A 115343-nucleotide genomic window follows, 5' to 3' on the forward strand; every position below is an offset into this window, starting at 1 on the left:
AATTTTCTTGTCTAATTGATGCGCCATATATTCAACAAAGCGCGATTTACCAGTGCCAGTAGGTCCTTTTAATAAAAAAGGAATTTTATTTTGATACGCATGGTTAAAGACATCAATTTCTTTACCAACGGGATGATAATAAGGTGTATTTGCTACCATTTATTTTTATTTTAAATAAAAAACCAGAACGCAATAACAATTGTTTTTTCGGAAATGCAAATCTTGAAAACGGTAGCTAAAGCATTCTGGAAATTTTAAATTCAACTTTCACTTTAAAAAATTTTTACGAAGTGCAACTGAATCTCGTTTTACATTCTTTTTATAATGTTCTAATCGTTGCTTTCGTTTTCGCCAATTAAAGCTTCATCTGTAGGCAATCCGTATTTTACAAAATCGTAGATAAAAAGTCCAATTCCAACAGTAAACATAGTGGCACAGATCAGTAAAACGACAAAGTGAATACTGATTTCGTTTTGAACATCCATAAAATCCATTTTCATTTTACGTTCCATGTATACTTGAGCTACACCAGCAACCCCAAAAGCGACTGTCATTCCTAGTATTCCTATATTAGAAAGCCAAAAAGCGGACATTCCTTGTGAACTTTCATAGCGTTTACGTCCTGTAAGATTAGGTAAAGCGTAACTAATAATTGCTAAAACAATCATCGCATAAGCACCCCAGAAAGCATAATGCGCATGCATAGCCGTAACTAAAGTTCCATGTGTATATAAGTTTGTTTGTGGTAAAGTGTGTGCAAATCCTAACAATCCTGCACCTACAAATGAAACGATAGCTGAACCAATCGTCCAGAATAAAGCGATTTTATTAGGATGACTTTTTTCACCTTTTCTATACATATTTACGGCAAACAATGCCATGGCTAAAAATGCTAAAGGTTCCAGTGCTGAGAAAATACCACCTACAACTAACCAAATTTTATTTACTCCAATGTAATAGTAGTGGTGTCCTGTTCCTAAAACTCCCGAGAGGAAAGTAAGACCAACGATTACGTACAACCATTTTTCAATAACTTCTCTATCAACTCCAGTTAATTTTATCAATAAAAACGAAAGAATACCTCCCATAATTAATTCCCACACCCCTTCAACCCACAAGTGAACTACCCACCAGCGGAAGAATGAATCCATCACTTGACTATCAAACCAAATCATTCCAGGAATATAAAGCAAAGCCGCAAATAAGAGTCCCATAGAAAGGATGAGAGCCGTTGTTGTTTGGCGCTTTCCTTTAAATAAAGTTCCTAAGATTAAACCTAAGAAAAGCAGTACATTGACAACCACTAAATAATCTAATTCTCGTGGAATTTCAAGGAATTTTCTACCTTCCCAGTGGTTGAAGTGAAAACCAACGATGGCAACAACACCTACAACAGCTAATGAAATCAACTGTACATAAGCCCATTTTACACTTATCAATTCGCGTTGCGCTTCTTCAGGAATGATATAATAGGCAGCTCCCATAAAGCCAGTTAATAACCAAACAACTAGTAAATTAGTATGTACAGCTCTTGCTGTATTAAAAGGGATAATTTCATGAAGTCCCTGTAATCCAATGCGGTCAAAGCCCATGATAAAGCCGTAGATGATTTGTAGCGAGAACAATAGCATGCACAAAGCAAAAAACCAATAGGCTACTTTTTGTGATTTATATTTCATTTTTGTTTATTTTATTTATTATCGTTCAAAAATGAAATCGCTTTTTCTTTATTCGTGTTTATTTTTAACAAACTTTCTGTAATTGGCGAATTCATATTTTTTGTATTTTAAATTATTCTTCCTCTTTGGCTAATGGCGATACTATTCGATCAAAACCATTTAAGTCGATTTTACCAATCCATTCAAAATAAGCCACCATTGCATTAGCATCCGCTTCACTCATTTTATAGGCTACCATTTTTCTACCTTTTGGATTCCATGGAATGGGTGACATCAGCACTGCCTTTACATAACCTTCGCCACGACGCTCTAAGACTTTAGTGAGCTCAGGTGCATAATAGCCGCCTTCACCCATAATACTGTGACAACCCATACAATTGTTTTGTTCCCAAATTTCTTTTCCTCGTACAACTTCTTTAGTAATCTTACCATAGTTGGTTTGATCGTTTCTGGGCATGAAGGAATAGATAGTCAGTCCAATAAAAATTAAAAAAGTGACTAAAGTTCCTCCTAAAAAAAATGCTCTTGCTTGTGATTTTGAAAGCATAATTATCAGTTTTTGTTAGTTAATAAAAATTTATTTTAGATAAAGGACAAGATTGTCTTTTATTTATCTTGTGCAAAATAATCACATAAAATAAATTTAAAACATGATAAAAATCATTTTTTATAAAATTTTTAGATAAACTATTTATAGACAGCACATAAAAAAATATAAATTGTAATGGACTAATAATGAATACTGTAACTACAAATAAATTTTATAGATTAATTAAGGATAAATTTGTCTTTTATTGATAAAAAGTATTTACATTTGTGAATATATTTTAAATCGAAAATTATAATTATGGAAACTTTAGAGAAAATAACAATTGGAGAATATGTAGCAAAAGATTTTAGGACAGCAGCCGTTTTTTCAAAATACGGAATTGATTTTTGTTGTAAAGGAAATAGGTCTATTGAAGAGGCATGTGATAAAAAAAATATTGATAGTACTATATTACAACAAGAAGTAGAAACTGTTTTAAACACTAGAGATGATAGTGGTATTGACTTTAAATCTTGGCCACTGGATTTATTAGTTGATTATATTGAAAAAACGCATCACCGTTATGTAGAAGAAAAAACTCAAATCTTACTTCCTTTTTTAGACAAATTGTGCAAAGTACACGGAGCCAGTCATCCTGAATTGTTTGAAATTAACGAACTTTTCATAGGTTGCGCTGGTGAATTAGCGCAGCACATGAAAAAAGAGGAGTTAATGCTATTTCCTTTTATTAAAAAATTGGCAAAAGCTAGTCTGACAAATGAGGTAATTGCACCACCTCATTTTGGAACTGTAAAAAATCCAATCGCTATGATGATGCAAGAGCACGAAGCTGAAGGCGATCGTTTTGTAAAAATCGCTGAATTAACTAACAACTATACACCTCCAGCAGATGGTTGTAGCACATACCGAGTAACTTTTGCAATGTTATCTGATTTCGAACAGGATTTACACAAACATATCCACTTAGAAAACAACATTTTGTTCCCAGCTGCTGCTATTTTAGAACAAAAATTTGCTGATCAAAAATAAGTAATTGAACTCAAGGATACGTAAACCAAAAAGTAAATTCATCTTTTTGAATAAGCAAGGTTCGTAAATCTTTGAAGCACTTCTATACCACATAGAAACATAGATAAATAATAATAATTAAGGCATATTTAGCAATCATTTCTTTTTAAAAGTTGAGATCTCTAAATTAAATCTAAAACCCTTTTTTATTTCCAAATTCCTATGATTCTATGTGGTTTTATTTTAAATGGAAGAACAAAAATCTTTGCGACTTATTGTCTTAGTGGCACAATGAATTAATACTAACCAAAAGCCAACCAAATGCTATGGAAAAATACGTTATCAAAAGAAACGGTGAATATAAACCTTTTGAACTATTTAAAATTAAAGATGCGATTGAAAAAAGTTTTCAAAGTGTTTCCATCGCTATTGATGAATCGATTTTTGAAAATGTCGTTTTAAGACTAGAATATAAGGAAACGTGGGCTGTTGAAGAAGTTCAGGATTTAATCGAGAAAATACTTTTCGAAAAAAACTACTTTGAGGTGATGCGTTCCTTCATGTTGTTTAGACACACTCGAAAATTGCAACGCGAGCATCTACATGGTTTAAATGAAGACACGACTTATGTAGATAGCACGCAAACTATTGAGGAATACATCAGTCAAACTGATTGGCGTATTAATGCTAATGCGAATACTTCGTACTCTAATGCAGGCTTAGTCAATAATGTTGCTGGTAAAGTAATCGCTAATTACTGGTTAGATAAAGTATATACTAAAGAGGAAGGCTATGCGCATCGTAATGGTGATATTCATATTCATGATTTAGACTGTTTGACCGGATATTGTGCGGGTTGGAGCTTACGAGTTTTGCTTAACGAAGGTTTTAATGGTGTTCGTGGTAGGGTAGAAAGTAAAGCACCATCACACTTTAGAGAGGCACTGGGGCAAATGTCGAATTTCCTAGGAATTTTGCAAAGCGAATGGGCGGGAGCGCAAGCTTTTAGTTCATTTGACACCTATTTAGCTCCTTACGTTTTTAAAGATAATTTAGATTTTACAGAAGTATTAAAAGCTGTTCGCAGTTTTGTTTACAATTTGAATGTTCCCGCACGTTGGGGACAATCACCCTTTACTAATATTACTTTGGATTGGATAGTTCCTGATGATTTAAAAACGCAAATTCCAACCAAGAATGATTTTCACTTTTTCGAAAGTAATTTTGATTATGATGTTTTGCTAAGAGCTAAAGAGCGAGGCGTTACAAAAGTAACTGATTTACGTTATGAGCATTTTCAGAAAGAGATGAACCTTATCAACAAAGCATATTATACTGTAATGACTGAAGGTGATGCTAACGGGCAACCTTTTACATTCCCAATTCCAACCGTTAATATCACCGAAGAATTTGATTGGGATGGAGAGAATACCGATTTACTTTTTGAAAATACTGCTAAAATAGGTTCTTCTTACTTCCAGAATTTTATAGGAAGTCAATACAGTTTAGACGAAAACGGTAATAAAGTAGAAAACCCGAATGCTTATAAACCCAATGCGGTTCGTAGTATGTGCTGTCGTTTGCAATTGGACTTGCGTGAATTATTAAAAAGGGGAAACGGACTTTTTGGAAGTGCCGAAATGACGGGAAGTATTGGTGTAGTCACCATTAATATGGCGCGTTTGGGTTATTTATTCAAAGGAAATAAAGCAGAATTATACCAACAATTAGATCGATTATTATATATATCCAAATCTACTTTAGAGAAAAAACGCGTATTTATTCAAGAAATGTACGATCGAGGTTTGTATCCATATACTAAAAGGTATTTACAACACTTTAGAAATCATTTTTCCACCATTGGTGTAAACGGAATGAACGAAATGATCCTAAATTTTACGGAGAATAAAGATACAATTACAGCTGATTCTGGAATTGAATTTGCTTCCGAGATTCTGGAACACATTAGAGATCGAATGAAAGAATTCCAAGAAGAAACAGGAAATCTATACAATCTAGAAGCTACTCCAGCGGAAGGAACAACGTATCGATTTGCCAAAGAAGATAAGAAACGCTTCCCTAATATTTTTCAAGCGGGACAGGAAGAAAATATTTATTATACTAATAGTTCTCAAATTCCAGTAAATCACACCGAGGATCCATTTGAAGCTTTATTTTTGCAGGATGAATTGCAATGTAAATATACAGGTGGAACCGTTTTACACTTATACATGAGTGAAAAAATCAGCTCTCCCGAAGCTTGTAAGCAGTTTGTCAAGAAAGTATTGTCAAATTTCAAATTGCCTTATATTACAGTTACTCCTGTATTTAGCGTATGTCCAGTTCATGGATATTTAACGGGGGAACATGAATATTGTCCCAAATGTGATGATGTATTGATGAGCGATTTCACTCAACTAGAAGGAACTTCAAAGGAAGTACTTAAAAACCTATAAAGAATTTTTTTGTTCCTAAATAGGTATAACGAATCCCTAATCGCTATACATTTAAGAAACAACGAGTTTTGCAACGAATCCTTAAACCTTTATCCTTAAACCTTTATCCTTAAACTTTTATCCTTAAACCTTAAACTTTAAACTTTTAAACTTAATAACTATGAAAACAACCACAAATCCAATTCTAGAAAAAAACCAACATTTGAGAACTAAATGCTTAGTGTACACCAGAGTAATGGGGTATCATAGACCTGTAGAGAGTTTTAATATTGGGAAAAAAGGAGAACACAAACAACGAACTCACTTCAATGAAGGGAAATGTTAGTTATCCTATTTACAGCATAACGCCATTTACGCTGTTAGATTACACGCATAAATCAGCCTGCATTCTTTGGTTTTCGGGCTGTAATATGCGTTGTTTGTATTGCTATAACCCGGAAATTGTTCTAGGGAAAGGCAGTATTTCATTCGAAAAAACACTTATCTTTCTTAATTCGCGAAAAAACTTATTGGACGCCGTCGTTTTTAGCGGAGGCGAATGCTTGTTGCATAAAAATATTTTGGAACTCATTGGCAAAGTCAAAAAAATGGGTTTTTTGGTCAAAATTGATACGAACGGTTCAAAACCAATTGTTTTACAAGAATTGATTACCAAAAAATTAATTGATTACGTAGCACTCGATTTTAAAGCGATGCCTGCTCATTTTGAAAAAATAACACAATCTAATTTTTTTCTTCCTTTTCAAAAATCGGTTAGGATGTTAATTGAAAGTGGTCTTTCGTTTGAAGTTCGAACTACGGTACACTCTGATTTGATTGACAAAAATCAACTGCGCCAAATGATTCAGTATTTAGAAAAACAAAATTATCAAGGCAATTATTATATTCAGCATTTTATGAATGGAGCAACTACCTTAGAAAAACTGGGATTTTCAAGTAATGAAATAGAACGAGAAAATCTTTCATCTGCAAATATTAAAGTACACTTTCGAGGTAAATAGGATGCAAATGTCTTTTTGAAAGTGTATCTTTGGAAGTGTATTAAAATTTTATGTGAGCCATCATTTATTGATAACTTCTGTCAAAACGTAAAATAATCTAAATCAGTTGTAGGCAATGGTTTTTCACATAAGATCCATTACCGTAAATTAGTTTTTTGTGCTGAATTGAGGTCTATAATCGTTTCTGGGAGATTTAAATATTTAGAATATGATTTCAAATAAACCCCTAAAAAGAGCGCTGGAATTACAGCCATTAAGCCATGATCATCACCATGGATTGCAATTATGTTGGAAAATAAGAACAGGTTTTTCAAAACAAATTGAAGTGGAACGCATAAAGAAATATGCAGATTGGTTTTTCACAAACCATTTAGTTCCTCATTTTGAACTAGAAGAAGAATATATTTTTATCATTTTGGATCCAAAAAATGAATTGGTAAAACAAGCATTAACTGATCATAGACGTTTAAAAAGGTTATTCAGTCAAAATACTGATTTAGTGAAAACATTAGGACGTATCGAGGAAGAGCTAGAAAAGCACATTCGTTTTGAGGAGCGTGTTTTATTTCCAGAAGTTCAAAATGAAGCTTCTAAAGAACAATTAGTTGAAATTGCAAAAATTCATACTCATGAACTTTTTGTTGAAAATAATGAAGATCCTTTTTGGACGTCATAAAATCAATACTTTCAAAAAATATAAATTTATCAAACAAGAAAACTATTTTTTAATCCATTCGTAAATAATTAATTATGTTTTCTAAAACCTGTGAATATGGAATCCGAGCCACTATTTTTATCGCATCGCAATCCTATCAAAATACTAGAGTAGGACTAAAAGATATTGCTAAAAAAATAGATTCTCCGGAGGCATTTACAGCGAAAATTCTACAGATTTTATCAAAAAGTTCAATTATAAACTCCATTAAAGGAGTAGGTGGTGGTTTTGAAATCTCAAAATTGGCAATGAAACAGATAACACTCGCTCAAATTGTGACTGCATTAGACGGGGATCGCGTTTTTACAGGATGTGGTTTAGGATTAAACAGCTGTTCTGAAGATCATCCTTGTCCAGTTCATGACAAATTTAAATTGATTAGAAACGAATTAGTACACATGTTAGAAAATACTAATCTAGAAGAGTTAGCCTTGGGAATTAAATCAGGAGATACTTTTTTAAGATATTAATTTTAAATGCTAATAATTGTGTCAAATAGTAAAGTTTTGAAAAAGTATAGTTACTTATTTGATCATACAGAATTGGCTTCAAAAATTAAAAATGATGCTTGGATTATGTTAAAGTATGGATGCTTCCAATCTAAAAGCACAAAATACCTTTACAATAATTATTAAATTATTGTAGAGGTATTTACAAATTATAATGAATTATAGAATTTAAAATAAATAAAAATGAATAGTCTTAAAGACCAAATAGTAGCATTAAAAAAAGAAAAAAATGCTGTTATTTTAGCTCATTATTATCAAGAAGCTGCTATTCAAGATGTAGCTGATTATGTAGGTGATAGCTTAGGATTGTCCCAAGAGGCGATGAAAGTAGATGCTGATATTATTTTATTTGCAGGAGTACATTTTATGGCTGAAACGGCCAAAATATTAAATCCAACCAAAAAAGTAATCCTTCCAGATTTGAAGGCCGGCTGTTCGTTAGCAGAATCTTGTCCGCCAGATTTATTCGAAAAATTTGTGAATCAACATCCCAATCATATTGTTATAACATACGTGAATTGTTCCGCTGAGGTAAAAGCCTTGAGTGATATTGTTTGTACGTCATCAAATGCAGTGAAAATCGTAGAATCAATTCCAAAAGAGACTCCTATTATTTTTGCGCCAGATAAGAATTTAGGAAAATATATCATCAGTAAAACGGGTCGCGATATGTTACTCTGGGATGGTTCTTGTGTTGTTCATGAAGCTTTTTCATTGGATAAATTAATTGAAGTATATAAACTTCATCCTGACGCAACTATTATTGCACACCCTGAATCTGAAACGCATATTTTAGAAACGGCAAGTTATATTGGTTCAACTGCTGGAATGATCGATTATGTGAAAACGAATTCGAATACCAAATTTATTGTAGCCACTGAAGCAGGAATTCTTCATAAAATGCAACAAGAAGTGCCTGATAAAATATTAATTCCGGCTCCAGCCAAAGAGGATAATACTTGTGCTTGCAGCGAATGTGGTTATATGAAAATGAATACACTTCAAAAAGTCTATGACTGTTTGCTCAATGAAACTCCCGAAATTGATGTTCCAGAAAGCATCAGAAAAAAAGCATTAATTCCCATTGAACGCATGCTCAAATTGTCTAAATAATGGTTGATACAAATTACCTAATTATTGGTTCAGGCGTCGCTGGACTTACTTTTGCCATCAAAATTGCGGATCGATTTCCAAATAAAAAAGTGACAATTGTAACCAAGTCGAATGCGGATGAATCTAATACTAAATATGCACAGGGAGGAATAGCCATTGTCACCGATGAAACTCAAGATTCCTACCAGAAACATATCGAAGATACGCTAATTTGTGGAGATGGATTATGTGATTCTGATGTGGTTAAAATGGTTATTACCGAAGGGCCAAAACGATTAAATGAACTCATTGAGTGGGGAGCTAAATTTGATACAATAACCAAAGGTAATTTTGATTTAGGTAAAGAAGGCGGACATTCTGAAAACAGAGTAGTGCATCATAAAGACCAAACGGGTTATGAAATAGAGCGTGCTATTTTAGAACAAGTAAATCAAAAAGCGAATATCACTGTTTTAGACTATCATTTTGCATTGGACTTAATTGCAGCAAATAAACAATGTTTCGGTGCTTATGTTTTGAATCAAAAAACGAAAGAAATTATCACATTTCTATCAGATTATACATTGCTTGCCACCGGTGGTATTGGGCATATTTACGGACATACAACTAACCCAGTAATTGCGACAGGCGATGGAATTGCTATGGCTTTTAGAGCTAAAGCTACCATAGAGGATATGGAATTTATCCAATTTCATCCTACAGCTTTACACGAAGATTCTATTAGTTCTAAATTTTTAATTTCAGAGGCAGTTCGAGGTTTTGGCGCCCATTTGCGTACCAAAAACGCAAATAGATTCATGCTTGATTATGACGAAAGAGCTGAACTAGCTTCACGCGATATCGTTTCTCAAAGCATCGATTTAGAACTTAAAAAATCTGGCGATGATTGTGTTTATCTAGATTGTACACATTTAGATTTAGCTGCTTTCGTTAAACATTTTCCGATGATTTATGACCGATGCAAGAAAAATGGAATTGACATCGCCAGAGATTGGATTCCAGTAATTCCAGCTCAACATTATCTTTGCGGTGGAATTGTAGTGGATAAAAACGGAAAAACAGATATAAAAAACTTATTTGCGTGTGGCGAATGCTCTAGAACAGGCCTACATGGAGCAAATCGATTAGCATCTAATTCCTTATTAGAAGCTCTAGTATATGCTGATAAAATATATAATTATTTAGCCGAAGTTTCTTTTGAAAACAAACTAGAATATAGTTCTATTTCAGAATGGGACTTAGCATTAAAAGCTATTGTAAAGCCAGAATATCTCGCTACTTTTAAAAGTAAATTTCAACTTTTGATGCGTCAAAATGCAGGAATTGTACGTTATGATACTGATTTGCTTAAAGCAAAAGAGCAACTAGTACAATGGCAAATTGAATTAGAGATAATATGTAAAAACTATCAAATCACCACCGAACTATTCGAATTGCTCAATATGATTACTGTCGGAAACTTAATCGTACAACAATCTATCGAAAGAAAAGAAAATCGTGGTGGTTTTGTAAAATATGAGTACAGTAATAAGATCTAATACCAAACGAATTTATATTTTAGTCCGATTCGATATAAAGTAATCCAAATCATTTTTTACAACAAAAAAATTGCACAAACTTCAACTATTAATCAGTGGAAATCTGTGCAATTTGTTTTAACAAACAGATGCAATAAGACACTTTGACAGTGTTTCTTTTTAAACCATTAAAATTACTAATAAGAAAAAGTTACATTCAAATAGAAATTTCTTCCACTTCTAGGAATATTATTCCAATCTGAAAAAGTAGAATAATAAGTGTCTAAGATATTTTCAATTCCCGCTCTCACATTCAATTTGCTTCCATCTATCGCAAACAAGTAGCTGGTAGCAAGATTTAAAATTGCATAATCGGGCGTTCTGTCTTCTCCATAGAAAGGGCTAAATTGAGATTGCGTTGCATTTCCTTGCACCATAATTTCAGATGAAAAACGATCTATTTTATAATTTAATGATGCGGAATAGCGCAACGGACTGATAAATGGCAAATTTTTATCTTCAAAATCTTTCCCGTAGTTGTAAACCAATTGTCCTTTTGTTTTAAAATGATCATTAATTTGGTATTCAAGATTCAAATCAGTGTTAATAATAGCAGCATAATCTAATGCTGTATAAATTTTTATTCCACTGGCACCTATAGTCATTGGTAGTACAGTTGCATCTGGTTTTCCTACGATATAATTAGAAATATGAAAATAAGAAGACGTGAGTTTAGTAGAGAACTTTTTTGTTGAATAACCTAAAGAAGCATTTCCTTCTATTGAACTCTCATTTTTTAATCCAGGATTGCCAATGTAATCATATTGATCAAAACTATTGAATAAATAAAAGCCATATCCTTCAGAAACTGATGGAGCACGCTCGCCGTATGCTACACCAAAACCATATTCAAAACCTTTTTGACTATATGCATAATTAGACGAAACACTATTCAAGACTCGGCTTTTGCTTTCACTCATGTTTGGATAGAAAATTTGTAAACTTTCTAAACCCAATTCATCTGCAACTTCATTGAAATGATGGGCAAGACTTGCGGAAAATTTCAAACTAGAATTAGAATTCAAAGCGATATTATCTTCTAAAAATAGGCTTCCGTAAAAAGTCCTTACATCAGGCCAAGTAAACATAAACATCAAATTCTCGTTTGGGTCACTTGGATACATTGTCATTTCGGCAATAGAACGATTATAAAACGAGTTTAAATCTGCAATAAAATGATGATTTTCAAAAACTCCTTTTACTTTCGAATAAAATCCATAAGTATCACTCCAGCCTGGCATATCCATGTGAATAGGGACAAATGGTCGTTTTGTATCATCCATTCTGTGCGTAATGGTGTTGTAATATATTTTTGTTTCCCAACTTGTCATTGCGAGATCCGAGCTAATCTTTTCTGATTTTGGAGTATATTCAAACTTCAATGAGGTAATTAAGGCTTCCGCCAATGAGATATCCATTGGTAAAGCAGGATAACCTACATCCGTTGCTTTGTCATAAATAATTGAGCCTTCAATAAGTTTATTTTCATTTAAAAGAAATCCAGATGTGACAGAAATATTAAATTTTCGAAACTGTGAAAACAAAACTTCTTGATTATCACCACCTTTATAATTACCGGCATCACGATGCATAAAGTCAGTATCAACATAAAAAGTTTTGTCGACATAATTAACTGCTGTTCCAAAAATTTTCTGATTGCTATTGGTTTCAAAACCAGAGTTAACAGAAGCCTTCCAACCTAAATCATTAAAACTGCTTCGATTTCTTTTTAAATCAATAGCGCCGCCAATTGTAGCACCATGGCAAGAGCCTTGTTGGCCTGATTTTATAGTAGCTTCAGATAAATTAGAAATTTCGATATAAGAGGTAATTGGGTCCATTTTATCGGTGCAAGCACCAAAGATTCGCATGCCATCAATGGTAATTAAAGTGCGTTCAGTTGCCATATTATTAATGATTGGCTCCCATGCATATCCGCCTCTTTTAATCATTTCGATTTTACCAGATTGCTGCAAATATTCCTCAATTGTGGCTAATGGTTTGACTTGCTTTTGGCTTAATTGAGACTTTCTACCAATTACAATAACTTCGTTTAAGTCCTTTGGTGTAGTAGTATCTTTCACTTTTTCTTGTGAATAAAGCGAAACTGCAACAATAAAATGTAAAGCTATAAAGAGTACTGTCTTTTTCATAATAAATAGATGTTAAAAAGGTCAAAATAAATAGGCTTTTGACCTTTTTTATATAGGAAAATTTTTCTAGCACGAATGACGATAGTTTTGATTCATTTGCCACTAAGACACAAATAGTATTCTATAACTTTTTGATAGGTCAAAAGCAACAAACCTTGGCTACTTTGTGACTGTAAAACAAATTCGAATCGTGATATTTAAACTGATTAGGTTATTTTAGAATTCCACTTCAAAGTAAATACTACTTGCAGGAACAGCGACAGTAATAGCTTCGCCTTTCAATACTTCATTGCTAGCATTCAATAGTTGTAAGTTAATTTTCCAATATCCTGTCATGGTCAGAGATAATTTTCCACGGTATAATTTATCGTTAGCAGACTGTGTTAAATCTATATTATTAGGAGAACCGTGATTTCCCATACTTGGCATTCTTGGGTCAATTTTAACTTTAAAACGGTCAACTACTGGATATGATATCATAGAGGCCATCTTAAAAACACCAACAGTCATGTCATTTGTAGCTACTTTTGGATTTGTAGGTTCGATTAATGCCAAGAGATATTTAGTTCCATCAGTTCCAGTAAAGTTTGTTACTCTTTGTTTGGCAGAAGCAGGAACAGCAATTTGACCAGTAGCGGTGTAAGAAACACCATTAATAGTATAAATAACAGTTAGAAACCAATGCTCCATGGTGTTTTCAGCCATTTGAAAAACAATGTAACCGTTATATATAGTTTCTTTTCCTGTTGTTTTAGTAATTGCAGAATAAGGGCAGGCGTGTGACATTGTTGTCATTTTCATTAATGGCGTCCAAGTAATGATTGCCTCTTTTTCGTAAGTATTAGAGGTTTTGTTCTTAATTCGCAAAGAAATTAGATTATGTCCTTGTTGAAAAGCTCCAGTAGCTGAATAAAGCTCTACAACATGAGTGTCATTTGTAAGTTCTTGAACTTTACTTAATCCATTTAATTCGTTAGCTGTAACTGGTGCGTCATCATTTGTGCAAGAAGAAAAAACGAAAAGGATAGCCAGTAGAGCTACTATATTTTTTAATTGAAATTTCATTTTATTTTTATTTAAGTTTATATGGAGTGGGTTTGAAAGGATTTTCTTTTTTCAAACAATTGTAGCCATGAGCTATCGTCCATTTGAAAAAATCAGACGAAAACACATATTTTTTTAAAATTTATGAAATAACGGTGGGTGGGTGAAAAACAGACTTGGTGATTTTGTAAGAATACAAATTAGAATAAGCACTATTTGCTTCTTTAGTTTGATGAAAATAAAGCGGTGCAATTGTAAGTAAGTAAATTTCTTGAAAAAATACTACTACCGTTTCTTGAGAAGACATTTTCTTATTTGTTGAAATAGGATTTTCACTTTCAGAGTTTTTTGCCAATTCCTTCATCAAGTAACATTTTCCGTTACAATGTAATTTAGGTTTGTCTTTATTTATGCAAAGCACTTTTGCGATATAATCATAATTAATCACATATTCAAAAACCGGTAATATTGGTTTTAAAAGTAGAATTAATGCTAATATCAGTACCGCTTTTTTCACAAAACAAAGATAGTATCACAAGGCAGTGATTTGCATGACTTTTATCATGTTTGCTGATTAATTTGAAATTTATTAAACAGTAATTTAGGAACTTAAACGGTTGGTTTGAAATACGGATTATCGATAGTTATTCCAGATGCGATCTTAATTGAAGAACTGAAATTGTTCGCTTTCATTCTGACTATTTTCTATTTTAAATATTTGTAACTTTGCAACCGTATAAAATTATAATTTTTTGAAGATGAAGCGTGTTGTTGTAGGACTTTCAGGAGGAGTAGATTCAAGTGTTGCAGCGTATTTGTTGCAACAGCAAGGTTATGAAGTAATTGGTCTTTTTATGAAGAATTGGCATGACGATTCTGTTACCATTTCTAATGAATGTCCATGGTTAGAGGATAGCAACGATGCTTTACTTGTGGCAGAAAAACTGGGTATTCCTTTTCAAACAGTAGATTTAAGCGAGCAATACAAAGAGAAAATTGTTGACTATATGTTCAATGAATATGAAAAAGGGCGTACTCCAAATCCTGATGTTCTTTGTAATCGCGAAATAAAATTTGATGTTTTCATGAAAATTGCATTAAGTCTTGGAGCTGATTTTGTGGCAACGGGTCACTACTGTCGCAAAACTGAATTAGAGATTAATGGCGAAACCGTTTATCAATTAAAATCGGGTGCCGATGGTAATAAAGATCAATCCTATTTTTTATGTCAATTATCACAAGAGCAATTGGCAAAATCATTATTTCCTATAGGAGAATTAACAAAACCTGAGGTGCGAGAAATCGCAGCGCAAATGGATTTGATTACTGCCGATAAGAAAGATTCTCAAGGATTATGCTTTATAGGAAAAGTGCGTTTGCCAGAATTTTTACAGCAAAAATTACAACCAAAAGAAGGTTTGATTATACAAATTGATAAAAATGATCCAATTTATTCTTTTAATAAACCTGATAATCTTACTTTAAAAGAAAATTTGATTGCAGCATCTAAGCATTTCCCTTATATTGAACAAATGGGAAAAATAGTAGGGAAGCATCAAGGAGCACATTATTTTACTACTGGTCAACGTAAAGGTTTGAATGTTGGTGGCACGACTGATCCTTTATTTATTATTGCAACTAACGTTACGAGTAATACTATTTACACTGGTTTAACAAGTCAACACCCTGGATTGTTTAAAAAAGCACTCAAAATCGAAAATGAAGAGGTGCACTGGATTCGTAACGATTTGGCTTTAGCCAATGGGGAACGTGTGGAGTATATGGTTCGAATTAGATACAGGCAACCTTTGCAAAAAGCAACTTTATATCAATTTGAAAATGCCATGTACATCGAATTTGATGAACCACAATCAGCAATTACCGAAGGACAATTTGCAGCCTGGTATTTAGAAGATGAATTAATTGGATCAGGAGTGATTTCATAATATTACTTTTACCCTATCATCGTTTACAGTACATATTTATCCTAGCAAAGACTTATACTATGAGAAAACGATACCTAATTTTTTTATTAATTTCCACCTTAGGATTTGCTCAGCAAGATGCATGGGTTTATTTTAAATCTAAATCCAATAGTCAAGCCTATCTTGACGCGCCTTTATCCATGCTATCTCAAAGAGCATTAGATAGGAGAACCAATCAAAAGATAGTGTTAGATTTAAAAGATATTCCTATTGATGCATCTTATATTAATCAAATAAAAGCTAAAGCAGGTATTACTGTTTTAGCCAAATCGAAATGGCTTAATGCTATTCATGTACGCGGAAGTCAAGCTGATTTAAATACCCTAGCGATGTTACCATTTGTAAGTAAAGTAGATTTTGCGAACAAAGTATTGAATAAATCTGCTAAAATCGCAAAAACTACCAAGATAAAACGCGTCGATAAATCAGAAAAGACAAAAATTGACTTTGCTTATGGTAATTCTGCGAACCAAATCGAGATGTTGAATGGACAAGTTTTGCATCAGCAAAATTTTACAGGTTCAGGAAAAATTATAGCAATCATGGATGCAGGATTTCCTGGAGTTAATACTGCACAACCTTTCCAGAGATTACGAGATAATAATAAAATTATGGGAGGATACAATTTTGTATTGCGAAACTCCAATTTTTATTCAGGGGATTCTCATGGCACATTAGTATTATCAACCATGGGAGGCTATAAAGAAAATGCATTGATTGGTACCGCGCCAGATGCTTCGTATTATTTATTCGTTACTGAGGATGATAATTCTGAAAATCCTATTGAAGAATCGCTTTGGGTTGAGGCAGCTGAAAAAGCGGATAGCCTTGGCGTAGACATTATTAATACATCACTAGGCTATTTTGACTTTGATAATACCGCGTACAATCATACCTATACTGAAATGAATGGTGCCACAGCTTTTATGTCTCGCGGCGCAGAAATTGCTTTTAGTCGTGGTATGATTGTCGTGGCTTCAGCTGGTAATTCAGGTTCTTCAAATTCTAATCCGCATATTGCTGTTCCCGCAGATGCTGTTTCAGTAATTGCTGTTGGTGCAGTTAATTCAGTTAAAAATAGAGTGTCATTTAGTTCAATAGGACCATCATTTGATCAAAGGATAAAGCCAGAAGTTATGGCTCAGGGTCAATTATCGGTCGTCTCTGATGAAACTGGAAATATAGGAGTTGCTAATGGCACTTCTTTTTCTGCACCTATCATGGCGGGAATGATAGCGAGTTTATGGCAAGCGCTTCCGCAAATGACTAACCAGCAAATTCGCAATATCGTTATTCAAGCTTCAGATCGTTATGCCAATCCAAATAATCAGTTTGGATATGGAATTCCTGATTTTGATTTAGCATTAAGCAAGCAATTGGTGTTAAATGCCGTAATTTCAGATGAATTTATTGTTTATCCTAACCCAACTAGTGATGTAATTAGAATAGTATTTCCTGAAAAAGTTATAGTGGGAACATTATTTATATACAACACTGTAGGTCAGAAAATGATGGAACAAATAGTTAGTGTTAATTCACCAACGGTTTCTTTAAAATCATTAGATAAAGGAATTTATTTATACAAAATGGAATCAGATAATTTTTCTAAATCAGGAAAAATTATAAAACAATAGGCATATACCTACATGAATAAAATCACCCAACTTTTTAAAATTAAATATCCAATTATTCAGGGAGGAATGATTTGGAATAGTGGTTACAAATTAGCAAGTGCAGTTAGTAATGCTGGCGGTTTAGGACTGATTGGTGCTGGATCAATGTATCCAGAAGTGCTACGCGAACACATTATAAAATGTAAAAAAGCAACCTCAAAACCTTTTGGTGTCAATGTGCCAATGCTTTATCCTAACATCGAAGAAATAATGAAAATCATTATAGAGGAAGGGGTGAAAATTGTATTTACATCAGCTGGAAATCCTAAAACTTGGACCTCATTTTTAAAAGAAAACGGTATAACAGTTGTTCATGTAGTGAGCAGTTCCGCATTTGGATTAAAAGCACAAAATGCAGGCGTAGATGCTATTGTCGCCGAAGGTTTCGAAGCTGGCGGTCATAATGGAAGAGAAGAAACAACCACATTTACGCTGATTCCTATGGTGAAAGAAAAAATTTCAGTTCCCATTATTGCCGCAGGCGGAATTGCCACTGGCCGAGGAATGCTGGCCGCAATGATCCTTGGTGCTGATGGTGTTCAAGTGGGTAGTAGATTTGCTGCATCAATTGAATCATCAGCACACGATAATTTTAAACATAAAGTAATAAATGTCAATGAAGGGGACACGCAGCTTACCTTAAAAGAATTAGCACCCGTTCGCCTTATTAAAAACAAATTTTATCAAGATATTCAAGATTTATATCAAAAAAATCCATCAAAAGAGGAACTTCTCACGTTACTAGGTCGAGCAAGAGCAAAAAGAGGAATGTTTGAAGGTGATTTAGTAGAGGGCGAACTAGAAATAGGTCAAGTTGCTGGGTTGATCCATCAAATTCAACCAGTAGCAGCCATTATTGAAGAAATGATAACTGATTATGAGATTGCAAAAAAAGAATTAACCACATTTGGATTTTAAATAATGACAAGAATTAAACAAATTATTTTACTGCTTATTCTAGTCTTAGGGTTTCAAAGCAGCTTTGGGCAAACCTATAAATTTAAGACTTCAAGTTTTAGCGTTTTAGAGAAAAATGAAAAAGGGAAATGGGGTAAATGGTCTGATTTAAGTTTGGCTGATATTTTAGTTTCATTAGATACTGACAAAAGCCGAATCATTATATATTCTCAAATAATTCAACTTTTTGATATTGTAACCTATCAACCTATAGAGGAAAATGAATCTGATATTGTGTATTCCTTTACATGTATTGATAATGAAGGTACAAATTGTACAGTGTCTATTGTTACGAGAAAAAAGCAAGAAAATAGAAAACAACTTTACATAAATTACGGTAACAGAATTATAAACTATAATATTTTTAGTATGCTGTAGCAGCGTTGCTATTAAAATAGCATTACTTCCTTTAAAAATCAGCATCTAAAAATTAAAGTGTACATCTAAGTTTTTGATAAAATCCTTTTAAAATATTCTGGGCGTTTTCGCCTAGACGAACCGCGCTTTTTGTTTCAACCGTTTTGTTCGTTTCTTTTAAAAAGAATTTTTATTGCAAATCAAATTCGTCAAATTCCCATGAAAAATAGTAATTAATGAAATGATCCTTAAATTAAAATGCGACAACGAATAAAAGAGCTTTTAGACAAAACTCTAGTTACTTATTTGAAAATTGCATAATAATACAACATACAAGAATTAAGAATAAATAAGAGTTTTTTATAAATTTAAATCAGCATAATTAAAGTATTTCAATATCTTTAATAAAAGAATCGTAATCAGCATAAAAATCTTCTAAAGCGCTCATTTTTTCATTATAAAATGTAAAAATTTGATCCCAGTTTTTTCTATTGCTTACGCCAACACCCAGTTTTTCAATCCAAACCCGACTGATGTTTTTACCACTTTCTAAAGTGTATTCTTTTTCAAAAACTAAGTCTTTTACAAACTCTTCTTCAAGAATATTTTTCAAAGCTACTAGTTTTTCAAAATAAGCAATTCTTTTTTCGTCACTGCGATGTTCGATGTCAATTAAAACTTGTGCTTTTTTATTATCAACATAGAATTTAAAGGAGAAGTCTTTAATTTTAGTATCATACAACAACCATTTTCGTGGATATTTCTGTGCAAATTCGACCCAGAATTCGCGTTTCAATCTTTGAGTTTCTTCTCTACTGTACATTAGTGATGAATTTTAAGGCAAGAAAATTGGGCTTACTAAATTTTCTACCTATATTTATTAATAAATGTAATTTGCAAAAATAGACTTTGAATATGAATTTTCAAGAATTTTTACAGTATGTTCCTAAATTAATTGATGTTTCATTGCCGGCATTTAAGTCGCATGAAAAAATGGGACCTTTAGAACGACTTCAACATTATGAGAAATTAAACGATACCAATAAAAATCCAAAAATGGCTGGCGTTATGATGCTGTGCTATCCTAAAGATAATAAAGCTCACATCATTTTAATTATTCGAAATACGTATAAAGGAATACATTCTGCTCAAATTGCATTTCCTGGCGGAAAATATGAGCAAGAAGATCAAGATTTTGCATTTACAGCACTCCGAGAAACACAAGAGGAAATTGGAATCAGTCCCGAAAAAATTGAAATTGTAAAATCATTTACTAAACTATACATCACACCTAGTAATTTTATGGTTCATCCTTTTTTGGGAATCAGTAGAGAAAAGCTTACTTTCATTCCTGATCCTAATGAGGTTTCAGCAATCATTGAGTTGCCATTATCCGTTTTATTAAACGATTCAATTGTTATAGAAACTAATGTTAGCACTTCTTATCTTGGCGATATAGACATTACAGCTTTTAAAATTGAAAATAAGATTGTTTGGGGTGCTACAGCAATGATGTTAAGCGAATTAAAAGATGTATTAAATGAGGTTTTAAATCCCTCGTTTTAATTGTAAAATATCTTTTTTTTTAAAAAATCATCAATTATTATTTTCGTATTATTGTAAAGAAAAGAATAAAATAAATAAAATAATGCGATTGTTTAAGCGAAATCCCTTTGGGCATATATTATTTATAAAGAAATGGTTAATCCGTCTTTTTGGTGTTAGTACGCATAGAAGGTATAGAGGTTTCAATGAATTGCAAATAGAAGGATCAGAAATTATTAGAAGTTTACCTAATACTAATGTGCTTTTTATATCTAATCATCAAACCTACTTTGCTGATGTGGTAGCTATGTTTCATGTTTTTAATGCCAGTCTTAGTGGGCGAGAGGATAACATAAAAAATATTGGATATCTCTGGCAACCTAAAATGAATATCTATTATGTAGCTGCTAAGGAAACCATGCAAGCTGGATTGCTAACTCGAATTATGGCTTATGCTGGAGCAGTCTCAGTGGAGCGGACTTGGAGAGCTAAAGGTGTAGATGTTTTAGAGAAAAAAGATATCAATCCTGATGATACTGAAAATATTAAAATTGCTTTAAATGACGGTTGGGTTATCACCTTCCCTCAAGGGACGACTAAATCATTTAAGCCTGTTCGTAAAGGGACTGCACATATTATTAAACAGCATCGTCCTATTGTAGTGCCTATTGTAATTGATGGTTTTCGCCGCTCATTTGATAAAAAGGGTTTACGAATGAAAAAGAAAGGCATTCTGCAGTCGTTTATAATTAAGGAGCCTTTAAATATTGATTATGATAACGATACTATCGATCAAATAGTAGAAAAAGTAGAGTATGCTATTGAACAGCACAGCTCATTTCTTAAGGTAATTCCTGCTGAGATTTTACACGAACAACAAGAGTTAGATAAAACTCGAAAATGGGAATATTAAATTAGTTACAGTAAGTTTAATATCACATCATATCAACTCTAAAATTAGATGAACTTAGCTTAGAAATTCCACTACAATTAAAATGCAATTATCCGTCATTATTCTCAATTACAACGTTCGCTATTTCTTAGAGCTTTGCATCATTAGCGTACAAGAGGCACTTTCAGCAATTGATAGCGAAATAATAGTAATTGATAATAATTCTCACGATGAAAGTTGTGCAATGATGGAAAGTCATTTTCCACATATAAAGCTTATTAAAAACAACGAGAATGTAGGTTTTTCCAAGGGCAATAATATCGCTGTAGCTCGTGCAAAAGGCGAGTATATTTGTATCCTCAATCCTGATACTGTTATTGCGGAAGACACTTTTACTAAAATTTTGGCTTTCGCCCAAGAACAAAAAAATCTAGGAATTATAGGTTGTAAACTTGTCGATGGAGCAGGAAAATTTCTTCCAGAGAGTAAGCGGGGTGTTCCTACGCCATGGGTCGCTTTTACGAAAATTACGGGTTTGTATAAATTATTTCCCAAATCAAATATTTTTGACAAATATTACGCAGGACATTTGGATGAAAATCAAACAGGGGAAGTTGATATTCTTGTGGGTGCATTTATGTTTATGAAACGAGATTTATACCTGCAGGTGGAAGGATTTGATGAGGATTGCTTTATGTACTCTGATGATGTTGATCTCTCTTATGTTGTGTCTAAGCAAGGAAATCAGAATTACTATTTTCATGAAACAACGGTCATCCATTATAAGGGCGAGAGCACGGTAAAAGACGGAACATATATGAAACGATTTCAGGAATCGATGAATTTTTTCTATAAAAAGCATCTTAAATCAAATGGTTTAGGATCACTTTTTTTTGCCGCTTTTATGAAAATGGGAATAGTGTTTTTTTTCTTTACTAGAAAATTGCAACATCAAACACAGAAAAAGATAGTCCCTACGGCTTATTACCTTTATTCAAACTCTGAAATATTGGTAAATAGATTAGCTTTGATTTTACAAAAAAAAGTGAGTTTGCATAATATAGAAACACAAAAAGAATTAATTTCGTGCTTCAATAAAAATCATAAGTCGATCGAAATAATTTTCGACAATGCAATATATTCTTTTAAAGAATTTATTACGTTTATCGAATTAGCACAAAATAAAGGTTTTACATTTAAAATTAAACCTGAAAATGCTGAATTTTTAATAGGAAGCAACAATAGTAACGATAGAGGTGAGGTTATTAAAATAGATTAAAAAAATACATTTAATGTAATTTATATTTGAAATATTTAGTAATTTCGCAAACTGAAAATCAATATTACCTTTTAGGTTAACAATATGGCAAGATTTGAATTAAAACTTCCTAAAATGGGGGAAAGCGTCGCAGAAGCTACCATTACAAACTGGTTGAAACAAGTTGGAGATAAAATCGAGGCTGATGAAGCAGTTCTTGAAATCGCTACAGATAAAGTAGATAGTGAGGTTCCAAGTGAAGTTTCGGGTGTTTTAGTAGAACAATTGTTTGGAAAAGATGATCTTGTTCAAGTAGGTCAAACTATTGCAATTATAGAAACTGAATCCAGTGAAGTTGCTTCAATAGAGACTCAAGAAGTAGCTCCTGAAGCGGTTGCCGAGGTGATTAAGATGGTGAACGCTGCTCAAGAAAGCGTTGCGCCAGCTGTTGATTTCTCTGAGTCTGAAAAATTCTTATCACCATTAGTCAAAAATATTGCTAAGGAAGAAGGCGTTTCTGTAGCAGAATTAGAGGCAATTAATGGAACCGGAAAAGAAGGTAGAGTCACTAAAAATGATATTTTAGAATATATAAAAAATAGAGCTAATCAACCAGTTGTTGCTGAGCCAGTTACAACGGATGCACCAGTTCAAAAACCAGTTGCGGCTCCAATTGCTCAAAAAGCGGCTCCAGTTTCAGTAAGTGGTGGCGATGAAATTATTGAAATGGATAGAATGCGCAAACTTATTGCGGGTTATATGGTTGCTTCAGTACAAACCTCAGCGCATGTGCAATCCTTTATTGAAGTAGATGTGACCAATATTGTAAAATGGAGAGAAAAAAATAAAAACGCTTTCGAAAAAAGAGAAGGAGAGAAGTTGACTTATACGCCTATTTTTATGGAAGCTGTTGCGAAGGCTATTAAAGATTATCCGGGAATGAATATTTCTGTTGACGGTGATTATATTATCAAGAAGAAAAATATCAATCTTGGAATGGCGGCTTCTTTGCCCAATGGTAATTTGATCGTTCCTGTTATTAAAAACGCAGATCAATTGAACTTAGTAGGAATGGCTAAAGCGGTAAACGATCTTGGTGGTCGAGCCAAGGCTGGAAAACTAAAACCAGATGATACTCAAGGCGGAACGTACACGGTTACTAATGTTGGAACTTTTGGAAGTGTTTTTGGAACACCTATTTTGAATCAGCCACAAGTTGGAATTTTAGCTCTTGGAGCCATTCGTAAAGTACCAGCAGTAATTGAAACACCAGAGGGAGATTTTATAGGCATCCGTCAAAAAATGTTCTTGTCGCACAGTTACGATCATAGAGTTGTAGATGGCGCATTAGGAGGAAGTTTTGTAAAACGTGTTGCCGAATATTTAGAAGCTTTTGATATAAATAGAGATTTATAAAAAATTATAATCTTAATTTAAGCCCGACTCATTTTAGATAGTGAGTCGGGTTTTTTTATGTCAAATTATTAGTATTTATTGAATAAATGCTGAGGTGTTTTAGGTATTCTAGTTATATTAATTTAACACATTAAAGGATTTTTGATAATAACATTCCATATTTTAAAGGCAACAATTTTTCTATTAAAACTTAAAATCTAAACTGCATATAAATTTAAACTCAAATTTCTATATTTGTAATCACACAAAAAATAAAAATGGAACTTAAACTCAGTAGACCTATTTGCTTTTTCGATCTTGAAACCACAGGAATTGATATAGGTAAAGATAGAATTGTAGAAATTTCAATATTCAAAGTTTTTCCCAACGGAAATAAAGAAAGCAAAACTTGGTTGGTGAATCCTACGGTTCCAATTCCGGCGCAAACTACCGCTGTTCATGGAATTACAAATGAAAAAGTGGCTAACGAACCTACTTTTAAAGAACTGGCGACACAAGTTCATAATATGATTAAAGACAGTGATCTAGCTGGATTTAATTCAGATCGATTTGATATTCCATTGTTAGCAGAAGAGTTATTACGCGCCGGAGTAGATTTTGATATGAAAGGGAAAGTTTCCGTAGATGTTCAAACCGTTTTTCATAAAATGGAAGAACGTACTTTGAGTGCTGCTCTAAAGTTTTATTGTGGTACAAAATTAGAAAATGCACATTCTGCAGAAGCTGATACGATGGCGACTTATGAAATTTTGAAAGCACAATTAGACCGTTATCCAGAATTAGAAAATGATATGAAATCATTATCTGAATTTACAACTAGAAAGAAAATTGCTGATTTTGCTGGAATGATTGCTTTTGATAAAGACAATGAAGAGATTTTTACCTTTGGAAAACACAAAGGCGTAAAAGTGAATAAAATCTTGGAAACTGAACCGGGTTATTTTAGTTGGATTCAAAATGCTGATTTTCCTTTGTATACTAAGAAAGTATTGACTGCAATTAAACTAAGAAAATTGAATACTAAATAAAAAATCGGTAGTTTTCAACGCTCAGTTGGACTGAATAGTGAATGCTAAAAACGGAATATTATGAAAATAATCTGCATCGGTAGAAATTATACCAATCATATAGAAGAATTAAAAAACGAAAGACCTGCGGAACCTGTTGTCTTTATGAAGCCTGATTCAGCTGTTTTATTAAAGCAACATCCCTTTGTAATTCCTGAGTTTTCAATTGATGTGCACCACGAAATAGAACTTATTATAAAGATTAGTAAGGTTGGAAAGTATATTGAGACAAAGTTTGCACATAAATATTATGACGAAATCAGCGTGGGTATTGATTTTACTGCGCGAGATTTACAGGATAAATTAAAAGCAAAAGGACTTCCGTGGGAGAAAGCAAAATCATTTGACGGTTCAGCGGTTATAGGCGAGTTTGTGAGTAAAGATCAATTTAAGTCTTTAGAAAATATTACTTTTGAACTCAAAAAAAATAACGAAACCGCTCAAATAGGTAATTCAAGCTTAATGTTATGGAAAATTGATGAATTAATTTCGTATGTTTCACAGTTTTTTACACTCAAAATAGGTGATATAATTTTCACAGGAACTCCTGCAGGAGTAGCAGCAGTGCAACCAAACGATATTTTAGAAGGCTTCTTAGAACAACAACAACTATTTAGAATACAGGTAAAATAATGGCTATACATTACAATCTTTCAAAAGTGTACGCACTTTCAGATAACGATCCCGATTTTGTAAACGAAATTCTATCGCTTTTTGTGACAGAAGTTCCTGAAGATTTGCAACAAATTAAGGAAGGAATTAAGAAAAAAGATCACAAACATGCTTACTCTTTTGCGCACAAGATTAAACCTACTTTAGATTTAATGGGTTTAAATGTTGCATTTGAAGAAATTCTCCAAATAGAGGCATGGACTAAAGCTGAAGGTAAAAAAAAGGATATTAAAGAAACTTTTAAAAGCGTTAAAAAGCAAGTCAAAGAAGCAATAAAAGAAATTAAAAAAGACTTTAATTTATAGTATTTGGACGAGATCATATTTCCACCATAGTTACAGTATGTTCTAGCCATACATTACAATCTTTTTTTTATTTCGCTATTGTTTTATAAATAAAGAATTGCCAATACTGCTTGCCTGCCGGAAAAGCATGGTCCATTACGCCAAAAGAGAAATGTCTAAGTAAAGTCGTTTCTCTTTTTGATTTAGTTAAAATTTGATAATCTAAAATTTAAATAATGAAAGCAACTATAGTTACTATTGGTGATGAAATATTAATAGGCCAAATTGTCGATACCAATTCGGGTTATATAGCTAAATCCCTTGATAAGATAGGTGTTGAAATCAATGAAATGATTTCTATAAGCGATAATAAAAAGCACATTTTAGATACGTTTGCAAAACTTCAAAATACAGTCGATGTAGTTATTATAACTGGCGGTTTAGGGCCAACTAAAGATGATATTACAAAAAAAACTTTTTGTGATTATTTTGAGGATGAACTTATTGTAGATATAAAAGTTGAAAAACATGTGATTGATCTTATTGAACGAGTGATGAACAGACCAGCCTCGCAAATTAACAAAGATCAAGCGCTAGTGCCTTCTAAATGTACCGTACTGCATAATCAAGTAGGTACAGCACCTGGAATGTGGATCAAAAAAGAAGATACGGTATTTATATCGCTTCCGGGAGTTCCTTATGAAATGAAATACTTAGTGGAGCACGAAATAATTCCGAAGATAGTTCGCGAATATAAACGCCCTTATATCATTCATAAAACCATAATTACCTATGGACAAGGTGAAAGTCTAGTTGCAGAACGTATCGAAGATTGGGAAAATAATTTACCTGATTTTATTAAACTAGCTTATTTGCCAGCTCCTGGAAGAGTTCGTTTGCGACTTTCAGCAAGGGGAACAGACAAAGAAAAATTAGAATCAGCTCTACTTGATAATGTCAATTCACTTAATGCGATAATTAGCGATATCATCTTTGGTTTTGACGATGATGAGACTATAGAAGTTGTTTTAGGAAAACTAATGACAAAGCACAATAAAACAGTGGCATTAGCTGAAAGTTGCACAGGAGGAAAAATTGCACAACTATTGACATCCGTTTCTGGTGCTTCTCAATATTTTAAAGGTGGAGTCGTTTCCTATGCAACCGAAGTTAAAACTGATATTTTAGGTGTTCCTCAAAGTGTAATAGACCAGCATACTGTGGTTAGCAGTGAAGTTGCTTCGGCAATGGCTTTACGTATAAAAAAGATGATGAATACGGATTATGCAATTGCCACAACAGGAAACGCAGGACCGTCAAAAGGAGATTCATCTGCTGAACTTGGAACGGTTTTTATTGCATTAGCAACACCTACGGCTTTAATAGTAGAAGAATTTAATTTTGGTCAACCACGTGAAAAAGTGATAGATAGAGCAGTAATCAAAAGCTTAGAGCTATTACATAAAGAAATTTTGAAAATTGTATAATAATAATGTTGGTAAATAGGTTTATTTTTCTTTTCTTTGCACCCTGATTTTGAATAACGATAAAAGATAAGTATAATGTCAAGAGTTTGTGACCTTACGGGTAAAAGAGCGATGGTAGGAAATAACGTTTCTCACGCTATGAACAAAACTAAGAGAAAATTTTCTGTAAACTTAGTTAAGAAGCGTTTTTATCTTCCAGAAGAAGATAGATGGATTACTCTAAGAGTAGCTGCATCTACGATAAAAACAATTAATAAAAATGGGATCGCTGCAGTTTTGAAAAAAGCACAGTCAGAAGGATTTATTAAATAATCCCTTCCAAAATAAAAATATAGCAAGATGGCAAAGAAAGGTAATAGAATCCAGGTAATTTTAGAATGTACTGAGCACAAAACTTCGGGTGTTGCAGGTACATCAAGATACATCACCACTAAGAACAAAAAAAACACACCAGATAGATTGGAGATTAAGAAATTTAATCCAGTATTGAAACGTGTAACAGTTCACAAAGAAATTAAATAATAATTAGAGATTTTAATATTAATCTATGATGGTAACATCTAGAGTTTTTATAAATTTCAAATACACATTTCAATCATGGCAAAGAAAACCGTAGCATCGTTACAAACAGCTTCAAAGAGATTATCAAAAGCCATCAAAATGGTGAAATCTCCAAAAACAGGCGCATATACATTCGTAGAATCTATTATGTCTCCAGAATCAGTTGATGATTTCTTGAAAAAGAAATAATATTCAATTAGCACTATATAGAAAAGCTACTTTCATTCGGAAGTAGCTTTTTTATTTTCTATATTTACCTTTAAAAAATGTATAGCTCGCTTGGGCATAATTACTTCATTTTTAATACTATCTATACCATGAGTTTTTTTAAAAAAATATTTTCATCCGATAAAAAGCCATCTGCTTTAAATGAGCAGGAAAAGCAAACCTTAGATAAAGGTCTTGAAAAATCTAAAACTTCTTTCTTTTCTAAATTGTCTAAAGCAGTTGCAGGCAAGTCTAAAGTTGATGAGGCAGTTTTAGATAATTTAGAAGAAATATTAGTAGCTTCGGACGTAGGCGTAAATACAACTTTAAAAATCATAACTCGAATTGAGAATCGTGTAGCAGCTGATAAATATCTTGGCACAGAAGAGCTCAATGAAATTCTAAGAGAAGAGATCGCTAGTTTGTTATCAGAAACTAATTCTGGTGAGGCAACTGAATTTTTGATACCCATTCAGGCCAAACCTTATGTTTTAATGGTTGTAGGTGTAAATGGTGTGGGTAAAACAACTACTATAGGTAAATTAGCATACCAGTTTAAAAAATCGGGTTATAAGGTGGTTTTGGGAGCAGGTGATACTTTTCGAGCAGCAGCAATAGATCAATTACAAATCTGGGCAGATAGAGTGGGTGTACCAATAGTTAGACAAAATATGGGTAGTGATCCTGCTTCTGTAGCGTTTGACACGCTGCAATCAGCAGTGGCACAAGATGCAGATATCGTAATTATTGACACGGCTGGACGATTACACAACAAAATTAATTTAATGAATGAGTTGACCAAAGTTAAACGGGTGATGCAAAAAGTAGTTGTTGATGCGCCACATGATGTTTTGCTAGTTTTGGATGGTTCAACAGGGCAAAATGCGTTTGAACAAGCCAAACAATTTACAGCCGCTACAGAAGTAAGTTGTTTAGCAGTTACAAAACTTGATGGTACCGCTAAAGGCGGAGTTGTAATTGGCATTTCGGATCAATTTAAAATTCCAGTTAAGTATATTGGTGTTGGTGAAGGAATTGAAGATTTGCAAGTTTTTAACAAATATGAATTTGTAGATAGCTTTTTCAAATAGATCTTAATAAAATGAAAAATCTTAAACCACTGCATCTTTATTTTATTAGTATTATTTGCTTTGTATTGGCAAATCTACTTAGAGATAGCATTAATTTTGCCTACGGTTTTTTGTTAGGATTTGGCGTTATCGTTTTTTTATTTGCTATTTATAAAAAAGTAAAAAATTAATAATTGACTATCTGTAATGAACTAAAGATGAGTTTCGTTAAAAAATTAAGTAATAAGTATCTGTAAAGTTGACATTAGATAATCCTTTAAAACGTAACATTTGTTGTGATAATAATGATCCGTTCGATTAGTGGACATTCTTACAATGATTTTTCTAATAAAGAACTTTATAAATCATCGATAAATATAAAAATCATTTTAAAAAATAGAAGTAAAAGATGAAGAAAATTACTGGAGTTATTATAGTATTTATGTTATTTATTGCCTGTAAGCAAACGATACAGCAAAATGATATTACTAAAATAGACGGTTACTGGGAGATTACAAAAGTTACTTTTGACAAAGGTAAAGACAAGGATTATGGAATGAATGAAACTTACGACTATTTTGAAATTAAAGATAATAAAGGAATACGTAAGAAAGTTAAGCCACAATTAGATGGTACATATTTAGTTAATGATACGTATGAAAATGTATTAGTGCGTTTTTCAGATGAAGGTGTATTTTTAGATTATGATACTCCCTATATGAAGTGGAGTGAGGAAATTATAAAATTATCAGATGAAGAGCTAGTACTTATTAATAAAGAAAAAACAGAATACCACTATAAAAAAACAGAAGCAATAAATTTATTAGGTGATGGCAAAACGATTAAATAATCAAAGTACTATTGGTGATGTTTTAAAACAAATTATTCAGGTAAATAAACTTCAACCTGGCATGGATCAAATTGACGTCAAAGAAGCATGGAAGAATCTTATGGGAAACGGTGTGAACAGTTATACTAATAATGTGGTTTTAAAAGGAAGCACCTTGTATGTGGAATTAACCTCTTCCGTTTTAAGAGAAGAATTAAGCCATGGAAAATCTAAAATTGTGGCTATGATCAATGAGGAATTGAGAAGAGATGTGGTAAAGGATGTGGTGCTGAGATAAGTGGTGATTGGTCAGTTTTTAGTTTCCAGTTCTGATTATAAAATCAAAATCCCGTTTCAATAGTTGAAACGGGATTTTACATTTTGTATTATTTTAGTTTTAATTTGTGAGTAAATACTGAATAAAACTTGAACATTGAATACTAGAATTGCTCTCTTCCAGCAAAGTGAAAAGCACCTTCAATAGCTGCATTTTCATCACTATCAGAACCGTGAACTGCATTTTCTCCAATAGAAGTTGCATACGCTTTACGAATTGTTCCGTCAGCAGCGTCAGCAGGATTTGTAGCACCAATTAAAGTTCTAAAGTCTTCAACTGCATTGTCTTTTTCTAAAATAGCAGCAACGATAGGTCCTCTTGACATAAATTCAACTAATTCACCATAAAAAGGTCTAGCAGCATGAACTTCATAAAAAGCTTGTGCATCAGCAATGGTTAATTGAGTTAATTTCAAAGAAACGATTTTGAAACCTGCAGTGGTAATCATTGCAAGTATATTTCCGATGTGTCCGTTAGCAACAGCATCAGGCTTGATCATTGTAAAAGTTCTATTTGTAGCCATTTTATTTTTTTTGTTTTATAATTTTGTGCAAAAGTAAACTTTTTTGTCTTATTATCTTATGAATAATAAAGGAGTAATCAAAAAAAATTACAAAGTAATTACTTCAAAGTTGTTTTCAAGTGGTTTTAATTGATTAATAATCATAGGAATTAAATTTTCTCCATCTTGAAGATAAAATTCTGAAAAATTGGCTTGTCGTTCTTGTAAACCTTGGTTGGGAAATAAATCATTTTGCAATTCAATCATGCGTTGTAAAATATCACTTAGTTTTCTTTTTTGTGCTTTTAATAATCTTTTTTCTAAATGTGCCAACCCTTTTATTTGCTTTGCTTCTTGTGCCTTTACTGCTCCAATAAATGACTCATCTGTAACAGTAGCTATATTGTAAAGATCTTTAAATTGAGCAATTAATTGCTCTTTTAAAGGGGTTAAATCAATTGGAAATGCAGATAATTCTTTAGTTTTTTTATTGATTAGTTCATCCTGCTTAGAAAATAAATCGCTCCAGTTTAGATCTAGCTTATCAGCCTTGTTTGATTGTTTTTCAGAAACTAATAATACTGAATTTCGAACCAAAAGCATTGGAAAAGTAACTTTTGAAACATCAAAAAAAGATTTCAATTCCAACCAATAGGCAATTTCCCCACCACCACCTATATAGCATAAATTTGGCAAAATCACCTCTTGATATAACGGTCGCATGATTACATTGGGACTAAATTTTTCTGGACTTTGTTCAAGTAAATTTAAGATTTCAGCTTCAGAAAATTCAATCTTAGTATTGTTTACCTTATATTTTTCATCTTCAAAAATGATTCGTTCCCTTAAAGTGTCTTCGATATAAAAAAGATTAATTTCACGGGGATTAACTTGAATGCTGTATTCTTTTAATTTTTCAGTAGTTTCTAATACTAACTTATGAGAAGATTGATGCAGCAATTCCTCCTTAGCATACGGAATAAATGTTCGTTTTAAATCAGCATGATCAGCATCAATAATTACTAGGCCATAACTTCCAAATAATGAATTGGCTAAGTGTCTAGTTGCATCTGCTAGATTATCATGGTTTAAATATGCTTCTTTAAACATTTTTTTGATTTCTTGTGCATTAATACTAGAGCCTAATTCTAATTCGTATACTTCAAAAAATTCATCTAAACCTTCAGTTGACAATCTCCCTACAGGGCCTAAACTGCTAGTATTCCATCTGAATTTTTTTCCTTTAAAATTGAAGTAATTAATTTCTTCAAAATCATGATCTTCAGTGGCCATCCAATAAACGGGAACAAAATTATAGGTAGGATACTTTTCTTTTAGCTCATTTGTTAAATTGATAGTAGAAATTATTTTGTATAAAAAATATAGTGGTCCACTAAATAAATTTAATTGATGACCGGTGGTTACTGTAAAAGTATTAGAGCTTAGTAGGGATTCTATATTGTCTTTCGTCAAAAGAGAAGTTTCAATATGTGAATACTGATTTTGTAATACTGAGACTAAAACGTTTCTTTTTATATCGTCATTGCTATTAAAATTGGCTTGCTTTTCTAAAATTTGATTTTCAAAATTTTCAATTTTTGGAAAGCGATTGTATAAGGTGTGTAAATTATTTTTTTGATCTAAGTAATCATTCATCAAGGAAGAGAAATATCCTGAATTTTGATAGGTGATACAGTCCGTTGGCATAGTAAATAATATTTGATGCTAAAATAACAAATCTTAAGTTATTATTTTTAGTTTAAGAAACCTTTGTGAAATTTGTAATTCGTTTATTAGCTTTAAGCGTAGCGCTGATTTATAGTTTTTCATTATCGAAATTTAAGCGTCTTCTTAGAGCAATACTAATTATTAAACATAAAAAAGGCTGCCTTTTGAAGGGCAGCCTATAATGTGATTTGTTAATATTTTATCTACTGAAAAGCGTAAGTTGTTAATCTAAAATTACTAGATGCACTAGTAAAAGTGTAAATTGTATTAGAGAAAGCAATTTTAAAAGCTTCTCTCTTTATATAAACTCCTTTTGGATCCAATAATTCGTTATCGATATTAACTAAATACGCAGGAGGAGCTGCAGTCCATCCATCATCTGTTAATATAAGAGTTTTATTCACTGGATCTTCAGTAACTGTAACAAAATGAAATATTGAAGCTTTACCACCTGTAAAAGTGTATGCAATGTAGCTACCATTGACAGGATCATTAAATGTAAATTGAATTCTATTAATTCTTTGCGGAGCTGTTAAAGCAGCATTTGCTGCGTTTAACAGCGAATTTGCGAACAATGAATTAGATGGCGCTGTTGCTAAATTTGCGGCAATATAACCATAAACTGTAGATGGATTTCCAGGTAAGAAAATTTTATAATCATCAGTGATCACTAATGGTTTATTAGAATATCTTATAGTTGCTTTTACTCCGGCTGTTCCAGTAGCATTAAAGTTTCCAGTTGCTGGATCGTATGTAAAAGCTGATAGTTCTTGATTTCCTGCTTTTATTGGCGGACTTACTATAATTCCTGTTGGAGTGTAAGCAATTCCTATATTATTAGTAACACTAGATCCTGTTTCAATTGAATTTGATGTTGCAAATCTTGCAGGTCCAGTAAAACTAAAATCAAATTGACTAACTTTCGTCCCATCCGTTATTTCTAATAATCGAAACAAAGGTCTTGTTGAAGCTCCAACAACATTTGGAATCATCTGTCGGGCTTGTGTTAAATCTGCCCAGTCTGTAGCTTTTGCCTTTACGAAACGCAATTCTTCAAAGCTACGATTCGTTCTAAAAATGATGTCTCCGTTTTCCTGTCCGTAATACAAAAACTGGAAATCTCCTTTAAAGCCTTTTCCTCTAAGGGCCTGAGTTGGGAAACTATTAGAATCTGATAGTAAATGAATTCTATTTTTAGTTGTAAATACTAAACTTACCGTACTTCCTAAAACGACATCATATTCACTTGAAGATATAGAAGTGTCGTCATCAAAATCAGAAGCCATATCTACTTTACCATCTTTAAATTTGAAAAGATGCGTAAAACCACCTAATTGCGTGTTATCAGTAAAATAAACCGCTTTCCATCCAAATTCTGAGGACATTAATAAATCGTTCAATTCCTTCTCTCTTGCATTAAGTCGTTCTGTAGGTGAACCATTAAATAGAGAATCTAAAGACTCTTTATTATCACAAGAGACCAAGTGGATCGCCAAAACGGCGACCAAAAGATATTTAATTATTGTTTTTATGTTCATGTTTTTAAATTTATGTTATGATAAATTATTTTAATATTTGAAGATATATAAATTAATAATTTTTTTGATAGCTATTAATTGTTGATCACTTCGTTCGTATTTTTTTCAGCTTCATCTCTCAATTTATAAAAATCGATGTTAAAACTATCTTTAAAATACTTAACCACAACGGCTTCCTTTAATTTTATATTAGCAACTGCTGTTTTATTTACGATTCCAGCTAATATTGCTTCATATTCTACTTTAGAATTAATTAGCATTTGCGCAGCCATTTCTGCAAAATCTTCGTTCACATTCGATCTAGCATAATCAGTAATAAAACCTTCCTCTCTTGCAACTGTTGTAGATGTTGCATACCAGTTAGAAGTATATCCTGTTGGAGTAATTTTAGCAAGTGTTTTTTCATCAAAAGGTTTCGTTTGATTTAAGATATGGATGTATTCGTGCTGTATAGTAGCTAAAAATTGTTTTACATTAGCACGATCCTTTCTATTTACATTATCAGTTTGAAATAAAGTAATTCTTAATCCACCTTCAGCTAGACCTAAAGTAATAGTTCCAGTGCTATTTAAATTTAGACCTCCTACTAATACAATTTCTCTTGGTGCAATTTTTTTTACAAAGTCTGGACCCGCAACATTTTTATAGGTATCCAACCAGATTTTTTGTACTATCTCTAAAGCAGGTTTTACTTTTGGTTGCAATGGAGGAAATAAAAAGCGATTATTGTCTACTGCATTTTGATTCCACTTGTATTGTACATTAATATTATATACGTCAAGATAGTTTAAGTCAATCCACTTATCTAAATCACTTTTTACAGGAGTTGATAAATCTAACTGACTTTCTTTTAATGGTTCATCATTTGTACAAGCTGATAAGAGCAGCGTAACAAAAAGAACTGTAATTATTTTATATTGATTTTTCATTTTCAAAATTGTTGGAGTTACTAATTAACGTGGATTCTTTTCTACACCTGTTTCGCTAACATGCAATGGAATTTGAAGTGCTTTACGTAAATCATCTTTAGCCAAAACATTATCTGGTTTATTATATATCTTATGAGCTACTTTTAATCCAAAACGTTTGATATCAAGCCATCTTAAGCCTTCATGAATAAACTCTCTACGTCTTATTTCAGCTAATGCTTTAATATAAGAACTTTGTATAGGAGTTAAGGAATAAAAAGGGGTATATTCATCAGTAATTACTGGATATTTAGCCACTATTCTAGCTTGCGTCATTTTATCTGTAGCTGGATTGTAACCAACTATACGATTAGATAAAAAGAAATCAATCTCTGCATTGGCAATATCCAATTGATTATTCATAACATGCGCCTCAACTCTATTTAAGAAAAGTTCATCATTGCTTAATAATACTAATGCTGCATAAGGAAGTCCAATTCCTGCATTAGCATTTGTAAATTTGAAATATTCAACAAATTTAGGAACAAAAATTGTTATTTGACCATTGTAAGATAAAGGTCTGTAAAGAAATCCTTTATTTAATAGATTAGTTCCATTACCAAAAAGTAAATCTCTATCAGCTCCTGTTAATTGAAAGCGGTTTGAATAAAAACTTCTGGTATAAATAGATGATGCTGATACAATTAGAAGATTAGTATTTTCACTCTCCTGAGAATACTTTCTTTGCCCAGTATTAAAATCCAGATCGAGGTACGACTGATAGTTTCTTAGTTGATTAACAGGCGCATTACCTAGTTCATTTGAAACTGCAATAACTTTATCCCATTCAGCAGTTACAGTATAAAAACGGCTTGCAAAAGCATTGGCGGCAGCTTTATTAAAATGGAATTTTGGTAATTTATAGTCGCTAGTCACTAATGGTAACCCTAGTTCTAAATCTGCTTTGATAAATGCAAAAACTTCTTCAACTGTATTTCTACTGTATTTTTTTATAAGTATTGTTTCTGGCTCTAAAATATAAGGAATTCCCATATCAGTTTTTGCAGTTGCAGGATTAAACCTTGGCGACCAAAAAGAAACTAACATAAAGTGAGCATAAGCTCTGGCTAATAATGCCTCTCCTTTTTGCGGATTTAAGTTAGAAGGATTTCCTAATTTATCAATTGCATCTAATGCTTGATTAGCATGAGCGATTGCTGTATAACATGCATCCCAATATTCAGATGGAGTATCTCTATTGATGTCATCTGGCATTTCCCAGTTATACATTTGCGTGTTTTTCACTGTTGATAAGGTCAAATCACCACTGTCAAAAACATTATCGCTCATAGTCTCTGCAAATTCCATATAATTTGATTCTGGATATGCTTTCACTAGTATCTCTGAAATTTTTGCAGGGGTATCTAGTTGAGTTCTATTATCAGGAACTTCAGATAAAAAGTCATCACAACTGGTACTTAGTCCTATAAGAACAAGTAGGGATAAGGTTAATTTTATTTTTTTCATATTCTTTTTAATTAAAATGATACGTTTAATGAAAATGTGTATTGACTTGTAATAGGCTGAGAAACTCCTCCTGATCTATAAAATTCTGGATCTTGTCCATTCAATTTTTTATCAGAATAAATCAAAAGAGGATTTGCAGTTGAGGCTTTCATACTAAAGCTATTCATATTTAATTTCTTTTTAAGATCTTTAGGAAATTCATAACTTACTGACACATTTTTAAGTCTTACAAATGATCCATCAGCCACTCTTTCATCTGAATAATTATAAGCATTGTAGGCTCTAGTTAAGTCTTTAGAATCAGCAGCGTAATTAGCAATCAATCTTTGATCAGCGATTACAGGAATAGTAGTAAAACGCTCATCACCAGCATTGATCCATCTGTTTGTAAACTCTTTAGTAAAGACTGTTAAGTCATCATAAGAATCAGAATAAATTGGATTTAAACGAACTTTATTTCCACCAGCTGCAACTATAAAAATGTTTAAAGACCAGTTCTCATACGTAAATGTGTTAGAGATACCCGCTGACTTATTCGGTTCAATAGATCCCTCATACTTTAAATACTTGGTAACGTTTTCTGTATCTTGAAAGTTAGCTCCAGCAATATTATCACTTTCACCATCGGCCATTATAAACGTAGGTAGTCCTTGATTATTTAAACCTTTAAACTGATAAGAGAATATGGCATTTCTTGGAGTTCCTACTGCATTTCCTCCAGTACCATCAACTAAGCCTAATACGTTTGGATTGTTTTGTAGTTTTGTGATTTTTTGATCATACACTGAGAAATTAAAACTGGTTGACCATTTTAGCTTTGTATTTTCAAGATTTCTTGTATTGATAGAAAACTCAATACCTTTAGTTTCCATATCGGCATTATTTCCTTGCTTAAATTTCTGACCACCAATTCCAGAAGTAGTAACAAAATCAACTAAATCAAACGCTTTACGACTGTAAATGTCAGTGGTAAATTGTAATCTATTGTTGAATAAGCCTAAGTCTAAACCAATATTAGTTTCAAATTGTTTTTCCCAAGTTAAATCGCCGTTTTGCAGCTCATCGATATTTAATCCTGTTTCTCTATCCCCTAAATTAAGACGATCTGTGATAAAACTCCTGTAAATAGCTAATGAATTTGTAGCTGGTCCTGCAGTAGCAGTAAGTCCGTAAGAACCTCTTACGGCTAATGTATTTACCGCTTTAACATTACTCATAAATGCTTCTTCCATAACATTCCACTTTCCAGAGAAAGTGTATGTAGGCAACCATCTAGAGGAATTGCTATTTCCTTGTCTATTAGATCCATCATAACGTCCTGTAATAGATCCTGTATAACGTCGATCATAGGTGTATCCTACTTTACCAAAGAAACCAACTGTTCTTTCTCTTTCTTCATTAAAACCATAGTAAGATTCTCCACCATTGATTAATTTTTCTAAAATACGAGGATCAGTAAATGCTGTTAAACCTCTATCATATTGAAGTCCGTAAGCAGTAAAATTATCACTTGATCGATCAACAGATCGCAATTCTTGACCAAATAAGGCTTCAAACTCATGCTTATCACCAAAAACATTTTTGTAATTAAAACTGTTTCTAATATTATATGAAGTTAAATCATTGGTAAACTTACGCAAGATACCACCGTTTGGTAATACTGATATTTTTGGAGATGTTAGGTTATCTGGATCTTGGTACAAAAATATGTTTGCATCTCTTACAATCGTTGTTTCCTGTGCGTTATAAGCACCTATAATGTTTGATTTTTCAAGGATATTATGCTCTCTTATTGTGTTTGCATAACGCGCATTAGCTGTTAGATTGTAAGTTAATTTAGAATTAATCTTATAAGCTAGATCTGCCTGAAAGCGAATATCTTTAACATTAATGTCCATATAATTATTTTTCAACTCCTCCACTATGTTTATTGGAGCCCAGTTGTTTCTATAATACTCATAGTTTCCATTGTCATCATAAGGACGTAGAGCTCTGTTTGTATTTAGAACATAACTAAAAGGGTTTATATCAAAATCTCTTGTAGTGCTTCCACTTACACCATCTCTAAGGCTATCATAACTTCCCGGTGCTGATTGATTTCTTACAGAAGCTTGAGTTGATAATGTTAAACTTAATTTATCATTGATAAAAAACGTATTTTTCAAATTTGATGATAATTGATTTACACCATCAGCAACAGTCCAGCCTGGATCAGTATAAAAAGCTAAAGAGGCGAAGTAGGCGTTATTTTTTCCACCACCAGAAAAGCTTAAAGAATGATTTTGTGTAATTGATGGTCTAAATAAAACTTTAAACCAGTCTGTATTTGCCAATTCATATTTTCTCAAAAATGCATTTCTGCTAGGCTCATCATTTCTTACTCCAAAAGTTCCGCTAGTTTGATCATAAGTGTTTATTGCCTTTGCAAGAATATTAAACACTCCTCCGTAACGACCTTGAGCCGTTGACGGTAAATCTAAAAAACCTTTAGCTTCCATTTCTTTTAAAATACTCATTGTCTCTTGAGAATTCAAGATGTCATACTGACTATAAGATGGTACAGTTCTCGCAGTTTGATCTAATGTATAAGTAACACTTAAAGGAGATTCTCTTCTACCTTGTTTTGTGGTTACAACGACAACACCATTAAGAGATCTTGATCCATAAATAGAAGTAGCAGATGCATCTTTAAGCACTTCAATGCTCAATACATCACTAGCATTTAATCCAGCGATTGATGAACTGATCAAAGTTTCTGAATTTCCAGAAGCTAAATCAGCAAAAGAAAGATTTACAATATCTTCTTGCACAATACCATCAATTACCCATAAAGGTTTTGTATCTCCAAAGATAGAAGAAGATCCACGAACGGTGATTTTTGGTGCAGTACCAAAAGTTCCAGTAACGTTTTGAACAGTTACACCTGCCGCTTTACCTTCAATCATTCTACTAATGTCCACAACTCCTTCTACCATCAACTCTTTACCAGTAATTTTACTAATTGCTCCAGTAAAGGTTCTTTTAGACGTTTTTTCATATCCAGTTGTAATGACAACTTCCTTTAAGCTTTGCTCGTTTTCTACTAAAACAATTGTCATTGCGGTAGTCTTAATGGCCACTTCCTGAGTGGTCATACCGATGTAAGATATAACAAGTCTTGTGCTATTATCAGGCATGTCAATGGTAAAATTACCATCAAAATCAGTAATAACGCTTTTGTTCGTTCCCTTAGCCATTACGGTAGCTCCTGGTAGCGGTAATCCTGATTGGTCTACCACTCGTCCTCTCACAATTGGGGCAACAGCTAACTCTTTTTTAACTTTTTCAGGATTTAAATCATTTGGCAGTTTTCCATTATCTGCTATTAATTTTAAAGAATTTACATTATAATCTATATCGGTTAGCTTTTTAAGACTGTTTGCCATCGTAATAGTGGAAAACACAAAAGCTATCACAAATTGAATTAAAGTTATTTTCATGATTCGATGTAGTAATCGTTGTTTTACAACAGTTTTTTTCATAATTAAGTTTGTTTGATTATTACTATTATTGGGTATTGTGCAATCTTTGTTTTTAATTTCTAAATCAAAAATTGATTTTTTGAATTGTTTGAAATATAATCAGCAACGGTCAAATAAATGCTTTAGTGGAAGCCGATTTTTAAACAAATGTAAAAGCGAAATTAATTCTGATTTTATTTTAATTCATTTCTATACTATTTCTATTTTCATACTTTTATATTAATATTAAGATCAGTTGATAAATATTTATCATTAATTGGGGTTGTAAGGTAGCAATTATTTAGCTTTTCCTTAGCATAAATTTTTTTTTACATAGATTTTTAATTCAGCTTAGTAAATATTTGATTTAGTGCACTATGGATCGAAAAGAGCCAGCTTTATTCAAATGATACCATAGCCATCTTGCTATTTATACTTTTTTTTGATTAAAATTTCTTCTTATTTTAGCTATTCCTTAACAAAAGATGGATTTCAAAAATAATGATTCTAATTTCAGATGATGAGATTATCTAATGAAACACCATATTACAATTATTTTAGAAGTTATAAACGTATTACGATTGTTTCCTCATTCGCTTTTTTAACTATTCTATGATATAATAAAGTAGCGCTTGTTATTAATCTACAAATCAATGCGATTTCCTTACCATCTAATCCTTTATAATATTTTAAGACTAAGGATTTTTTTGACTTTGTGACAATCATTTATTTATTCATCTTTTATTTTAAGTATAAAGCAACTCAAAAATTTGTCTCGCTAATTAGTTTGGATTAAAGATTTTTTTTTGATTAAAGAAATATTTTTATTGTACTATTACTGATAAGATAATTCAGAACTATTAACATAATTATTCCAAGAAAATATTTAGCATAATTAATACTATCATAAACTGAAATCGTTTTAAATAATTATCCACTATTTTTGCACAAAATAATTACCTCTTGAAAACAAAATTGCTAGTTATCACGCCTCCTTTTACGCAATTGAATACACCGTATCCTGCTAGTGCATATATTAAAGGTTTTTTAAACACTATTAATGTAGAGTCCGTTCAAGCTGATTTTGGTATCGAGGTGATCTTGCAATTATTTTCGAAAGAAGGGTTGAAAGATTTGTTTGCTGTTGCAAAAATAGAAAGTAGTGTCTCTGCAAACTCGAAACGTATTTTTGCTTTGCAAGCTGAATATATTAAAACGATAAATTCTGTAATCCGATTTTTGCAAGGAAAAAATCCAACTTTAGCACTTCAAATTTGTCAGGAAGATTTCCTCCCAGAAGCTTCCCGATTTGCACAACTAGAGGAACTCGATTGGGCGTTTGGAACAATGGGTACACAAGATAAAGCTAAACATTTAGCCACTCTATATCTAGAAGATATTTCAGATTTTATCGTAGAATGCATCGATGAAAACTTTGGTTTTAGTCGCTATGCAGAACGTTTGGGGCGCAGCGCTAATTCCTTTGATGAGTTGTATACAGCGTTGCAGCAAAAACGAACATATATTGACGCCATCTTTATTTCGATTTTAAAAGATCGAATTGAGACTGTAAAGCCTACTATGTTTCTTATTTCTGTTCCTTTCCCAGGTAATTTATATGCTGCTTTTCGCGCTGCACAATGGGTAAAAGAAAATCACCCACATATTAAAATTTCGATGGGTGGCGGTTTCCCAAATACAGAACTCCGATCAGTATCGGATGTGCGCGTTTTTGAATTTTTCGATTTTATAACCTTAGACGATGGTGAGGTTCCAATTGAAGAATTGATAAAATCCGCAAACTTTGAAGAAGCGGAAAAAAAATATAAACGAACATTGCTGCTTGAAAATGGAAAAGTAGTTTATAAAAATAATTCGACCAAGCCAGATTACAAACAAGCACAAGTTGGCACACCTGATTATTCGGATTTGCTTTTAGATAAGTACATTTCAGTTATTGAAATCGTAAATCCAATGCACCGAATGTGGAGTGACGGAAGATGGAATAAACTGACGATGGCACATGGTTGCTATTGGGGAAAATGTACTTTTTGTGATATTTCATTGGATTACATCAAAATTTATGAGCCCGTTGCCGCTAGTTTGCTCTGTGATCGAATGGAGGAAATGATTGAGCAAACCGGACAAAATGGTTTCCATTATGTAGATGAAGCTGCACCTCCGGCACTGATGCGGGCGCTAGCACTTGAAATCCTGAGAAGAAATCTAGCTGTAACTTGGTGGACTAATATTCGATTTGAAAAAAGCTTTACAAAAGATTTGTGTCTCTTGCTTAAAGCATCTGGTTGTATTGCCGTTTCTGGTGGTCTTGAAGTGGCTTCGGATAGATTACTAAAGCTTATTGACAAAGGAGTTACAGTTGAACAAGTAGCAAAAGTGACTAGCAATTTTACTGAAGCTGGAGTGATGGTTCACGCTTATTTAATGTATGGCTATCCTACACAAACCGTTCAAGAAACGATAGACAGTCTGGAAATGGTGCGGCAATTATTTGAGGCTGGCGTTTTACAATCTGGTTTTTGGCATCAATTTGCTATGACGGCGCATAGTCCTGTTGGGATGTATCCTGAGAAATTTGGAGTAATTGCGCAACAAAATGAAATAACTTTCGCTAACAACGATATAGCCTTTATAGATAAAACAGGAATAGATCACGAAAGGTTTAGTTATGGACTCAAAAAATCATTATTTAATTTCATGCACGGAATTTGTTTTGATTATGAGTTGCAAGATTGGTTTGATTTCAAAATTCCTAAAACGAAAATTCCTCGAGATTTTATTTATACGGCTTTATCAATAATTCCCCCTTTAGAGATTAAAGGGCTTTCTAAAATAGTTTGGCTAGGAGCAAAACCTGCCGTTGAATATTTTACAAAATCTAAAAAAGGAAATTCTTGGGAAATGGTCACGCTTACTTTTCACGATAAAAAAGAAAGTTTTAGTATTCAAACTAATAAACTTGAAGGAGAATGGCTAATGGAGATCCTTCAAAAAATAGCTGTTTCTAATGCTAAAATATATACTTTTCAAGAAGTTAAAAATGATTTTGAAAGTAGTTTGGAAGATTTTGAGTTGTTCTGGTATGCAAAACCAGTCAAGACTTTAAGAGAATTTGGGTTATTAGTACTATAGCTATTAAAATAATAACTATAGTATTTTAGCATAAAACTACTTTTTTTAAATCGCGAAAACGATTTTTTTGCTTATTTTTACAACCAATAAAAAATGTAGTTATGAATATTGGTTATAAAGTAAATGTAAATAATACTTTCAATTTCGAATTAGAAAAGGAAAGTATATCCCAATTAGATGCAGTTAATATTGAAACTAATAAATTTCATATTCTGCACGAAAATAAACCTTACAAAGTAGAAATCATCACTTCTGATTTCAGTCAAAAAAGCTATACAGTAACGGTCAACAATAATAATTATACTGTAGTTATTTCAAATCCATTAGACTTACTTATAAAGGAAATGGGTTTTGAAGTTGGACTTACTAAGCAAGTAAATTTCATAAAAGCTCCTATGCCGGGACTAATTCTAGAAATTAGTGTTGTTGCAGGTCAGGAAGTCAAAGCAAACGATAACTTAATTATTCTTGGTGCTATGAAAATGGAAAATAGTTTCCTTTCGCCTCGTGATGGAATGATCAAATCCATTACCGTAGCGGTTGGCGATGCTGTTGACAAAGGGCAATTATTGATTGAGTTTGAGTAAAAACAAGATATTTTACCAAATTATAGTAGAGAATTAATTTTACTAATATTATTAAATTCTAAAACTATTATAATTGGCTAATCTGCGGTTAAAAAATAAACAATGAAAAAAATATTAGTTGCAAATAGAGGAGAAATTGCTATTCGAGTAATGAAAACTGCTCAAAAAATGGGAATTAAGACAGTTGCTGTTTATTCAACTGTTGATAGAAATGCGCCTCACGTAAAATTTGCTGATGAGGCTGTATGTATTGGCGGAGCTCCTTCAAATGAATCTTATTTACTAGGAAGTAAAATTATAGCTGTGGCCAAAAGCTTAAATGTAGATGCAATCCATCCTGGTTATGGTTTTTTGAGTGAAAATGCAGATTTTGCCGAAGAATGCGAAAATAACAACATTATTTTCATTGGTCCGAAATCTAAAGCGATTCGAGTTATGGGAAGTAAATTAGCGGCCAAAGAAGCTGTTAAAGAGTATAACATTCCAATGGTTCCGGGTGTTGATGAGGCGATTACCGATATTAAAAAGGCAAAAAAAGCAGCAAATGAAATTGGTTTTCCAATTTTAATTAAAGCTTCTGCTGGTGGCGGTGGAAAAGGAATGCGAGTAGTAGAGAAAGAAAGTGATTTTGAATCGCAAATGAACCGCGCTATTAGTGAAGCAATTGCTGCTTTTGGCGATGGTTCTGTTTTTATTGAAAAGTATGTGGCATCTCCAAGACATATCGAAATCCAAGTAATGGCGGATAGCCATGGCAATATTCTACATTTATTTGAAAGGGAATGCAGCATCCAGCGTCGTCATCAAAAAGTAATTGAGGAAGCACCATCTTCAGTTTTAACACCTGAATTACGTCAAAAAATGGGTGAAGCGGCCGTTTTAGTAGCTAAGTCATGTGATTATTTAGGAGCGGGAACGGTTGAGTTTCTTTTAGATGAAAATAATAACTTCTATTTCCTCGAAATGAATACGCGCCTACAAGTAGAGCATCCCGTTACGGAATGGATTACAGGAACTGATTTAGTAGAACTTCAAATTAGAGTTGCAAGAGGCGAAGCATTAATAATTAGACAAGAAGATTTAAAAATAAAAGGGCACGCTGTTGAATTAAGAGTTTATGCCGAAGATCCTATGAATGATTTTTTGCCAAGCGTTGGTCATTTAGATGTATATCAGATACCAGTTGGTGAAAATATTCGGGTAGATAATGGTTTCGAACAAGGTATGGATATTCCTATTTATTATGATCCTATGCTAGCAAAGTTAATAACTTATGGCGAAACCCGTGAAGAAGCGATTCAGCTGATGATTAAAGCGATTGATGATTATCATGTTGAAGGTGTGCAAACCACATTGCCATTTGGAAAATTTGTTTTTGCACACGAAGCATTTCGCTCTGGAAATTTCGATACGCATTTCGTAAAGAAATATTACAACTCGGAGACATTAAGGAATCAAATTAATAAAGAAGCTGAAATTGCTGCGCTGGTAGTATTAAAACAATATTTTGAAGATCAAAAAATCGTACGATTACCTATTTAAATTGATACAATTTTAAAATATTGTAAGGAACAGATAAAAATTGCGAATCAGTGGTTCATAAAGAGAATAATATGAAAGACAAAATAGATATTTTAAAAAATAAAATTGCTGAAGCTCATTTAGGCGGTGGCAAAAATCGTATTAAAAAGCAACATTCGAATAAAAAACTAACCGCTAGAGAACGTGTTAATTATTTAATGGATGAAGGTTCTTTTGAAGAAATTGGAATGCTAGTTACCCATCGTACGGCTGACTTTGGAATGGAAAAAGAGTTGTATTATGGTGACGGTGTCATTACTGGATATGGTACAATCAATGGACGATTAGTGTATATTTTTGCTCAAGATTTCACCGTTTTTGGAGGTTCACTCTCCGAAACGCATGCCGAAAAAATATGTAAAGTAATGGATATGGCGGTCAAAATGGGAGCGCCAATGATAGGACTAAATGATTCTGGAGGAGCACGTATTCAAGAAGGAGTTCGTTCTCTGGGCGGTTATGCCGACATTTTTTTTAGAAATGTGCAGGCTTCGGGAGTAATTCCTCAAATTTCTGCTATAATGGGTCCATGCGCTGGTGGAGCAGTTTATTCCCCAGCTATGACTGATTTTACTATGATGGTGGAAGGCACCAGTTACATGTTTGTTACCGGCCCTAATGTGGTAAAAACCGTGACTAATGAAACGGTAACTTCAGAGGAATTAGGTGGAGCAAGTACGCATTCTACTAAATCAGGAGTGGCTCATTGCACTTCAACAAATGATGTAGAATGTTTAGAGGATTTAAAACGATTATTGAGTTATTTACCGCAAAGCAATAAAGAGTTAGCGCCAACTTTACCATATAAATTAGGTGATGAGATTAGAGAGGAATTAGAAGCTATAATTCCCGATAATCCAAATAAACCCTACGATATGCACAAGGTAATTAGTGGTATTATTGACGAAGATTCCTTTTATGAAATTCATAAAAATTACGCCGACAATATCATTGTAGGTTTTGCTAGACTAGGTGGCCGAAGTATTGGTATTATTGCTAATCAGCCAATGGTTTTAGCAGGTTGTTTAGATGTTAATAGTTCTAAAAAAGCAGCTCGATTTACTCGTTTCTGCGATGCCTTCAATATTCCATTGCTTGTATTAGTTGACGTTCCTGGATTTTTACCAGGAACCGATCAGGAATGGAACGGAATTATTGTTCACGGTGCTAAATTGTTGTATGCTTTAAGCGAAGCTACGGTGCCAAGAGTAACTGTCATAACCCGTAAAGCGTATGGTGGTGCGTATGATGTAATGAATTCAAAACACATTGGTGCCGATATGAATTTTGCTTGGCCAACTGCTGAAATTGCAGTTATGGGCGCTAAAGGTGCATCTGAAATTATCTTTAAAAAAGAAATAAATGAAGCGGAAGATCACGAGGCAAAACTATTAGAAAAAGAGTCTGAATATGCTAATTTATTTGCTAATCCTTATACTGCTGCGCAAAGAGGTTTTGTGGATGAAGTTATTTTGCCACAAGAGACGAGACGAAAATTAATAAAAGCATTTAGTATGCTCGAAAATAAAGTAAGTGTAACTCCAAATCGTAAACACGGAAATATTCCCTTATAGTTTTTGGTTAAGACCAAAAATGGATTTGTCTTAAAATTCAAAAACCAGCTGAAATTGCTGGTTTTTTTATGAAATAATCTTTTGATTTATAAAAACAAAATAAGTAAAAACTGAATTCGTTAGCTTAACTTTGAATGATTAAAAATTTTAGTTTTTAAAAATAGATACAATGAAGTACAATAGATGTGGCAAAAGTGGTTTATTATTACCCCAAATTTCGTTAGGATTATGGCATAATTTCGGATCAGTTGACAATTTTGAAAATGGAGAAGATATTGTCAAGGCTGCTTTTGATAAAGGAATTACCCATTTTGATTTAGCCAATAATTATGGTCCAGTTCCAGGTTCAGCAGAAACTAATTTTGGAACGATAATGAAGAATAATTTTCAAGGAAATCTGCGTGATGAAATCGTAATTTCTACAAAAGCGGGTTACACTATGTGGAATGGTCCTTATGGGGACGGAGGTTCTAGAAAATATTTGTTATCCAGCTTAGATCAAAGCTTAAAACGGATGAATATCGATTATGTGGATATATTTTATTCGCATCGATTTGATCCAGAAACTCCTTTGGAAGAAACGATGATGGCGCTTGATTATGCCGTGCGAAGCGGAAAAGCTTTGTACGCAGGAATTTCTAATTACAATCCAGAACAAACTCAAAAAGCGACAGAAATTCTAAAAAGCTTAGGTACTCCATGCTTAATTCATCAAGTGAAATACTCAATGTTTGTTAGAAAACCGGAAGAGGGTTTACTTGATATCCTCGAGGCAAAAGGAGTAGGCTGCATTGCTTTTTCTCCACTAGCACAAGGACTTTTAACGGATAAATATTTAAAAGGAATTCCTGAAGATTCAAGAGCTTTCAATCCAAATGGACATTTGCAACTAGAAGAAGTTTCTGGGGCTAAAGTTGAAAAAATTATAGCTTTAAATGAAATAGCAAAAAACAGAAACCAATCTTTGGCACAAATGGCTTTGGCGTGGATCTTAAAAGACAATCGAGTGACCTCAGTTTTGATTGGTGCAAGTTCTGTAAATCAGTTAAATAATAATATTGAAAGTTTACAAAATCTAGATTTCTCCAAAGCAGAATTAGGTCATATTGAAGGAATTTTGGGGTAATCTAATACTGGTATATTCATCTGCTAGCTATAAAGATTTCACGATCGGTAATGTTATCGTTTTAGCCAGAACACATAAGTTCTATAATCTTCTCCATGGTTAAAAAAACTTTACTCATTTCCATAATATTGCCTTTAAAAATAATTTAAAAAATAAGAAAGATGTTATTCAAATCTATAAATCCATTTTCGCAAGATGTAATTGCTGAGTATGAATCATTAACCATTTCTGAACTCAATAAGAAGTTACGACTATCTGAAGCTGCCTTTAAAAATTGGAAAAAGACTTCTTTTCAACAAAGAGCGGATAAGATGCGAAAATTGGCAGAAGTACTAAGAGCAAATAAAGAAAAATTAGGTCTATTAATTACTAATGAAATGGGTAAAATCATTTCTGAAAGTATTGCTGAGGTAGAAAAATCAGCTTCAAATTGTGATTATTATGCAGACTACGCAGAGGAAATGCTAAAGGATCAGTATTATGATACGGCCTTCAAGAGTATGTCTGTTTATGATCCAATGGGAGCAGTTTTTGCCGTTATGCCTTGGAATTATCCTTTTTGGCAGGTCTTACGTTATGCTGCACCAACGATTATGGCTGGGAATGTAACACTTTTAAAACATGCTTCGAATGTGATAGGTTGTGCCAAAGCGATTGAAAATGCTTTTCTAGAAGCTGGATTTCCAGAAGGTGTTTTTCAACAAATTAGCATCGAAATCTCCCAAGTGGAAAGCGTGATCGCTTCTCATATTGTTCAGGGAATCACATTAACTGGTAGTGAAGGTGCAGGCTCTTCAGTTGCTGGTTTGGCAGGGAAGCATATAAAAAAGAGTGTGATGGAGTTAGGAGGTTCTGATGCCTTTATAGTGTTGAATGACGCAAATTTGGAAAAAGCTGCTGAGGTTGCGGCTCATTCTAGAATGCTTAACGCTGGCCAAGCTTGTATTTGTGCCAAACGTTTTATCGTTATAGAAAAAGTCGCTGATGAATTCGTATCCTTGTTTTCTAAAAATATTCAGTCTCTTAAACAAGGAAATCCTTTGGAACAAGGAATTCAGTTAGGGCCATTGGCTCGACTGGATTTAGCGGATACACTAGCTAATCAATTGGAAAAATCTTTACAGCAAGGAGCTAAGCTTGTATTAGGCGGAGCCCATGACAATTGTAATTTCCAACCCACTTTAATTGATTTTGTTAGCGTTGATTCTATTGCGTTTCAAGAAGAGACTTTTGGACCACTTGCAACAGTAATTAGAGCAAAAGACGAAAATGATTCTGTTGTAATTGCTAATAATCATAGATATGGTTTAGCAGCAGCAATTTGGACAGAAAATAGAGAAAATGCTTATAAGCTAGCAAGAAAAATTGAAGCAGGTAACGTTTTTGTAAACTCTTTAGTTCTTTCAGATTCAAGAATTCCTTTTGGAGGAATTAAAAAATCTGGTTATGGTAGAGAATTAGGAACGGTAGGAATTAGAGAATTTATGAATATGAAATCTATAGTTATAGAATAATTTTTCATAAATAAAGAAACGAGAATAAAATTGTAGTTATAATCTTTATTCTCGTTTTCATTGAGATAATCATTTACAATTGCTTTTTATAGACATTGTAAATAGTATTTATAGTTTTTTCGTCTAAAAGTGGCGTGAGATCAGTTTGAATAAAATGTAATTTAAATGCAGTAATAGCAGCAGCTAAATTTTTAGTATTATATCCTATTATGCGCAACCCTTGTTCTACATTAAAATCAATTGGGGCATTTTCTAATATATCATCTGGCCATACACCAAATCCCTTTTCAGCGAGTGTTTTCCAAGGAAATAATACACTAGGATCTACTTTTCTTCGAGGCGCAATATCAGAATGACCAATGATATTCTGTGGCGGAATATTATAATCTTTTTGCAATTTTGTTAAAAGTGCTAATAGACTATTTATTTGAGATTCAGAAAAAGGCTCAAATCCATTATTGTCTAATTCAATTCCTATAGAGGCTGAATTAATGTCCGTATTTTTGCCCCAGTATCCATTTCCAGCATGCCATGATCTTAAGTAATCATTTAACATTTGCACAACTCTACCGTCATCGCCTATTACATAATGCGCACTCACTTGTGTGCGAGTTAAAGTAAATGTTTTAATAGTTTGCTGTATTGAGTCTTGAGCAGTATGATGAAGAATAATAAAATTAGGTTTTCGTAAATTAAAATTTACAGTACCAATCCATTCCGTATTTACACCATTTTTTAAAATCGTAAGTTCCATTTTTGAAATGGAATCTTTAATATTCAATAAATTCTCAGTATAGGAGGGATTACTAGTAATTTTATAAGTATTAATTACGGGTAAAATAACCGTTTCCTTATTTGAAATAGTTTTGGTTAAAGTTTTTAGTTGCTCATCATATACTTTTTCACTTTTTTTATAAGGATTGGTAGAACAGGATATTGTGATGGCAGCAAAAATAATACAATAAAAAAGGTTTCTCATGAGATAGAGGTGGTAAAGAAATAGTGTTAATTATCGCGATTTTTTTTCTTTTTAGCTTTTTTTGGACTTTTAGATTGATCGTTCAAAATTTTATATTTCTCTTTTTGATCATTGTTTAATAACTCCATAATTTTTCTATCGGTAACCTCATTCAAAGCGGTAAAGTTTGCGATTTTTTCATCTTGACTAACTTCTGCTTTCATCAGCATTCCTTGTGTTCGCATACTTTCTATTAATAGGTTAGAAATAGCAATTACCTGTAGTTCATCAAGAATTAATTCAGGTTTTATTTGCTCCATAATTTTAGCCACGGTAACTTCAACAGGTATCTCTTTTGGTTTTTGTTGCGACATGGATTGATCCATACCGCTATTCATGCGGCGATTACTGCCGTAATTATTTCCATATCCATTGTTGTAACCATTATTATACCCGTTATTTCCATATTGTGCAATTGCAGAATTTGAAAATAAAGTAACAAATAATAAAATAAGTAGCGATTGAATTAGTTTCATAATTAATGTTTTAAATCACATTTCCATTCTTAAGCTGGTTCTCCGTATAAATCGAATTCTGTTGCATCAATAATTTTTATCATTGCAAACTCACCTGTTTTAACATAATGTTTTGAGGCATCAATTAAAACCTCGTTGTCTACATCAGGACTATCAAATTCTGTACGACCTACAAAGTGGCCTCCTTCTTTTCTATCGATAATACATTTGAAAGTTTGACCCACTTTCTCTTGATTTAAGTCCCAAGAAATTTGAGATTGTAATTCCATAATTTCATTAGCACGCTCTTGTTTTACAGTATCTGGGACATCATCTTCTAAGAGATAAGCGTGAGTGTTTTCTTCATGAGAATAAGCAAAACATCCCATTCTGTCAAACTTCATTTCCTGAACAAATTCTTTTAATGTATTAAAATCTTCTTGTGTTTCGCCAGGATATCCTACAATCAAGGTAGTACGAATAGCCATACCAGGGACAGCGGCTCTAAACTCTTTTAATAATCTTGTCGTTTTTTCTTGTGTAGTTCCACGACGCATCGATTTCAAAATAGAATCTGAAACATGTTGTAATGGAATATCTAGATAATTACATATTTTAGGCTCACGCTTCATAATTTCCAAAACATCCATAGGAAAACCAGTAGGGAAAGCATAATGTAAACGAATCCATTCAATTCCTTCTACTTTGACTAACGCTCCAAGCAATTCACCAAGGGCACGTTTTTTATAAATATCTAAACCGTAATACGTTAAATCTTGTGCAATTAAAATGAGTTCCTTTACGCCATTTTTTGCTAAACCCTCTGATTCTTTTACTAATTTTTCAATAGTTTGAGATACATTTTTTCCTCGCATTAATGGGATCGCACAAAAACTACAGGGTCTGTCACAACCTTCTGAAATTTTTAAATAGGCATAGTTTTTTGGAGTCGTTGTTAAACGCTCTCCTAATAACTCATGTTTATAGTCAGCTCCTAAAGCTTTTAAAAGGGCAGGTAATTCCGTAGTTCCAAAAAACTGATCTACATTAGGAATTTCTTTTTCCAAGTCCGGTCTGTAACGTTCAGATAAACATCCTGTAACAAACACTTTATCAACTAAACCTCTTTCCTTTTTGTCAGCGTATTCCAAAATCATGTTCACTGATTCTGCTTTTGCATTATCTATGAAACCGCAAGTATTTATCACAATAATATTTCCTTCTTCGGCTTCTGGAGCTTCATGTGCTACATCTTTTCCGCTTGCACGAAGCTGACCCATTAGCACTTCACTATCATATACGTTTTTTGAACACCCAAGAGTGATCACATTTATTTTATTCTTTTTTAAAGACTTCGTTCTCATAGTATTATAATCCCTATAATTTGGGAATTTGGCAAAATTACAATTTTTTATTGAAACTGAACTTATTTCAATTTCATTTCATCTTATTTGGCGTAATGATCAGCAAAAGTACAAATAGGTTTTTGGTGTAGAGTGCTGTAATTTATAGTGAACTTTTAATAAGTTAAAAAAGATACTCGATTTAAAAAAAAATCCGCTTCAAAAACATGAAACGGATTAATGAATATATTTAATATCAATTATAATTCAAACATTAATGTGACAAATAAATTATTACTTATTGCATCTATTTTTGCTCCATCAGTAAATCCTTTTCCAAAAAATCCTTGTTCAGTATTTCTTTTAGCATAAGAATATGCTAAATCTAATTTAGTTGAGCCAAAATTATACCCTAAACCAGCGGAGTATCCTGTAAGATCTCCTATTGTTATCCCATTTTTATAAGGACTTTGCTCATAACGATAACCACCTCTAAAACTTACTGCTTTGATTCTGTATTCTGCTCCAATACGAAGTTCACCTGTATTATCAAGCAAAGAATTAATATCATTATTTAAAGCATCAAATCCTGATTTAAGTTTAATATTACTGTAATCTTTCATTGCATAATCTAAACTAATAAGACCTGATTTTCCAAATACGTAAGCCAAACTTCCCGTAATCTTACTTGGTGTTTGTAATTTGTAAGGTTCGTATATGTTTACTACTCTTGGATCTACTACCTCAGTTGCATCATTAGCATTAGATGCACTACTCACTACAGTTAATTTTTGAGAAAGTTCGTCAGTAAGGGTTAACCATGTTGGTGATTCATAAGCTAAACCTACACGAAATTCATTCGTAAGTTTAGTAATAGCACCCACTTGAAAAGAGAATCCATTTCCATACGTATTTAATATATTATCAAATTGTATTTGAGAAACCGTATAGTCACTCGTTAATGCTGCATTATTATCTTCATAAAAACGTGAATTTTTTTGTAAATCTGTAAAATGCGAATTTAAGTTTAATCCAATAAATAATTTATCCTTGTATGAGGTTGCAGCGTTAAAAGATAATTTTCCATTATAGCCAGTGCTTACCACTGAATTCTCTTGATAATAATTTCCGCCTTTAGGAACAAGTGATGAATAAGTACTATTAGGATTGTTAACATCTACGGCGTCAATAATAAATCCTTGATCATAAAATGCAATCATGGCTTGCTGAGCTGCAAATCCATTAGGTAAATTATTACCTAAATATGTATATAAATCTGAAATGGATTCATTCGTTTTTCTATTTACAAATTCCTGAGGTATTGGAGCTCCATTATTTCCAGTATTGGCATAACTTAAGAAATATTTATCAACTGAATTATTGGGATTTGTTCCTGATGAAAATAATTTATTGTCAAAATTATTGATATTTTCATAATTCACACCTAAAGATATTTTAGTCCAATCGCTATCTTTTTTATTATTAAAAACAAAAACAGTTCCTGCTTGATTTAAATCAAATGAACTTTGTTTATCTGATGCTTTTGTGCCAAAATAATTAGAATTATTTTTAGTATTAGAATTACTTATAGTAAGTCCCAATTGGTTGTTTACAAATATTGCTGAACCTGCTGGATTTACATTTATAGAAGATAAATCACCTCCTAATGCACCAAAAGCTCCACTCATAGCGCTAAAACGTGCTGTACCATTCAAATTTTGCTGAGAATAAAGTAGCGCATCAGAAATTTCCTGTGATTGCACCATGCTAGCTGTAAATCCCAATGCTAATAAATATATGTATTTTTTCATCTGTTTAATATCTTGATATTTTTAATTTATTTAAAGGAAGATAATGATTTATTTTTATCCTCTACCACCTCTTGAACCTGACGATCTTGAATTTCCACCTGACGATCTACCTTCACTACCAGATGATCTTGAGTTGCTGTTGGTACTTGGAGTATAAGATCTTGAGTTATCTTCACTTCTCGATGACGGAGTATATGATCTTTGAGAAGAATTATTTTCTATACGTCCGTTATTCGTATTTCCTCTACGTGGAACATTTTGATTATTATTTTGCGAATTATTTTGTATTTGTGGTTGATTTCTAGAAAAAGTAGGAGTTGTTCTTAAATTTCTATCAGATGAATTTCTTCTAAGATCAATACTTTGTCTATTATTTGACTCTAATGCTCTTCTACTAATTGTATTATTTTCTAATCTAGAATTTACTGAACTTCTAGCATTATCTCCAGAATTGGTAGAAATTGATCCGCGTCTCCCTACATTATAAGATCGAGTTCTGTTGTCATAATAATTTGAATTTCGCCAGTTATTCCCATAATAATTATTCCCATAATAATTATTTCCATACCAGTTGTTCCATCCAAACCCTACATTCATTCCCCATCCATAACCATAATTCCAACCGTAGCTATTTCCGTAAAAGTTATTTCCATACCAGTTATTTCCATAAAAACGATCGCCATAGAAATTATTTCCGTACCAATTATTCCCGTAATAATTACTTCCATACCAGTTGTTCATTGCCCAACCATTATCATAAACATTGATGCTAATGTTTTGTGGATTGCTACCCCAACCAGCATAATTTCTGTTGTTACTATCAGCAACATTTTGATCTAAATCATAACTATTATAATCATCAACATTAGTAAAAATTTCATTGGATTCATTGTCGTTTTGTAGCGATTCAAAGTAATCTTTATACTGAGTTTTAGTATTACGATTATTTTGATTCTCCCTTTCAATATTTATCGTTGCAGTATTTCCATAGATGCCGTCAGAATCATAATAAGAACTATTTTGATAGGAGCCACAAGAGGTCAATAAGACGCTCAGTAATCCTAATAAGGAATATAGAGGCGTATTTTTTGTGTTGAGAATATTAGTTTTCATATCGATGATTTTTTTATTGTTGTACATTACAAAAATAGTTAGTTTTGCTGAACTATTTATGTAAAATTATTAATGCAATATTTATGCCAAACTATTAAGTATGAGTAAGAACTTAACTACGAGATCAGAAGATTATTCAAAATGGTATAACGAGTTGGTAGTCAAAGCCGACTTAGCCGAAAATTCAGGAGTGAGAGGTTGTATGGTGATCAAACCATACGGTTATGCAATATGGGAAAAAATGCAAGCTGAGTTGGATCGCATGTTTAAAGAAACGGGACATCAAAATGCTTATTTTCCATTGTTTGTGCCAAAAAGCATGTTTGAAGCCGAAGAGAAAAATGCAGAAGGATTTGCAAAGGAATGTGCTATTGTAACTCATTATAGGTTAAAGAACGATCCTGATAAGCCAGGAAAATTAATGGTTGATCCTAATGCAAAATTGGAAGAAGAATTAATTGTTCGTCCTACCAGTGAAGCTATTATTTGGTCTACATACAAAGGGTGGGTTCAGTCTTATAGAGATTTACCATTGTTAATTAATCAGTGGGCCAATGTAGTACGATGGGAAATGAGGACCAGATTGTTTTTACGTACGGCAGAATTTTTATGGCAAGAAGGACATACAGCTCATGCTACTAGAGAAGAAGCTGTAGAAGAATCAGAAAAAATGATGAATGTTTATGCTGATTTTGCACAAAATTTTATGGCAATACCAGTTATGAGAGGAATTAAAACAGAGACAGAACGATTTGCTGGCGCAGAGGAAACATATTGTATTGAAGCATTGATGCAAGATGGAAAAGCATTACAAGCAGGAACCTCTCATTTTTTAGGTCAGAATTTTGCAAAAGCTTTTGATGTAAAATTTGCAAATGCTGATGGGAAACAAGAATATGTTTGGGGAACGTCTTGGGGAGTGTCTACGCGTTTGATGGGTGCATTAGTAATGACCCATTCCGATGATCAAGGTTTAGTTTTGCCACCTAATTTAGCACCTATACAAGTAGTAATTGTGCCTATTTATAAAAGTGAGGAACAGTTAGCAGCAATTTCTGATGAAGTAAACCTACTTACAGCGTCATTAAGAAAATTGAACATTTCTGTTAAATTTGATAGTAGAACAACTCAAAAACCAGGTTTTAAATTTGCAGAGTGGGAATTAAAAGGAGTACCTATACGAGTAGCGGTAGGTCCAAAGGATTTAGAAAATGGAACTTTCGAGATTGCTAGAAGAGATACCTTGACAAAGGAAGTTGTTTCAAAGCAGGGAATTGTAACATATATTAGCGACTTATTAGAAAAAATTCAATCAGACTTGTTTTCAAAAGCATTGCAATATAGAGATGCTCATATTACGGAAGTTGAAAATTTTGATCAATTTAAAGAAGTTTTAGAGCGTAAAGGTGGTTTTGTTTCAGCACATTGGGATGGAACGGCAGCTACTGAAGAAAAGATAAAAGACTTGACCAAAGCCACTATAAGATGCATTCCTTTAAACAGCATTCCACAGACTGGAAGTTGTGTATTTTCTGGGGAAAAATCAATGGGGAGAGTGCTGTTTGCAAAGGCTTATTAAAAAAAAATATTTTTTTTTGCGTAAGCTATTGTGCGTGTCAAAAATAGTTGTATTTTTGCATCCGCATTAGAGAAGCAGGGCCCGTTCGTCTATCGGTTAGGACGCATGGTTTTCATCCATGTAAGAGCGGTTCGATTCCGCTACGGGCTACTATTTTTATTGCAGTATAGGTGTCCTTAACTTGAAAGGAAAAATGGCCCGTTCGTCTATCGGTTAGGACGCATGGTTTTCATCCATGTAAGAGCGGTTCGATTCCGCTACGGGCTACAAAAATTCAATTTTTAGATTGAAAAAACTTAGGGGATAATGGTCCGTTCGTCTAGGGGTTAGGACGCCAAGATTTCGTCTTGGTAACAGGGGTTCGATTCCCTTACGGACTACAAAAAATTAGTAAAAGAAAAAAAGTAATAAAATGGCAAATCATAAATCAGCTCTAAAGAGAATCAGAACTAACGAAAAGAGAAGAGTATTAAATAGATATCAACATAAAACTACTCGTAATGCAATAAAAGCATTAAGATTAGCAACAGATAAATCAGAAGCTACTTCTAAATTATCAAATGTAATCTCTATGATTGATAAATTAGCTAAAAAGAATATTATTCATGATAACAAAGCGTCTAATTTAAAATCTAAATTAACGAAACTTGTTTCTAAATTGTAAGTAATACACTTTAACGTATATAAAAAAAGCTCTCATTTTTAATGAGAGCTTTTTTTATGTTTTAAACTTTTCCAGTACTATTTTTATAAATAAGTGGAATTACTGATTGTTATTGGTATCAAAAAAAGAGTGATAAATGAGCTAATTGTAGTTAAATAATATGATTTAAACTATAATATTTTTACTAATTTGCTGATATTCAACTCATATTTACATTAAACTAATAGTTCATTATAAAAAATTAATTGTACATTTGCACCCATTAAAAAACACAGATGGAATCTATAAGAAATATTGCTATTATTGCCCACGTCGATCACGGTAAAACAACTTTGGTTGATAAAATTATGTATCATTGTCAGTTGTTTCGTGACAATGAAAATACAGGAGATTTAATACTTGATAACAACGACTTAGAGCGTGAAAGAGGTATTACGATTACTTCTAAAAATGTTTCTGTTCAATATAAAGGAACAAAAATTAATATTATTGACACTCCTGGTCACGCCGATTTTGGTGGAGAGGTAGAGCGCGTGTTAAATATGGCTGATGGAGTTTGTCTACTTGTAGATGCTTTTGAAGGCCCAATGCCACAAACACGTTTTGTGTTACAAAAAGCGTTAGACCTTGGTTTAAAACCATGTGTTGTAATAAATAAAGTAGATAAAGAAAACTGTACTCCTGAAGAAGTTCACGAAAAAGTTTTTGATCTAATGTTCGAATTAGGTGCTACAGAAGAGCAATTAGATTTCCCTACTGTTTATGGTTCAGCTAAAAATAACTGGATGTCAGATGATTTTAGAAATCAAACTACAAATATTGAGCCTTTATTAGATATGGTTATTGCTAATGTGCCTGCGCCAAAAGTATCGGAAGGAACCCCTCAAATGTTGATTACCTCATTAGACTTCTCTGCTTTTACAGGTCGTATTGCTATTGGTCGTCTTGAAAGAGGTGTTTTACGAGAAGGAATGCCAATATCTTTGGTAAAAAGAGATGGTACAATTTCTAAATCTAGAATTAAAGAATTACATACTTTTGAAGGGCTTGGTCGTAAAAAAGTACAAGAAGTTATAGCAGGTGATATTTGTGCTATTATAGGTGTTGAAGGTTTTGAAATTGGTGATACTATTGCTGATTATGAAAATCCAGAAGCTTTAGCTTCAATTGCTATTGATGAGCCTACTATGAGTATGTTATTTACTATTAATGATTCTCCATTCTTTGGAAAAGAGGGTAAGTTTGTAACTTCTCGTCATATTAGAGACCGTTTAAATAAAGAATTAGAGAAAAACTTAGCAATGAAATTAGGTGAAACTGATTCAGCTGATAAGTTTATGGTTTTTGGCCGTGGTGTATTACATTTATCTGTTCTTATTGAAACAATGAGAAGAGAGGGATATGAATTACAAATAGGGCAACCACAAGTTATTATCAAAGAAATTGATGGTAAAAAATGTGAGCCAATTGAGGAATTAACTATTGATTTGCCAGAGAATCTTTCTGGAAGAGCGGTTGAGTTTGTTACTATCCGTAAAGGAGAGATGTTGAGCATGGAAGGTAAAGGCGAGCGTATGATTATAAAATTCAATATTCCATCTCGTGGAATTATTGGATTGCGTAATCAATTATTGACCGCTACTGCTGGTGAAGCCATTATGTCTCATAGATTTATAGGATATGAACCTTTTAAAGGAACTATTCCTGGACGTAATAACGGATCGTTGATTTCTATGGAAAATGGTAAAGCAATACCTTATTCTATTGATAAATTACAAGATCGCGGTAAATTCTTTGTGAATCCAAATGATGAAATTTATGAAGGTCAAGTAATTGGCGAGAATTCACGTAGCGATGATATGAGTGTAAATGTTACTAAGATGAAAAAACAGTCAAATGTTCGTTCTTCTGGTAATGATGAAAAAGCAAGAATCATTCCTCCAATTATTTTCTCTCTTGAAGAGGCTTTAGAGTATATTCAAAAAGATGAATATGTTGAGGTAACTCCAAAATCTATTCGTATAAGAAAAATTTATTTGACTGAAACTGATAGAAAAAGATTTAAAATCTAAAATATTATAATATCAATATTAAAAATCCCAAATTCCAATTACTGAAATTTGGGATTTTTATTTTTATCAGGTTTCGGGAATCAAGCACGCGTTTTGTTATATGTTGAGCGCGTGAAGGATAGTAGCAAGCTACCGAAGTAGCGCGGATAGCCTGACGGCGTAAATAAAAGGGCCAGATCACTGTAATTATGAGGTGGCCCTTTTATTTATGGCGGCACGCCCAAATACTTCTTATTATCTTTTTAAACTGAAATTTCCTTTAGCTTCACGTCCATCTTCTAACATTATGGAGTACCAATAATCATCAGATGGTAATGGAAGTCCTTTAAATGTTCCGTCCCAACCCAGTCCAGTAGCATTTAGTTGTTTTAGTAATTTTCCGTAGCGATCAAAAATATAAATGATTGACTTCGAGTTAAAATTGCTGTTAATCCCTTTTACTTTCCAAAAATCATTTAAACCATCATTATTAGGCGTAAAAAATTTTGGAATTCCGAGAACTGATATTCTTTGCTTCACAATTCCGCAACCATTAACATCATTTATATAAACATCATAAATTCCACCTTGTACATTGTCAAAGATATTTGACGATTGAAATGGTCCATCAGGATCATCTAAACTATATTCATATAGTCCAGTCCCTGTTACATTTATTATTACTTTATTTATATCAGTTAAGTCTTCTATATCAATAGTGCTTATCGTTGCAATATCAGAAGCGGTAACTTTAATAGTCCTTATTCTAAAACAGCCCGTAAGTGTAGTCACTTGCACAGTGTAAATGCCTTCTAAATTTATATTTAAAGTCGGATTTATTTCTCCTAATAAAACTGCATTGTCCTTATACCATTCATATTTATAATCACTTATTTTTGAGGTATCAGTAACTCCAGCGTTTAAGGTTACAAAAAAGGTAGGTAAATTAGAACAAACTAATTCATTATCATCGCCATTGATATTCAAGTTTATTGCAGGTAAAGGGTTTACGATAAAGGGAATAATTATGGTGGCCTTACAGCTCGGGTTTATAGAATTTTCGACTACGGCAGTAATGTTTTGCGTATTTGTTATAAATGGATTTGGTAACGGACTTGGTAATAAATCTCCATTTGCAGCAAAATATTTCACAGTCATTCCAGTTTGACCTGCTAAGATTGTTGCTTCAAATGTACTTGTATCAAATGCATATTTCCCATCTTGCAGCAAGGGATCAACTTCGTCATCACATATTGTTGTTAGTGCTGTAGGTATATTCAAAGCCTTAGGTAATTTATCAACGGTAAATGTGATCAAGGTCTCATCAAAACATTGTAATGTTGTATTGTTTGTTATAATAGCCTTTATAACCTGTGATCTTGTGGTAAATGACGCTGGAAATGGACTATCTATTAGCACTCCATTTTCATCTTTTAATGGATTATTGAATGCATCAACATATCGTGTTGTTACTGCATAAGGTTGATTTGTTCCCCTCAATGTTGTTTCTAATGTTGAGGTATTAAAGGTGAAAATACCATCTTGATTATCATCACATTGATTTGGAATTATAACAGGATTGGCTATTGGTGTTTTCTCTACTGTGAGTGTGATATACGGTCCGAGTCCAAAACAGGCGTTATCAATTTCGCTGTCTACCCGAATCCAAATTTTTTGAGTATTAGGATACCCAATATTTCTATAATTATAGATACTTGTGGGATCAAAAGGATCCGATGGAACGGTTTGGTTTAAAGCATTTATTTCTGATAAGGCATCGCTTTCATTTCGATAGTAAGTTATTGTGTAAGGATTAGATCCAGTAAAATATAGACTTTTTATTCTATTGGTAACTTGATGAAAATCAAAGACTGAAATACCATCATAATCTGAATTGGGATTAGCTGTTAAATCATCACAAACCGTAAAAGGTTGTGTAAAAGTGGGAGGTATTGTAGTAGTAGAAATTTTTAATTCTATGCTACCCACTGTAGTGCAGCCATTTCCATTTTCTACTCTAACAAAAATTGTTTGGTTAAATGGTACTGTATTTACATAAGCAATAGGATTTACAATTTTAGAAGCTCCAAAACCATTAATAGCATCCATACTATTTTCAAAATAAGTAAAGGTATTTACTAAATAATCTACTGAAATAAAGCTGTTTTTTTGAGTTATATTAAAAGTGGTTAGTCCATTAGTATCATCATCGCACTGCGTTAATACAATAGGCGAATTGATAAGAGGTTTAGGATAAACAGTTAATATAGTAGGATCAGAAATTAATCCACAACTATTTCCTATTTTATTTAATGCAACACGATATTGATAATTATTCATAGTAGTGGTGATGCCTTTGAGTTCTAATGTCTTTGTTTGTACACCAGAATAAGTAACGTTGTTGACAAGATCACTCCAATTAATTCCATCTGTTGAAAGTTGCCATTGATAGGTGTTTCCTCCATTATCAGTCAGTGTAATGAAAGTATTTTCTAATTCGCAGGTAGCTGTCGCTTGCGGTTGAGTCAAAATTTCAATAGGTGCAGCAATAAGATAATTTAGATTTGGAGAATTGTATGAGGCTCCATTAACGAGTCCATTGGCATTTACACTCACTGGAGAATTTCCGTATCTTCCATCTGTATCCCCATCTATAAATCCTGCTTCAGCTACGTCTAGACATAAATCGTCGTCGCTGTCTAAATCGCGATAATTTTTGATACCGTCGGCGTCTAAGTCATTTGCAGTTTCATCTGAATCTAAAATTCCATCATTATCGCTATCTAAGTCCAGATAATCAGGAATTCCATCATTGTCATTATCAAATGGTGTAAAACCTGGTTCGAATGCATTATCTAAGCCATCTTTATTAGTGTCGATATTAGAGATAGCGACTGAATTGTTAGGTTGCGCTTCAATTAAATCGGGGATTGAATCGTTGTCGCTGTCAGTATCTAAATCATCTGTGATGCCATCGCCGTCTGAGTCTCGCGTAATCCTTTCTTTGATAACAAAAGTAGCTTTATTAGAATTTATGTCTGAAAGATTAAAATGTACAAATTCTATTTTCTTGGCCAGAAAAGACTCAATTTTAAAAGTGCCTGTTCCTGCTAGAAGTGGAGTGGTTCCTTTTAATCTAAATCGAATTTCAAATGAAGAAAATTCCTTTACATCACTTTCAAAGACGCCATCATAATTAGTATCGACTTCAAGTTGACCGTTGGGATCTGTCAATGTAAGTGTTTGTGATGGATCAACCCTCAAAATAAAATCACCTTCATTATTTAGTAACTCAGTATCTGCTGTTGTTTGTGTGGCTGTATTTGATCCTATATATTCGAAACTTATCGAACTCGGACTATTAAAAGTCATTGTGTAAGTGTTTGACTTTGCAATTCCTGCTGGTACTATTGAGGTAAAACCCGACTCAATTTTTCCTAATAGCGGGCCGTCTCCCGCAGTATTTGCAGTAAAATTGCTGCCTGAATTGATATCACTTTGATTTATAAAATTAGAAGTTGATTCAGTTGTGTTGAGTATTCCATCGTTATCTAAATCTATATCAATATTATTATTTGTACCATCATTATCAGTATCAGGAGGGCAGACACTCACTGGAATTTTATCTGATAAAGTGGAACTACCACAACTTAAAATGCTTCGTCTTACTTGATAATAACCAGATCGAGTTGGAGTGTAACTATCAGAAATAGCATCCGGGATATCAGAACCATTAAATATCCATTGGAAACTGTAATCGATGTCGAAACTAGTTTTTAAAGTTATGTTGGGAATGCAATTTCCAGTTATTGACAAATTACTTTCTGATAGAATCTCGGGTTTTAAATCAAAACCTGAATAATAACCGCCATAAGTTGCAACACCACTATTACCTAAATACGATACATATACCTCGGCTTCAGAATTTATAGAAACATTACCTGATAGTCCACTAATGGAGTAATATTCATAATTTGTACCTAAAATAGGTACAGGATTAATGAGAGGATTAGTAACTGAAATTGTAGGTCCTGTAATAGAAACATTAGCTCCGATTTTTGTAACAATATTTATAGTGCCAGTAAAAGTTTTACTTCCTATTTTATCTATGTAAGGAATATTGTCAACCACTTTAGGAGTAGAACAATTTAGTGGTGGAACAAAAAATAAATTTTGATTTGCCGAGCTATTACTTCCGCCAATACTTTGATAAGCAAATACTTTTTTAGATGTTTTTATATACAAGCTACCATTGGTAAAAGCATTTCCATCTGCGATATATTTTTCCCCCGCTTGGATTATTTCTATTGGAGTTATGCTTCCATTAATAAAGATTTCAGTGTTATCTTCGTCTGCAATGATTAAAATTCGTTCAAGTTCTTTTTTTCTATCTGCAAGACCTTTTATAAAGATATACTCACTGCCAATTTTATCAGCTCCAACAATTTGATCGAAGCCAAGATCGCGTCCGGGATCATTACCGAGTGCTGATATATCAGTTGGATCGTTAGTTCCACCAAAAGAACCACTATTCACCACTACATTTTTATCAGACTCGATAAGTGCTGCAATCATATTAAAACTTGGACTGCCGTTTATAGCTAAAATATAACTTTGATTCTTATTTAAAGTAATGGTTTCCGATCCATCGAAGACTGAACCGTTTGCTAAGACAGTTCCAGGAAGAATATTTGAAATGGTAACAGTAGTGTTATTCTCAGTAGCTAAAACAGTAAAAAAATTTAATAATGTGGTAATATTTGATGTATTTAACATGGCTCCTGCTCTAAACCGTTTTCCTAGCGCACTATTTCCTTTTGCTACTAGTCCTCCAGCTTGATTACCATTACCAGAATTAGTTCTAATACTAGCAAATACCAAACCCTCAGCTTCAATAATATAACCTTTATTTGAAACTATACCTGTAGAATTACTGGGCACAAACAATGGCGTATTATCACCACTTCCAATACTATATCGATACGGAATGTTTTTATTAACTGTTCTATTTATAGTCACACCACCAATTTCTATAATTTTAAAGTTAATACTAGTTAAACTTGGTGAAGAAATATAAATATAATGATCTTCAGGTCTTACACCATTAGCGCTACTTGTAGTTAAAGGGGGTATAAAATGTGTTTTACTTAATTGAGCTAAGCCACTTAATGATACAAAAGCAAATAAAAAGAGTAAAATTTTTTTCATTTGCTAAAAATAAGAAATTATTCTTATCTTTTTAACGAAAAATGTCCATTAATAATTTCAGCATTTTCAAACTGTAATTTAAACCAATAGTCATCTGCTGGTAGGGGATTACCATTAAAGATTCCGTTCCATCCAGCCGCTGAAGATGATAATTGTTTTAATAATTTTCCAAATCTGTTAAATATTGTTATCGTTGCTTTTGGGAGTGCATCTAAGTTCTTTATTGACCATGTGTCATTAAATCCATCATCATTAGGAGTAAAAAAACGAGGATAGTCAAGTATATAAAAAGGATTGGATGACAACCCACAGTTTAAATTTTCCCTAACATAGGCAGTATAAATGCCCGCACTGATATTTGTAAATAGTGGATTGGATTGAAAAGTGATTCCGTCAAGAGAATATTCAAACGAGCCGATACCTTCGGTTTCAATTAAAACAGAATTATCAACTCCAGAAAAGTCATTGACAATAGTATTTTTTATATTGCTGGGAGTAGCGGGCGTGTAAAGCATGACTTCTAGTTGTATTTCAATAATACCGTAGCAATCAAAACTATTTTCAATGCGAGCAAAAACAGTTTCTGAAGTAGCATTATTGCTATAGATTGCAGGAAGTGAATTTGTCTTATTGATTGCATCATTTTCATTGCTATAATATCCTTCGACTGCAAGAGGAGCAATAACGCTGGGTGTGATTTTTGGGCTAACATCTGTAAATAAATTAAAAACTCTACGACCGTTTTGGTTAGCGTCATTATCACAAAAAGTTATTTTTTGAACTGTTGAAGCGCTAAGCACTTGTAAGGTTATTGAAATAGAATCAGTACATCCGGTAGCGTTAGAGACTCGTGCGTATATAGTTTTAGCTGTAGAGTTATATGCTGCTTCGTTTGGGATTTGGGAAGTTTGATTTTGTAAATCTGAAAGGGTTTCGTAGAAAGAAACGATATCATTCGTGCTACTGTTGAAAGTACTTGCTAACTGGCTCAAATTAAAAGTAGCATTGCCGGCACTGTCGCCGCATTGGACTAACGTTTTTAAAACAGGACTTTTATAATTAATATTTATAGTACCCGTAGCGGTACAGCCTGGAGCAAGGGTAACTATCACTGTATATTTTCCAGCAGTGGTTGCATTAATGGTGGAATTACTACTTATAGATCTTGGGCCACTATTATGAAACCATTGGTAAGTATAAGCCGGATCAATTAAGCCCGAATCAATGGTTGTTTTATCCCCAAAACATACGGTTCGATCTAAACCCAAGTTAATTTTTGGAGCAAAACTGCCTGCCTCAAGAAAAACTGCAGAGTCAAATTCCACATTACGATGATCAGCAATGACTAATTTTATATGATACGTTCTACCAGCTATCACTGAGCTCTGCGCATTTAACACCTTAGTTTGGCCTGCATAATTTAAAGTATTACTATTTAAATTATAACCCTCGAAGTACTGTTCATTTTCTGGCAAACAACTTTTAATTGCTTCTATAGATCCCGCTACTGGATTAATTTTGGGATGTATATTCATTGACGAAACCGCAACTCCAGAATTTGGCAACACAGCAATATTTTTATACGGTGTTGTGCTGCCTACTTCTTTAATTAAAAAAGCAAATCCATCAGAATAATTGCAGGGATAATCTTTTTGATATTCATTTGACGCAAAAATATAATCGAAACTAAGAAAATCAGTTATAGGAGTAAAGTCAAATTCTAAAACAGTAGCGTTAACAGTATTTACTAATCCTAATGATAATTCTAAATCTGTATCACCAAGCCAGCTCTTATTTCCTCCTCCGCTGTTAACGACAAAAGGACCAACCGAATTTTGACTACTCCACGTACTTAAAACAACTCCTTCCGCAAAAGGAAAAGTCCCTCCTTGATTATTGAAATAACCATAACTCTTGTTATTGCCTGAAAAGTTATCACCAGTAGCTACGGTGTTAGCAATTGTTGCGCAAGTACTTTTTACTAAAACATTTTCTACTAAATCCTGCGCATTTTTCGAATCGTCCACAATAATGCTTTGCGCTATAGCAGAATCGACAAAACAGCAAAATGAGAAGTAAAGTAAAATAAGTTTTGCATATTTCATGGTGCCGCAAATGTACTATAAATCTCTACTTTTTAATAATTTGTAAGAGAAGAAAACAAAGATCGTTGTCCAGCAGATCACAATAAATAAAGAAGATAAGGCAACGTCATAAATTTTTATATTGTTTAAACCTATTTGTGTTCCCAAGTTTTTTACTACCGACAATCGAGTGAATGGCTCGACAATTAAGTTAGACATGGCTTGCAAAGGGAAAAATTGCATAATAGATGCTGCTGTTGTCGTTTCAGGAAAAACTTTAAAAGATAAAACGCCATTTATAACTCCTTCAATAATATTCCAAACTAACAAAAATCCTAATGCGAATGCTGATCTTTTCACCACTATTCCTAAAAATAAACAGAATGAGAAGAAGCCTACTAGTTTGACAAAATAAGCTAATAAATACTGCAAGTCAGAAAAGACAATCCCTAGTTCAGTGTAAGATGAAAAGCTAAAACCCAAAATAAGAGACAATATAAAAATAAAAACGGTTGATAAAGTTGCAAATAAAATGACGGTTAAGAATTTAGAAAGAATAAATTCCTTTTTACTCATGCCGTCAATAAAATTTTGTTTTAATGTTCCATAGCTATACTCGTTTGCCATCATTGAAACTATAACAATAGCTAAAAATAATTTTAGTATTGCAGCAATGTAAGTGTTAAAATGCCAAATGAAAGGAAAATTAAAGATCCCCATTTCTGCAAGATGGAATTTAAAAATGCCTAAATCAAATTTTATTGAAGCTATTAATGCAATAAATGTAAGCAGTATAAAATAGGTTATAGTCAGAACTCGACTTGCTTTATTTTTCCAAATTTTTTGTAATTCTATTGAGAGTAGTCGTTTCATGAACTGATTATTAAGGTTGTAGTTGGAAATTCTAGTTAATTTTTATAAAAGAAAAGCAATTGCCGTTTGTATTTGCAAATAGAGCAACTATTCCCTCTCTGTCAATTCTAAAAATTGTTCCTCAAGGCTGTTTTTTCTTTTGACCAAATGATTTAAGATGACATTATTTTCAAAAAGAAAGCGATTTAAATCTTTTGATTCTAGATTCTCTTTTAAATAAACCAATACTTTTCCTTGTTCAATTACAGTACTTTTGACGGCAACATGGGTGTTTAGAACTGCAATTAAATTGTCATTATCATCAGAGATTAATTCGAAAAAAATATCATTTGCTGATATTCCATCGACTAAGCCAGTGTATAAGATCACTCCTTTTCTTAGAACCAAAACATGAGTACAAACTTTCTCTACTTCATCTAATAGATGCGAAGCAAGAAGTATTGTGGTGCCAGTAGCAGCTATTTGTTTGATTATATCCCTAATTTGATGGATTCCCTGTGGATCTAAACCATTGGTTGGTTCATCTAAAATTAAAATTTCGGGATCGTTTAATAAGGCAGAGGCGATTGCCAAACGTTGTTTCATTCCTAATGAAAAAGTGCTGAATTTACTGTTTTTGCGCTCAGTTAATCCAACTAATTCTAGTTTTTCATTAACCTTAGCATAGTTTATTCCTTTAATTTTGCAAACAAGCTTTAGATTTTCTTCGGCAGTCATGTAGGGATAGAAATTTGGTCTTTCTATAATAGCACCTACTTTTTTGAGTGCTTCATGGGTTTCCATTTTTCCGCCAAACCATTTATATTCTCCAGTAGATTTATTAACTACATTTAAAGTGATTCCTAAAGTGGTTGATTTTCCACTCCCATTAGGTCCTAGAATACCGTAAACATTACCTTTTTTTATTTCAAAAGAAACGTTTTTTAAGGCTTGAAGAGCGCCATAACGCTTGTTTAGGTTTGTAACCGAAAGGATTATCTCTGATGAACTCATAATGATACATTTTACTATAAGTCTAATAAGGCATTATGATGTTACAGGTTACCCAAAAATTAATCGATGTCAGCTATTAATTTACATAAAATATCTAATTTTTTTACTGTAATAGGTTTTTCAACGTAATGTTTTACAACCTCATACGTTTTTGCTTTTTCAATGTCAGCGGGATCAATAGATGAGGTCATCATAAAAATTGTAATTGGTTTTTTGATAGTTAAGCAATTAAATTCATCTAAAAATTGCCATCCATCCATGATAGGCATATTAATGTCTAACAAAATGGCGTCAGGAATCTCTAAATCATTCTTTATTACATTCTTTAATTGCAGCAAAGCTTGTTCAGCATTATAAAAAGTTTGTATATCTTCACAAAATTCATTTTTAGATATTAGAATACTCATTAACTTGACGGTTAGTTTGTCATCATCGATAATATAGGTTAATTTATTTTTCATATATATAAATTTTAAAATTTGAGCCTACGTTTACTTCACTTTCCACTTCAATTTTACCTTTCATAGATTCTAATTGATTTTTAGTAATAAATAAACCAATTCCTCTTGCATCATCATTACCATGAAAAGTTTTATACATTCCAAAAATTTTATGCCCATTCTTTTTTAAATCTAACCCTAAACCATTATCCTTAAAATTAATTACAATATAATTGTCAATCAGTTGGTATCCAATTTCTAAAGTAGGATTTCTGTTAATTGACTTATATTTTATTGCGTTAGTGAATAAGTTAAGCAATATACTCTCAAAATAGGATGGAATTACAGAAATATTTATATGATCTGGTATTGAGTCAGTGATAGTAATACTACTTTCTTGAATAACCAAACGGAGCGCATTTTTAGTCTTTTCAATTTCGTTTTTTAGATTAACTTCTTTTTTCTCTCTATTGGTATTTTGTTGTATGGTAACAATTTCATTTAAATATGCAATAGATTGTGACAGTTTTTCAGTAGCTTCTTTAAACAAACCAAAATATGAAATTTTTTCGTATATGTCTTCAGTATTTTCTACAATATCTACAACCATTGATAAATTACTTGAATGAGAGCGAATATTATGAGAAACGATATGAGTAAAATTATACAGTTTATTATTTTGTGTACTCACAGTTTCCAATAGATCTTGGAGTTTTAAATTACTCATAATCCTTGTTGTAATATCTTGACCGGTAATTATAAAATTAAGAGAATTTGTACAAGGATCAACTGTTTTACTCACATTTAATTCAAGCCAGTATTTCTCCTTTTTATTATTGTAATCACTAATGGTAACTTTTAGATCTTGTTTATTTTTTACCGCATCATCGATCAAAAACTGAGTTTTGTCCTCATGATCAAAACAATTAAATAATATACTTATCTTTTTACCTATAATATCAGACCTGTTTAAACCTGTTAAAATATAATAGGCATTATTAGCCCATAAAGCTATTCCATTATGATCTGCAATCACGATGATCTCATTAATTTTTGAGGTTGCAAACGCTATTATATTTGAAGGAATAGGTAATTTTTTGTTACTACTAGTCGTTTTTATTGTGCAAAGGATAAGTGGTTTATCTTTTTTCTGAACAGTATTGTCTAAAGTTATAGTAACTGGAAGTAAAACTCCAGATTTTGTTGTTAAATACGTGTCTTCCTTTACACTGCGATTTTTATTTAAACCATTATCAATAAAAGTAAAAGTCTTATTTTTCAATTCCTCAACAAATAATTGAGAGTTATTTAATTCATATAATTCTACTCGACTGTACTCTGTTAAGTATATTGCCTTCGTATTGCAGCCAATAATTTTTCCAGTAATAGTATCAATTAGTATAGTAGCATCAATAAGATTAGACACCTCTAATGGATTTCTATTAGAAGAAAATTCAAATTTTTTAAATAAATTATGTTGTTTTGAAACATCGACAAATGTGCCCATTAAATTTATCGATCTTCCCTTATAAGTTTCTACTACACAATTGCATTCAACAACTTTAATAGTGTTCTTAGCGGTAACAATTTTAAATTTCTCATTAAAGGAAATTCCTTTATCAATAGCGTTGTTTATCCATTTTTTAAATTGATCTTTATTTTGACTTTCAATAAATAAATCAAAGCCATTACTGCCATCTGGCTCAAAATAATTAGTTACTTCAAAAATAGATCTTGTAGCACTATCCCAAAATACTTGATTACTTTGTAAATCAATTTTCCATATACCAAGTTTAGCTAATTTTGTGGGATTCACAAGTGATTCAATTTTATTAGTCATTATTTAGTTTTAAGATTAAAAGTAAACTGGGATTTTCAAATATAAAGTTTAAATCTCAAGTAGCATTTAATTTCTTATCAAAAGATAGTAATAAGATAAAAAGCTTATTATTTTTGAAATAAATATTTGAAATGTGATCTAATTCCAAATGTGAAAAGGGTATTAATTACTATTCTAAAAATAATCAGAGATTTTTTATAGTAAATTTTTGAGTTATTTAAGCAGTTTATAAATTTGTTAAAAGCTATTTATATGTCTTAAATTAAAATCACAAATCATATTTTAGCATTTCAGTGATTGAGTGCAATTAAAAAAAGCTGATAGTAAACTTTAAAATAAAATTTTATTTTTCAAGTTTAAAGTTAATAAATTTGAAGGTGCTATAATTTTCGATCAATCATAAAATATAAAAGCTTTAAAAAATGGCTTTAGTTATATTATTATAGTATTTTAGTAAAAGGGATTAATGACAAATAAAATAATTGCCTTAATAAAAAAATTTAAAAATTTTTTAGCATGAGTGAGCCTTTAATGATTTTTAAAAAGCCTTCTTATCCCATCAATAATGCTCTCTTAAAATATTTAGAGCGTTTTGATCGAATGTCGAAAGTATCTATTTACTATGATGATTTATTACGCTTTTCAGGCTCTATAACTGTTTATGACAAAAAGGATAAAGATACCTTGTGGATTAGAGTTTATTATACCGAATATGAAAGAGAAGAAATTGATTTAAATCTAAAAAAAATATATTCACTCCTACATTCTGATGGTAACTTAGGTATCATCAAATTTTTAAATGTGGATTCAATTGACTACTGTACTTTTGGAAATTCCAAACCTTTTAGAGTTAAAATACGGAATATTCTCAATGATAATTACACTCATTTTTATATAAAAAAAGCGGATGCTTCAAGAGTTTACGGGTTGGAACTAGAACATATCTTATCACCTGATAAAATCAATTTTTTAGTGTTTAAGGACACTTTAATTGAGGAACATATTATGGGAATTGCTGGTGATGTATTTATCAAAACGTTGCTAGCCAAATGTACTGAAACTGAAAAAGCGCAAATCGCCAAAGAATTCGTAAAGTTTAATGAGCGTTGTATGATTCGTTTGTTAGGCGATATGAGATCCTATAATTATGTAATTGTTCCTATTCATGATTTTGATCAAGTCGTGTATAGAATTAGGGCAATTGATTTTGATCAGCAATGTTATGAAGGTAATTTTAAAGTTTATCGCCCTCAGTTTTTCAAGGAAAATTATCCAATGGTTAAACTGGTAAAGGATAAATTACAAGATAGTTCTATTCAACAATACAAAGATGAAGAAAGAGCAGTGCTTGCTAAAAGGATCCTATCTGCTGAAAGTAGAATAAAAACATTGCTAAAAATCATGGGTGAGGACTTTCTGGCTCCTGATGATCACGTTGAACAATTGAAAATGGAAATATATCGATATACCACGGATTTGAATTTTAAAAGGGCTAAGTCAATGGGTAATATTATGGTTGCCGCTTTTGAATTTATTATTCGGAATTATAAAAATATAAATCTAATAAAATTAAAGGTTTATTAGCTATTTAAAAAGGATAGTTTATTATTATTATTTAAAAGCCAAAACCTAATCCTATAGCAATTCTAGCGCGATCTTCATTAATACTTTTAAAATAGGTAATTCGTCCGGTTAACATATTAAGACCGTTGATCCATAATCCACCACCATAAGATTGATGCCATTTTTCAGATTTTTCTCCATTTAGCCAAACTCGGCCATAATCAAAACCACCAAGAATCCCAAAAGACATAGGTATAATATTTCTTTTGATCTTACCTAAATCCCAACGTATATCACTACTATGATAAAAAGATTTATCTCCTAAAAAGCGTTCATTTCTAAAGCCTCGTAAATTATAATCTCCACCTAAAGTTGCTCCTTGATAAAAATCAAAATTATTATTGAGTAACACTTTTCCACTTACAACAGTGGCTATAACTATTTTTCCGTTTGAGTCAATTTTATGATTAAAATTTAATTTGCTTTCTAAAGTAGGGAAATTTCTTTTTGTGTTTTCCAAGTTTACTTTCCAGCCAGCACTTATTGCAAAGCCCATTCCGAACGTAGGAAAAGTCGGAAGGTCATAATTCTCATAGCTATACTTTACAGCAGCTCCACCAAATTGTTGGATTCTAAATACATCAACATTTAATGTGGGATCAACATTTATAAATCTATTGTTTGTTTGTTCTATTGTTAATCTTTCAAAACTGGTTTGAATTTCAAATTTACTACCTAATCTACCTACTTTTTGTAACGAAGGTGAAAACTTCATGGTTTTAATACGAACTCTATTATAATCTCGACCGAAGTCAGCTTCGAGATTTACAGTTTCATTTCCATATCCAAAATAGTTTCTAGTAAAATTTGGACTTGTGTACTTGCTCTCAAAATTTAAATCCCATTTGCCAAAAAGTTTTGGAAATTGTGCATAATAGATAAATTCATAGCCTTTTGTACTAAAAAAATAATTAGTTTTTAAACTGTGCTTTTGCGTATATGGATCTTGCTTAAAATCATTGACTTTATAACCAGTAATAATTCCCAGTTTGACACCGTCATCTGGATTGAAACCTATATTAGGATATAATGAAAAGGCATTATATTTTGGTTTTTTATAATCGTATAAATTAATTAGATAATCATCACTCAATATTATTTTACTTTTTTTACCGACTGTAAACGTATTGATTTCTGATTTAAAATCATGAATTTTGATATTCTTCGCACTCTCATTCAGATATAAGTCTTTATCAAGTCCACCAATCAATCTAATCTTAATTGGTAAGTTTGATGAACCAGTGATTTCAAAAGTATCTTTATCATCTAAGCCATAAATCCATATTTTTTTAGTTGTAGCACTGTTTAAAATCTTACTATATTTTAAATTATCTCCGTTCTCAGTTATTTGAAATACTTTAATTTCAACTCTGTTTTTATCTAATTTGCGAATTACAAATTTATCTCTTGCATCAGTTCCAACGATTAAAACGGTATGTTGTAAAACTTTAAAATATGCTAATGCAGCTTTTTGAAGATCTTTTTTCCGTAGAATTAATTTACGTTTAATCTCTGTCAATGTTTCATCTTGAACTTCAGCTGGTAACTTTTTAAAAGCTTTTTCTATTGTTTCATCTGTAAGATTCTCGATTATGTATTTTGATTGTTTAATCCATTCTTCCTCACCAGCAGTTTTTAATAGGGCTAAATCTAATGGATAAGGTTCGCGATTCATTATTTTAAATTTCTTAATTTTCTCAGTAAAAGATTGTCTATTTCGTAAAGGAACACTTTTCATTAATAGGGATAATAAAGCACCATCATATTTAGAAAATGCTTGGTCATGATCTAATGAAATAGGTTTATAAATCACTTTTGTATTTACTTTATATTCAGCCCAGCGCCACTGATCTTCATTTCTGTCCCAGTCACCAATAAGAATATCAAATAGTCTGGCTTTTATATAAGCACTTTCATCTATCGAATTATTACTGTCTTTACGGATGTTTTGTAAAACTTCTTTAGTGGAATGAATTGTGGTTTTGTTTGATGAATTATCTATTTCAAAAAGATTATTTACTGGGAATTCTTCAACAAAATACAACTCATCTCCAAAATTTGAATTGAATTTTTCCAAGGCCTTGTGTTTTGGAATAAAAAACAATGAAGGTTTGCTGTGTAAAATATGAATGTTATTGGCTAAGTCAGCAATCGCTAAAGGTGTGTAAGGATGAACTGCGGTATAAAAATCAGTCAAAAGTTTTGAGGTGTATGTTCCAGCAAATTCTTCTGCAGGTTGTTGGTATTTAAAAACAACTGTTGCTAGAAATTTGTTGGCGTTTTGTTTTACAGCGCTCATAATGTATTCTTTTCCTTTGTTGTCAATCAACTGCAATGAATTAGACTGAAAATCTCGATTGGCTGGTTTTGGCGATAAGCCAGAAAATAAAGTGTCAATAGTAGCTGTTTTTGCAGCTATATTTAAATTATAATATTCTCTATAATGTTTTCCAAAAAGGAATTTATAAAATGCCGATTTTTTTACTTCTTTAACTTTGTAAACATTTGCGATCGTTTTATTGGAAAAAGATGTTTGAAGGTTTTTCGTATGAAATTTACTCTCAGGCTTTAAAATGATATTCTGAGAAAGTAATTTTTCTTTTCCGTTTTCAGCCTTATAAAAGGAAATGGTTGTAAGGCCAGTTTTATAAATTTTTAATTTTGAATAGCTATTATTATCATTAAAAAAATCATTGGGAATAAGAGCATCTGCTGTTTGAAATGTCGTTGTGTAACCACTGATTATTTGTTTGACGTTATCTTTGTCAATATATTGCATATTACATCCATGATCAGACACAATAATGACATTATTAAAATTTTGCAGAATAACTTTTATTCTTCTTGCAAAGAGATTGTATTGCTTGTTTTGTAAATGGTGTGTATTAATTCCTGATGTATTTCTAATAAAACTAAGTAGTGATCCAATGATAGGTAAAGGAGTTGATTGTTTTTTTGATGAACTTATTCTGCTGCAAGATCCGTTGCTCAACACAGGATGATGCATTGCTATAAGTACTGTTTTCTGCTGATTTTTAATAATAAAGTTTTCTAATTCAAGAAAAAAATCTTCCCTATTTTTGATAGAACATTCCCTATTTATTGTTGGAATTTCATCCCAATCTTCTAAAAACCATTGACTATTAATCGCTATTAAAGTTATATCCTCAGTAACCACTTTTGCATTAATTGCACAATTATCGCTGGGTAAAGAAATGGTATCTAATTGAGATATTATTCTCGGCAAATTATAATTTCCAGCTACATAGATAGCTTTCTCTTTATTAAATATAGAAGATTTATGACTTAAAATTCGATGTCGTAAAGAAGCCGTATCTGCTTTAAAATCTTGATTTAAAGTGTCTTTCAAGTTTTTATCTTCACCAAAAAACAGTAATGTCGTATTTTGATTAGCTTTGAAAAATTGATTTTGTAAAGAACTAAATTGTTTATTTCGAGATTGGGCGTCATAATTTTTTACCTCGCCCATTAAATAAAAAGTATGAGAGAGCGTAGTAGTGTCATCAGCAACTAATGGGAAAGGATATGAACTATTTTTAGAAAATTGGGTTTGATTTGTTACACACGATTGAAGCGCTACAGATGATAATAGTAAAAGAAACACTTTGATATAAAATCCTTTAAAATACCTATTTAATAATAAATTCATATTTGGTAAAACCTAAACGCTGTTACTAGTTAAAAAATTTAATATTTTGTTATAAATGAGTATTAATACTTTTCCGAAAAGCATTGCTATTTATTTTATATCGGTAAATTTACTGTATTTGAATCACGGTTGTTGATTTTTTAAAGAATAAAAGGGATCTGTTTAGAAATCCATTTATTATAATTCAAGCTAGTAGGAATAATAATTTTTAAAATTTTAATCCTGCTGAAATTTGCACCACTGAATTTTTTACTTCTGCATCTTTTGAAGCTTCCGTTAAACCAAATACATAACGACCTTGCAGAAAAATACTTCTTGTAAGGTTTAATGTTAATCCCGCAATTCCACCAAATTCAAAAGTTGTAGGGTCTTTAAATTCGACATTTTTTCTTTCACTTAGTAAAAATGAGGCTTGTGGACCTAAATCTAAACTTATTGATTTATTCAAGTTTATTTTAGCTAAAACAGGAATTGAGAGATACCCTAACTCGTTTTTAAATTCGGTTAGGGCATATTTATATGATGCTCCTTTTGTCGAATAAAGTAATTCGGGTTGTACTGCAAAACCTTTGAAAAGTACAATTTCAGCAATTAGTCCAGCATGATAACTTGTAATTGCTGATTTTTTATAATTTAGGTTGTTAACCGTAATGTCACTCCCTGATTGATTAGCATAGTTAATTCCGCCTTTTAAACCAAATTTTACGGCCTGCGCTTGAGTGGATGCAGCTCCAACAAACACGAAGATTGCTGCTATAATTATTTTTTTCATAGTTATAATTTTAAAGTGTTAAGAATTATCTTTAAGTATTTCATTTATCTAAAACTGTCTTAATAGCCAATTATTGTATTATTAAAAAAAAATCATTGACTAAATCATCAAATTAGAAATTAGCCAAGTGAGATGATTATAATAACACTACTTGTGTAAATGTATAAAACTTTTTATTTTATACTATTACAAGTGTCTCTATCTTAATTTGCAAAATCTAATGATTTCCCACCATTTTGCTACATATATTAAAAATCAGAGCTAATGTAATAGTATCTTTGGGTAAAAATATTGATCAGGCGTATGGAATGGATAACCTATATTAATAAATTCCAAAATTACTTAAGAATTGAGCGTGGCTTGTCTAAAAATACAATAGAGAATTATACATACGACATTGAGCGTTTGCTCTTATTTTTACATGATCATAAAATTAATGTTTCACCTATTGATATTACTGAAGAAACATGCCAAGAATTTATCTATAGCGTGTCAAAAGAAGTAAATCCTCGATCTCAATCAAGAATACTATCTGGATTAAAAAGCTTTTTTAGTTATTTAATATTTGAGGATCTCAGAATGAATAATCCATTAGAATTAATTGACTCTCCCAAAACTGGTAGAAAACTTCCTGATACCTTATCAGTGATTGAAATAGACAAACTTATAAAAGCTATAGATTTATCATCCAATGAAGGAGAACGCAATCGCGCAATGTTAGAAACACTTTATGGTTGTGGACTGCGGGTTTCAGAGCTTATTACCTTAAAAATTTCAGATCTATTTTTTGAAGAAGGATTTATAAAAATTACCGGTAAAGGAAATAAACAGCGATTTGTTCCTATAAGTGTGATTGCTCAAAAATTCATTACAATTTATTGTGAATCGGTGAGAAATCATGCCACTATTCAGAAAGGATTTGAAGATACTTTATTTTTAAATAGAAGAGGTAAACAACTAACCCGTGCAATGATTTTTACAATAATTAAAAATTTAACAGTACAAATTAATCTAAATAAAAATATAAGTCCGCATACTTTTCGTCATTCATTTGCTACACATCTTCTTGAAAACGGTGCTGATTTACGATCAATTCAACTGATGTTAGGTCATGAATCAATTACAACAACGGAAATTTATGTACACTTAGATCGAAAATTTTTGACTGAAGTTATTAATACTTTTCATCCCAGAAAAAGTGGGTAAATGTCAAGATTAGATTGGCATGCAAAATTAAAGTATATAAAAGTATTATTTGAAATCAACATCATTATAAACAGTCGCCAAATCAATTTCTAATAGTAAAGAGTCTAAAGAAAATCGTAAATCTATGGTTCTATAATCTGTGAGTTGCCAACTATTATCTGAATTTCTCTAAAATTTTTCTACCATAATTTCCTCAGAATCAATGACAATATATTGCTGTAATGATTCGATATCTCTACATAATCTAAATTTTCTGCCCTTATCATGATCCCTCGTAGATGGCGAAAGGATCTCTATAATCACTGTTGGATTTGTAGCAGTGTCAAATTTATCATCCGTTGTTTTAATATCTCCACAAAAAATGCTAATATCTGGATAAGTGTGTAATGAATTTTTTGGAATATGTACGCGCAAGCCGCTACCAAAAGCACGACATTTTTTACCTTTCAGTTTTGTAGTAAGTTCTCCAAAAAGTCAAAAGAAAATTATATTATGAATAAGTGAAGCTCCACTCATAGCGAAAATTTCACTATTGAAAAACTCATGTTTATCAGTTTCATTTCTCTCTTGCTCTAAATACTCTTTCTCAGTAAAATGTTTTATCGCAGGAAGTCCCATACTTATAAGTTTATATCAAAGTCACTATTTAATGCGTTATAAAAATAGCATATTTAGGTAAAAGCATAATCTGACGAGAATATCAATTTGTATCTGTTAAAATCTTTAAAGCTATTTCATTTCATTAGAAACTAAAAAAAAGTCCAAATTCCAATTAATGATTAATGGAATTTGGACTTGTATGTAAAGGTATAATAAGATTATTTAGCAATATTCACAGCTCTTGTTTCTCTAATAACAGTAACTTTTACTTGTCCAGGATAAGTCATTTCAGTTTGGATTTTCTGAGATATATCAAATGATAAACTAGCAGCATTTTCATCTGATACTTTTTCACTTTCTACAATTACCCGCAGTTCCCTACCAGCTTGAATTGCATAGGCATTTTTTACACCATTGAACCCGTAAGCTACTTCCTCTAAATCTTTTAAACGTTGTATATACGAATCTAAAACTTGTCGTCTTGCTCCCGGTCTCGCACCAGAAATGGCATCGCAAACTTGAACAATAGGAGATAAAAGTGATTTCATTTCGATTTCATCGTGATGCGCACCGATGGCGTTGCACACCTCTTCTTTTTCACCATATTTTTCAGCCCACTGCATTCCTAATAAAGCGTGAGGTAAATCACTTTCAGCATCTGGAACTTTACCTATATCGTGTAATAATCCCGCTCTTTTAGCAAGTTTTACATTGAGTCCAAGTTCAGCAGCCATGATTCCACATAGTTTTGATACTTCTCGAGAGTGTTGTAATAAATTTTGACCATAAGAAGAACGGTATTTCATACGTCCCACTACTTTAATCAGCTCAGGGTGTAGTCCATGAATTCCTAAATCAATAACGGTGCGTTTTCCTACTTCTATGATTTCATCGTCAATTTGTTTGGCCGTTTTCGCTACTACTTCCTCAATACGTGCGGGATGTATTCTTCCATCAGTAACTAATTTATGTAATGCAAGACGCGCGATTTCTCTTCTTACTGGGTCAAAACAAGAGAGTATAATTGCTTCTGGTGTATCATCTACAATGATCTCTACTCCAGTTGCCGCTTCTAAGGCTCTAATATTTCTACCTTCTCGACCAATAATTCTCCCTTTTACATCATCAGATTCAATGTTAAAAACTGAAACACAATTCTCTACAGCCTCTTCAGTTCCTATTCTTTGTATCGTATTAATAATTATTTTCTTAGCCTCTTGCTGTGCCGTTAGTTTAGCTTCTTCAATAGTATCTTGAATATGAGACATTGCAGTACTTTTGGCTTCCGCTTTTAGTCCATCAACTAATTGTTTTTTAGCTTCTTCAGCTGATAATCCTGAAATTGCTTCTAGTTGTTGTAATTGACTTTTATGAAGCCTATCCACTTCAGCATGTTTTTTGTCCAAAATTTCTATTTTATTAGAAAATTCTGCTGATTTCGCTTCGTAATCATCGTTCACTTTTTTAGCTTTAGACAATTCGCTCGATATTTGAGATTCTTTATCGCGAATTCTTTTCTCTACATCTGCTACTTTTTTATCTCGTGATAATATAACTTGTTCATGCTCTGCCTTTAATTCAATAAATTTTTCTTTTGCTTGAAGAATTTTATCTTTCTTTATATTCTCAGCTTCAAGATTTGCATCTTTTAAAATGGATGCTGCTTCTTTTTTTGAATTTTTAATTAAGTTAGAGATATTGCTTTTCTCTATCAATTTAGCAATTATGAAACCGGCGGCAAGGCCTATTATTCCTGAAATAACGATCGTTAGTATGTTGTCCATGTTTGTTTAAAATTTATATATAAAAAAAGCCTACATCAGTATGATTGAATAAACTCGAAAAGACAAGTTTTGAGCTAACTCACTGTTCAAGTTTCCTCGCCGAAGCGTGGCATGCTTTAGTAGTGATGATTTGCTCATTCTAAATTGTTAGTGTTGAGTTTACCAAATGTGAACTAATGTAGGCAGTATCTTAGTTTTTGTAAAGAACGTTTATTTGTCGAGATATTGATCTAAAAGAGCATTGATTTTTTTAATTCTATCAATCGTGTCTTCTCCATCTATCGCAATAGTAATTTGTTTTTGCTCTGTTTGTGAAGCAAATTGTAAAGCGCACATCGCTAAAACATCTTGTTTGTCACGTACAGCATAATTTTCTTCAAATTGCTTAATCATCTTATCAATTTTCTTTGAAGCACTACGCATTCCTTCTTCTTGAGAAGGATCCACCGTTAAAGGATAAATCCTATCTGCTATTGATATTTTAATTTTAAGCTTATCGTCCATATCTATTATTAATCTGATAGTTGTGCTATGCAGTAATCAATTTCTCGAATTAATGAATTTATTTTCAGCCTAGTATCTCTTTTATTTTCGTCACTGCCTAATAACGTATTGGCTATCTTTAATGTTTTGTATCGCTTTTCTAAAGCTTGAAAATCATCGGACTGAGTTTTAATGATGTTTGAAGATCTTATTATTTCCTCTTTTAAATCTAGGTTACTTTTCTCTAAGACTTTCATCTTTTCAAAAAGTTTTTCAACTTTAATTTCAAGAGTATCAATAATTTCTGCAATTGCGCTCATTTTCTCTCTTATTCATTACATTATCATACAAAGTTAATATTCCTTTTTAATTTTGCAATATTTTATTATTTTTTTTGTTTAAAATTCGTTAATATCAAGTTATGTAAGTAGTTACAAATTATTTTTTTTATGTCATTTCTGATTAGTTTTTTTATCTTAGCAAAAATGTAAATCAATGAAATTTTCTATAATTTTTCTATTTTTTGGAACTATTGTTTTTGCTCAAAGTACTTATCCAACAGATTATTTTAGGTCTCCCTTGGATATACCTATGCAATTATCTGGGAATTTTGGAGAGTTAAGACCGAATCATTTTCATGCTGGTTTCGATCTAAAAACACAGCAAAAGGAAGGCTTAAATGTCTACGCTGTTGCTGATGGCTATATTTCGAGAATCAAGATTTCTACATTTGGAAACGGAAAAGCAATATATATTAACCATCCTAATGGGTACACTTCTGTTTATGGACACCTTAAATTAGCGAATGGTGAAATAGAAAACCATATAAAAACAATTCACTACAAAGAACAGAGTTTTGAAATTGAAATGTTCTTTAAACCTGATGAAATGCCGGTTGAAAAAGGGCAAATAATAGGTTTTTCTGGAAATACTGGATCTTCTGAAGGGCCACATTTACACTTTGAATTTCGAGATACTCAATCAGAATTTGTGATTAATCCCATGCTTTTTGGATATGATAAACTGATTAAAGATGCTAAAAAGCCTACGATTTCTAGCGTTTATGTATATCCAGTTGATTCAAAAACAACTGTAAATCGTGCGCAACGTCCTGTATTACTTAATCTCGCGCTTCAAAAAGATGGAACCTACATTGCAGACAAAGTTTCTGCTAATGGATCAATAGGTTTTGGGATCTCTACTTTCGATACTGATGATGTATCGTTTAATAATAATGGAGTCTACAAAATACAGTCATTTTACAATGGTCAACCTAATTTTGGTTATACATTTAATACATATTCGTTTGATGAAATGCGTTATATCAATGCATTAGTGGATTACTCAAGGTATAAAAAGATGCAACAGAGAGTTCAGAAACTATTTATGAAAAATCCCTACAATTTAAGTATTATAAAAGCAGCTGATAATAAAGGTGTTCTGCAAGTTTTACCTAATTTAAATGCTGCTTATCGCATTGAAGTTTCAGACTTTTTTGGAAATACCAAGGTGATTTCTATTCCTATTCAATATGATGTTTCGCCAACTACAATTAGTAAAGAACCTTTGGAATCGAATTATTTTATAAAAGCAAATAAAGACAGCAATTTTGCGTTAAAAAATATGTCTGTTTTTTTTCCAGCAGGTACTTTTTACGATGATTTTGAATTTAATTTTGCTGTAGACAACAATACGTTGATCCTACATGAGGACACAGTTCCAGCGCATACTAACTTTACAATATCTATTGAAGATTCTATAGCAACTGAAGCCCAAAAAGAGAAAATGTTTATTGGAAGAATTGACGGAAAAAAATTAGCATACAATTCAACTTATCGAAAAGGGAACATTTTTAATACAAAAGTTAGAATTCTTGGAAAGTATGCTTTAATAAGTGACACAGTGGCTCCAAAAATAAGTATCGCTAAGCCCATAGAAGGAAAATGGATTAGTAGTCAAAAAACAATTGAGCTCTCTATATATGACGACTTGTCTGGCATAAAATCTTATAATGGGTATTTGAACGGGAAGTGGATTTTAATGGAGTACGATAATAAAACTAGAAAATTAACGCATTTCTTTGACGACGGGATTGTTTTTGATGGTGCTAATGATTTAAAAGTTGATGTTATTGATAATGTAGGCAATTCAACTACTTTTGAAACTAAATTTTTTAGAAATCAAAAAAAATAAATGTTAAGACCTTTGAACGCAAATTTTTTAGTACCGGTAATCTTCTTTTTTATATGTAGTCTAACTATTTCGGCTCAAAGCGCCAGAATTAGAGGAATAATTTTAGATAAAAATAATCAACCTGTAGAAAACGTAAATATTTCTTGTCTTAACGTCACTTCGCGTTCTAATAGCAATGGTTTTTACGATTTAAAAATCCCAGCTAACGAGAAGGTAAACATTGTTTTTACGCATGTTTCGTTAAAAAAAATCACAATGAGTTTTACTTTCTATGCTAATGAGCAAAGAGAGTTCAATCCTGTAATGAATGATCGCGAAGAGCAAATGGGAGAAGTTATTGTTTCTAGTAAAAACCGAAAAGTAATTCAAGGTGTTACAGTGATAGAGCCCGAAATGATTCGGAAAATTCCTGGTGCAAACGCGGGAATTGAGAATATATTGAAATCCTTACCTGGCGTAAATTCTAATAATGAACTAAGTACACAGTATGCAGTTCGTGGCGGAAACTATGATGAAAATCTTGTTTATGTCAATGAAATTGAAGTGTATCGGCCTTTTCTAATTCGTTCTGGACAGCAAGAGGGACTGAGTTTTACTAACACTGATTTGGTGCAAAACGTAGATTTTTCTGCAGGTGGTTTCCAAGCAAAATTTGGCGATAAGCTATCTTCAGTTTTAGATATTACTTATAGAAAACCTACAAAATTTGGCGCAAGCCTTGAAGCGAGCTTTCTGGGAGGAAGCGTTGCTGTTGATGCCGTTTCTAGGGATAAAAAATGGTCTGCAGTTACAGGAATTAGGTACCGCAACAATAGTCTTTTAGTCAATAGTCAGGAAACGCAAACTAATTTTACACCTTCATTTGCTGATATTCAAACCAACATTAATTATCACTCTTCTGCCAGATGGCAGTGGAGTTTTTTAGGGAATGTTTCGCAAAATAAATATCAATACCAACCGTTAACGCGCCAAACTAATTTTGGAACTATCAATAATCCTATGGTACTTACCGTTTTCTATGAAGGTCAGGAAAAGGATAAATACGATACTTATTTTGGAGCGATCAAGACAACTTTTAATGTAAATGATAATTTTACTTTAAAATTTATAGGTTCTGTATTTCATACTTTAGAACAAGAGTATTTTGATATTTTTGCACAATATAGATTGGGTGAAGTGGATGCAAGTATCGGTTCACAAACGTATGGTGAAGTATCATATACTAGAGGAATAGGCTCACAATTGAATCATGCTCGTAATGATTTAGACGCTTTAATTGTAAATACTGAAATTAAGGGATTTCATGATTGGAAAGAAAGCCAATTAGAATGGGGAATAAAATATACTAGAGAATCGATAAGAGATAGAGTAATAGAATGGGAGGTAATTGATTCCGCTGGTTTTTCTTTAAATCCACCTATTTTAGATTTTGTTACTAATGATCAGCCATATAAGCCGTACAATGGCCCTATAATTCCTTATCAAAATATACGCGCTACAAACTTCAATACGATTAATAGATTTTCAGGCTATGGACAATGGAGTTTAAAATCTACAATTGGTTCGAGTGAAGTTTGGTATAATGCTGGTGTTCGAGCTCATAACTGGGAGGTTCAAGGCGCTAGTACAATTGCTAAATCCCAAACTACTTTTAGTCCAAGAGTTCAATTTGCAATAAAACCGGATTGGAATTCAGATCTAATTTTTAGAGTTTCAGGCGGATTATATCACCAACCTCCATTTTACAGAGAATTGAGAGATGCTGCGGGAAAAGTGCAACCTAATACAAAAGCACAGCAATCAGTCCATTTTGTAGTGGCTAATGATTTTAGTTTCAAAATGTGGACTAGACCTTTTAAACTCGTTTCAGAACTTTATTACAAATCGCTTACCAATGTAAATACGTACACAATAGACAATGTTCGGTTGCGTTATGCAGCTAATAATAATGCCACGGCTTTCGCCCAAGGCTTAGATTTGCGGTTAAATGGTGAATTTGTTCCAGGAACAGAATCATGGATTAGTTTTGGTTATTTAAAAACAGAGGAAAATAGCAATGACAGAGGTTTTATTGCAAGACCGACAGATCAGCGATTGAAATTTGCGCTTTTGTTTCAAGATTATATGCCTAATATTCCTAGTATAAAATTATATTTGAATTTAGTTTATAATACAGGATTACCTGGTGGATCACCATCCTATGCAGATGCTTATTTATACCAAAACAGATTAAATGATTATCGCCGAGTGGATGTGGGTTTTTCAAAAGTTTTTATAGATAACACCTCAGGAGATAATAATACTAAATTATTTAAAGATTTTAAGGAATTAGCAATAGGATTAGAAATTTTCAATCTTTTTAATAATCAAAATGCAATAACGAATACCTGGGTTAGAGACGTCTATTCTAAAAATCAGTACGCAATTCCTAATTATATGACAACGCGTGTTTTTAATATAAAACTGACTGCAAAGTTGTAATTTTTAATTTAGAGTACATAACAGAAATCTTTTCAACCTTAGGAAATTTTGTTAATCGGTTTTGAAGTACGGTTTCATTTTTTAAAATGATTATATTTGAATTTTAATAGTATTAAATCATGAGAAAATTACATTTCACATTCATAGGAATAGCAGTTTTACTTTTAGCGAGTTGCAAAGAGGAAGTTGAAAAACCAAAAGTAACTTACGACGAAAATGCTAAAGCAAAATTAGTTGCTAGAGCAGATTCTTCTCAAATTCAAATTGCTGATTTACCACTGCAAATGGAAGGAACGGATTATTTACTTCATCCCGTTGCTGATTTAAGTATTCGTGAAAAAGGCATAAAAGCTCGCTATGGTTCTTCTAGCGTCAACGATTTGAGTTTTACTATTTCAAATTACGGTGAATTTGAAATTACTGGTTTCTTACAAAACATTAGGTTTCAAAAAATTGATTCCGATTCTATTAAAAAATTGACTGAAAAGCCCGTTTTAATTCAAACTGCCACTTATTTAAAAAAAGTTGCTGAAAGAACGAATAACCAAATTATGGTTTATACGATGTTTGACATGGACACAAACAAAGATGGAAAACTGGACACTAGTGATATAAAAGCACTGTATTTAAGTAAAATAAGTGGCGAAAAATTCACTAAAATATCAATTGATTTTCAGGAATTAATCGATTGGAAATTGATTGAATCGAGAAATAGATTGTATTATAGAACAGTAGAAGACACCAATAAAAATGGTGAATTTGACAAGAAAGATGTAGTAAATTATTACTACATAGACTTATCAAAAAAAGAATGGGAAGCGGTTAGTTACGAGCCAGTTTAGCAAATCAAATCAAAATATCACTCTCTAAGTCGGATTTTTCTATTGTAAACGTAAACCCTAACTGCTTTACTAATTGAATCACTAGATTTTTATACCAGTTTTCTGATTTGGGATGAATGTAAATCTTTTCGATCAGTTCGTTTATATCCACATTAATTTTTAATCCTTCATTAATGTCTATAATATTATCACCAATGTCAGTGATTACGCGAACTTCTCTTTCATATTGAAAACTCTTTCGTTTAAACAAAAAAGGGAAAAATAGATCATCAAACGGGATATGCTCTTTTTTGTAATCGATGTAGTTTACCTCGCCAATGTATTGATCAAAATCAGTTTCAGGAAGTAATGATCGCTGCAAGCGACCAATAGTGGATTGAATAGCTAATCCTTCACTATTTTGTGTAAAAATTTGCCACATCGCAAATGATTCATACTCATTTATATGCCAAGAACTAATAGCGACTTTTTCTCTGTGCGTTTTGTAATGGTTTAAAAAATCAGGATTGTCTATAGAAAGTTTTTTGATTTCCTCAAATGTTGGTTCGCTAAAAGTCCCTTCATACTGATCCTCAAATTTATCTGAGCGCGACATGAATAGTTTATGCGATAGTAGTAAATCTAAAAATTTTGACAAATCAAGATATTTCCAAATTACAGTATTTGGATCCTGAGGAAGTTTTATGTTTGGATTGTTAATGTACATTTTTTAATTTTTAAAATAAGTAAACAGCTCCAAACTCCTTTTTTATTCCAAAGATTGTAAGCTTACCAATTTATTATAAACTCCGTTCATTGCAATTAATTCTTCGTGATTGCCTTGCTCCACAATTTTTCCTTTTTGCATAACTACAATTGTATCTGCTTTTTGAATGGTGGAAAGCCTGTGCGCAATAACGATGGAAGTTCTGTTTTGCATCATATTTTCTAAGGCAACTTGCACAAATTTTTCACTCTCAGTATCTAATGCTGAGGTAGCTTCGTCTAAAATCATGATTGGAGGATTTTTCAAAACTGCTCTTGCTATTGATAAACGTTGTTTCTGACCGCCAGAAAGCTTATTTCCGCTGTCGCCAATGTTAGTGTGAATACCATTTGGTAAATCTTGTACAAATTCATAAGCATTCGCAATTTTCAACGCTTCGATAATTTCTTCGTCAGTTGCGTCAAGTTGTCCTAAAGAAATATTAGCTTTAATGGTATCATTAAATAAAATACTGTCTTGCGTAACAAGTCCCATTAAACCGCGTAATGATTGCAAGTTCAAGTCTTTTATATCGATACCATCAATGGTAATTGTTCCTTCATTGACATCATAAAAACGAGTTAATAAATTAGCAATCGTACTTTTTCCACTTCCTGATTGTCCTACAAGCGCTATCGTTTGACCTTTACTGACTTTTAGTGAAAAGTTTTTTAAGACATTTTCATCTTCATATTTAAAATTAATATTCTTTATAGTAATATCTGATTCAAAAGTATTTTTCTCAGTAGCATTTTCTTTGGATGTAATCTCGTTTTCAACTTCTAGAACTTCAAAAACGCGCTCTGCAGCAGCTAATCCATTTTTTACGGCATACGAAGCTTTAGAAATTGCTTTTGCCGGCGTCAAAATATTAAATGCTAATGTCAAATACACTATAAAAGTCGATCCGTCTAAGGTTTTTTCGATTAGAACCAAATTACCACCGTAAAAAAGCAAAATTGCGATAGTTGCTACACCTAAGAATTCACTCAACGGCGTAGCTAGATTATTTCTACTTCCTATACTATTTGACAAATTTAATAATCGAGTAACGGAATCATTAAATCTGCTTTTAAAATTGGGTTCAGCATTGTAACTTTTAATTACTTTTAATCCGCCCAAAGTTTCATCAACAATAGAAATTAAAAGTCCACTTTCTCGTTGTGCTTCTAATGACTGTGCTCTCAAGTTTTTTGCTAATTTGGATATAATATATCCAGATATTGGTAAAAAAATTAAAACGAATAAAGTAAGTTTTGTGCTAAGTATAAACATTGTCACTAAAGCAAAAATTATCGTTAAAGGTTCTTTTACAACCAATTCTAAAATGGAGAAAAAAGAGTTCTGCACTTCATTGACATCGCCGAGCATTCGCGCCATAATATCGCCTTTTCGTTTTTCTGAGTAATAAGAAATAGGTAATTCAACGATTTTTTTATACATCGAATTACGTAAATCTTTTAACACACCGTTTTTAAGGTGCATAATATGATAAGAGGCCAAATAATTGAACAAGTTTTTGAAGAAAAATGTTGTCATTATTAGTATTACTACAAATAGTAACGCAACTTCAATGCTATTTCCTTTTGTCATCGTAGAAATTTGGAAATGCATATAATCTATTCCAAACTCTTTTATATTTCCTATTCCTGTGAAAATTGGTTTTATAAGTACTGTCTTAGTTTTTCCAAAAAGCACATTCATTACTGGCAGTAAGGTAAGCATTGAAATAGTGCTAAATAAGGCGTATAAAATGTTGTAAATCACATTCCAAACGATGTGCGATTTATATGGTTTTGTATAAGGTATTAATTTCTTGAGATTGCTCATTTATTTTTTATTGTTGTGTTCTGCTATGGCTATAGCTTTTCCTAATAATATTTTTTTTCAAATAACAGCGTAAAATATTTTGCAGCGTCATTATTGATAACTATGAATTATTTTTTTAAAAAGTCATTTGCTTTTGAAACTCTCTTTAAGAAGTGTTGTTGATATAGATGATATTTGTATTAAGCGACCAACTCAATTGTGCAAACTCTGTCTGAACAATTACAAGATCTCTTATTACATTATATAATTTGATAAAGCTTTGTAAATTTCTTCTATTAAAACCCACTCCAAATTTTTCATTATATTCTATACTTAGTATGGGAATTAATTTCATCCCATAATCGGCTCTATCATTATTCAAAAATTATAGTTGATCGTTTTTTCAATATTTAATACAATAAAGTTAGTTCTTGATTGACAATTTTGGCTACTTAATGACGCATTTGATTCATTAAACCAATTAATGATTTTAATAGTTTTAAAGCATCATTTGTATCCAATTTTTCTAGTTATAAATTTAGTTCAATTGCATCGCTGCAATGATATTTTTTATTTTGTTATCTAAAATACTTTCGACTTCATTAAAATCTTGCACATCTTCTAATTCAGTGTTTACACTTATATAAAATTTAATTTTTGGTTCAGTTCCGCTTGGTCTTGCGCAAATTTTGGAACCATCCTCAGTGTAATAAATCAATACATTTGATTTAGGAATATCCATTGTTGTTATTTCGTCAGTTAATAAATTCTTAGCGGTTGATGATTGATAATCTTCAAGTATAATCACTCTTTGTCCGTTAATTTCTTTCAATGGATTTTCTCTCATGTCAATCATCATTTGACTAATTTCCAGCAACCCGTCGATTCCTTTTTTGGTCAACGAAACCAAATGCTCTTTGTAAAAACCGTTGTCAACATACAATTTCAACAGTTCTTTGTAAATCGAACTTCCTTTTGCTTTGGCTTGAGCCGCCATTTCACATATCAATAGAGTTGCTGCAACCGCATCCTTATCACGAACAGCATCACCCACCATAAAGCCAAAGCTTTCTTCACCTCCTCCTATAAATTCTAATGCTGGAAAATCCTTAATCATTTTAGCAATCCATTTAAAACCAGTCAATCCCACTTTGCATTCTACGCCATAGTTTGTTGCTAATTCCATCATCATGGGTGTAGAGACGATAGTGGATCCTATAAACTGTTTTCCAGTAATTTTATCTGCTTTTTTCCATTGTTCTAATAAAAAAGCAGTCATTAAGATCATCGTTTGATTGCCATTTAGCAAGGTCATTTGCCCTTCGTTATTTCGAACAGCAACACCTAAACGATCACAATCAGGATCAGTTCCTATCACAATATCAGCGTGCAATTTATCAGCTAATGCAGTTGCCATTGCTAACGCTTCTGGCTCCTCTGGATTCGGAGATTTTACCGTTGGGAAATCACCATTTGGAACTGCTTGCTCTGGAACAATATTCACGTTAGTATATCCAGCTTGCGATAAAGTGTCAGGAACTAAAGTGATAGAAGTTCCGTGTAATGAGGTAAAAACAATATTTAAATTTTCTTTGGCTGCAGCCGGTGTATTAAAACTTGCATTTTCAATTGACGATTTGATAAATGCTTTATCAACTTCGACATCAATATAATGAATCAAATCATCATTAGCTGCAAAGTTGATTTCACTGTAATTCAAATTTTCAATAGTGTTGATAATGGCTTCATCTTCTGGAGGCACTATTTGTCCGCCATCTTCCCAGTACACTTTGTAACCATTGTACTCCGGTGGATTATGTGATGCTGTAAGAACGATTCCAGCTTGACATCCCAAATGTCTTACTGCAAATGACAATTCCGGGGTAGGACGTAAATCTGAAAATAAATAAACAGAAATTCCATTGGCAGTAAAAACATCAGCAACAACTTTTGCCAGCGATTTACTGTTGTGTCGGCAATCATAAGCAATTGCAACTTTCAAATCTTTATTTGGAAAAACTTTATGCATGTAATTAGAAAGACCTTGTGTGCTTTTTCCAAGCGTGTATTTATTAATACGATTATTACCAACGCCCATAACACCGCGCATTCCGCCAGTTCCGAACTCTAAATTCTTGTAAAAACTTTCTACTAGTTCTACTGGAGAAGTTGTCATTAGTTCTTTTACCGCTTCTTGAGTTTCGTTGTCAAATGTTGGCGTAAGCCATTCATTTAATGCGTCTAAAATGTTTTGTTTGATTTCCATTTTATATTTTTTTTTAGTTTAAAGTTTAGGAGCTAATCCGGCTATTCGTTACAATCTTTTATGCTGAACCCCAGCATAAAAGGATTTTCACTACTATCCGGGCTAGATAGATAATTCAGAACTTTATTTTTTATATCCTATTTTGTTTCTCTCTATGTGTTTTTTAGTGTTGCTGTCTTTATCAACTAAATAATTTAACGCTTTATAGATATCTGGAAACTGATTTTCTATGGCTAAAATTCTATCTTTTAATTCGCTATACGTTAATGAGAACTGTCTGAAAGTTACAAACGCTCTAATAATTGAAATGTTGACTTCTATTGCTTTTTCACTATTCAAAACACTAGAAAGCATTGCAATTCCATGTTCTGTAAAAGCAAATGGCATGTATCTTACACCTCCATAACTTGAGGACGAAAATTTAGTCCTCAAGTTATCAAACTCAATTTTTGTAAGCTCAAACATAAAATCTTCTGGTAAATGACTTATATTTCTTCTTACAGAAGCTTTAAGTCTTTTATTATCTACAAGATACAAAGCCGCTAAATCAAAATCAAGCATGACTTTACAGCCGCGAATTTCAAAGATTTTATTTTTGATAATTTCAATTTCCATATATAGCTTTTTATATATCCATATTCTTTCAACAAGAAGTTTTAATTATATAAAATTAACTTCGGAAGCCACTTTATACCGTTCCTCATTATTCTTGGTACGTAAAATTATTTCGCCTAGAAATCCAGCTAAAAACAATTGTGTTCCCAAAATCATTGATGTTAACGCAATATAAAACCAAGGATTGTTAGTCACTAAGCTATATCTCATGTCGTTATACATGTGGTATAATTTTGAAATTCCAATAAATGCTGCTACAATAAAACCAATAATAAACATCAAAGATCCTATGGCACCAAACAAGTGCATGGGACGTTTTCCAAAACGCGATAGAAACCAGATCGTAATTAAATCCAGAAATCCGTTGATAAAACGCTCCATCCCAAATTTAGTTTCGCCATATTTTCTAGCTTGATGTTGAACCACTTTTTCACCAATTTTTCCAAAACCAGCATTTTTAGCCAAAACCGGAATATAGCGGTGCATTTCTCCTGAAACTTCAATATTTTTTACAACAATATTTTTGTAAGCTTTCAGTCCACAATTAAAGTCATTCAATTCCACTCCCGATGTTTTTCGAGCTGCCCAATTGAATAATTTAGATGGTAAATTTTTAGCTACCACAGAATCGTATCGCTTCTTTTTCCATCCGGAAACTAAATCATATTTGCCGTTGACAATCATTTCATACAATCCCGGAATTTCCTCTGGACTGTCTTGTAAATCAGCATCCATAGTAATAATTACATCACCTTGAGCTTTAGCAAAACCAGCATGCAAAGCTTGCGATTTTCCAAAGTTTTTCATGAAACGAATCCCTTTCACACTAGCGTTTTCTTGCGAAAATCCCTCAATGATAGACCATGAATCATCAGTGCTGCCATCGTCAAGAAAAATTATCTCATAAGTATAATTGTGCTCTTGCATTACTTTGATAAGCCAAGAGTACAATTCTTTAAGCGATTCGCCTTCGTTAAGAAGCGGTATAAGGACTGATAAATTCATTAATTTTTATTCTTGTGTGGATTTACTTTTAAAAAACGCGGCCAATATTAATCCAAAGATAGAACTGAACACAATACTGTAAACAGAACCTTTTAATAATTCAATTGCCGAATAAGGGTTGGTTTCTTTTAATTTATCAATTGATTCATTGATAACCGATGCAGGTGTTCCAAACTTTTGCATCATATTTGCAGTTAATTTTATAGTCATTTCATGTAATGTTTCCTTTGCTGAAGGATCAATAACATTGAATAATAATATATTAAAGAAAGTTGAAATTAAAATACCAACTAATGCTGCAATGAAATATGTAGTAAATGCATCTTTAAAAGAGAAAAAGGTTTTTATTTCTTTTTTAGTTTTAGCTAAAAGTGTTATTCCTAATATTAAATAAATAATAATACTAACGATTCCAATCCACCAAGAAGTAAAGAGATTTAGATCAATAGCATAGATAGTAGCTGTGATTAAAGAAGAGGCAATTCCTATAAAGACACCAAACGTAATTCCGTTTTTCTTAATAATTTCATTTATCATATTATGGTTTTTTAGATTAGAGCACAAATATAACAATTCCAAATATACAGCCGTATAAAATTTAATATTTACAATTGTATAAAAAAAATGACTCAATGATTTGTTTATTGAAAAATAATTGTAAATTTGCACACTCAAAATAATAGTGTAAAACAAAAAGTTATTATTTATTTATACCTTTTCTGTTATAGGAAAAGCTTCAAAATAAGTGATAATCACAAAAATAAAAAAAGATTAACAAGATGAAACAAGGAATTCACCCAGAAAATTACAGATTAGTTGCATTTAAGGACATGTCAAATGACGAAGTTTTTATTACTAAATCTACTGCCGAAACTAAAGAAACAATCACTCATGATGGTGTTGAATATCCAGTTGTAAAAATGGAGATCTCTAGAACTTCTCACCCTTTTTATACAGGGAAATCTAAACTTATTGATACTGCAGGACGTATTGATAAATTTAAAACTAAATACGCTAAACACGCTAAATAATTTTAGCTTGTTTTATATATAAGTTAAGCCACGTTAGATAACGTGGCTTTTTTGGTTCTAATTTTGAATTTATAGTATTAGATATTTTACAAAAGCAAATCTATTTTTGCACAATAATAATTGAATTTTTAATAAATAAATTAATACAGTAAAAAAAACAATAAATATTTACTTTTTATGAATTATATCCTTTTTGATGGTCCATCACGTAATGCATTATTACCGTTTACTTTTACACGACCTGTTGCTGATATCTTAGTTGGTATTATGACTATAAGACAAAAATGGGAATTGCGTTTAGGTTCTACAACAACTACTTTAACGGAGGAATATTTGTCAGAGAAATATCCGATGGTAGAATTAGAACAAAACGTGATGATAAATGCCTCCTTTCTCCCTAATGATGTATTAACAGAAATGGTTAGCAATCTTGAACCAAATCAAGCCATTTTTAAAGGAGATGATATCATTGCTTTTTATACTAATGATGAGCAGCATGAGGTAGATTTTGATACTTATGAAATCATTGAATATCAAGACGATTGTATTACCATCAAAAATACTTGGGATATCTTTTCTAAAAATAATTTAGCTATTCAAGAGGACTTTAAATATTTAACTGAAGACCGAAAATCACAATCTATCCCTAGAAGTGTGAATGTGATTGCTCCAGAGAATATATTTATTGAAGAAGGTGCTAAATTAGAGTTTGTAACGCTTAATGCTTCAACAGGACCTATATATATAGGTAAGGATTCTGAAATTATGGAGGGCTCGATGATTCGTGGTCCTTTTGCTTTATGCGACAATGCATCTGTAAAGATGGGGTCAAAAGTTTATGGCGCAACTACCGTAGGTCCTTATTCGCGCATTGGTGGGGAAGTAAAAAATGCTGTTCTCTTTGCACATTCTAATAAAGGACATGAAGGATATTTAGGAGATTCTGTTATTGGTGAATGGTGTAATATGGGTGCGGATACTAATAATTCAAATCTAAAAAATAACTACGAGGAAGTGAAATTGTGGAATTATGAAACGGAAGGTTTTACCAAAACAGGTCTACAGTTTTGTGGTTTAATGATGGGTGATCATAGTAAATGTGGTATTAACACTATGTTTAATACAGGTACCGTAATAGGAGTAAGCGCTAATATTTTTGGAACAGGTTTCCCGCGTAATTTTATTCCAAGTTTCTCTTGGGGTGGCGCCGCTGGTTTTACAACCTATATTACTAAAAAAGCATTTGAAACTGCAAGATTAGTGATGAGTCGTAGAGAAATAGATTTTGATGAAAAAGAGGAAGCAATACTAGAACACGTTTTTGAAGAAAGTAAAAAATGGAGAAAAGAATAGTTTAGTTTACCAAAACAAAAATTTTAAACTGCCTTATTGTTACAATAGGCAGTTTTTTTATGACTTCACTTTTCAATTGGAGAAGGAAGTATTTATGAATTTACTATAAAAGCAAGAATGTCATCTTGCTATTTGAAAATTAGCCTAAATAAAATAACACCTAATTATTTAAAATTGAATAATTCTGCAAGGGTAGCAATTTTCACTATAATTACTATAAATGAAATTTATCTGTTAAAATTAGATTGTTTATTGAATAAATAGTCCTGTTATTAATTGTTGATTTTTAGCTTATTACTGTTTTAATTGAATTTTATAATACCATTAGTTAGTTTTTTTTATTTCTATGTTTTAGTTTTATCGAAAATTAGTAATGAAATAGCGATTTCGTTGCTTTTATGATAATTAGTAATAAAGTAATAAATGGAAGATTTTGTAGGATTGATAAATGGTATTATTTGGAGTAACGCTTTAATTGTATTGTGCTTAGGCACGGGACTATATTTTTCATTACGAACGCGTTTTTTACAAGTACGTCATTTTAGAGAAATGTTCCGCTTGTTATTTGATGGCAAAAGTACGGAATCTGGCGTTTCTTCATTTCAAGCTCTATCAATGTCATTAGCCGGTAGAGTGGGAACCGGAAATATTGCTGGAGTGGCTACAGCAATTGCTTTTGGTGGTCCTGGAGCTATGTTTTGGATGTGGTTAGTTGCTTTTCTCGGTGCGAGCACGGCTTTTATAGAAGCCACCTTAGCGCAAATTTATAAAGAGAAACATCAAGGACAGTTTCGTGGTGGTCCCGCCTTTTATATAGAACGCGGACTTGGGGTAAAGTGGTTTGCTGTTTTATTTGCAGTAGTTTCTGTTATTTCAGCAGGTGTTTTATTACCTGGTGTGCAAGCTAATTCAGTTGCTGACGGGATCAAAAATGCCTTTCAATTAGATACGTGGATAACTGGTTTAGGTGTTGTTTTAATTTTTGCAGCTATCGTTTTTGGTGGTGTCAAAAGAATTGCAAAATTCACTGAATACATAGTTCCATTTATGGCTATTGGGTATATGCTTATTGCGGTAGTTATAATTGTTATAGATATACATCAGCTGCCTGATGTGATTGCATTGGTTTTTAAAAGTGCTTTTAATATGGATGCTGGTTTTGGTGCCGTATTTGGTTTAGCCATCCAATGGGGTGTCAAACGAGGAATTTATTCTAATGAAGCAGGGCAGGGAACAGCTCCTCACATTGCTGCTGCTGCTAATGTTTCTCATCCAGTAAAACAAGGATTAGTACAATCTTTCTCAGTGTATATTGATACTTTGTTAGTGTGTTCTGCAACAGGATTTATGTTGCTTATTACTGGAAAATACAATGTCTATAATCCTGCTTTTGGCAGTAATGGTGCAACTGAATTTTTATATTCAGGTGCTCAAAATATAGCGGTTGGTCCGGGATTTACACAAAGTGCAATGGATAGTGTCTTTCCTGGGTTTGGTTCCTATTTTGTTGCAATAGCCTTATTTTTCTTTGCTTTTACAACAATTCTGGCTTATTATTATATTGCCGAAACTAATATTGCATATTTAACTAGAAAGATAGAATCACCTATATTCAATTATGTTTTAAAGGTGATAATGATGCTAGTGATTATGTATGGATCCGTTAATCAAGCTAAATTAGCTTGGGATATTGGAGATATTGGTGTTGGATTAATGGCTTGGTTTAATATTATTGCTATTATTTTACTTCAAAAACCAGCTTTAGCCGCCTTAAAAGATTATGAAAAGCAGAAAAAGTTAGGACCTGACCCTCAATTCAATCCTGAAGATATTGGAGTAAATAATGCGCATATTTGGAGCACAATAAATAAAAATAAATAGTACTTATATAAGTTATGTCATTAAAAAAGCTTGATAAAATAGATTTAAAGGCTATTTTATTAAGCTTTTTTATTAAAATGATCATCGCATTATTTATAATTATAATCGATTATTAAGTAGTTTAATTATTGATACGCATATATAAGAGAGCCATTTTTAATTAAGTCAATTAATAACGTGGCATTTTTATCAGGAACTGAAAAGCATCCTAAACTAAATTTGCTAAACATTTTGCGGGAGGAATGTACCACTATATTTCTCTTAAGAGCGTTTGAGTTTTTATCGTCTTCTAAACCATTAAGTCTTAATGAATAACCCCAAGTGCCATTGTAGGTTTGCATAGTAACATAACAACCTAATGAGCTAGCGTTACTCCCTACTATATTGCTAAATGACTGTGGTCTTTCACCAGTACCTGAACCTAAACCGTGATCCACATTACTGCTTAAAAGAATTTTATTGTTTTTTACGTCCACTACATAAAGTCTGGCTTCATCAATTGATTTTGAAAAATCAATTAGCGTAATAATATCTCGGTTTTTTGCCTTATCTCCCCATTTAGTGCCAATTTCACTGGCTTTTTTCACAATATCATCAGTGCCTTGAGCGGCTAAGAAGTGAAAAGCAAATGTCAATGATAGCGTAAGCATCTTTTTCATAGACTACATTTTAAAATTTAAAAGCCGAATCGTGTGAAGAAAATTTTTAATTGATCTTGATCTTTTCAAAAACAGAAAAATAATCAAGGTGTGTGGTCAGAACTTTTTTATCATTAATCAATCTCACTGCTGTGATACTTGCCGTAAATATAAATTTTATATCAAACCGCTATATTTTAAGAAAGATTGTACGATCTAAATAAAGAAATCTTTACTTGTTATATCTAACTATAAAAATAATAAATAATTGCTTTACTGTTATATAATTTTGAAAATATATTACATAATTTGACATTTTTTATTTAAAAATCACCTCTGTCTATTGAAGCAAATAAGAATCAGTTCAAATAACTAAGTTACAGGAACAATTAACGGTCGCCATTTCATATTAAAAATTATAGGTTTATTATATCCCTAGTGGTCACTATATCTTATTGCTGGTCATCTTGAGCCAGTTCGAAGCCTTGCAAGATTAGACGCTTTGACTCAAGCTTTTCTTGAGCTGATCAAAACACTCAGCGTGACAATAGGACACAGTAAAGTATTCTCATTTCTTACATAAACTTTAAAGTTAATTTCTCTTCATTTCCTTAATGGTTTAAATACACATGACAGTATAATATAAAATTCACAAGCCTCGGTGAAATTCGTATCAAAAAAAAATAATTCATAAGTTTAATTTTTCTTGATGGTTTAAACAGCCATCACAACATAAAATTAGCTATTAATATGCTATTAAAAAATCTCAAATTCCACTCAACTATTCATTTATCACAAGCTTTTATTAAACTATATTTGCACTTTTAAAAATAAGCGCTTTTCTAATTGAGATAATCGCGTAATAAAACAGTAGAATAATGATTACAGTTAACGATATTTCAGTACAGTTTGGTGGCACAACACTTTTTAGTGATGTTTCTTTTGCGATAAATGAGAACGATAAAATTGCCTTAATGGGCAAAAATGGGGCAGGAAAATCGACGCTGTTAAAAATAATTGCTGGACAATCTAAACCATCAACTGGAAATATTTCAGCGCCAAAAGATGCCATTATAGCTTATTTGCCTCAACATTTATTGACTACTGATGGTGCAACGGTTATGGAAGAAACGTCTAAAGCTTTTGGTGAAATTTTTTCGATGAAAGTAGAAATTGACCAAATCAACGAACAATTGACCATCCGCACCGATTATGAGAGTGATGCATACATGAAATTAATTGAAAGAGTTTCTGATTTAAGCGAAAAATTCTATGCCATAGAGGAAGTGAATTATGAAGCTGAAGTAGAAAAAATCCTTATTGGATTGGGATTTGTACGAGAGGATTTTACCAGACAAACCTCAGAGTTTTCAGGTGGCTGGAGAATGCGTATTGAACTTGCGAAAATCTTACTACAAAAACCTGATTTAATATTGCTAGATGAGCCCACTAATCACATGGATATAGAAAGTATTCAGTGGTTAGAAGATTTCTTGATTACCTCTGCTAAGGCTGTTGTGGTGATTTCGCATGATAAAACTTTTGTAGACAATATTACAAATAGAACAATCGAAGTAACAATGGGGCGCATTTACGATTATAAAGCTAAATATACTCACTATTTAGAGTTGCGAAAAGACCGTAGAATGCATCAGCAAAAAGCGTATGACGAACAACAACGCATGATTGCTGACAATAGAACTTTTATAGACCGATTTAAAGGGACTTTTTCAAAAACGGATGCCGTACAATCGCGGGTTAAAATGTTAGAAAAACTGGTTATTGTTCAAGTAGATGAAGTGGATACTTCGGCATTAAAACTTAAATTCCCTGCTGCCGTTCGTTCAGGACAATATCCTGTAATTGTTAAAGATTTATCGAAATCGTATGGCGATCATGTGGTTTTTAAAGAGGCAAACATTGTCATTGAAAGAGGAGAAAAAGTAGCTTTTGTAGGTAAAAATGGCGAAGGAAAATCAACGATGATAAAAGCCATCATGAAGCAAATTGAAATAAATGGTGGTAGTCTTGAAATAGGTCATAATGCTCAAATAGGCTATTTTGCACAGAATCAGGCGTCATTATTAAATGAAAACGCTACAATTTTTGAAACGATTGATGATATTGCTGTGGGCGATGTGCGAACAAAGATTAAAGACATTTTAGGTGCTTTTATGTTTCATGGCGATGACGTAACTAAGAAAGTAAAAGTACTTTCAGGAGGAGAAAAAACGCGATTGGCGATGATTAAATTATTGCTAGAGCCCGTAAACTTATTAATCCTCGATGAACCATCAAATCACTTGGATATGAAAACTAAGGATATTATCAAAGATGCCTTACGCGATTTTGATGGGACTTTAATTTTAGTTTCTCACGACAGGGATTTCCTTGATGGATTAGCAACAAAGGTTTTTGAATTTGGAAATAAAAGGGTAGTGGAGCATTTTGAAGACATTACAGGTTTCTTAGCACACAAGAAAATAGATAACATGAAAGAAATAGAAAAGTAAATAAAAGTTAAATAAAAGTTGCTATGGTAACTAATGTAAAGTAGTACACCTATTAAAAATAAAAGTCTAAAATAATGGAATGTTAATTTAGATGATATACTGCAGAAAAAGGTACTACTTGCTCAATTTTTAAAGTTATAATTAATGTAACAATTTAAAAATGCTTGCTAGTAGCGCATCAATATGATAGCCTTTGTTTAATTTACACAAACTGAACATCCTTATCATAGTTACATTATAATTTACAGGAGTGGATTAAAAAACTGTATGGAGACAATACAAGCATTAACTACTGTAGCTAGTAAAAATAATCGTTTTTTACTCAAAACCCATTAGCACAACTGCAATTAAAATAATAACCGTATTACTAGCTAAGATAAATTTAGTGTCACTTTAAAATCAAATATAGAATGTACAAATTTGTGGTTAGAATATTTAAATTTTGTAAAAGCTTAATTACTGAATAAAGACTTAGAAAAAAACTAGAAATAAATAGTCTGTAAAAAGCAAATAAAACGGTTAAAATGCGCTTTTTAATTTGTTTTCCCAAATAAAAAGAAATAGTTTTGCAACGTTATTAATTATAAATTACAGCAATATATGAAAAAATTTACTTTTGCACTGACGGCGTTTCTGCTTTTAAGTGCGTATTATGTCTCCGCACAGGCCACCTTTACCAGTAAAGCTACTGGATTGTGGAATGCAACTGGCACTTGGACTAAAACTGGAACAGGTGGTGCTAATACCTTTCCTGGTGTTAATGATAATGTGGTTATTTTAGGATCTCATCAGGTAAACATAAACATTACCGCTGCAACTTGTAAGTCTTTAACAACAAGAGTAACAACGGCGGGTACTACGACTCAGGCTCCGAAAATAAATTTTTCGGTAGCAAGTGCTTCGCTAACGGTTACTAATGATCTAACCATAGAATCAAGTACTACATTGAAAAATACGACAAGTATCTTAACCACAGGCACCACAACCACTGGTACTTTAACGATTGGTGGTGGACTAAAAGTAGGTACGGCAATTATATCAACAGCGGAATTAGAGACAAAATTAATTATAAATAGTGTAAAGGTAATGGTAATAGTCACTTCTGATTTGCTTATGTACACAAGCGTAAAGCCAAATAAAAATGTTAATGTTAGTTTGGTCGAGCACACTTCTGGTAGTGTTGAGGTGAATGGGTCTTTGAGTAGTTACGTAGAAGATCAAGGATTTTTCACAAAATATACAACTGGTGGCAGTGCGACGTTAACTCTTAAAAATGGAGTTCCTGTCAAAAGTACTTTTGGTGGTCAAGCAAATGCAGGTCAAATCAGTTTGGTTTTTAGCAGCGGTACTGTTGTTTATTCACCATCCACTAATATTAATTCTGCAAATGGAATTGAAATTTATCCAACAACCTACAAAAATCTAACAATTGATGGAGACTACACTTTTAAAACTATTCCAACTGCCACAATTTTTTATCAGTTGGGCTTTACTATTGGGGGTAGTGGTAAATTATCATTGAATAAAGGATCAGTAGATGGTCCATACACTTTAGCTGACAAATCTACAATAGTAAGATCAGGGGGCGGAGTTACTGAGAGTCCAAATGTTCCTGAAGGTAAGTATAATGTAGAATATTCTGAAAATACTAGTAAAATAGTTTCTGGGAAAGAGTTAACGCAAGTATTAGGAAAGCTTAAAGAAATGACTATAAACACATCAAATGGGGTAGAAATTACAACAATTTCAGATCCAGAGTGGCTTACTTTCAGAAATCCGGGCTTTTTAAGTGGTTCAGGGAAAATTAATGTAACCGAAAGATTTAAAGTACTTGGAACGGGAGCGATTAATGTTGGAGACCGAGTTGTAACGTTAATTTCTACTTTTGGCAAAACAGCGTATGTAGATAAAGTTCCTGCCACAGCTACTATTACGGGCGTCATAAATGTACAGCGTTACTTGTCTAACTCATCAAGAAAATGGCGTTTAGTAACAGCTCCAGTAAAAGGGTCAGATGTTACTACTAATTCAGTTTTTTATAATTGGCAAAATAATGGTGTGACAGCTCCAAATACCGGAATTGATATTTGGGGACCTAACGGTAATCCTGCTGTAAATGGACTGTCTTTTATTAGAGAATCAGCCCACAGTATGAGATCATGGAACAATACCCTTAATCGAATTAGGTATATTACTGATACTAAAACGGAGTCATTGTTTTCTAACACTATTAATAAAGCGTTTTATGTTTTTGCGCCGCATGCATATGGTTTTGGAACAAATGGTAGTGGGGATGGCATAGGAGAATCGAGTATAACTACATTAAGTTCTAGCGGTACACTGCTAACAGGAGACATCGTACATCATGGTATTAAAGCAACGGGTTATTATTTTTTAGGAAATCCTTATGCAAGTGCGATTGACTTTAAATCTATGTTACAGGACGCCACGAATGTTGGAATTAGTAAAAAAATATGGTTGATCGATCCACAAGCAAGTGAGTTTGGTGGTTTTATAAGTTGGGACGAGAGTAACGGATATAGTATTGACGGCAGCGGGTATGCAGAGGGAACAGATATTCAATCTGGCCAGGCCTTTTTTGTTAGGGCAGATGATGAGGGATCATCTTTAACTGTAAAAGAAGATCATAAAACTACAACATCTTCTATGGATCCTATTGCTAGGACTTCAGCACAAAAAAAGAATCTGGTTTCTTCCGAGCGTTTTCGTATTGTTTTGTTGAAAGAGATTACGGATCTTAATGCGAAGGAAAGTGAAGCTCTAATGCCAAAATGGTTACCTACTGATGGGGCTGTAGCTGGGTTTTATGCTGCTGGTGATAACACCGTTACAAATAAAGATGTAAGTAAATTTGGAAATCCAAATGAGATGATCGCGTTTTACACAGATAATAAATCTTTTAGCAGCGAGCACAGAGCATCGATTGTTGAGGGTGATTTCCTAGATATTAAATTGTCTCAAATGGCTCAAGGAAGTAACTACAAACTAGAACTATATACTCAAGATTTCGGATACAATGGACAAGCGTACTTACAAGATTCTTTTTTAAAGACAAGCACAGCCTTGCCATTAGATGGAAGTAGATTTGAATATAAATTTAGCGTAACAGCTGCACCAGAAAGTACTGGAGTTCGTTTCAAAATTGTTTTTCAGAATTCTACGTTAAATAATCCTGATTTTGATTCTGCGAATATTCTCGTTTATCCTAATCCTGTGAATGGCGCAGAAGGTGTAACTATTACATTCAATAATGAGGTACAAACTGATAATTTTGAATACGCCATTATCAATGTTTTGGGGCAAAATTTACAAACAAGTCAATTAGAAAAATCTGGTAATGTGGGCAAACTAAAATTTAAAAATAAGATGGCAAGTGGTATTTACTTTTTACAACTTCGTAACTTAAGTAATAACACTGTATCAACTAAAAAATTAATAATTAACTAAATAATATATATTATGACAAAGAAACTTTTAATAGTCGTGATGCTTACTCTTTCATTTGTATCTTTCGCGCAAGACGATGGAGACGAGCCAGGTTTTGGAAATGACGGTGGAGGTGATGCGGCTTCTACACCTGCTGAGGCTCCTATAGCTGGTTTAGAAATACCTTTATTGTTGACCGCTGTAGGCGTTGCAATCTACTTTATCAGAAAGAAACAAACTGTATAATAATTAATAAATTATAAAGATCAATAGCTTAAGTTTTTTTTTAATAGATTAATGTTATTATCGTAGATAATAACATTTTTATGAGAATATCTTAAGCTATTTGCTTAATATTGATTTTACCTAATCTAAAAGTAGTTATATTTGCTCAAATATGCTGTCAAAATAATAAGTAATAAAGAAAATCTAAATATGAAAAAAATAATTACCCTTTGTCTAGTTGGGTTAAGCGCAATAACTGCCGCAGGACAAGAGATTCGTCAGGAAAACCAAATGCTCTTAACGAGGGACAATACCAATCCTAGAGAAAAAGAAAAAAACTACAACCGCTGGTCTGTAAACCTGAACGGTGGTGTAAATGTGCCTGTGGGTCCTTTTTCTACTGGGTTTTCTTCTGCTAACACTAATTATTTCAAGAATCCTAATTTTAACCACATTGATTTTAATGTACGAAAAATGTTTAACACCAAATTTGGTTTGATGTTAGATTTTGGATATGAGAAATTTGCTGCCCAAAGTAGAAGTCTTCCGTTTACTAATAGAATGTACACTACTAGTTTGCAAGGAGTCTTAAATGTGCACCGTGCACTCAACTGGGAAGAGTTTACTAATACTTTTGGGTTACAATTGCATTTTGGTCCGGGTTTAGCCTTTTTAGATAGTAATGTTACAAAAGCTAATGCTGCTAACACATCTGGCAGTAATGCTAATTTTGATAATATTTACAGTGTTGTAAGTGGTGCGAGATTATTGATAAAAGCATCTGATCGTTTAGCGTTTAACGTGAACTATACTTTAAACAAGAATTTTTCTCATCATGTGACTATTGATGGAACATCTACCGTTAATCTTACTCAAAATAGAACAGGTACAGTACATTCTGCTGCTGTAGGTTTAACATTATATTTAGGATCCAAAGAAAAACATGCTGACTGGTACTGGGAAAATAAAGTGGAAAAAACAGATGAGTTATTAGCGCGCATCAATAAACTAGAGTCACAACTTAGTGACGGTAATAAAGACGGTTTCCCTGATATATGGGAAAACTACTTAAACGGGAAGGTTAATAATGCTAACGTTGTTAATAATAATTTTGAAGGTGATCAAAATTATAGTAATGCTGAAGCACTAGCGATGATAAACTCACAATATGTAAATGTGTTTTTTGATTTTGATAAAAGTACTATTTCAACTGGAACCATATCTGCGATCAATTTCTTGATTAAATATCTAAATAGTAATCCAGAAGCTAATGTAGAGGTAATAGGGTATGCTGATGAATTAGGAAACTTTGATTATAACATGCGTTTATCTGAAAGAAGAGCTAAAAACGTTGCCGAAATGATTGAAAGATCAGGTATTAGTGCCTCAAGATTAAAGGTAGTGGTCAAAGGAGAAGATAATTCTGTTCCAAAAGAATCTACTTTAGCAAGACAGTTAGTTAGAAGAGTAGTATTTAAAGTTAACTAAGCAAACGATTATTAGTTTTTTACTCGAGTGAAAAACGGTATAATCAGTATAATTAAATAAGTCCTTCAAGCTAGCTTGAAGGACTTATTTGTTTTAGAATTTCTTACAACTTTGTAATAATAAAGCAATTTATTAATGTTACTTATCATTATTGTCATATTCAAGTAGTTTATCTATGCTAACTTCACTAATATTTATTTTACGAAAGGAGTTTATCTATGCTACCTTCACTAATATTTACCACACTGACGAAGGAAGACTCGAGGATTTACCCGAATAAGCAAAGCAATCTTAACAAAGTAGAGCAACAAACAAAGATTCTTCCTCCGTCAGAATGACAAAGTTGGAGCGCTAAAAACTTGACTTAATAAGGTTGCCCACAAAGTTGTCATAATAAGAGCGTTTATTAACGTTTGCCCCACAACCTAGTCCTAATAAAAGCGTTTATTAACGCTTTCCAAAAACCTTGTCATAGTAAGACTATTGAACAACGCTTTCCTGACAACTTTGTCATACTGACGAAGGAAGTATCTCTACAATACATGCCACTATCATTCACATATTACAGGCACTAAATAAATTTTTAAAATTTGATTAGATAAACAAATTTAATCAGATAATTATTAGGGTATTGCTTTGAATAATACATCAATTATCCCGCATAATTTTCAATAATAAAGAAGTACATAATATTCCTCCACAACCTTATCACAGCAATAGACTTAATCAACACTTGCCTTTAACCTAGTCCTAATAAAAGCGTTTATCTATGTTACCTTCGATATTATTTGTCACACTGACGAAGAAAGACTCGAGGGTTTACCCGAATAAGCAAAGCAATCTTAACAAAATAGAGCAACAAACAAAGATTCTTCCTTCGTCAGAATGACAAAGTTGGAGCGCTAAAAACTTGACTTAATAACGTTGCCCACAAAGTTGTCCTAATAAAAGCGTTTATTAACGTTTTCCAAAAACCTTGTCATAGTAAGACTATTGAACAACGCTTTCCTCACAATCTTGTCATACTGACGAAAGAAGACTCGACGGTTTACACGAACAAGCGCAGCAATCTCAACAAAGGAGTGCAAGAAACAAAGATTCTTCCTTAGTCAGAATGACAAAGTTGGAGCGCTAAAAACTTGACTTAATAACGTTGCCCACAAAGTTGTCCTAATAAAAGCGTTTATTAACGTTTGCCTGTAACCTAGTCATAATAAGAGCGTTTATTAACGTTTTCCAAAAACCTTGTCATAGTAAGACTATTGAACAACGCTTTCCTGACAACTTTGTCATACTGACGAAGGAAGTATCTCTACAATACATGCCACTATCATTCACATATTACAGGCACTAAATAAATTTTTAAAATTTGATTAGATAAACAAATTTAATCAGATAATTATTAGGATATTGCTTTAAATAATACATCAATTATCCCGCATAATTTTGTAATAATAAAGAAGTACATAATATTCCTCCATAACCTTATCACAGCAAGAGACTTAATCAATACTTGCCTATAACCTAGTCCTAATAAAAGCGTTTATCTATGTTACCTTCGATATTATTTGTCACACTGACGAAGAAAGACTCGAGGGTTTACCCGAATAAGCAAAGCAATCTTAACAAAATAGAGCAACAAACAAAGATTCTTCCTTCGTCAGAATGACAAAGTTGGAGCGCTAAAAACTTGACTTAATAACGTTGCCCACAAAGTTGTCCTAATAAAAGCGTTTATTAACGTTTTCCAAAAACCTTGTCACAGTAAGACTATTGAACAACGCTTTCCTTACAACTTTGTCATACTGACGAAAGAAGACTCGAGGGTTTACCCGAATAAGCAAAGCAATCTTAACAAAGGAGTGCAAGAAACAAAGATTCTTCCTCCGTCAGAATGACAAAGTTGGAGCGCTAAACGCTTGAATAAATCTTCTTGCCCCCACAAAGTTGTCATAATAAGAGCGTTTATTAACGTTTTCCAAAAACCTTGTCATAGTAAGACTATTGAACAACGCTTTCCTTACAACCTTGTCATACTGACGAAGGAAGACTCGAGGGTTTACCCGAATAAGCAAAGCAATCTTAACAAAGTAGAGCAACAAACAAAGATTCTTCCTCCGTCAGAATGACAAAGTTGGAGCGCTAAAAACTTGACTTAATAACGTTGCCCACAAAGTTGTCCTAATAAAAGCGTTTATTAACGTTTTCCAAAAACCTTGTCATAGTAAGACTATTGAACAACGCTTTCCTTACAACCTTGTCATACTGACGAAGGAAGTATCTCTACAATACATGCCACTATCATTCACATATTACAGGCACTAAATAAATTTTTAAAATTTGATTAGATAAACAAATTTAATCAAATAATTATTAGGGTATTGCTTTAAATAATACATCAATTATCCCGCATAATTTTCAATAATAAAGAAGTACATAATATTCCTCCACAACCTTATCACAGCAAGAGACTTAATCAACACTTGCCTATAACCTAGTCCTAATAAAAGCGTTTATCTATGTTACCTTCGATATTATTTGTCACACTGACGAAGAAAGACTCGAGGGTTTACCCGAATAAGCAAAGCAATCTTAACAAAATAGAGCAACAAACAAAGATTCTTCCTTCGTCAGAATGACAAAGTTGGAGCGCTAAAAACTTGACTTAATAACGTTGCCCACAAAGTTGTCCTAATAAAAGCGTTTATTAACGTTTTCCAAAAACCTTGTCACAGTAAGACTATTGAACAACGCTTTCCTTACAACTTTGTCATACTGACGAAGGAAGACTCGAGGGTTTACCCGAATAAGCAAAGCAATCTTAACAAAGGAGTGCAAGAAACAAAGATTTTTCCTTAGTCAGAATGACAAAGTTGGAACGCTAAACGCTTGAATAAATCTTCTTGCCCCCACAAAGTTGTCATAATAAGAGCGTTTATTAACGTTTGCCTGTAACCTAGTCCTAATAAAAGCGTTTATTAACGTTTTCCAAAAACCTTGTCATAGTAAGACTATTGAACAACGCTTTCCTTACAACCTTGTCATACTGACGAAGGAAGACTCGAGGATTTACCCGAATAAGCAAAGCAATCTCAACAAAGTAGAGCAACAAACAAAGATTCTTCCTCCGTCAGAATGACAAAGTTGGAGCGTTAAAAACTTGACTTAATAAGGTTGCCCACAAAGTTGTCATAATAAGAGCGTTTATAACGTTTGCTCCACAACCTAGTCCTAATAAAAGCGTTTATTAACGCTTTCCAAAAACCTTGTCATAGTAAGACTATTGAACAACGCTTTCCTTACAACTTTGTCATACTGACGAAGGAAGTATCTCTACAATACATGCCACTATCATTCACATATTACAGGCACTAAATAAATTTTTAAAATTTGATTAGATAAACAAATTTAATCAGATAATTATTAGGGTATTGCTTTAAATAATACATCAATTATCCCGCATAATTTTCAATAATAAAGAAGTACATAATATTCCTCCACAACCTTATCACAGCAAGAGACTTAATCAACACTTGCCTTTAACCTAGTCCTAATAAGAGCGTTTATCTATGCTACCTTCACTAATACTTGTCATACTGACGAAGGAAGTATCTCTACAATATATGCAACTATCATTCTTAAAGACAAGAACTAGATTCATAATATTTGATCGCTTCAACCCTTAAAATGTCTTTTATTTCAATTATAGATAAACACAAGTTACAACCTAATGCCTGGAGGAAGTAATTCTTTATAAACTGGATTTTTCTTAAAAAATACCACTATTTTTGGTAAAATAGGAACTACCTTCAATTTTCGTTCTATCGCGATTTCCATTATATTCTTTAGGAAATCAGAAATAAATTCTTCGTTTTCAAATGCTTCTGGAACATTTATTTTTGTTAAAAATATTTTTTTCTCTTGAAAGGAATATTCAACTGTAACTAATCCCTCATTTACTGTAGTCTCAAATTGTCTTGAAAAAGTGTTGTCTTTGATTTCCATAGGATTTTCTACGTTCATAATATTTTTGTCTAATTCATTGGTACTTCTACCAAAAGTATTTTTGATTTGGCAATAATCTTAATTTCGAAAGTGTCGAATTCAGTTATTCCCATGGCATCTCTTGCCTTCAAAACTTGGTTATTAATTGCTATTTCGCCTTCTATTAAAAATAAGTAAACACCGTTTTTAGGAATTTTAATTTTATAGTTCGATTGAGTGTTGATTTCGAAAATTCCTAAGTGAAAAAAGGTTTTTTGGTAAACCCAAAGTGCATTTCCATCGTTCATATCATTTGGCGAAACAATATTTACAAAGGTATTGATTTGATTATCAATATCAAATGATTTTTGGTCATATCTTGGAGTTACATTTTCTCGGTCAGGAAATACCCATAACTGTAGCAATTTGGTCTTCTGATCTTGACTTGCATTCATCTCAGAATGTTCAACTCCGCTTCCTGCACTCATTACCTGAACTTCGCCAAAGCGAATGATGCCATCATTTCCCATACTGTCACGATGTTTTAGCGCACCTTCAAGCGGAATGGTGATAATTTCCATATTTGCGTGACCGTGTGTTCCAAAACCGGTTCCGCCATCAATCATATCGTCATTTAATACGCGAAGCATTCCAAACTGTATGCGCTCTGAATTATAATAATTCCCAAATGAAAATGAATAATTGGCTTTAAGCCAACCGTAATCAGCAGTGCCTCTCGTGTGTGATTCAAAAAGTTGTGTGGTCATAGAATAGTAAAAATATAAAGGAGATTGTAGAATAAGTTTGAATTAAAAAAATTAAATTTATACAAAATTCGAAATTCTAAATCGGAAAAGTGTTATTAAATCGTTAAAACAATTATGAGTAAAATATCCGTTTATATGATGCCTGGTTTAGCGGCAAGTACAGCTATTTTTGAACGAATTGTATTGCCCCAAGAGGAATTTGAAATATATTTATTAGAATGGGAAATTCCATTAAACAATGAATCTTTGAAGGATTACGCTCAAAGAATTACCAAAAAAATTATACATCCAAATCCAGTTTTAATAGGTGTTTCATTTGGTGGTATTTTAGTTCAAGAAATGGCGCAATTTATAAAGGTCAGAAAAGTAATTATTATATCAAGTGTAAAAAGCAATTTGGAATTTCCAAAACGATTTAAGCTAGCTAAAACTACAAAAGCTTACAAATTGATTCCAATGAGTTTAATTGTAAATATTGAGAACTTAGCTAAATTCTCTTTTGGTGCAACAATTAATAAGCGACTGAAGTTATACGAAAAATTTCTATCTGTTCGGGATATATGTTATTTAAATTGGGCAGTAGAACAAGTGATTTTATGGGATCGAACTGTGGTTGATAATAACGTAATCCATATACATGGAGATAAAGATGATGTGTTTCCTATCAAATATATTAAGGATTGCATTGTTGTTAAAGGTGGAGCACACATTATGATCTTGAGTAAATATAAATGGTTGAATGAGAATTTACCAGCTATAATAAAAAGTTGAAATAAAAGTAATAGAATAAATATTGGGTAATACTAATCTAAAACAATATGAAAATGACAATTCAAACTATAATTATATTAATGTGTATTGGTTTAACTGCTGGTGTTTTAAGTGGATTAATAGGTATTGGAGGAGGAATAATCATGGTACCTCTTTTACTTTTAATGGGATTCACGCAGCAGCAGGCTCAAGGAACTAGTCTAGCGGCATTGTTGCCACCAGTAACTTTTCTTGCGGTACTAAATTATCACAAAGCGGGTTTTATAGATTGGCGATTTGCCATTATAATCTCGATTGTTTTTGTTGTTGGTGGTTATTTTGGTAGCAAAATGGCCATTAACATTGACCAAAAAATTCTCAAAAAGGTATTTGCTGTTATATTGCTATTTATTGGGGGATTTCTGCTGTTTGAGAAAGCGTGATCAAAATTTATTTTTGTAAATAAGTTTGCTGTTATCTGAATCGTAAGGTATAAGCTGTTTTTAAACTATTTAAGAAATTTAAGAACAGATAAGTTTTGATTTTTACTATGTTTAAATAACTCTTATCGATATGGTTTGTTAAACTAGCATACTATGATCATACGATAAATAATAATTTTTACTACTTCAAGTTGAGGTCAAAAAAAAGAGCCAAATGTTCTACATTTGGCTCCTTGATGAATTATAATTTTTTCATCTGATCTTTCATCATTGTGATCTGTTCTTTCAACATATTTTGTTTGTCGAGCTTTCTAGCTTCATTCAGTAAAGTAGTAGCTTCTAGCTTTCTTCGTCTGGACATCGCAACACCTGCAAGATTTAATTTGGCTACAGCTAAATCCATATCCATAGATAGTCCTAGAGCAATTGCTTTCTTGAAATATTTTTCTGCTTGATTGATATTAGTTTGTGAAAGCATGATTCCGTGCAGGTAATTAAAATAACCTTGTTGTTTTTGTACTAATGCAGTTTCTGGATTTTTAATATAGGCTAGCCATTTTTTAGCACCTTCAAAATCTTGCTTTCTTAATTTTAAGAAAGCTAATAAGATAAATTCATTTTTAAAATAAAGAAAAATAGGGAAAGCACTTATCAGTAAAAGAAAAATTCCGTTACCAATATTGCCCTCTGTGAATTGCCAAATGCCAGTAATGATAATAAGTCCGGCGAGAATAAGTTTAATATTTCTGTGAAACATGTTGTGATTAATTTAAGATCACAAATATAGTAAAATGAATTGAAAATATTTTTACAAAACTGCTTGTGAGGAAAAAAAGTCTTTGTATATTTGCACTCGGATTTCGGGTAACAAGTATCCAAATAAAGATAAGCTATAAATTAAGATTTTAAATATACAAAGCAATGAGCAAAAGAACGTTTCAACCATCGAAAAGAAAAAGAAGAAATAAGCACGGATTCATGGACAGAATGGAGTCTGCAAATGGAAGAAAAGTTCTTGCTAGAAGAAGAGCTAAAGGAAGACATAAATTGACTGTTTCTTGTGAACCAAGACACAAAAAATAATGATTAGTTTCTAATCTATATTAAGCCGTTACTTTTATTAGTAACGGTTTTTTTTTAACAAAAAAAGTTAACTTTGTTTAAAATGATTTACTATGAATATTTCAGTTAAAACGAGAAGAAAGAAAGACGATATCATTAAGTATTTGATAGAGAGTCAAAAAGAGCTTATTATCGAGTGTCATGAAGATTTTTTATCAAAAAAAATGCAAGATGTAATAATGAGATTAAGAGAAAAAAATAAATCTCAAAATGCAGTATAATTTTGAATTTATTGGTGGTAAAAACAATAGTTACGTAATAGTAACTAAATCAGATGTTGTTTATGAAATCAAATTTAAACCATCTTCTTATTTATCAAATTTAAATTTTCTAGATAACAATTTAATTTTTGAGTTTGTGATTGAGGTACTTTACAAGCCAGAAAATATTGCATTAACTCTCGATAAATTTTTAGCTCCAACCATAAATATAATTTTCATCGATTTTTATGATTCTAAAAATAATGGAATCACTGTTTATATATGTGATTCCTCAGATGGTAAGCAATGGGTTAGAAAAAGAAAATTTGATCAATGGTTTGAAGCATTTAAAGACAGTTCCTTTGTGAAGTTTGATGATGTTTTAATTGATAAAGAAGAAAACGAATTTCCTATTTCGTTTATTTTGAAAAATGACAATCCAAGTTTTATCCAAATTTATAAAGATTTTTACAAAAAATGTGAAACAAAATAACGAAGACAAACTATCGTGAACAATTAATAACGCTTAGAATTAAACTACACAACACACTACAAAATGCCAAAAGACACATCCATTAAATCCGTTTTGATTATAGGTTCAGGGCCTATTGTTATAGGTCAAGCCTGTGAATTTGATTATGCAGGATCACAATCCGCACGTTCTATTCGTGAAGAGGGAATTGAGGTCATATTAATCAATTCGAATCCAGCTACAATTATGACCGATCCATCAATGGCCGATCATATTTATTTGAAACCGCTGACTACAAAATCCATTATTGAAATCTTAAAAGCGCATCCTCAAATCGATTCGGTTTTGCCTACAATGGGCGGACAAACCGCTTTAAACTTGTGTCTGGAAGCAGATGAGAAGGGAATTTGGGCTGATTTTGGAGTAAAAATGATCGGTGTTGACGTTAACGCGATCAATATTACCGAAGACAGAGAGCAGTTCAAACAGTTGCTCAAAAAGATAAACGTGCCTTCTGCACCTGCTGAAATTTGTACTTCGTATCTAAGAGGAAAAGAAATTGCTCAGGAATTTGGGTTTCCATTAGTGATTCGTCCTTCGTTTACCCTTGGTGGCACTGGAGCCGCAATTGTTTATAAAAAAGAAGATTTTAATGAACTTTTAACTCGAGGTTTAGAAGCGTCACCTATACATGAGGTGTTGATTGACAAAGCGTTAATGGGTTGGAAAGAATATGAGTTGGAATTGTTGAGAGACAAGAACGACAATGTTGTCATTATCTGTTCCATTGAAAATATGGATCCCATGGGAATCCACACTGGAGATTCGATTACAGTTGCTCCCGCAATGACATTATCGGATCGCACTTTTCAAAGAATGCGTGATTATGCTATTTTGATGATGCGCAGTATTGGGAATTTTGCCGGAGGTTGTAATGTGCAATTTGCCGTTTCGCCTGACGAAAAAGAAGATATTGTAGCCATTGAAATTAATCCTCGTGTGTCTCGTTCTTCTGCTTTAGCATCAAAAGCTACTGGTTATCCTATTGCGAAAATTGCCTCAAAACTAGCGCTTGGATATAATTTAGATGAATTGCAAAACCAAATCACTAAATCAACTTCAGCGTTATTTGAACCAACATTAGATTATGTGATTGTGAAAATTCCACGTTGGAATTTTGATAAATTTGAGGGCGCAGACAGAACACTAGGGCTTCAAATGAAATCCGTAGGTGAAGTAATGGGAATTGGACGTTCTTTTCAAGAAGCTTTGCACAAAGCCACTCAATCATTAGAAATTAAACGAAATGGGTTAGGAGCTGATGGAAAGGGATACACTAATTACGAACAAATTATCGAAAAACTGACTTACGCGAGTTGGGATCGTGTTTTTGTAATTTATGATGCAATTGCTCTCGGAATTCCGTTGAGTCGCATTCATGAAATTACGAAAATTGATATGTGGTTCTTGAAACAATATGAAGAGCTTTACACTTTAGAAAAAGAAATTTCTAATTATAAAATTGATTCTTTACCAAGGGAAATACTGCTGGAAGCCAAGCAAAAAGGATTCGCCGATAGACAAATTGCGCACATGATGGGTTGTCTTGAAAGTCAGGTTCATACACTGCGAATGGACATGAATATTAACAGAGTTTTCAAATTAGTAGATACGTGTGCAGCTGAATTTAAAGCAAAAACACCATATTACTATTCGACTTTTGAGGCTGAAATAGAAAAAGCAGACGGAACCCGTTACGTTGATAACGAAAGTGTTGTTACTGATAAAAAGAAAATTATAGTGCTTGGCTCAGGGCCAAATAG

95 protein-coding genes and 3 tRNA genes (2 of these 98 cut by a window edge) are annotated in these 115343 nt (G+C 32.4%); 56 read left to right on the plus strand and 42 right to left on the minus strand.

What is annotated here, in order from left to right; translation table 11 throughout:
* From RCH18_RS01800 to RCH18_RS01810, 3 genes are all read right to left on the minus strand, one after another.
* Positions 1-159: the 5' portion of a CbbQ/NirQ/NorQ/GpvN family protein gene (locus RCH18_RS01800; RefSeq protein WP_326935055.1), read on the minus strand. The gene continues 621 nt to the left of window position 1, outside the view; 159 of the gene's 780 nt are visible here — the first part of the coding sequence; it begins with the start codon at positions 157-159; its stop codon lies beyond the left edge, outside the window.
* Between the two features lie 170 nt (positions 160-329).
* Positions 330-1679 (minus strand): cbb3-type cytochrome c oxidase subunit I, encoded by a 1350-nt coding sequence (locus RCH18_RS01805; protein ID WP_326935056.1) that lies wholly within the window; start codon positions 1677-1679, stop codon positions 330-332.
* A 112-nt stretch (positions 1680-1791) separates the two neighbouring features.
* Positions 1792-2226 carry a c-type cytochrome gene (locus RCH18_RS01810; protein ID WP_326935057.1) on the minus strand — a complete coding sequence of 145 codons (435 nt, stop codon included), beginning with the start codon at positions 2224-2226 and terminating at the stop codon, positions 1792-1794.
* Between the two features lie 300 nt (positions 2227-2526).
* Here RCH18_RS01810 and ric point away from each other — a divergent pair, with 300 nt between their 5' ends.
* The 8 genes from ric (at position 2527) to nadB (ending at position 10569) form a co-directional block, all read left to right on the plus strand.
* Positions 2527-3258 (plus strand): iron-sulfur cluster repair di-iron protein, encoded by a 732-nt coding sequence (gene ric, locus RCH18_RS01815; protein WP_326935058.1) that lies wholly within the window; start codon positions 2527-2529, stop codon positions 3256-3258.
* A 305-nt stretch (positions 3259-3563) separates the two neighbouring features.
* Positions 3564-5693 (plus strand): ribonucleoside triphosphate reductase, encoded by a 2130-nt coding sequence (locus tag RCH18_RS01820; RefSeq protein WP_326935059.1) that lies wholly within the window; start codon positions 3564-3566, stop codon positions 5691-5693.
* Between the two features lie 160 nt (positions 5694-5853).
* The gene (nrdD, locus tag RCH18_RS01825) at positions 5854-6018 is read left to right on the plus strand and encodes an anaerobic ribonucleoside-triphosphate reductase (protein ID WP_326935060.1); all 165 of its coding nucleotides are present in this window, start codon (positions 5854-5856) and stop codon (positions 6016-6018) included.
* On the plus strand, positions 6002-6694 hold the full coding sequence (locus RCH18_RS01830) for an anaerobic ribonucleoside-triphosphate reductase activating protein (protein WP_326935061.1): 693 nt from the start codon (positions 6002-6004) through the stop codon (positions 6692-6694). The genes nrdD and RCH18_RS01830 overlap by 17 nt, the downstream gene beginning before the upstream one ends.
* Before the next feature lie 208 nt (positions 6695-6902).
* Positions 6903-7370, plus strand: coding sequence for a hemerythrin domain-containing protein (locus RCH18_RS01835; protein WP_326935062.1), 468 nt, complete (start codon positions 6903-6905; stop codon positions 7368-7370).
* 74 nt (positions 7371-7444) lie between these two features.
* Positions 7445-7879 carry an RrF2 family transcriptional regulator gene (locus RCH18_RS01840; RefSeq protein WP_326935063.1) on the plus strand — a complete coding sequence of 145 codons (435 nt, stop codon included), beginning with the start codon at positions 7445-7447 and terminating at the stop codon, positions 7877-7879.
* A gap of 222 nt (positions 7880-8101) precedes the next feature.
* A complete protein-coding gene (nadA, locus tag RCH18_RS01845) occupies positions 8102-9031 on the plus strand; it encodes a quinolinate synthase NadA (protein WP_326935064.1) in 930 nt (309 codons plus the stop codon).
* The gene (nadB, locus tag RCH18_RS01850; protein ID WP_326935065.1) at positions 9031-10569 is read left to right on the plus strand and encodes an L-aspartate oxidase; all 1539 of its coding nucleotides are present in this window, start codon (positions 9031-9033) and stop codon (positions 10567-10569) included. Before nadA ends, nadB begins: the two co-directional genes overlap by 1 nt.
* 176 nt (positions 10570-10745) lie before the next feature.
* Here the strand turns inward: nadB and RCH18_RS01855 are convergent, their stop codons facing one another.
* The 3 genes from RCH18_RS01855 to RCH18_RS01865 form a co-directional block, all read right to left on the minus strand.
* A complete protein-coding gene (locus tag RCH18_RS01855; protein ID WP_326935066.1) occupies positions 10746-12761 on the minus strand; it encodes a TonB-dependent receptor in 2016 nt (671 codons plus the stop codon).
* A 216-nt stretch (positions 12762-12977) separates the two neighbouring features.
* Positions 12978-13826 carry a hypothetical protein gene (locus RCH18_RS01860; RefSeq protein ID WP_326935067.1) on the minus strand — a complete coding sequence of 283 codons (849 nt, stop codon included), beginning with the start codon at positions 13824-13826 and terminating at the stop codon, positions 12978-12980.
* Positions 13827-13947: 121 nt separating this feature from the next.
* A complete protein-coding gene (locus RCH18_RS01865; protein ID WP_326935068.1) occupies positions 13948-14322 on the minus strand; it encodes a hypothetical protein in 375 nt (124 codons plus the stop codon).
* A 241-nt stretch (positions 14323-14563) separates the two neighbouring features.
* On the opposite strand from RCH18_RS01865, the gene mnmA reads away from it, so the two are divergent.
* The 4 genes from mnmA to RCH18_RS01885 are packed head-to-tail and all read left to right on the plus strand — an operon-like array spanning position 14564 to position 18798.
* Positions 14564-15751 (plus strand): tRNA 2-thiouridine(34) synthase MnmA, encoded by a 1188-nt coding sequence (mnmA, locus tag RCH18_RS01870; protein ID WP_326935069.1) that lies wholly within the window; start codon positions 14564-14566, stop codon positions 15749-15751.
* Positions 15752-15810: 59 nt separating this feature from the next.
* Entirely contained in the window at positions 15811-17424 is a 1614-nt protein-coding gene (locus RCH18_RS01875) for a S8 family serine peptidase (protein ID WP_326935070.1), read from the plus strand.
* A gap of 12 nt (positions 17425-17436) precedes the next feature.
* Entirely contained in the window at positions 17437-18381 is a 945-nt protein-coding gene (locus tag RCH18_RS01880; protein ID WP_326935071.1) for an NAD(P)H-dependent flavin oxidoreductase, read from the plus strand.
* A 3-nt stretch (positions 18382-18384) separates the two neighbouring features.
* Positions 18385-18798 carry a hypothetical protein gene (locus RCH18_RS01885; RefSeq protein WP_326935072.1) on the plus strand — a complete coding sequence of 138 codons (414 nt, stop codon included), beginning with the start codon at positions 18385-18387 and terminating at the stop codon, positions 18796-18798.
* A gap of 361 nt (positions 18799-19159) precedes the next feature.
* On the opposite strand, the gene RCH18_RS01890 is transcribed toward RCH18_RS01885, so the two are convergent.
* Positions 19160-19600: a DUF4268 domain-containing protein gene (locus RCH18_RS01890; RefSeq protein ID WP_326935073.1), complete on the minus strand. Its 441-nt coding sequence runs from the start codon at positions 19598-19600 to the stop codon at positions 19160-19162.
* Positions 19601-19692: 92 nt separating this feature from the next.
* Here RCH18_RS01890 and RCH18_RS01895 point away from each other — a divergent pair, with 92 nt between their 5' ends.
* The 14 genes from RCH18_RS01895 to RCH18_RS01960 all read left to right on the plus strand — a co-directional run bounded on the left by RCH18_RS01895 (position 19693) and on the right by RCH18_RS01960 (position 30363).
* On the plus strand, positions 19693-20343 hold the full coding sequence (locus RCH18_RS01895; protein ID WP_326935074.1) for an NUDIX hydrolase: 651 nt from the start codon (positions 19693-19695) through the stop codon (positions 20341-20343).
* Positions 20344-20425: 82 nt separating this feature from the next.
* The gene (locus RCH18_RS01900; RefSeq protein WP_326935075.1) at positions 20426-21235 is read left to right on the plus strand and encodes a lysophospholipid acyltransferase family protein; all 810 of its coding nucleotides are present in this window, start codon (positions 20426-20428) and stop codon (positions 21233-21235) included.
* Between the two features lie 82 nt (positions 21236-21317).
* Positions 21318-22493 carry a glycosyltransferase family 2 protein gene (locus tag RCH18_RS01905; protein ID WP_326935076.1) on the plus strand — a complete coding sequence of 392 codons (1176 nt, stop codon included), beginning with the start codon at positions 21318-21320 and terminating at the stop codon, positions 22491-22493.
* An 84-nt stretch (positions 22494-22577) separates the two neighbouring features.
* Positions 22578-23888, plus strand: coding sequence for a dihydrolipoamide acetyltransferase family protein (locus tag RCH18_RS01910; protein WP_326935077.1), 1311 nt, complete (start codon positions 22578-22580; stop codon positions 23886-23888).
* Between the two features lie 257 nt (positions 23889-24145).
* On the plus strand, positions 24146-24916 hold the full coding sequence (locus RCH18_RS01915) for a 3'-5' exonuclease (RefSeq protein WP_326935078.1): 771 nt from the start codon (positions 24146-24148) through the stop codon (positions 24914-24916).
* Between the two features lie 60 nt (positions 24917-24976).
* Positions 24977-25588: a fumarylacetoacetate hydrolase family protein gene (locus RCH18_RS01920; RefSeq protein WP_326935079.1), complete on the plus strand. Its 612-nt coding sequence runs from the start codon at positions 24977-24979 to the stop codon at positions 25586-25588.
* Positions 25588-25932: an Hpt domain-containing protein gene (locus RCH18_RS01925; RefSeq protein WP_326935080.1), complete on the plus strand. Its 345-nt coding sequence runs from the start codon at positions 25588-25590 to the stop codon at positions 25930-25932. The genes RCH18_RS01920 and RCH18_RS01925 overlap by 1 nt, the downstream gene beginning before the upstream one ends.
* Positions 25933-26147: 215 nt before the next feature.
* Positions 26148-27398: a CinA family nicotinamide mononucleotide deamidase-related protein gene (locus RCH18_RS01930; RefSeq protein WP_326935081.1), complete on the plus strand. Its 1251-nt coding sequence runs from the start codon at positions 26148-26150 to the stop codon at positions 27396-27398.
* A gap of 75 nt (positions 27399-27473) precedes the next feature.
* A complete protein-coding gene (rpmB, locus tag RCH18_RS01935; protein WP_024980263.1) occupies positions 27474-27710 on the plus strand; it encodes a 50S ribosomal protein L28 in 237 nt (78 codons plus the stop codon).
* 27 nt (positions 27711-27737) lie between these two features.
* Positions 27738-27920 carry a 50S ribosomal protein L33 gene (gene rpmG / locus RCH18_RS01940; RefSeq protein ID WP_016988713.1) on the plus strand — a complete coding sequence of 61 codons (183 nt, stop codon included), beginning with the start codon at positions 27738-27740 and terminating at the stop codon, positions 27918-27920.
* Between the two features lie 75 nt (positions 27921-27995).
* Positions 27996-28148: a DUF4295 domain-containing protein gene (locus RCH18_RS01945; protein WP_326935082.1), complete on the plus strand. Its 153-nt coding sequence runs from the start codon at positions 27996-27998 to the stop codon at positions 28146-28148.
* Positions 28149-28276: 128 nt separating this feature from the next.
* The gene (gene ftsY / locus RCH18_RS01950) at positions 28277-29257 is read left to right on the plus strand and encodes a signal recognition particle-docking protein FtsY (protein WP_326935083.1); all 981 of its coding nucleotides are present in this window, start codon (positions 28277-28279) and stop codon (positions 29255-29257) included.
* Between the two features lie 388 nt (positions 29258-29645).
* A complete protein-coding gene (locus tag RCH18_RS01955; RefSeq protein WP_326935084.1) occupies positions 29646-30086 on the plus strand; it encodes a lipocalin family protein in 441 nt (146 codons plus the stop codon).
* Positions 30067-30363: a DUF721 domain-containing protein gene (locus tag RCH18_RS01960; protein WP_326935085.1), complete on the plus strand. Its 297-nt coding sequence runs from the start codon at positions 30067-30069 to the stop codon at positions 30361-30363. Before RCH18_RS01955 ends, RCH18_RS01960 begins: the two co-directional genes overlap by 20 nt.
* Before the next feature lie 142 nt (positions 30364-30505).
* Here the strand turns inward: RCH18_RS01960 and RCH18_RS01965 are convergent, their stop codons facing one another.
* From RCH18_RS01965 to RCH18_RS01990, 6 genes are all read right to left on the minus strand, one after another.
* Complete coding sequence (locus tag RCH18_RS01965; protein WP_326935086.1) at positions 30506-30925, minus strand: nucleoside-diphosphate kinase; 420 nt, start codon at positions 30923-30925, stop codon at positions 30506-30508.
* 87 nt (positions 30926-31012) lie between these two features.
* Positions 31013-32611: a bacillithiol biosynthesis cysteine-adding enzyme BshC gene (gene bshC / locus RCH18_RS01970; protein WP_326935087.1), complete on the minus strand. Its 1599-nt coding sequence runs from the start codon at positions 32609-32611 to the stop codon at positions 31013-31015.
* Positions 32612-32835: 224 nt separating this feature from the next.
* A complete protein-coding gene (locus tag RCH18_RS01975; RefSeq protein WP_326935088.1) occupies positions 32836-34170 on the minus strand; it encodes a DUF4302 domain-containing protein in 1335 nt (444 codons plus the stop codon).
* Between the two features lie 74 nt (positions 34171-34244).
* Positions 34245-35099, minus strand: coding sequence for a zinc-binding metallopeptidase (locus RCH18_RS01980; RefSeq protein ID WP_326935089.1), 855 nt, complete (start codon positions 35097-35099; stop codon positions 34245-34247).
* A 24-nt stretch (positions 35100-35123) separates the two neighbouring features.
* Positions 35124-36605: a RagB/SusD family nutrient uptake outer membrane protein gene (locus RCH18_RS01985; RefSeq protein ID WP_326935090.1), complete on the minus strand. Its 1482-nt coding sequence runs from the start codon at positions 36603-36605 to the stop codon at positions 35124-35126.
* An 11-nt stretch (positions 36606-36616) separates the two neighbouring features.
* Positions 36617-40126 (minus strand): SusC/RagA family TonB-linked outer membrane protein, encoded by a 3510-nt coding sequence (locus tag RCH18_RS01990; protein WP_326935091.1) that lies wholly within the window; start codon positions 40124-40126, stop codon positions 36617-36619.
* 942 nt (positions 40127-41068) lie between these two features.
* Between RCH18_RS01990 and RCH18_RS01995 the strand changes: the two genes are divergently transcribed.
* The 6 genes from RCH18_RS01995 (at position 41069) to RCH18_RS02020 (ending at position 49640) form a co-directional block, all read left to right on the plus strand.
* Positions 41069-43258: a B12-binding domain-containing radical SAM protein gene (locus tag RCH18_RS01995; RefSeq protein WP_326935092.1), complete on the plus strand. Its 2190-nt coding sequence runs from the start codon at positions 41069-41071 to the stop codon at positions 43256-43258.
* A gap of 101 nt (positions 43259-43359) precedes the next feature.
* Positions 43360-43845 carry an acetyl-CoA carboxylase biotin carboxyl carrier protein subunit gene (locus RCH18_RS02000; RefSeq protein WP_326935093.1) on the plus strand — a complete coding sequence of 162 codons (486 nt, stop codon included), beginning with the start codon at positions 43360-43362 and terminating at the stop codon, positions 43843-43845.
* A gap of 102 nt (positions 43846-43947) precedes the next feature.
* A complete protein-coding gene (gene accC, locus RCH18_RS02005; protein WP_326935094.1) occupies positions 43948-45387 on the plus strand; it encodes an acetyl-CoA carboxylase biotin carboxylase subunit in 1440 nt (479 codons plus the stop codon).
* A 71-nt stretch (positions 45388-45458) separates the two neighbouring features.
* The gene (locus RCH18_RS02010) at positions 45459-47000 is read left to right on the plus strand and encodes an acyl-CoA carboxylase subunit beta (protein WP_326935095.1); all 1542 of its coding nucleotides are present in this window, start codon (positions 45459-45461) and stop codon (positions 46998-47000) included.
* Between the two features lie 169 nt (positions 47001-47169).
* Complete coding sequence (locus RCH18_RS02015; protein ID WP_326935096.1) at positions 47170-48126, plus strand: aldo/keto reductase; 957 nt, start codon at positions 47170-47172, stop codon at positions 48124-48126.
* A 161-nt stretch (positions 48127-48287) separates the two neighbouring features.
* A complete protein-coding gene (locus RCH18_RS02020; RefSeq protein WP_326935097.1) occupies positions 48288-49640 on the plus strand; it encodes an NAD-dependent succinate-semialdehyde dehydrogenase in 1353 nt (450 codons plus the stop codon).
* A 73-nt stretch (positions 49641-49713) separates the two neighbouring features.
* Here the strand turns inward: RCH18_RS02020 and RCH18_RS02025 are convergent, their stop codons facing one another.
* The 5 genes from RCH18_RS02025 to RCH18_RS02045 all read right to left on the minus strand — a co-directional run bounded on the left by RCH18_RS02025 (position 49714) and on the right by RCH18_RS02045 (position 55380).
* Positions 49714-50619, minus strand: coding sequence for an N-acetylmuramoyl-L-alanine amidase (locus RCH18_RS02025; protein WP_326935098.1), 906 nt, complete (start codon positions 50617-50619; stop codon positions 49714-49716).
* 26 nt (positions 50620-50645) lie between these two features.
* The gene (locus RCH18_RS02030) at positions 50646-51134 is read right to left on the minus strand and encodes a hypothetical protein (protein ID WP_326935099.1); all 489 of its coding nucleotides are present in this window, start codon (positions 51132-51134) and stop codon (positions 50646-50648) included.
* A gap of 29 nt (positions 51135-51163) precedes the next feature.
* A complete protein-coding gene (gene rimO, locus RCH18_RS02035) occupies positions 51164-52477 on the minus strand; it encodes a 30S ribosomal protein S12 methylthiotransferase RimO (protein WP_326935100.1) in 1314 nt (437 codons plus the stop codon).
* Positions 52478-52716: 239 nt separating this feature from the next.
* Entirely contained in the window at positions 52717-54267 is a 1551-nt protein-coding gene (locus RCH18_RS02040; protein ID WP_326935101.1) for an OmpP1/FadL family transporter, read from the minus strand.
* A 54-nt stretch (positions 54268-54321) separates the two neighbouring features.
* Positions 54322-55380 carry a hypothetical protein gene (locus RCH18_RS02045; protein ID WP_326935102.1) on the minus strand — a complete coding sequence of 353 codons (1059 nt, stop codon included), beginning with the start codon at positions 55378-55380 and terminating at the stop codon, positions 54322-54324.
* A gap of 100 nt (positions 55381-55480) precedes the next feature.
* On the opposite strand from RCH18_RS02045, the gene proS reads away from it, so the two are divergent.
* The 6 genes from proS (at position 55481) to typA (ending at position 59695) form a co-directional block, all read left to right on the plus strand.
* The gene (proS, locus tag RCH18_RS02050) at positions 55481-56959 is read left to right on the plus strand and encodes a proline--tRNA ligase (protein ID WP_326935103.1); all 1479 of its coding nucleotides are present in this window, start codon (positions 55481-55483) and stop codon (positions 56957-56959) included.
* A 78-nt stretch (positions 56960-57037) separates the two neighbouring features.
* A tRNA-Glu gene (locus tag RCH18_RS02055) sits at positions 57038-57109 on the plus strand.
* Positions 57110-57154: 45 nt separating this feature from the next.
* A tRNA-Glu gene (locus RCH18_RS02060) sits at positions 57155-57226 on the plus strand.
* A 41-nt stretch (positions 57227-57267) separates the two neighbouring features.
* Positions 57268-57339 (plus strand) — tRNA-Glu (locus RCH18_RS02065).
* 32 nt (positions 57340-57371) lie between these two features.
* On the plus strand, positions 57372-57623 hold the full coding sequence (gene rpsT / locus RCH18_RS02070; protein WP_326935104.1) for a 30S ribosomal protein S20: 252 nt from the start codon (positions 57372-57374) through the stop codon (positions 57621-57623).
* A 275-nt stretch (positions 57624-57898) separates the two neighbouring features.
* Positions 57899-59695: a translational GTPase TypA gene (gene typA / locus RCH18_RS02075; RefSeq protein WP_326935105.1), complete on the plus strand. Its 1797-nt coding sequence runs from the start codon at positions 57899-57901 to the stop codon at positions 59693-59695.
* A gap of 234 nt (positions 59696-59929) precedes the next feature.
* On the opposite strand, the gene RCH18_RS02080 is transcribed toward typA, so the two are convergent.
* The 6 genes from RCH18_RS02080 to RCH18_RS02105 form a co-directional block, all read right to left on the minus strand.
* Positions 59930-64882 carry a T9SS type B sorting domain-containing protein gene (locus RCH18_RS02080; protein WP_326935106.1) on the minus strand — a complete coding sequence of 1651 codons (4953 nt, stop codon included), beginning with the start codon at positions 64880-64882 and terminating at the stop codon, positions 59930-59932.
* Positions 64883-64905: 23 nt separating this feature from the next.
* Positions 64906-66987 (minus strand): T9SS type B sorting domain-containing protein, encoded by a 2082-nt coding sequence (locus tag RCH18_RS02085; RefSeq protein ID WP_326935107.1) that lies wholly within the window; start codon positions 66985-66987, stop codon positions 64906-64908.
* Positions 66988-67002: 15 nt separating this feature from the next.
* Positions 67003-67839, minus strand: coding sequence for an ABC transporter permease (locus RCH18_RS02090; RefSeq protein ID WP_326935108.1), 837 nt, complete (start codon positions 67837-67839; stop codon positions 67003-67005).
* Between the two features lie 87 nt (positions 67840-67926).
* On the minus strand, positions 67927-68832 hold the full coding sequence (locus tag RCH18_RS02095; protein ID WP_326935109.1) for an ABC transporter ATP-binding protein: 906 nt from the start codon (positions 68830-68832) through the stop codon (positions 67927-67929).
* 59 nt (positions 68833-68891) lie between these two features.
* Positions 68892-69293: a response regulator gene (locus RCH18_RS02100; RefSeq protein WP_326935110.1), complete on the minus strand. Its 402-nt coding sequence runs from the start codon at positions 69291-69293 to the stop codon at positions 68892-68894.
* Complete coding sequence (locus tag RCH18_RS02105; protein ID WP_326935111.1) at positions 69283-71112, minus strand: PAS domain-containing protein; 1830 nt, start codon at positions 71110-71112, stop codon at positions 69283-69285. The genes RCH18_RS02100 and RCH18_RS02105 overlap by 11 nt, the downstream gene beginning before the upstream one ends.
* Positions 71113-71628: 516 nt before the next feature.
* Here RCH18_RS02105 and RCH18_RS02110 point away from each other — a divergent pair.
* Entirely contained in the window at positions 71629-72696 is a 1068-nt protein-coding gene (locus RCH18_RS02110; RefSeq protein ID WP_326935112.1) for a hypothetical protein, read from the plus strand.
* Between the two features lie 31 nt (positions 72697-72727).
* On the opposite strand, the gene RCH18_RS02115 is transcribed toward RCH18_RS02110, so the two are convergent.
* Positions 72728-76405 (minus strand): ShlB/FhaC/HecB family hemolysin secretion/activation protein, encoded by a 3678-nt coding sequence (locus RCH18_RS02115; RefSeq protein WP_326935113.1) that lies wholly within the window; start codon positions 76403-76405, stop codon positions 72728-72730.
* Positions 76406-76613: 208 nt separating this feature from the next.
* Complete coding sequence (locus RCH18_RS02120; protein ID WP_326935114.1) at positions 76614-77177, minus strand: porin family protein; 564 nt, start codon at positions 77175-77177, stop codon at positions 76614-76616.
* Between the two features lie 303 nt (positions 77178-77480).
* On the opposite strand from RCH18_RS02120, the gene xerD reads away from it, so the two are divergent.
* Positions 77481-78383: a site-specific tyrosine recombinase XerD gene (xerD, locus tag RCH18_RS02125; protein WP_326935115.1), complete on the plus strand. Its 903-nt coding sequence runs from the start codon at positions 77481-77483 to the stop codon at positions 78381-78383.
* Between the two features lie 168 nt (positions 78384-78551).
* On the opposite strand, the gene RCH18_RS16105 is transcribed toward xerD, so the two are convergent.
* The 5 genes from RCH18_RS16105 to RCH18_RS02145 form a co-directional block, all read right to left on the minus strand.
* Positions 78552-78833: a Uma2 family endonuclease gene (locus RCH18_RS16105; RefSeq protein ID WP_442788136.1), complete on the minus strand. Its 282-nt coding sequence runs from the start codon at positions 78831-78833 to the stop codon at positions 78552-78554.
* Between the two features lie 24 nt (positions 78834-78857).
* Positions 78858-79001: a hypothetical protein gene (locus RCH18_RS02130; RefSeq protein ID WP_326935116.1), complete on the minus strand. Its 144-nt coding sequence runs from the start codon at positions 78999-79001 to the stop codon at positions 78858-78860.
* Positions 79002-79201: 200 nt separating this feature from the next.
* A complete protein-coding gene (gene rny, locus RCH18_RS02135; RefSeq protein ID WP_326935117.1) occupies positions 79202-80767 on the minus strand; it encodes a ribonuclease Y in 1566 nt (521 codons plus the stop codon).
* Between the two features lie 210 nt (positions 80768-80977).
* Positions 80978-81271, minus strand: coding sequence for a cell division protein ZapA (locus RCH18_RS02140; protein ID WP_326935118.1), 294 nt, complete (start codon positions 81269-81271; stop codon positions 80978-80980).
* Between the two features lie 8 nt (positions 81272-81279).
* Positions 81280-81570 (minus strand): hypothetical protein, encoded by a 291-nt coding sequence (locus tag RCH18_RS02145; protein WP_326935119.1) that lies wholly within the window; start codon positions 81568-81570, stop codon positions 81280-81282.
* A gap of 175 nt (positions 81571-81745) precedes the next feature.
* Here RCH18_RS02145 and RCH18_RS02150 point away from each other — a divergent pair, with 175 nt between their 5' ends.
* From RCH18_RS02150 to RCH18_RS02160, 3 genes are all read left to right on the plus strand, one after another.
* Positions 81746-83443, plus strand: a complete 1698-nt coding sequence (locus RCH18_RS02150) for a M23 family metallopeptidase (protein ID WP_326935120.1) — start codon at positions 81746-81748, stop codon at positions 83441-83443.
* The gene (locus tag RCH18_RS02155; RefSeq protein ID WP_326935121.1) at positions 83444-85924 is read left to right on the plus strand and encodes a TonB-dependent receptor plug domain-containing protein; all 2481 of its coding nucleotides are present in this window, start codon (positions 83444-83446) and stop codon (positions 85922-85924) included.
* A gap of 119 nt (positions 85925-86043) precedes the next feature.
* On the plus strand, positions 86044-86766 hold the full coding sequence (locus RCH18_RS02160) for a hypothetical protein (protein WP_326935122.1): 723 nt from the start codon (positions 86044-86046) through the stop codon (positions 86764-86766).
* Between the two features lie 4 nt (positions 86767-86770).
* On the opposite strand, the gene RCH18_RS02165 is transcribed toward RCH18_RS02160, so the two are convergent.
* The 7 genes from RCH18_RS02165 to RCH18_RS02195 form a co-directional block, all read right to left on the minus strand.
* On the minus strand, positions 86771-87472 hold the full coding sequence (locus RCH18_RS02165; protein WP_326935123.1) for a hypothetical protein: 702 nt from the start codon (positions 87470-87472) through the stop codon (positions 86771-86773).
* Positions 87473-87514: 42 nt separating this feature from the next.
* Positions 87515-89341 (minus strand): ABC transporter ATP-binding protein, encoded by a 1827-nt coding sequence (locus RCH18_RS02170; protein WP_326935124.1) that lies wholly within the window; start codon positions 89339-89341, stop codon positions 87515-87517.
* 145 nt (positions 89342-89486) lie between these two features.
* Positions 89487-89702, minus strand: a complete 216-nt coding sequence (locus tag RCH18_RS02175) for a DUF1016 N-terminal domain-containing protein (protein WP_326935125.1) — start codon at positions 89700-89702, stop codon at positions 89487-89489.
* A gap of 156 nt (positions 89703-89858) precedes the next feature.
* On the minus strand, positions 89859-91586 hold the full coding sequence (locus RCH18_RS02180) for a phospho-sugar mutase (RefSeq protein WP_326935126.1): 1728 nt from the start codon (positions 91584-91586) through the stop codon (positions 89859-89861).
* Between the two features lie 123 nt (positions 91587-91709).
* Positions 91710-92201 (minus strand): ORF6N domain-containing protein, encoded by a 492-nt coding sequence (locus tag RCH18_RS02185; protein WP_326935127.1) that lies wholly within the window; start codon positions 92199-92201, stop codon positions 91710-91712.
* Between the two features lie 45 nt (positions 92202-92246).
* Positions 92247-93206 carry a glycosyltransferase family 2 protein gene (locus tag RCH18_RS02190; protein ID WP_326935128.1) on the minus strand — a complete coding sequence of 320 codons (960 nt, stop codon included), beginning with the start codon at positions 93204-93206 and terminating at the stop codon, positions 92247-92249.
* Between the two features lie 6 nt (positions 93207-93212).
* Positions 93213-93743 (minus strand): DUF4199 domain-containing protein, encoded by a 531-nt coding sequence (locus RCH18_RS02195; RefSeq protein WP_326935129.1) that lies wholly within the window; start codon positions 93741-93743, stop codon positions 93213-93215.
* A 242-nt stretch (positions 93744-93985) separates the two neighbouring features.
* On the opposite strand from RCH18_RS02195, the gene RCH18_RS02200 reads away from it, so the two are divergent.
* The 3 genes from RCH18_RS02200 (at position 93986) to RCH18_RS02210 (ending at position 97471) form a co-directional block, all read left to right on the plus strand.
* The gene (locus RCH18_RS02200) at positions 93986-94237 is read left to right on the plus strand and encodes a type B 50S ribosomal protein L31 (protein WP_326935130.1); all 252 of its coding nucleotides are present in this window, start codon (positions 93986-93988) and stop codon (positions 94235-94237) included.
* Between the two features lie 177 nt (positions 94238-94414).
* A complete protein-coding gene (locus RCH18_RS02205; protein ID WP_326935131.1) occupies positions 94415-95590 on the plus strand; it encodes a GlmU family protein in 1176 nt (391 codons plus the stop codon).
* A gap of 423 nt (positions 95591-96013) precedes the next feature.
* Entirely contained in the window at positions 96014-97471 is a 1458-nt protein-coding gene (locus tag RCH18_RS02210) for an alanine/glycine:cation symporter family protein (RefSeq protein WP_326935132.1), read from the plus strand.
* Positions 97472-97596: 125 nt separating this feature from the next.
* Here RCH18_RS02210 and RCH18_RS02215 read toward each other — a convergent pair whose 3' ends face one another.
* Positions 97597-98130 carry a murein L,D-transpeptidase catalytic domain family protein gene (locus tag RCH18_RS02215; protein WP_326935133.1) on the minus strand — a complete coding sequence of 178 codons (534 nt, stop codon included), beginning with the start codon at positions 98128-98130 and terminating at the stop codon, positions 97597-97599.
* Between the two features lie 857 nt (positions 98131-98987).
* On the opposite strand from RCH18_RS02215, the gene RCH18_RS02220 reads away from it, so the two are divergent.
* The 4 genes from RCH18_RS02220 (at position 98988) to RCH18_RS02235 (ending at position 105782) form a co-directional block, all read left to right on the plus strand.
* Positions 98988-100622: an ABC-F family ATP-binding cassette domain-containing protein gene (locus RCH18_RS02220; RefSeq protein WP_326935134.1), complete on the plus strand. Its 1635-nt coding sequence runs from the start codon at positions 98988-98990 to the stop codon at positions 100620-100622.
* A 600-nt stretch (positions 100623-101222) separates the two neighbouring features.
* Positions 101223-104090, plus strand: a complete 2868-nt coding sequence (locus tag RCH18_RS02225) for a T9SS type A sorting domain-containing protein (protein WP_326935135.1) — start codon at positions 101223-101225, stop codon at positions 104088-104090.
* A gap of 12 nt (positions 104091-104102) precedes the next feature.
* On the plus strand, positions 104103-104315 hold the full coding sequence (locus RCH18_RS02230) for a hypothetical protein (protein WP_326935136.1): 213 nt from the start codon (positions 104103-104105) through the stop codon (positions 104313-104315).
* A 189-nt stretch (positions 104316-104504) separates the two neighbouring features.
* The gene (locus tag RCH18_RS02235) at positions 104505-105782 is read left to right on the plus strand and encodes an OmpA family protein (RefSeq protein ID WP_326935137.1); all 1278 of its coding nucleotides are present in this window, start codon (positions 104505-104507) and stop codon (positions 105780-105782) included.
* A gap of 3720 nt (positions 105783-109502) precedes the next feature.
* Here RCH18_RS02235 and RCH18_RS02240 read toward each other — a convergent pair.
* Both RCH18_RS02240 and RCH18_RS02245 read right to left on the minus strand, forming a co-directional pair.
* Positions 109503-109787, minus strand: coding sequence for a GNAT family N-acetyltransferase (locus tag RCH18_RS02240; protein WP_326935177.1), 285 nt, complete (start codon positions 109785-109787; stop codon positions 109503-109505).
* A 29-nt stretch (positions 109788-109816) separates the two neighbouring features.
* Positions 109817-110533, minus strand: a complete 717-nt coding sequence (locus RCH18_RS02245) for a pirin family protein (protein WP_326935138.1) — start codon at positions 110531-110533, stop codon at positions 109817-109819.
* Positions 110534-110647: 114 nt separating this feature from the next.
* Between RCH18_RS02245 and RCH18_RS02250 the strand changes: the two genes are divergently transcribed.
* Positions 110648-111304, plus strand: a complete 657-nt coding sequence (locus RCH18_RS02250; RefSeq protein ID WP_326935139.1) for an alpha/beta hydrolase — start codon at positions 110648-110650, stop codon at positions 111302-111304.
* Between the two features lie 53 nt (positions 111305-111357).
* Positions 111358-111726, plus strand: coding sequence for a sulfite exporter TauE/SafE family protein (locus RCH18_RS02255; RefSeq protein WP_326935140.1), 369 nt, complete (start codon positions 111358-111360; stop codon positions 111724-111726).
* A gap of 241 nt (positions 111727-111967) precedes the next feature.
* Here the strand turns inward: RCH18_RS02255 and RCH18_RS02260 are convergent, their stop codons facing one another.
* On the minus strand, positions 111968-112483 hold the full coding sequence (locus tag RCH18_RS02260; RefSeq protein WP_326935141.1) for a DUF2892 domain-containing protein: 516 nt from the start codon (positions 112481-112483) through the stop codon (positions 111968-111970).
* 164 nt (positions 112484-112647) lie between these two features.
* Between RCH18_RS02260 and rpmH the strand changes: the two genes are divergently transcribed.
* From rpmH to carB, 4 genes are all read left to right on the plus strand, one after another.
* Positions 112648-112809 (plus strand): 50S ribosomal protein L34, encoded by a 162-nt coding sequence (gene rpmH / locus RCH18_RS02265; protein WP_022828464.1) that lies wholly within the window; start codon positions 112648-112650, stop codon positions 112807-112809.
* A gap of 92 nt (positions 112810-112901) precedes the next feature.
* The gene (locus tag RCH18_RS02270; protein ID WP_326935142.1) at positions 112902-113069 is read left to right on the plus strand and encodes a hypothetical protein; all 168 of its coding nucleotides are present in this window, start codon (positions 112902-112904) and stop codon (positions 113067-113069) included.
* On the plus strand, positions 113059-113541 hold the full coding sequence (locus tag RCH18_RS02275; protein ID WP_326935143.1) for a DUF6169 family protein: 483 nt from the start codon (positions 113059-113061) through the stop codon (positions 113539-113541). Before RCH18_RS02270 ends, RCH18_RS02275 begins: the two co-directional genes overlap by 11 nt.
* A 63-nt stretch (positions 113542-113604) precedes the next feature.
* A protein-coding gene (gene carB / locus RCH18_RS02280; protein WP_326935144.1) for a carbamoyl-phosphate synthase large subunit crosses the window boundary here: on the plus strand, positions 113605-115343 show its 5' portion. Its footprint extends 1114 nt past the window's final position; the window shows 1739 of its 2853 coding nt (coding positions 1-1739); the start codon lies at positions 113605-113607; its stop codon lies off the right edge, out of view.

Origin of the sequence: Flavobacterium sp. PL11, from assembly GCF_035985025.1 — a bacterium.
GTDB lineage: Bacteria > Bacteroidota > Bacteroidia > Flavobacteriales > Flavobacteriaceae > Flavobacterium.

What these genes read in the sequence shown, in the direction of transcription:
- RCH18_RS01805 (WP_326935056.1), bottom strand. Translation starts at nt 1,679, where the DNA reads ATGAAATATAAATCACAAAAAGTAGCCTATTGGTTTTTTGCTTTGTGC.
- RCH18_RS01810 (WP_326935057.1), bottom strand. Translation starts at nt 2,226, where the DNA reads ATGCTTTCAAAATCACAAGCAAGAGCATTTTTTTTAGGAGGAACTTTA.
- ric (WP_326935058.1), top strand. Translation starts at nt 2,527, where the DNA reads ATGGAAACTTTAGAGAAAATAACAATTGGAGAATATGTAGCAAAAGAT.
- RCH18_RS01820 (WP_326935059.1), top strand. Translation starts at nt 3,564, where the DNA reads ATGGAAAAATACGTTATCAAAAGAAACGGTGAATATAAACCTTTTGAA.
- nrdD (WP_326935060.1), top strand. Translation starts at nt 5,854, where the DNA reads ATGAAAACAACCACAAATCCAATTCTAGAAAAAAACCAACATTTGAGA.
- RCH18_RS01830 (WP_326935061.1), top strand. Translation starts at nt 6,002, where the DNA reads ATGAAGGGAAATGTTAGTTATCCTATTTACAGCATAACGCCATTTACG.
- RCH18_RS01835 (WP_326935062.1), top strand. Translation starts at nt 6,903, where the DNA reads ATGATTTCAAATAAACCCCTAAAAAGAGCGCTGGAATTACAGCCATTA.
- RCH18_RS01840 (WP_326935063.1), top strand. Translation starts at nt 7,445, where the DNA reads ATGTTTTCTAAAACCTGTGAATATGGAATCCGAGCCACTATTTTTATC.
- nadA (WP_326935064.1), top strand. Translation starts at nt 8,102, where the DNA reads ATGAATAGTCTTAAAGACCAAATAGTAGCATTAAAAAAAGAAAAAAAT.
- nadB (WP_326935065.1), top strand. Translation starts at nt 9,031, where the DNA reads ATGGTTGATACAAATTACCTAATTATTGGTTCAGGCGTCGCTGGACTT.
- RCH18_RS01855 (WP_326935066.1), bottom strand. Translation starts at nt 12,761, where the DNA reads ATGAAAAAGACAGTACTCTTTATAGCTTTACATTTTATTGTTGCAGTT.
- RCH18_RS01860 (WP_326935067.1), bottom strand. Translation starts at nt 13,826, where the DNA reads ATGAAATTTCAATTAAAAAATATAGTAGCTCTACTGGCTATCCTTTTC.
- mnmA (WP_326935069.1), top strand. Translation starts at nt 14,564, where the DNA reads ATGAAGCGTGTTGTTGTAGGACTTTCAGGAGGAGTAGATTCAAGTGTT.
- RCH18_RS01875 (WP_326935070.1), top strand. Translation starts at nt 15,811, where the DNA reads ATGAGAAAACGATACCTAATTTTTTTATTAATTTCCACCTTAGGATTT.
- RCH18_RS01880 (WP_326935071.1), top strand. Translation starts at nt 17,437, where the DNA reads ATGAATAAAATCACCCAACTTTTTAAAATTAAATATCCAATTATTCAG.
- RCH18_RS01885 (WP_326935072.1), top strand. Translation starts at nt 18,385, where the DNA reads ATGACAAGAATTAAACAAATTATTTTACTGCTTATTCTAGTCTTAGGG.
- RCH18_RS01890 (WP_326935073.1), bottom strand. Translation starts at nt 19,600, where the DNA reads ATGTACAGTAGAGAAGAAACTCAAAGATTGAAACGCGAATTCTGGGTC.
- RCH18_RS01895 (WP_326935074.1), top strand. Translation starts at nt 19,693, where the DNA reads ATGAATTTTCAAGAATTTTTACAGTATGTTCCTAAATTAATTGATGTT.
- RCH18_RS01900 (WP_326935075.1), top strand. Translation starts at nt 20,426, where the DNA reads ATGCGATTGTTTAAGCGAAATCCCTTTGGGCATATATTATTTATAAAG.
- RCH18_RS01905 (WP_326935076.1), top strand. Translation starts at nt 21,318, where the DNA reads ATGCAATTATCCGTCATTATTCTCAATTACAACGTTCGCTATTTCTTA.
- RCH18_RS01910 (WP_326935077.1), top strand. Translation starts at nt 22,578, where the DNA reads ATGGCAAGATTTGAATTAAAACTTCCTAAAATGGGGGAAAGCGTCGCA.
- RCH18_RS01915 (WP_326935078.1), top strand. Translation starts at nt 24,146, where the DNA reads ATGGAACTTAAACTCAGTAGACCTATTTGCTTTTTCGATCTTGAAACC.
- RCH18_RS01920 (WP_326935079.1), top strand. Translation starts at nt 24,977, where the DNA reads ATGAAAATAATCTGCATCGGTAGAAATTATACCAATCATATAGAAGAA.
- RCH18_RS01925 (WP_326935080.1), top strand. Translation starts at nt 25,588, where the DNA reads ATGGCTATACATTACAATCTTTCAAAAGTGTACGCACTTTCAGATAAC.
- RCH18_RS01930 (WP_326935081.1), top strand. Translation starts at nt 26,148, where the DNA reads ATGAAAGCAACTATAGTTACTATTGGTGATGAAATATTAATAGGCCAA.
- rpmB (WP_024980263.1), top strand. Translation starts at nt 27,474, where the DNA reads ATGTCAAGAGTTTGTGACCTTACGGGTAAAAGAGCGATGGTAGGAAAT.
- rpmG (WP_016988713.1), top strand. Translation starts at nt 27,738, where the DNA reads ATGGCAAAGAAAGGTAATAGAATCCAGGTAATTTTAGAATGTACTGAG.
- RCH18_RS01945 (WP_326935082.1), top strand. Translation starts at nt 27,996, where the DNA reads ATGGCAAAGAAAACCGTAGCATCGTTACAAACAGCTTCAAAGAGATTA.
- ftsY (WP_326935083.1), top strand. Translation starts at nt 28,277, where the DNA reads ATGAGTTTTTTTAAAAAAATATTTTCATCCGATAAAAAGCCATCTGCT.
- RCH18_RS01955 (WP_326935084.1), top strand. Translation starts at nt 29,646, where the DNA reads ATGAAGAAAATTACTGGAGTTATTATAGTATTTATGTTATTTATTGCC.
- RCH18_RS01960 (WP_326935085.1), top strand. Translation starts at nt 30,067, where the DNA reads ATGGCAAAACGATTAAATAATCAAAGTACTATTGGTGATGTTTTAAAA.
- RCH18_RS01965 (WP_326935086.1), bottom strand. Translation starts at nt 30,925, where the DNA reads ATGGCTACAAATAGAACTTTTACAATGATCAAGCCTGATGCTGTTGCT.
- bshC (WP_326935087.1), bottom strand. Translation starts at nt 32,611, where the DNA reads ATGCCAACGGACTGTATCACCTATCAAAATTCAGGATATTTCTCTTCC.
- RCH18_RS01975 (WP_326935088.1), bottom strand. Translation starts at nt 34,170, where the DNA reads ATGAACATAAAAACAATAATTAAATATCTTTTGGTCGCCGTTTTGGCG.
- RCH18_RS01980 (WP_326935089.1), bottom strand. Translation starts at nt 35,099, where the DNA reads ATGAAAAATCAATATAAAATAATTACAGTTCTTTTTGTTACGCTGCTC.
- RCH18_RS01985 (WP_326935090.1), bottom strand. Translation starts at nt 36,605, where the DNA reads ATGAAAAAAATAAAATTAACCTTATCCCTACTTGTTCTTATAGGACTA.
- RCH18_RS01990 (WP_326935091.1), bottom strand. Translation starts at nt 40,126, where the DNA reads ATGAAAAAAACTGTTGTAAAACAACGATTACTACATCGAATCATGAAA.
- RCH18_RS02000 (WP_326935093.1), top strand. Translation starts at nt 43,360, where the DNA reads ATGAATATTGGTTATAAAGTAAATGTAAATAATACTTTCAATTTCGAA.
- accC (WP_326935094.1), top strand. Translation starts at nt 43,948, where the DNA reads ATGAAAAAAATATTAGTTGCAAATAGAGGAGAAATTGCTATTCGAGTA.
- RCH18_RS02010 (WP_326935095.1), top strand. Translation starts at nt 45,459, where the DNA reads ATGAAAGACAAAATAGATATTTTAAAAAATAAAATTGCTGAAGCTCAT.
- RCH18_RS02015 (WP_326935096.1), top strand. Translation starts at nt 47,170, where the DNA reads ATGAAGTACAATAGATGTGGCAAAAGTGGTTTATTATTACCCCAAATT.
- RCH18_RS02020 (WP_326935097.1), top strand. Translation starts at nt 48,288, where the DNA reads ATGTTATTCAAATCTATAAATCCATTTTCGCAAGATGTAATTGCTGAG.
- RCH18_RS02025 (WP_326935098.1), bottom strand. Translation starts at nt 50,619, where the DNA reads ATGAGAAACCTTTTTTATTGTATTATTTTTGCTGCCATCACAATATCC.
- RCH18_RS02030 (WP_326935099.1), bottom strand. Translation starts at nt 51,134, where the DNA reads ATGAAACTAATTCAATCGCTACTTATTTTATTATTTGTTACTTTATTT.
- rimO (WP_326935100.1), bottom strand. Translation starts at nt 52,477, where the DNA reads ATGAGAACGAAGTCTTTAAAAAAGAATAAAATAAATGTGATCACTCTT.
- RCH18_RS02040 (WP_326935101.1), bottom strand. Translation starts at nt 54,267, where the DNA reads ATGAAAAAATACATATATTTATTAGCATTGGGATTTACAGCTAGCATG.
- RCH18_RS02045 (WP_326935102.1), bottom strand. Translation starts at nt 55,380, where the DNA reads ATGAAAACTAATATTCTCAACACAAAAAATACGCCTCTATATTCCTTA.
- proS (WP_326935103.1), top strand. Translation starts at nt 55,481, where the DNA reads ATGAGTAAGAACTTAACTACGAGATCAGAAGATTATTCAAAATGGTAT.
- rpsT (WP_326935104.1), top strand. Translation starts at nt 57,372, where the DNA reads ATGGCAAATCATAAATCAGCTCTAAAGAGAATCAGAACTAACGAAAAG.
- typA (WP_326935105.1), top strand. Translation starts at nt 57,899, where the DNA reads ATGGAATCTATAAGAAATATTGCTATTATTGCCCACGTCGATCACGGT.
- RCH18_RS02080 (WP_326935106.1), bottom strand. Translation starts at nt 64,882, where the DNA reads ATGAAAAAAATTTTACTCTTTTTATTTGCTTTTGTATCATTAAGTGGC.
- RCH18_RS02085 (WP_326935107.1), bottom strand. Translation starts at nt 66,987, where the DNA reads ATGAAATATGCAAAACTTATTTTACTTTACTTCTCATTTTGCTGTTTT.
- RCH18_RS02090 (WP_326935108.1), bottom strand. Translation starts at nt 67,839, where the DNA reads ATGAAACGACTACTCTCAATAGAATTACAAAAAATTTGGAAAAATAAA.
- RCH18_RS02095 (WP_326935109.1), bottom strand. Translation starts at nt 68,832, where the DNA reads ATGAGTTCATCAGAGATAATCCTTTCGGTTACAAACCTAAACAAGCGT.
- RCH18_RS02100 (WP_326935110.1), bottom strand. Translation starts at nt 69,293, where the DNA reads ATGAAAAATAAATTAACCTATATTATCGATGATGACAAACTAACCGTC.
- RCH18_RS02105 (WP_326935111.1), bottom strand. Translation starts at nt 71,112, where the DNA reads ATGACTAATAAAATTGAATCACTTGTGAATCCCACAAAATTAGCTAAA.
- RCH18_RS02110 (WP_326935112.1), top strand. Translation starts at nt 71,629, where the DNA reads ATGAGTGAGCCTTTAATGATTTTTAAAAAGCCTTCTTATCCCATCAAT.
- RCH18_RS02115 (WP_326935113.1), bottom strand. Translation starts at nt 76,405, where the DNA reads ATGAATTTATTATTAAATAGGTATTTTAAAGGATTTTATATCAAAGTG.
- RCH18_RS02120 (WP_326935114.1), bottom strand. Translation starts at nt 77,177, where the DNA reads ATGAAAAAAATAATTATAGCAGCAATCTTCGTGTTTGTTGGAGCTGCA.
- xerD (WP_326935115.1), top strand. Translation starts at nt 77,481, where the DNA reads ATGGAATGGATAACCTATATTAATAAATTCCAAAATTACTTAAGAATT.
- RCH18_RS02130 (WP_326935116.1), bottom strand. Translation starts at nt 79,001, where the DNA reads ATGGGACTTCCTGCGATAAAACATTTTACTGAGAAAGAGTATTTAGAG.
- rny (WP_326935117.1), bottom strand. Translation starts at nt 80,767, where the DNA reads ATGGACAACATACTAACGATCGTTATTTCAGGAATAATAGGCCTTGCC.
- RCH18_RS02140 (WP_326935118.1), bottom strand. Translation starts at nt 81,271, where the DNA reads ATGGACGATAAGCTTAAAATTAAAATATCAATAGCAGATAGGATTTAT.
- RCH18_RS02145 (WP_326935119.1), bottom strand. Translation starts at nt 81,570, where the DNA reads ATGAGCGCAATTGCAGAAATTATTGATACTCTTGAAATTAAAGTTGAA.
- RCH18_RS02150 (WP_326935120.1), top strand. Translation starts at nt 81,746, where the DNA reads ATGAAATTTTCTATAATTTTTCTATTTTTTGGAACTATTGTTTTTGCT.
- RCH18_RS02155 (WP_326935121.1), top strand. Translation starts at nt 83,444, where the DNA reads ATGTTAAGACCTTTGAACGCAAATTTTTTAGTACCGGTAATCTTCTTT.
- RCH18_RS02160 (WP_326935122.1), top strand. Translation starts at nt 86,044, where the DNA reads ATGAGAAAATTACATTTCACATTCATAGGAATAGCAGTTTTACTTTTA.
- RCH18_RS02165 (WP_326935123.1), bottom strand. Translation starts at nt 87,472, where the DNA reads ATGTACATTAACAATCCAAACATAAAACTTCCTCAGGATCCAAATACT.
- RCH18_RS02170 (WP_326935124.1), bottom strand. Translation starts at nt 89,341, where the DNA reads ATGAGCAATCTCAAGAAATTAATACCTTATACAAAACCATATAAATCG.
- RCH18_RS02180 (WP_326935126.1), bottom strand. Translation starts at nt 91,586, where the DNA reads ATGGAAATCAAACAAAACATTTTAGACGCATTAAATGAATGGCTTACG.
- RCH18_RS02185 (WP_326935127.1), bottom strand. Translation starts at nt 92,201, where the DNA reads ATGGAAATTGAAATTATCAAAAATAAAATCTTTGAAATTCGCGGCTGT.
- RCH18_RS02190 (WP_326935128.1), bottom strand. Translation starts at nt 93,206, where the DNA reads ATGAATTTATCAGTCCTTATACCGCTTCTTAACGAAGGCGAATCGCTT.
- RCH18_RS02195 (WP_326935129.1), bottom strand. Translation starts at nt 93,743, where the DNA reads ATGATAAATGAAATTATTAAGAAAAACGGAATTACGTTTGGTGTCTTT.
- RCH18_RS02200 (WP_326935130.1), top strand. Translation starts at nt 93,986, where the DNA reads ATGAAACAAGGAATTCACCCAGAAAATTACAGATTAGTTGCATTTAAG.
- RCH18_RS02205 (WP_326935131.1), top strand. Translation starts at nt 94,415, where the DNA reads ATGAATTATATCCTTTTTGATGGTCCATCACGTAATGCATTATTACCG.
- RCH18_RS02210 (WP_326935132.1), top strand. Translation starts at nt 96,014, where the DNA reads ATGGAAGATTTTGTAGGATTGATAAATGGTATTATTTGGAGTAACGCT.
- RCH18_RS02215 (WP_326935133.1), bottom strand. Translation starts at nt 98,130, where the DNA reads ATGAAAAAGATGCTTACGCTATCATTGACATTTGCTTTTCACTTCTTA.
- RCH18_RS02220 (WP_326935134.1), top strand. Translation starts at nt 98,988, where the DNA reads ATGATTACAGTTAACGATATTTCAGTACAGTTTGGTGGCACAACACTT.
- RCH18_RS02225 (WP_326935135.1), top strand. Translation starts at nt 101,223, where the DNA reads ATGAAAAAATTTACTTTTGCACTGACGGCGTTTCTGCTTTTAAGTGCG.
- RCH18_RS02230 (WP_326935136.1), top strand. Translation starts at nt 104,103, where the DNA reads ATGACAAAGAAACTTTTAATAGTCGTGATGCTTACTCTTTCATTTGTA.
- RCH18_RS02235 (WP_326935137.1), top strand. Translation starts at nt 104,505, where the DNA reads ATGAAAAAAATAATTACCCTTTGTCTAGTTGGGTTAAGCGCAATAACT.
- RCH18_RS02240 (WP_326935177.1), bottom strand. Translation starts at nt 109,787, where the DNA reads ATGGAAATCAAAGACAACACTTTTTCAAGACAATTTGAGACTACAGTA.
- RCH18_RS02245 (WP_326935138.1), bottom strand. Translation starts at nt 110,533, where the DNA reads ATGACCACACAACTTTTTGAATCACACACGAGAGGCACTGCTGATTAC.
- RCH18_RS02250 (WP_326935139.1), top strand. Translation starts at nt 110,648, where the DNA reads ATGAGTAAAATATCCGTTTATATGATGCCTGGTTTAGCGGCAAGTACA.
- RCH18_RS02255 (WP_326935140.1), top strand. Translation starts at nt 111,358, where the DNA reads ATGACAATTCAAACTATAATTATATTAATGTGTATTGGTTTAACTGCT.
- RCH18_RS02260 (WP_326935141.1), bottom strand. Translation starts at nt 112,483, where the DNA reads ATGTTTCACAGAAATATTAAACTTATTCTCGCCGGACTTATTATCATT.
- rpmH (WP_022828464.1), top strand. Translation starts at nt 112,648, where the DNA reads ATGAGCAAAAGAACGTTTCAACCATCGAAAAGAAAAAGAAGAAATAAG.
- RCH18_RS02270 (WP_326935142.1), top strand. Translation starts at nt 112,902, where the DNA reads ATGAATATTTCAGTTAAAACGAGAAGAAAGAAAGACGATATCATTAAG.
- RCH18_RS02275 (WP_326935143.1), top strand. Translation starts at nt 113,059, where the DNA reads ATGCAGTATAATTTTGAATTTATTGGTGGTAAAAACAATAGTTACGTA.